At 60.2% G+C, this 109,535-nt stretch carries 129 protein-coding genes, 1 tRNA gene and 4 pseudogenes (1 of these 134 only partly in view); 50 read left to right on the forward strand and 84 right to left on the reverse strand.

Annotated features, from left to right (window positions below):
* Positions 1-299 precede the first annotated feature (299 nt).
* The 4 genes and pseudogenes from C2R22_RS22390 to C2R22_RS22405 all read left to right on the forward strand — a co-directional run bounded on the left by C2R22_RS22390 (position 300) and on the right by C2R22_RS22405 (position 4,440).
* Positions 300-710, forward strand: a complete 411-nt coding sequence (locus tag C2R22_RS22390; RefSeq protein ID WP_245903102.1) for a methyltransferase family protein — start codon at positions 300-302, stop codon at positions 708-710.
* A 76-nt stretch (positions 711-786) separates the two neighbouring features.
* Entirely contained in the window at positions 787-2,094 is a 1,308-nt protein-coding gene (locus C2R22_RS22395; RefSeq protein WP_103427993.1) for a DUF7405 family protein, read from the forward strand.
* Positions 2,081-3,140: pseudogene (locus tag C2R22_RS22400) on the forward strand (iron transporter). The gene C2R22_RS22395 and the pseudogene C2R22_RS22400 overlap by 14 nt, the downstream one beginning before the upstream one ends.
* Positions 3,141-3,369: 229 nt before the next feature.
* Positions 3,370-4,440, forward strand: coding sequence for an iron transporter (locus C2R22_RS22405; protein ID WP_103427994.1), 1,071 nt, complete (start codon positions 3,370-3,372; stop codon positions 4,438-4,440).
* Positions 4,441-4,502: 62 nt separating this feature from the next.
* Here the strand turns inward: C2R22_RS22405 and C2R22_RS22410 are convergent, their stop codons facing one another.
* Positions 4,503-6,014, reverse strand: a complete 1,512-nt coding sequence (locus C2R22_RS22410; RefSeq protein WP_103427995.1) for a hypothetical protein — start codon at positions 6,012-6,014, stop codon at positions 4,503-4,505.
* A 729-nt stretch (positions 6,015-6,743) separates the two neighbouring features.
* Here C2R22_RS22410 and C2R22_RS22420 point away from each other — a divergent pair.
* The 4 genes from C2R22_RS22420 to C2R22_RS22430 all read left to right on the forward strand — a co-directional run bounded on the left by C2R22_RS22420 (position 6,744) and on the right by C2R22_RS22430 (position 10,602).
* On the forward strand, positions 6,744-7,148 hold the full coding sequence (locus C2R22_RS22420) for a DUF7541 family protein (RefSeq protein WP_103427997.1): 405 nt from the start codon (positions 6,744-6,746) through the stop codon (positions 7,146-7,148).
* 98 nt (positions 7,149-7,246) lie between these two features.
* Positions 7,247-7,351, forward strand: a complete 105-nt coding sequence (locus C2R22_RS27710) for a hypothetical protein (RefSeq protein ID WP_425601409.1) — start codon at positions 7,247-7,249, stop codon at positions 7,349-7,351.
* Between the two features lie 127 nt (positions 7,352-7,478).
* Positions 7,479-10,163 carry a heavy metal translocating P-type ATPase gene (locus C2R22_RS22425; protein WP_103427998.1) on the forward strand — a complete coding sequence of 895 codons (2,685 nt, stop codon included), beginning with the start codon at positions 7,479-7,481 and terminating at the stop codon, positions 10,161-10,163.
* Position 10,164: 1 nt separating this feature from the next.
* The gene (locus tag C2R22_RS22430) at positions 10,165-10,602 is read left to right on the forward strand and encodes a hypothetical protein (protein WP_103427999.1); all 438 of its coding nucleotides are present in this window, start codon (positions 10,165-10,167) and stop codon (positions 10,600-10,602) included.
* Positions 10,603-10,645: 43 nt separating this feature from the next.
* On the opposite strand, the gene C2R22_RS22435 is transcribed toward C2R22_RS22430, so the two are convergent.
* A complete protein-coding gene (locus tag C2R22_RS22435; protein ID WP_103427979.1) occupies positions 10,646-11,470 on the reverse strand; it encodes an IS5 family transposase in 825 nt (274 codons plus the stop codon).
* A 92-nt stretch (positions 11,471-11,562) separates the two neighbouring features.
* Here C2R22_RS22435 and C2R22_RS22440 point away from each other — a divergent pair, with 92 nt between their 5' ends.
* The 3 genes from C2R22_RS22440 (at position 11,563) to C2R22_RS25390 (ending at position 13,210) form a co-directional block, all read left to right on the forward strand.
* A complete protein-coding gene (locus tag C2R22_RS22440; protein ID WP_103428000.1) occupies positions 11,563-12,498 on the forward strand; it encodes a cation diffusion facilitator family transporter in 936 nt (311 codons plus the stop codon).
* A gap of 2 nt (positions 12,499-12,500) precedes the next feature.
* Complete coding sequence (locus C2R22_RS22445; protein ID WP_245903105.1) at positions 12,501-12,908, forward strand: SpoIIAA family protein; 408 nt, start codon at positions 12,501-12,503, stop codon at positions 12,906-12,908.
* A 68-nt stretch (positions 12,909-12,976) separates the two neighbouring features.
* Positions 12,977-13,210 carry a hypothetical protein gene (locus C2R22_RS25390; protein ID WP_162562624.1) on the forward strand — a complete coding sequence of 78 codons (234 nt, stop codon included), beginning with the start codon at positions 12,977-12,979 and terminating at the stop codon, positions 13,208-13,210.
* Between the two features lie 34 nt (positions 13,211-13,244).
* Here C2R22_RS25390 and C2R22_RS22450 read toward each other — a convergent pair whose 3' ends face one another.
* Entirely contained in the window at positions 13,245-14,336 is a 1,092-nt protein-coding gene (locus tag C2R22_RS22450; protein WP_103428002.1) for a saccharopine dehydrogenase family protein, read from the reverse strand.
* 60 nt (positions 14,337-14,396) lie between these two features.
* Positions 14,397-15,059 carry a helix-turn-helix domain-containing protein gene (locus C2R22_RS22455; RefSeq protein ID WP_103428003.1) on the reverse strand — a complete coding sequence of 221 codons (663 nt, stop codon included), beginning with the start codon at positions 15,057-15,059 and terminating at the stop codon, positions 14,397-14,399.
* A gap of 83 nt (positions 15,060-15,142) precedes the next feature.
* Here C2R22_RS22455 and C2R22_RS22460 point away from each other — a divergent pair, with 83 nt between their 5' ends.
* Positions 15,143-15,649 (forward strand): SRPBCC family protein, encoded by a 507-nt coding sequence (locus C2R22_RS22460; RefSeq protein ID WP_103428004.1) that lies wholly within the window; start codon positions 15,143-15,145, stop codon positions 15,647-15,649.
* Here the strand turns inward: C2R22_RS22460 and C2R22_RS22465 are convergent, their stop codons facing one another.
* From C2R22_RS22465 to C2R22_RS22485, 4 genes are all read right to left on the reverse strand, one after another.
* Positions 15,650-16,972: an arylsulfotransferase family protein gene (locus tag C2R22_RS22465; protein WP_103428005.1), complete on the reverse strand. Its 1,323-nt coding sequence runs from the start codon at positions 16,970-16,972 to the stop codon at positions 15,650-15,652.
* Positions 16,969-17,247, reverse strand: coding sequence for a DUF7521 family protein (locus C2R22_RS22470; protein WP_103428006.1), 279 nt, complete (start codon positions 17,245-17,247; stop codon positions 16,969-16,971). The genes C2R22_RS22465 and C2R22_RS22470 overlap by 4 nt, the downstream gene beginning before the upstream one ends.
* Complete coding sequence (locus C2R22_RS22475) at positions 17,244-17,621, reverse strand: winged helix-turn-helix domain-containing protein (protein ID WP_103428007.1); 378 nt, start codon at positions 17,619-17,621, stop codon at positions 17,244-17,246. Before C2R22_RS22475 ends, C2R22_RS22470 begins: the two co-directional genes overlap by 4 nt.
* Before the next feature lie 438 nt (positions 17,622-18,059).
* Positions 18,060-19,022, reverse strand: a complete 963-nt coding sequence (locus C2R22_RS22485) for a transcription initiation factor IIB (RefSeq protein WP_103428009.1) — start codon at positions 19,020-19,022, stop codon at positions 18,060-18,062.
* Between the two features lie 202 nt (positions 19,023-19,224).
* On the opposite strand from C2R22_RS22485, the gene C2R22_RS22490 reads away from it, so the two are divergent.
* The 5 genes from C2R22_RS22490 (at position 19,225) to C2R22_RS22510 (ending at position 23,373) form a co-directional block, all read left to right on the forward strand.
* Positions 19,225-19,710: a COX15/CtaA family protein gene (locus C2R22_RS22490; RefSeq protein ID WP_245903106.1), complete on the forward strand. Its 486-nt coding sequence runs from the start codon at positions 19,225-19,227 to the stop codon at positions 19,708-19,710.
* 282 nt (positions 19,711-19,992) lie between these two features.
* Positions 19,993-20,802, forward strand: a complete 810-nt coding sequence (locus tag C2R22_RS22495; RefSeq protein ID WP_245903107.1) for a DsbA family protein — start codon at positions 19,993-19,995, stop codon at positions 20,800-20,802.
* On the forward strand, positions 20,783-21,226 hold the full coding sequence (locus C2R22_RS22500) for a disulfide bond formation protein B (protein ID WP_103428012.1): 444 nt from the start codon (positions 20,783-20,785) through the stop codon (positions 21,224-21,226). The genes C2R22_RS22495 and C2R22_RS22500 overlap by 20 nt, the downstream gene beginning before the upstream one ends.
* A gap of 98 nt (positions 21,227-21,324) precedes the next feature.
* Positions 21,325-22,050 (forward strand): CPBP family intramembrane glutamic endopeptidase, encoded by a 726-nt coding sequence (locus tag C2R22_RS22505; RefSeq protein ID WP_103428013.1) that lies wholly within the window; start codon positions 21,325-21,327, stop codon positions 22,048-22,050.
* 168 nt (positions 22,051-22,218) lie between these two features.
* Positions 22,219-23,373 (forward strand): multicopper oxidase domain-containing protein, encoded by a 1,155-nt coding sequence (locus C2R22_RS22510; RefSeq protein WP_103428014.1) that lies wholly within the window; start codon positions 22,219-22,221, stop codon positions 23,371-23,373.
* A gap of 725 nt (positions 23,374-24,098) precedes the next feature.
* Here C2R22_RS22510 and C2R22_RS25395 read toward each other — a convergent pair.
* Both C2R22_RS25395 and C2R22_RS25400 read right to left on the reverse strand, forming a co-directional pair.
* Complete coding sequence (locus C2R22_RS25395) at positions 24,099-24,536, reverse strand: hypothetical protein (RefSeq protein ID WP_162562625.1); 438 nt, start codon at positions 24,534-24,536, stop codon at positions 24,099-24,101.
* A gap of 111 nt (positions 24,537-24,647) precedes the next feature.
* On the reverse strand, positions 24,648-24,809 hold the full coding sequence (locus C2R22_RS25400) for a hypothetical protein (protein WP_162562626.1): 162 nt from the start codon (positions 24,807-24,809) through the stop codon (positions 24,648-24,650).
* Positions 24,810-24,845: 36 nt separating this feature from the next.
* Between C2R22_RS25400 and C2R22_RS22515 the strand changes: the two genes are divergently transcribed.
* A complete protein-coding gene (locus C2R22_RS22515; RefSeq protein WP_162562627.1) occupies positions 24,846-26,345 on the forward strand; it encodes a transposase in 1,500 nt (499 codons plus the stop codon).
* Between the two features lie 329 nt (positions 26,346-26,674).
* On the opposite strand, the gene C2R22_RS22520 is transcribed toward C2R22_RS22515, so the two are convergent.
* From C2R22_RS22520 to C2R22_RS22530, 3 genes are all read right to left on the reverse strand, one after another.
* Positions 26,675-26,860 carry a DUF7333 family protein gene (locus C2R22_RS22520; RefSeq protein WP_103428016.1) on the reverse strand — a complete coding sequence of 62 codons (186 nt, stop codon included), beginning with the start codon at positions 26,858-26,860 and terminating at the stop codon, positions 26,675-26,677.
* Positions 26,861-26,952: 92 nt separating this feature from the next.
* Complete coding sequence (locus tag C2R22_RS22525; protein WP_103428017.1) at positions 26,953-27,705, reverse strand: DUF7260 family protein; 753 nt, start codon at positions 27,703-27,705, stop codon at positions 26,953-26,955.
* Positions 27,706-27,808: 103 nt separating this feature from the next.
* Positions 27,809-28,210 carry a plastocyanin/azurin family copper-binding protein gene (locus tag C2R22_RS22530; RefSeq protein WP_173862846.1) on the reverse strand — a complete coding sequence of 134 codons (402 nt, stop codon included), beginning with the start codon at positions 28,208-28,210 and terminating at the stop codon, positions 27,809-27,811.
* 369 nt (positions 28,211-28,579) lie between these two features.
* On the opposite strand from C2R22_RS22530, the gene C2R22_RS22535 reads away from it, so the two are divergent.
* The 7 genes from C2R22_RS22535 (at position 28,580) to C2R22_RS22565 (ending at position 33,501) form a co-directional block, all read left to right on the forward strand.
* A complete protein-coding gene (locus C2R22_RS22535) occupies positions 28,580-30,004 on the forward strand; it encodes a cytochrome ubiquinol oxidase subunit I (RefSeq protein WP_103428018.1) in 1,425 nt (474 codons plus the stop codon).
* Positions 29,997-31,001 (forward strand): cytochrome d ubiquinol oxidase subunit II, encoded by a 1,005-nt coding sequence (cydB, locus tag C2R22_RS22540; protein WP_103428019.1) that lies wholly within the window; start codon positions 29,997-29,999, stop codon positions 30,999-31,001. The genes C2R22_RS22535 and cydB overlap by 8 nt, the downstream gene beginning before the upstream one ends.
* A gap of 93 nt (positions 31,002-31,094) precedes the next feature.
* The gene (locus C2R22_RS22545) at positions 31,095-31,325 is read left to right on the forward strand and encodes a hypothetical protein (RefSeq protein WP_245903109.1); all 231 of its coding nucleotides are present in this window, start codon (positions 31,095-31,097) and stop codon (positions 31,323-31,325) included.
* A gap of 70 nt (positions 31,326-31,395) precedes the next feature.
* Positions 31,396-31,470 (forward strand) — tRNA-Glu (locus C2R22_RS22550).
* A 296-nt stretch (positions 31,471-31,766) separates the two neighbouring features.
* Positions 31,767-31,931 carry a hypothetical protein gene (locus tag C2R22_RS26715; protein ID WP_245903110.1) on the forward strand — a complete coding sequence of 55 codons (165 nt, stop codon included), beginning with the start codon at positions 31,767-31,769 and terminating at the stop codon, positions 31,929-31,931.
* A 535-nt stretch (positions 31,932-32,466) separates the two neighbouring features.
* Positions 32,467-33,270, forward strand: a complete 804-nt coding sequence (locus C2R22_RS22560; protein ID WP_103428021.1) for a hypothetical protein — start codon at positions 32,467-32,469, stop codon at positions 33,268-33,270.
* A 48-nt stretch (positions 33,271-33,318) separates the two neighbouring features.
* Entirely contained in the window at positions 33,319-33,501 is a 183-nt protein-coding gene (locus tag C2R22_RS22565; RefSeq protein WP_103428022.1) for a hypothetical protein, read from the forward strand.
* A 63-nt stretch (positions 33,502-33,564) separates the two neighbouring features.
* On the opposite strand, the gene C2R22_RS22570 is transcribed toward C2R22_RS22565, so the two are convergent.
* Both C2R22_RS22570 and C2R22_RS22575 read right to left on the reverse strand, forming a co-directional pair.
* Entirely contained in the window at positions 33,565-36,099 is a 2,535-nt protein-coding gene (locus tag C2R22_RS22570) for a heavy metal translocating P-type ATPase (RefSeq protein WP_394342407.1), read from the reverse strand.
* 124 nt (positions 36,100-36,223) lie between these two features.
* Positions 36,224-36,634, reverse strand: a complete 411-nt coding sequence (locus C2R22_RS22575) for a CopG family ribbon-helix-helix protein (RefSeq protein ID WP_103428123.1) — start codon at positions 36,632-36,634, stop codon at positions 36,224-36,226.
* Between the two features lie 101 nt (positions 36,635-36,735).
* On the opposite strand from C2R22_RS22575, the gene C2R22_RS22580 reads away from it, so the two are divergent.
* On the forward strand, positions 36,736-37,563 hold the full coding sequence (locus tag C2R22_RS22580) for a hypothetical protein (RefSeq protein ID WP_103428023.1): 828 nt from the start codon (positions 36,736-36,738) through the stop codon (positions 37,561-37,563).
* A 77-nt stretch (positions 37,564-37,640) separates the two neighbouring features.
* On the opposite strand, the gene C2R22_RS22585 is transcribed toward C2R22_RS22580, so the two are convergent.
* The 4 genes and pseudogenes from C2R22_RS22585 to C2R22_RS22595 form a co-directional block, all read right to left on the reverse strand.
* A complete protein-coding gene (locus C2R22_RS22585; protein WP_103428024.1) occupies positions 37,641-38,228 on the reverse strand; it encodes a methyltransferase family protein in 588 nt (195 codons plus the stop codon).
* Positions 38,229-38,412: 184 nt separating this feature from the next.
* Positions 38,413-38,795 (reverse strand): annotated as a pseudogene (locus tag C2R22_RS26720) (site-specific integrase); the annotation flags it as partial.
* A 47-nt stretch (positions 38,796-38,842) separates the two neighbouring features.
* The gene (locus tag C2R22_RS22590; RefSeq protein ID WP_103428025.1) at positions 38,843-39,427 is read right to left on the reverse strand and encodes a hypothetical protein; all 585 of its coding nucleotides are present in this window, start codon (positions 39,425-39,427) and stop codon (positions 38,843-38,845) included.
* A 42-nt stretch (positions 39,428-39,469) separates the two neighbouring features.
* Positions 39,470-39,703, reverse strand: a complete 234-nt coding sequence (locus C2R22_RS22595; RefSeq protein WP_103428026.1) for a hypothetical protein — start codon at positions 39,701-39,703, stop codon at positions 39,470-39,472.
* Positions 39,704-39,951: 248 nt separating this feature from the next.
* Between C2R22_RS22595 and C2R22_RS22600 the strand changes: the two genes are divergently transcribed.
* Positions 39,952-40,488 (forward strand): DUF7437 domain-containing protein, encoded by a 537-nt coding sequence (locus tag C2R22_RS22600; RefSeq protein WP_103428027.1) that lies wholly within the window; start codon positions 39,952-39,954, stop codon positions 40,486-40,488.
* A complete protein-coding gene (locus C2R22_RS22605; protein ID WP_103428028.1) occupies positions 40,485-41,018 on the forward strand; it encodes a hypothetical protein in 534 nt (177 codons plus the stop codon). Before C2R22_RS22600 ends, C2R22_RS22605 begins: the two co-directional genes overlap by 4 nt.
* 18 nt (positions 41,019-41,036) lie before the next feature.
* Here the strand turns inward: C2R22_RS22605 and C2R22_RS22610 are convergent, their stop codons facing one another.
* The 11 genes from C2R22_RS22610 to C2R22_RS27100 form a co-directional block, all read right to left on the reverse strand.
* The gene (locus C2R22_RS22610) at positions 41,037-42,095 is read right to left on the reverse strand and encodes a DUF6610 family protein (RefSeq protein WP_245903112.1); all 1,059 of its coding nucleotides are present in this window, start codon (positions 42,093-42,095) and stop codon (positions 41,037-41,039) included.
* A gap of 77 nt (positions 42,096-42,172) precedes the next feature.
* A complete protein-coding gene (locus tag C2R22_RS22615; RefSeq protein ID WP_103428029.1) occupies positions 42,173-42,400 on the reverse strand; it encodes a hypothetical protein in 228 nt (75 codons plus the stop codon).
* Between the two features lie 74 nt (positions 42,401-42,474).
* On the reverse strand, positions 42,475-43,548 hold the full coding sequence (locus C2R22_RS22620; protein WP_103428030.1) for an XF1762 family protein: 1,074 nt from the start codon (positions 43,546-43,548) through the stop codon (positions 42,475-42,477).
* A 73-nt stretch (positions 43,549-43,621) separates the two neighbouring features.
* Complete coding sequence (locus C2R22_RS22625; RefSeq protein ID WP_052368158.1) at positions 43,622-43,918, reverse strand: hypothetical protein; 297 nt, start codon at positions 43,916-43,918, stop codon at positions 43,622-43,624.
* Positions 43,918-44,382 carry a hypothetical protein gene (locus tag C2R22_RS22630; protein ID WP_042666258.1) on the reverse strand — a complete coding sequence of 155 codons (465 nt, stop codon included), beginning with the start codon at positions 44,380-44,382 and terminating at the stop codon, positions 43,918-43,920. Before C2R22_RS22630 ends, C2R22_RS22625 begins: the two co-directional genes overlap by 1 nt.
* 172 nt (positions 44,383-44,554) lie before the next feature.
* On the reverse strand, positions 44,555-44,845 hold the full coding sequence (locus tag C2R22_RS22635) for a hypothetical protein (protein WP_162562628.1): 291 nt from the start codon (positions 44,843-44,845) through the stop codon (positions 44,555-44,557).
* A gap of 89 nt (positions 44,846-44,934) precedes the next feature.
* Positions 44,935-45,681 carry a hypothetical protein gene (locus C2R22_RS22640; protein WP_103428032.1) on the reverse strand — a complete coding sequence of 249 codons (747 nt, stop codon included), beginning with the start codon at positions 45,679-45,681 and terminating at the stop codon, positions 44,935-44,937.
* 56 nt (positions 45,682-45,737) lie between these two features.
* Entirely contained in the window at positions 45,738-46,208 is a 471-nt protein-coding gene (locus C2R22_RS22645; protein WP_052368159.1) for a hypothetical protein, read from the reverse strand.
* Positions 46,209-46,354: 146 nt separating this feature from the next.
* On the reverse strand, positions 46,355-47,155 hold the full coding sequence (locus C2R22_RS25405; RefSeq protein ID WP_162562629.1) for a hypothetical protein: 801 nt from the start codon (positions 47,153-47,155) through the stop codon (positions 46,355-46,357).
* A 198-nt stretch (positions 47,156-47,353) separates the two neighbouring features.
* Positions 47,354-47,713: a hypothetical protein gene (locus C2R22_RS22655; RefSeq protein ID WP_103428034.1), complete on the reverse strand. Its 360-nt coding sequence runs from the start codon at positions 47,711-47,713 to the stop codon at positions 47,354-47,356.
* Between the two features lie 125 nt (positions 47,714-47,838).
* Positions 47,839-47,961, reverse strand: coding sequence for a hypothetical protein (locus C2R22_RS27100; protein WP_281259310.1), 123 nt, complete (start codon positions 47,959-47,961; stop codon positions 47,839-47,841).
* 9 nt (positions 47,962-47,970) lie between these two features.
* Between C2R22_RS27100 and C2R22_RS22660 the strand changes: the two genes are divergently transcribed.
* Positions 47,971-48,243 carry a hypothetical protein gene (locus C2R22_RS22660; RefSeq protein WP_162562630.1) on the forward strand — a complete coding sequence of 91 codons (273 nt, stop codon included), beginning with the start codon at positions 47,971-47,973 and terminating at the stop codon, positions 48,241-48,243.
* 101 nt (positions 48,244-48,344) lie between these two features.
* On the opposite strand, the gene C2R22_RS22665 is transcribed toward C2R22_RS22660, so the two are convergent.
* From C2R22_RS22665 to C2R22_RS22710, 9 genes are all read right to left on the reverse strand, one after another.
* Positions 48,345-48,596: a hypothetical protein gene (locus tag C2R22_RS22665; protein ID WP_103428036.1), complete on the reverse strand. Its 252-nt coding sequence runs from the start codon at positions 48,594-48,596 to the stop codon at positions 48,345-48,347.
* Positions 48,593-48,778: a hypothetical protein gene (locus C2R22_RS22670; RefSeq protein ID WP_042666269.1), complete on the reverse strand. Its 186-nt coding sequence runs from the start codon at positions 48,776-48,778 to the stop codon at positions 48,593-48,595. Before C2R22_RS22670 ends, C2R22_RS22665 begins: the two co-directional genes overlap by 4 nt.
* The gene (locus tag C2R22_RS22675) at positions 48,778-49,104 is read right to left on the reverse strand and encodes a hypothetical protein (protein ID WP_103428037.1); all 327 of its coding nucleotides are present in this window, start codon (positions 49,102-49,104) and stop codon (positions 48,778-48,780) included. Before C2R22_RS22675 ends, C2R22_RS22670 begins: the two co-directional genes overlap by 1 nt.
* A 613-nt stretch (positions 49,105-49,717) precedes the next feature.
* Entirely contained in the window at positions 49,718-50,026 is a 309-nt protein-coding gene (locus tag C2R22_RS22685; protein ID WP_103428038.1) for a hypothetical protein, read from the reverse strand.
* Positions 50,027-50,028: 2 nt separating this feature from the next.
* Positions 50,029-50,394, reverse strand: coding sequence for a hypothetical protein (locus C2R22_RS22690; protein WP_103428039.1), 366 nt, complete (start codon positions 50,392-50,394; stop codon positions 50,029-50,031).
* A 121-nt stretch (positions 50,395-50,515) separates the two neighbouring features.
* On the reverse strand, positions 50,516-50,881 hold the full coding sequence (locus C2R22_RS22695) for a zinc finger domain-containing protein (protein ID WP_042666275.1): 366 nt from the start codon (positions 50,879-50,881) through the stop codon (positions 50,516-50,518).
* A 7-nt stretch (positions 50,882-50,888) separates the two neighbouring features.
* Complete coding sequence (locus C2R22_RS22700; RefSeq protein WP_103428040.1) at positions 50,889-51,815, reverse strand: N-6 DNA methylase; 927 nt, start codon at positions 51,813-51,815, stop codon at positions 50,889-50,891.
* Positions 51,812-52,786 (reverse strand): hypothetical protein, encoded by a 975-nt coding sequence (locus C2R22_RS22705; protein ID WP_103428041.1) that lies wholly within the window; start codon positions 52,784-52,786, stop codon positions 51,812-51,814. Before C2R22_RS22705 ends, C2R22_RS22700 begins: the two co-directional genes overlap by 4 nt.
* 113 nt (positions 52,787-52,899) lie before the next feature.
* On the reverse strand, positions 52,900-55,731 hold the full coding sequence (locus tag C2R22_RS22710) for a vWA domain-containing protein (protein WP_103428042.1): 2,832 nt from the start codon (positions 55,729-55,731) through the stop codon (positions 52,900-52,902).
* A 290-nt stretch (positions 55,732-56,021) separates the two neighbouring features.
* On the opposite strand from C2R22_RS22710, the gene C2R22_RS22715 reads away from it, so the two are divergent.
* Together C2R22_RS22715 and phaC are read left to right on the forward strand one after the other, a co-directional pair.
* On the forward strand, positions 56,022-56,636 hold the full coding sequence (locus tag C2R22_RS22715) for a MaoC/PaaZ C-terminal domain-containing protein (RefSeq protein ID WP_162562631.1): 615 nt from the start codon (positions 56,022-56,024) through the stop codon (positions 56,634-56,636).
* Positions 56,637-56,660: 24 nt separating this feature from the next.
* Positions 56,661-57,923, forward strand: coding sequence for a class III poly(R)-hydroxyalkanoic acid synthase subunit PhaC (gene phaC / locus C2R22_RS22720; protein ID WP_321169926.1), 1,263 nt, complete (start codon positions 56,661-56,663; stop codon positions 57,921-57,923).
* Between the two features lie 124 nt (positions 57,924-58,047).
* On the opposite strand, the gene C2R22_RS22725 is transcribed toward phaC, so the two are convergent.
* The 9 genes and pseudogenes from C2R22_RS22725 to C2R22_RS22765 all read right to left on the reverse strand — a co-directional run bounded on the left by C2R22_RS22725 (position 58,048) and on the right by C2R22_RS22765 (position 64,260).
* The gene (locus C2R22_RS22725; protein WP_103428044.1) at positions 58,048-58,638 is read right to left on the reverse strand and encodes a hypothetical protein; all 591 of its coding nucleotides are present in this window, start codon (positions 58,636-58,638) and stop codon (positions 58,048-58,050) included.
* 8 nt (positions 58,639-58,646) lie between these two features.
* On the reverse strand, positions 58,647-59,051 hold the full coding sequence (locus C2R22_RS22730; RefSeq protein ID WP_394342405.1) for an SHOCT domain-containing protein: 405 nt from the start codon (positions 59,049-59,051) through the stop codon (positions 58,647-58,649).
* Positions 59,052-59,144: 93 nt separating this feature from the next.
* The gene (locus tag C2R22_RS22735) at positions 59,145-59,366 is read right to left on the reverse strand and encodes a hypothetical protein (protein ID WP_103428045.1); all 222 of its coding nucleotides are present in this window, start codon (positions 59,364-59,366) and stop codon (positions 59,145-59,147) included.
* 242 nt (positions 59,367-59,608) lie between these two features.
* On the reverse strand, positions 59,609-59,704 hold the full coding sequence (locus tag C2R22_RS27620; protein WP_245903082.1) for an SHOCT domain-containing protein: 96 nt from the start codon (positions 59,702-59,704) through the stop codon (positions 59,609-59,611).
* Positions 59,686-59,934: pseudogene (locus C2R22_RS22745) on the reverse strand (DUF1405 domain-containing protein); the annotation flags it as partial. The gene C2R22_RS27620 and the pseudogene C2R22_RS22745, both read right to left, overlap by 19 nt.
* Positions 59,935-59,950: 16 nt before the next feature.
* Positions 59,951-60,406 (reverse strand): hypothetical protein, encoded by a 456-nt coding sequence (locus tag C2R22_RS22750; RefSeq protein ID WP_245903083.1) that lies wholly within the window; start codon positions 60,404-60,406, stop codon positions 59,951-59,953.
* Between the two features lie 11 nt (positions 60,407-60,417).
* A complete protein-coding gene (locus tag C2R22_RS22755; RefSeq protein WP_103428047.1) occupies positions 60,418-61,419 on the reverse strand; it encodes a DUF63 family protein in 1,002 nt (333 codons plus the stop codon).
* Complete coding sequence (locus C2R22_RS22760; RefSeq protein WP_103428048.1) at positions 61,416-61,640, reverse strand: DUF7123 family protein; 225 nt, start codon at positions 61,638-61,640, stop codon at positions 61,416-61,418. Before C2R22_RS22760 ends, C2R22_RS22755 begins: the two co-directional genes overlap by 4 nt.
* A gap of 19 nt (positions 61,641-61,659) precedes the next feature.
* Positions 61,660-64,260 carry a heavy metal translocating P-type ATPase gene (locus C2R22_RS22765; protein ID WP_103428049.1) on the reverse strand — a complete coding sequence of 867 codons (2,601 nt, stop codon included), beginning with the start codon at positions 64,258-64,260 and terminating at the stop codon, positions 61,660-61,662.
* A 281-nt stretch (positions 64,261-64,541) separates the two neighbouring features.
* On the opposite strand from C2R22_RS22765, the gene C2R22_RS22770 reads away from it, so the two are divergent.
* A complete protein-coding gene (locus C2R22_RS22770; protein WP_103428126.1) occupies positions 64,542-65,219 on the forward strand; it encodes a class I SAM-dependent methyltransferase in 678 nt (225 codons plus the stop codon).
* Between the two features lie 27 nt (positions 65,220-65,246).
* Here C2R22_RS22770 and C2R22_RS22775 read toward each other — a convergent pair whose 3' ends face one another.
* Positions 65,247-65,837, reverse strand: coding sequence for an AsnC family transcriptional regulator (locus tag C2R22_RS22775; protein ID WP_103428050.1), 591 nt, complete (start codon positions 65,835-65,837; stop codon positions 65,247-65,249).
* 131 nt (positions 65,838-65,968) lie between these two features.
* Here C2R22_RS22775 and C2R22_RS22780 point away from each other — a divergent pair, with 131 nt between their 5' ends.
* Positions 65,969-66,166 (forward strand): heavy-metal-associated domain-containing protein, encoded by a 198-nt coding sequence (locus C2R22_RS22780; protein WP_103428051.1) that lies wholly within the window; start codon positions 65,969-65,971, stop codon positions 66,164-66,166.
* A 99-nt stretch (positions 66,167-66,265) separates the two neighbouring features.
* On the opposite strand, the gene C2R22_RS22785 is transcribed toward C2R22_RS22780, so the two are convergent.
* The 6 genes from C2R22_RS22785 to C2R22_RS22810 form a co-directional block, all read right to left on the reverse strand.
* Positions 66,266-67,030 carry a plastocyanin/azurin family copper-binding protein gene (locus C2R22_RS22785; protein ID WP_103428052.1) on the reverse strand — a complete coding sequence of 255 codons (765 nt, stop codon included), beginning with the start codon at positions 67,028-67,030 and terminating at the stop codon, positions 66,266-66,268.
* A 12-nt stretch (positions 67,031-67,042) separates the two neighbouring features.
* Positions 67,043-67,774, reverse strand: coding sequence for a class I SAM-dependent methyltransferase (locus C2R22_RS22790; RefSeq protein ID WP_245903084.1), 732 nt, complete (start codon positions 67,772-67,774; stop codon positions 67,043-67,045).
* A 22-nt stretch (positions 67,775-67,796) separates the two neighbouring features.
* A complete protein-coding gene (locus tag C2R22_RS22795; protein ID WP_103428053.1) occupies positions 67,797-68,108 on the reverse strand; it encodes an SHOCT domain-containing protein in 312 nt (103 codons plus the stop codon).
* The gene (locus tag C2R22_RS22800; protein ID WP_103428054.1) at positions 68,105-68,524 is read right to left on the reverse strand and encodes a DUF302 domain-containing protein; all 420 of its coding nucleotides are present in this window, start codon (positions 68,522-68,524) and stop codon (positions 68,105-68,107) included. Before C2R22_RS22800 ends, C2R22_RS22795 begins: the two co-directional genes overlap by 4 nt.
* A gap of 212 nt (positions 68,525-68,736) precedes the next feature.
* Entirely contained in the window at positions 68,737-69,096 is a 360-nt protein-coding gene (locus tag C2R22_RS22805) for an SHOCT domain-containing protein (RefSeq protein ID WP_103428055.1), read from the reverse strand.
* A 40-nt stretch (positions 69,097-69,136) separates the two neighbouring features.
* Positions 69,137-69,469 (reverse strand): hypothetical protein, encoded by a 333-nt coding sequence (locus C2R22_RS22810; RefSeq protein WP_103428056.1) that lies wholly within the window; start codon positions 69,467-69,469, stop codon positions 69,137-69,139.
* Between the two features lie 329 nt (positions 69,470-69,798).
* Here C2R22_RS22810 and C2R22_RS22815 point away from each other — a divergent pair, with 329 nt between their 5' ends.
* Complete coding sequence (locus C2R22_RS22815) at positions 69,799-70,539, forward strand: DUF4396 domain-containing protein (protein ID WP_103428057.1); 741 nt, start codon at positions 69,799-69,801, stop codon at positions 70,537-70,539.
* A 340-nt stretch (positions 70,540-70,879) separates the two neighbouring features.
* Positions 70,880-71,674 carry a potassium channel family protein gene (locus C2R22_RS22820; protein WP_321169928.1) on the forward strand — a complete coding sequence of 265 codons (795 nt, stop codon included), beginning with the start codon at positions 70,880-70,882 and terminating at the stop codon, positions 71,672-71,674.
* A gap of 54 nt (positions 71,675-71,728) precedes the next feature.
* Here C2R22_RS22820 and C2R22_RS22825 read toward each other — a convergent pair whose 3' ends face one another.
* Positions 71,729-72,316 (reverse strand): helix-turn-helix transcriptional regulator, encoded by a 588-nt coding sequence (locus C2R22_RS22825; protein WP_103428059.1) that lies wholly within the window; start codon positions 72,314-72,316, stop codon positions 71,729-71,731.
* Between the two features lie 131 nt (positions 72,317-72,447).
* Positions 72,448-73,848, reverse strand: coding sequence for a permease (locus tag C2R22_RS22830; RefSeq protein ID WP_103428060.1), 1,401 nt, complete (start codon positions 73,846-73,848; stop codon positions 72,448-72,450).
* Between the two features lie 239 nt (positions 73,849-74,087).
* On the opposite strand from C2R22_RS22830, the gene C2R22_RS22835 reads away from it, so the two are divergent.
* Positions 74,088-74,603, forward strand: a complete 516-nt coding sequence (locus C2R22_RS22835) for an SRPBCC family protein (protein WP_103428061.1) — start codon at positions 74,088-74,090, stop codon at positions 74,601-74,603.
* A gap of 125 nt (positions 74,604-74,728) precedes the next feature.
* Here the strand turns inward: C2R22_RS22835 and C2R22_RS22840 are convergent, their stop codons facing one another.
* Positions 74,729-75,130, reverse strand: coding sequence for a CopG family ribbon-helix-helix protein (locus C2R22_RS22840; RefSeq protein ID WP_103428062.1), 402 nt, complete (start codon positions 75,128-75,130; stop codon positions 74,729-74,731).
* 99 nt (positions 75,131-75,229) lie between these two features.
* Here C2R22_RS22840 and C2R22_RS22845 point away from each other — a divergent pair, with 99 nt between their 5' ends.
* The 4 genes from C2R22_RS22845 (at position 75,230) to C2R22_RS22860 (ending at position 78,139) form a co-directional block, all read left to right on the forward strand.
* Entirely contained in the window at positions 75,230-76,051 is an 822-nt protein-coding gene (locus C2R22_RS22845; protein WP_103428063.1) for a hypothetical protein, read from the forward strand.
* Positions 76,052-76,172: 121 nt separating this feature from the next.
* Positions 76,173-76,745: a DoxX family protein gene (locus C2R22_RS22850; RefSeq protein ID WP_103428064.1), complete on the forward strand. Its 573-nt coding sequence runs from the start codon at positions 76,173-76,175 to the stop codon at positions 76,743-76,745.
* A gap of 120 nt (positions 76,746-76,865) precedes the next feature.
* Complete coding sequence (locus C2R22_RS26730; protein ID WP_245903085.1) at positions 76,866-77,165, forward strand: hypothetical protein; 300 nt, start codon at positions 76,866-76,868, stop codon at positions 77,163-77,165.
* 71 nt (positions 77,166-77,236) lie between these two features.
* Complete coding sequence (locus C2R22_RS22860) at positions 77,237-78,139, forward strand: universal stress protein (RefSeq protein WP_103428065.1); 903 nt, start codon at positions 77,237-77,239, stop codon at positions 78,137-78,139.
* 34 nt (positions 78,140-78,173) lie between these two features.
* Here the strand turns inward: C2R22_RS22860 and C2R22_RS22865 are convergent, their stop codons facing one another.
* The 7 genes from C2R22_RS22865 to C2R22_RS22895 all read right to left on the reverse strand — a co-directional run bounded on the left by C2R22_RS22865 (position 78,174) and on the right by C2R22_RS22895 (position 81,114).
* Positions 78,174-78,578: a helix-turn-helix domain-containing protein gene (locus tag C2R22_RS22865; protein WP_103428066.1), complete on the reverse strand. Its 405-nt coding sequence runs from the start codon at positions 78,576-78,578 to the stop codon at positions 78,174-78,176.
* 166 nt (positions 78,579-78,744) lie between these two features.
* Positions 78,745-79,341, reverse strand: a complete 597-nt coding sequence (locus C2R22_RS22870; protein WP_103428067.1) for a hypothetical protein — start codon at positions 79,339-79,341, stop codon at positions 78,745-78,747.
* A 9-nt stretch (positions 79,342-79,350) separates the two neighbouring features.
* Positions 79,351-79,722 (reverse strand): SHOCT domain-containing protein, encoded by a 372-nt coding sequence (locus C2R22_RS22875; protein ID WP_103428068.1) that lies wholly within the window; start codon positions 79,720-79,722, stop codon positions 79,351-79,353.
* A gap of 2 nt (positions 79,723-79,724) precedes the next feature.
* Positions 79,725-80,126, reverse strand: a complete 402-nt coding sequence (locus C2R22_RS22880) for a DUF302 domain-containing protein (protein WP_103428069.1) — start codon at positions 80,124-80,126, stop codon at positions 79,725-79,727.
* 71 nt (positions 80,127-80,197) lie between these two features.
* On the reverse strand, positions 80,198-80,473 hold the full coding sequence (locus tag C2R22_RS22885) for a DUF7521 family protein (protein WP_103428070.1): 276 nt from the start codon (positions 80,471-80,473) through the stop codon (positions 80,198-80,200).
* Between the two features lie 3 nt (positions 80,474-80,476).
* Positions 80,477-80,761: a DUF7521 family protein gene (locus tag C2R22_RS22890; protein ID WP_103428071.1), complete on the reverse strand. Its 285-nt coding sequence runs from the start codon at positions 80,759-80,761 to the stop codon at positions 80,477-80,479.
* A 2-nt stretch (positions 80,762-80,763) separates the two neighbouring features.
* The gene (locus tag C2R22_RS22895; RefSeq protein ID WP_103428072.1) at positions 80,764-81,114 is read right to left on the reverse strand and encodes a transcriptional regulator; all 351 of its coding nucleotides are present in this window, start codon (positions 81,112-81,114) and stop codon (positions 80,764-80,766) included.
* 116 nt (positions 81,115-81,230) lie between these two features.
* On the opposite strand from C2R22_RS22895, the gene C2R22_RS22900 reads away from it, so the two are divergent.
* Both C2R22_RS22900 and C2R22_RS22905 read left to right on the forward strand, forming a co-directional pair.
* Complete coding sequence (locus tag C2R22_RS22900; protein WP_103428073.1) at positions 81,231-81,866, forward strand: cupredoxin domain-containing protein; 636 nt, start codon at positions 81,231-81,233, stop codon at positions 81,864-81,866.
* Between the two features lie 73 nt (positions 81,867-81,939).
* Positions 81,940-82,374, forward strand: coding sequence for a hypothetical protein (locus C2R22_RS22905; RefSeq protein WP_103428074.1), 435 nt, complete (start codon positions 81,940-81,942; stop codon positions 82,372-82,374).
* On the opposite strand, the gene C2R22_RS22910 is transcribed toward C2R22_RS22905, so the two are convergent.
* Positions 82,364-82,867 (reverse strand): hypothetical protein, encoded by a 504-nt coding sequence (locus tag C2R22_RS22910; protein ID WP_245903086.1) that lies wholly within the window; start codon positions 82,865-82,867, stop codon positions 82,364-82,366. The genes C2R22_RS22905 and C2R22_RS22910 overlap by 11 nt on opposite strands.
* 185 nt (positions 82,868-83,052) lie before the next feature.
* Here C2R22_RS22910 and C2R22_RS22915 point away from each other — a divergent pair, with 185 nt between their 5' ends.
* From C2R22_RS22915 to C2R22_RS22935, 5 genes and pseudogenes are all read left to right on the forward strand, one after another.
* Positions 83,053-83,721 carry a hypothetical protein gene (locus C2R22_RS22915; RefSeq protein ID WP_103428076.1) on the forward strand — a complete coding sequence of 223 codons (669 nt, stop codon included), beginning with the start codon at positions 83,053-83,055 and terminating at the stop codon, positions 83,719-83,721.
* 130 nt (positions 83,722-83,851) lie between these two features.
* Positions 83,852-86,629 carry an aconitate hydratase AcnA gene (gene acnA, locus C2R22_RS22920; RefSeq protein WP_103428077.1) on the forward strand — a complete coding sequence of 926 codons (2,778 nt, stop codon included), beginning with the start codon at positions 83,852-83,854 and terminating at the stop codon, positions 86,627-86,629.
* Between the two features lie 332 nt (positions 86,630-86,961).
* Positions 86,962-89,217 carry a copper-translocating P-type ATPase gene (locus tag C2R22_RS22925; RefSeq protein WP_394342406.1) on the forward strand — a complete coding sequence of 752 codons (2,256 nt, stop codon included), beginning with the start codon at positions 86,962-86,964 and terminating at the stop codon, positions 89,215-89,217.
* Between the two features lie 84 nt (positions 89,218-89,301).
* Positions 89,302-89,478 (forward strand): annotated as a pseudogene (locus C2R22_RS26735) (succinylglutamate desuccinylase/aspartoacylase family protein); the annotation flags it as partial.
* A gap of 194 nt (positions 89,479-89,672) precedes the next feature.
* Entirely contained in the window at positions 89,673-90,647 is a 975-nt protein-coding gene (locus tag C2R22_RS22935) for a sulfite exporter TauE/SafE family protein (RefSeq protein WP_103428079.1), read from the forward strand.
* 87 nt (positions 90,648-90,734) lie between these two features.
* On the opposite strand, the gene C2R22_RS22940 is transcribed toward C2R22_RS22935, so the two are convergent.
* Complete coding sequence (locus C2R22_RS22940) at positions 90,735-92,150, reverse strand: ABC1 kinase family protein (RefSeq protein ID WP_162562632.1); 1,416 nt, start codon at positions 92,148-92,150, stop codon at positions 90,735-90,737.
* Positions 92,151-92,429: 279 nt separating this feature from the next.
* On the opposite strand from C2R22_RS22940, the gene C2R22_RS22945 reads away from it, so the two are divergent.
* Both C2R22_RS22945 and C2R22_RS22950 read left to right on the forward strand, forming a co-directional pair.
* Positions 92,430-92,549, forward strand: coding sequence for a YHS domain-containing protein (locus C2R22_RS22945; protein WP_245903114.1), 120 nt, complete (start codon positions 92,430-92,432; stop codon positions 92,547-92,549).
* 82 nt (positions 92,550-92,631) lie between these two features.
* The gene (locus C2R22_RS22950) at positions 92,632-92,835 is read left to right on the forward strand and encodes an ATP-binding protein (protein WP_103428082.1); all 204 of its coding nucleotides are present in this window, start codon (positions 92,632-92,634) and stop codon (positions 92,833-92,835) included.
* 25 nt (positions 92,836-92,860) lie between these two features.
* Here the strand turns inward: C2R22_RS22950 and C2R22_RS22955 are convergent, their stop codons facing one another.
* The 10 genes from C2R22_RS22955 to C2R22_RS22995 all read right to left on the reverse strand — a co-directional run bounded on the left by C2R22_RS22955 (position 92,861) and on the right by C2R22_RS22995 (position 102,714).
* Positions 92,861-94,474, reverse strand: a complete 1,614-nt coding sequence (locus C2R22_RS22955; RefSeq protein WP_103428083.1) for an AAA family ATPase — start codon at positions 94,472-94,474, stop codon at positions 92,861-92,863.
* 177 nt (positions 94,475-94,651) lie between these two features.
* Positions 94,652-96,253: a hypothetical protein gene (locus C2R22_RS22960; protein ID WP_245903087.1), complete on the reverse strand. Its 1,602-nt coding sequence runs from the start codon at positions 96,251-96,253 to the stop codon at positions 94,652-94,654.
* A gap of 560 nt (positions 96,254-96,813) precedes the next feature.
* Entirely contained in the window at positions 96,814-97,689 is an 876-nt protein-coding gene (locus C2R22_RS22965; RefSeq protein WP_103428084.1) for a DUF6166 domain-containing protein, read from the reverse strand.
* A gap of 17 nt (positions 97,690-97,706) precedes the next feature.
* Positions 97,707-97,961, reverse strand: coding sequence for a hypothetical protein (locus tag C2R22_RS22970; protein WP_103428085.1), 255 nt, complete (start codon positions 97,959-97,961; stop codon positions 97,707-97,709).
* Between the two features lies 1 nt (position 97,962).
* Positions 97,963-98,211 carry a hypothetical protein gene (locus C2R22_RS22975; protein ID WP_103428086.1) on the reverse strand — a complete coding sequence of 83 codons (249 nt, stop codon included), beginning with the start codon at positions 98,209-98,211 and terminating at the stop codon, positions 97,963-97,965.
* A 65-nt stretch (positions 98,212-98,276) separates the two neighbouring features.
* Positions 98,277-99,311, reverse strand: a complete 1,035-nt coding sequence (locus C2R22_RS22980; protein ID WP_103428087.1) for a DNA polymerase sliding clamp — start codon at positions 99,309-99,311, stop codon at positions 98,277-98,279.
* On the reverse strand, positions 99,308-99,457 hold the full coding sequence (locus C2R22_RS25410; RefSeq protein ID WP_162562633.1) for a hypothetical protein: 150 nt from the start codon (positions 99,455-99,457) through the stop codon (positions 99,308-99,310). The genes C2R22_RS22980 and C2R22_RS25410 overlap by 4 nt, the downstream gene beginning before the upstream one ends.
* Positions 99,458-99,614: 157 nt before the next feature.
* Positions 99,615-100,889, reverse strand: a complete 1,275-nt coding sequence (locus C2R22_RS22985) for an RNA-guided endonuclease TnpB family protein (RefSeq protein ID WP_103428088.1) — start codon at positions 100,887-100,889, stop codon at positions 99,615-99,617.
* Positions 100,890-101,220: 331 nt separating this feature from the next.
* Positions 101,221-101,475: a hypothetical protein gene (locus tag C2R22_RS22990; protein ID WP_103428089.1), complete on the reverse strand. Its 255-nt coding sequence runs from the start codon at positions 101,473-101,475 to the stop codon at positions 101,221-101,223.
* A 141-nt stretch (positions 101,476-101,616) separates the two neighbouring features.
* The gene (locus C2R22_RS22995) at positions 101,617-102,714 is read right to left on the reverse strand and encodes a transcription initiation factor IIB (RefSeq protein WP_103428090.1); all 1,098 of its coding nucleotides are present in this window, start codon (positions 102,712-102,714) and stop codon (positions 101,617-101,619) included.
* Between the two features lie 455 nt (positions 102,715-103,169).
* On the opposite strand from C2R22_RS22995, the gene C2R22_RS23000 reads away from it, so the two are divergent.
* A complete protein-coding gene (locus C2R22_RS23000) occupies positions 103,170-103,463 on the forward strand; it encodes a hypothetical protein (protein WP_103428091.1) in 294 nt (97 codons plus the stop codon).
* 228 nt (positions 103,464-103,691) lie between these two features.
* On the opposite strand, the gene C2R22_RS23005 is transcribed toward C2R22_RS23000, so the two are convergent.
* From C2R22_RS23005 to C2R22_RS23035, 7 genes are all read right to left on the reverse strand, one after another.
* Positions 103,692-104,690 carry an IS110 family RNA-guided transposase gene (locus C2R22_RS23005; RefSeq protein ID WP_103428092.1) on the reverse strand — a complete coding sequence of 333 codons (999 nt, stop codon included), beginning with the start codon at positions 104,688-104,690 and terminating at the stop codon, positions 103,692-103,694.
* Between the two features lie 269 nt (positions 104,691-104,959).
* Entirely contained in the window at positions 104,960-105,790 is an 831-nt protein-coding gene (locus tag C2R22_RS23010) for a hypothetical protein (protein ID WP_103428093.1), read from the reverse strand.
* A gap of 58 nt (positions 105,791-105,848) precedes the next feature.
* A complete protein-coding gene (locus tag C2R22_RS23015; protein WP_103428094.1) occupies positions 105,849-106,376 on the reverse strand; it encodes a hypothetical protein in 528 nt (175 codons plus the stop codon).
* Positions 106,377-106,465: 89 nt separating this feature from the next.
* Positions 106,466-107,005: a hypothetical protein gene (locus C2R22_RS23020; protein WP_103428095.1), complete on the reverse strand. Its 540-nt coding sequence runs from the start codon at positions 107,003-107,005 to the stop codon at positions 106,466-106,468.
* Positions 107,006-107,246: 241 nt separating this feature from the next.
* Complete coding sequence (locus C2R22_RS23025) at positions 107,247-108,116, reverse strand: RPA family protein (protein ID WP_245903088.1); 870 nt, start codon at positions 108,114-108,116, stop codon at positions 107,247-107,249.
* A 38-nt stretch (positions 108,117-108,154) separates the two neighbouring features.
* Positions 108,155-109,108, reverse strand: a complete 954-nt coding sequence (locus tag C2R22_RS23030) for a replication factor A (RefSeq protein ID WP_103428096.1) — start codon at positions 109,106-109,108, stop codon at positions 108,155-108,157.
* 221 nt (positions 109,109-109,329) lie between these two features.
* Positions 109,330-109,535, reverse strand: partial view of a hypothetical protein gene (locus C2R22_RS23035; RefSeq protein WP_103428097.1) — the 3' portion only. Its footprint extends 76 nt past the window's final position; the window shows 206 of its 282 coding nt (coding positions 77-282); its start codon lies beyond the right edge, outside the window; it ends in the stop codon at positions 109,330-109,332.

The following is a 109,535-nucleotide window of genomic DNA, read 5'->3' on the forward strand; positions in this document are numbered from 1 at the left end:
TATCCCCAGATATTAGAATTGTAGAGTGTGGTTGGTGGTTTCAAACCTCTTCAGTGGGTGCAGTCTCAGGTATGAACCACGATTGACTCACTTTTTGTCCTTCAGAATCACGACATACACATATGTTCTCGTTCTCAGATCGCGCGCTGCTGACGGCGGTCGTCGCGGATGCCAAGCTGATTCTCGGGTATGCCATCAGTGCGGTGCATCCTGACCGTCGGGTGTGTCCCATCGGCGACAACTCGTGGCGGTAGTGGTTCAATTGGTCAGCGCTCTCCGTCGTGTTCGCTGTGTTTCCCGTGCTGGCCGCGCTCGATCAAGACTCGTTCATCTTCACCGAACGCTGGAACAAACTCGCAGGTAGCGGTATCGCCGCAATCGGGATGGGATTTGCCCTCTCCACCCTCTTCGAACTCGGGTGGATGGAAAGCAGTGGAAGAGAAGGGGAACTTCGGACGGACGGTATCTACCAGTACACGCGTAACCCACAGAGCGTGGGCTTCATTACGTTCATCGTCGGCGCGATCATTGCAGTGAACTCCCGGAAACTGGCTGTACACGGCATCTTGACCATCCTTGTGTACGCACTGTTCCCGTTTGCCGAGGAACCGTGGCTGCGAGAGCGGTATGGCCAGGAATACGATGAATACCGCGAGCGGACCTCCCGATTTATCGGGTGGAACTTGGTGAAGAAGCTCTTCACCAGATAGTCCGCTACCGGCCTTGAGGGGGGATTCAAGAACTCTACCAGAACCGCTTTTCCGTTGACTGCCTAACTGTCGGGTAATGAGTGATGAGAGAGGTATCCCTCGCCGAGAATTCCTCAAGTCGGCCATCGCTATCGGAGGAGCAGCGGCATTTAGTGCCTGTCTAGGCCGTGAAGAGGTCGATGTCCCGATGGGCCCGGACGATCTCTCGTCGTATCCACAACGTCAACACGCTTGGAATGAGGTCCTCCCACAGGACGACCATGGGAACGTCATCGCTCCGAGCCATCGTGTGCTCCTCTATTTGAATTACCGACGAGACGGACAACCGAACGAAGACGACCGTGAACAGGTTGAGACAGCTCTCCGTGGTATCGAACACGCCTACGAACGAAGCGGGGACGGGTTATTGCTCACGGTGAGTTATTCTTCGGCATACTTCGACCGATTCGACGATTCGCTTCCCGACGACGTTGACCTCCCCGATCCGGAAGCACTTGCTCCGTTTGAGGAACCCGAGTTCGATACGCCCGATGCGGTCGTCCATCTCGCAAGTAACACGGCACAGGTGGTGCTCGGTGCCGAAGAAGCCCTCAAAGGGAACAAATCGACCCTCAACGGTGTCGATCAGCCTGTCGCTGCACTGACCGATGTCTTCTCACTCGCCGACCGCCGAACTGGATTTATCGGGGATGGACTCCCGGCGGAGAATGCAGACGATGCGGAGGGTATTCCGGCCGACAAAGTCCCGGAGGACGCACCCCTGTTTATGGGATTCAAATCGGGATTCAAAAAGAACCAGGCCAGTGAAGATCGCGTGACGATCCAGTCGGGACCGTTCACCGGTGGCACGACTCAACATATCTCCAAGCTCCGACTGAACCTCAACCAGTGGTACAACCAAGACGACCGCTGGCAGCGTGAGGCGAAGATGTTCTGCCCGTATCACGCCGAGAACGACGTTATTGAAGGTGCCGGCGACAATCTCGGCGACAGTAGCAAAATCGACGACTGTCAGCCAACGGATGAGACGGCCCGCGAGATGGGCGTCGTCGGTCACTCCCAGAAATCTGCCCGCGCTCGCGACGATGATGATTCGCCCCTCATCCTGCGGCGCGACTTCGATTCAACTGATGGTGGAACTGCCAGCCTCCATTTCCTCGCGCTCCAGCGAGGGATCACCGATTTCGTCGACACGAGAGAAGCGATGAACGGAACTGATGTCACCGAGCAGTCAGCCGTCGGTCAACGGAACAACAACGGCATCCTACAGTACATCCGTACTGAGCGGCGCGGTAATTTTCTCGTCCCTCCGCGGTCGTTGCGCGCGCTGCCACCTGCCCAGCCGACTGGGGACGCACAGGAGGTGACGCATGAATCGTCGTGACGTACTTCGAGCGGTCGGGGCACGTCACTCATGGGGCTCGCGGGTTGTACCGGCCTGTTCGAGACGCGATCAGCGCAGGCGCCACCGCTCCCCGAAAACCGCCCGGACGCAGTCTACTATCCGACCCACTACGAGGGCATGAAAATGCCTGGAATGAAAGAACAGGGCGGGTACAAGTGTGCACTCACGTACTCGTATGCGCACCGGTTCTGGCTGATGAAGCCGAATGGAATCACGAAGGTCGAGATTCAACCCGAGGACTCGATCCATCTCATGCCGGTCGTTTGGGAGACACAGACGGGGATTATCCCACCCGATATCAACCCGCAGCTCACGATTACACAGAACGGGGAGTCGATTGATCAGTTCGCGCCGTGGCCGATGCTCTCCCAGCCGATGGGTTTTCACTTCGGTGATAACGCACAACTCCAGGGCGACGGCACGTACACTGTCGAGGTGAGCATCGGCGGGCCGTCGACGCGACGGACTGGGTCGCTGGCTGAGAATCAGGGGAACGCATCGTTCACGTTCGAGTTCGAGTTCAGCGAATCGGCGCTCAACGAGATCTCATACACGGACATCCCCGACGACAGGGAAGGCACGGAGGGTGCTGTCGACCTGATGGACATGGAGATGTTACCGAACTCGCAAGTGCCGACACCTGACGCGCTCCCTGGGGACGTTCGTGGTTCGGGGATGAGTGGGGATGCGAAGTTCGTGGTTACGATCCTCGAAGACGCGTCACGTTTCGGTGGTGACGAGGAACAGACGTATCTTGCAGTATCACCACGCACGCCCTACAATCGCACGATGCTGCCGATGATGTCGCTATCGGGGGACTGCGGCGGAACGGTACGTCGGTATTCGACGGCATTCTGCAGGCGACGATCGATCCCGAGCTACGGTATCACTACGGCGCCGTCGTCTCGGACGTCCAGTCGGGTGATGACCTTACGATCACGGTCGATTCGCCCCCACAAACAGCTCGCCATGAAGGGTACGAGACAGCCTTCGTTGATATGCCAGATGTGCAGGTGACGTTGTAGTTTCAAAGGTGTCTTTAGAATCCCAACCGAAGCCAAACCTATGGAAGAGAAGCACCTCCTACTGGTGACGTTACTTGGCGTTGTCTCACTCCTGGTACTCACCGGATTCGTCGTTCGCCTGGCGTAGACAGTCACAGAATGGCCGAGGCTGGCAGTTACAGAAACTCCCGGTTGACGACAGCGAGGTCGACTCAATGAATCTACCAAACATAGTATCTCAGAGGGGCATATGAATCGGCGAACGTTTCTCAAACAGGGGACTGCTCTCTCAGGTGGCCTAGTGCTGTCTGGTTGCCTGGGGCGGCTCGGATTCGAGACGCAGTCTGCATGGCGTGATCCTCCGCTCGTGGAGGATCGACCTGACGCGGTCTACTATCCGGCAATCATCGAAGGGATGGGAATGTACGGAACGACGACGGCAGGCAGTCTCGGATTTGCACTGATGCACTCCTTCCCGCACCGTTTCTGGAACCTCACTGGCTCACGAAAGACGAAAGTCGTCGTTCAGTCGGATGATTCGGTGCATCTGATGGCGAGTGTCTGGGACACCGAGACGGAGACGATCCTCCCGGTCGACGTCTCTGTCGAAATCAGTAACAGCGACGGTCGAGTGTCCTCGACCAACCTCTGGCCGATGATCTCGCCGAATATGGGGTTCCACTACGGCGACAATATCGCTCTCCCGGGGGAAGGACAGTACGATGTGACGCTCCAGGTCGGCCCCTTGCAGACAGCTCGTACGAATCCATTCCATGGGCGATTTACAGAGGGACAGTCTGCCACGATGCAGTTCACGTTCGATACGGATGAGACGTACAATTTGGAGATTCGCCGGTTAGGCGACAAAGCAGGCACCCGTGGGACAGTTGATCTAATGGACATGGAAATGGTCCCTGAACCGGTCGTACCGACAAAATCCGACCTTCCTGGTCGACTTCTCCATGAAGGGCAATCCGGTGATGCGACGATAGTCGTTGCTCTCGTTGACGGTGACCATCGGTTTAGCGATAGTGACGGTCCCTTCCTGATCGTCTCTCCTCGAACACCTTACAATCGCGTGATGCTCCCGAGGATGGCTCTTTCAGCAACACTCAACCGAGGAGGAGACACAATCACACAAGGGACACTCCAAGCGTCTCTCGATCCCGACCTCGGGAGTTTCTATGGGATGGGTCTTGATGAACTCAAGACGGGCGATACGGTCAGAATCACCGTAGAGACACCACCTCAACTGGCGCGGCACGATGGCTACGAAACCGCGTTCCTCGATATGGAGCCGATTGAGTTCACTGTCGAGTGATCCCTTTCTGGTCACGCTCTGACCATAGTGTGCGACCAGTGGTCCCCTCGAAACCACCAGAATCAGGGTAGATAAGGGGGCGTCGCTCCGGGAAGTGAGAGAATCCAGAGGCTAATGACGGTGTAACCGATCATCACAATAATGAACGGGTACTGGCTCCGGATCGCGACGAGACGACTCGAGAAGAGTTCGTAGGCGGTCGCGTGCGCTGCCCAGATAGCGAGGAGATGCCCGACGAGCACGTAGGCGATACTCAAGCCCTCGAACCATCCAGGTGGAGATAATGTCAGGGGATTCGCTGGGGGCGACAGTGGGGAGACAATCGCCATCCCTAGGGCTGGACTGAGGGATACGGCCAGTCCGGTGTAGTGAGCGAGGTGATATCCCGCTGCGATGGCCAATAGCGAGGGTGCAAACCGAAAGGCGATGCGTTTTGCTGTAATGTATGTCCCAGTCCGTCGCCGAGAGAGTATACCAGCATACCAATACGCGGCGAAGAAAACGACGTAGCCACTGACGAAAAGGAGTGTGTAGATGAGAATCGCACGAATCTGTACGGCTCCCACTCCAATATTAGAGAGGCTGACGAGTGCCTCGATAGTTGCTGCGCCCGTCTGCGTCGTGATGAAGCCGCTGTACGTGAGCTCCCAGATTAGCGCAATGACGAACGCGACATCGGAGGTGTCCGTGATTACGTCTGAATCAGTCAGGTCGCTACCGGGCAGTTTTACGGTGAGCTTCCCATCCCGCCGTTTTACAGGAGCGACAGCCCCGAAAAATCGGAACAGGACGGATAACGGATCTGCGTTCCCGAACCATGCGTTGGGACCGACGAGTACAGCGCCTGCAATTGTGACGACACTGTAGCCGAGGATCGCAATCGAAAGAGTTGACGGAATCGTGCTGACAGGGAAAACCACCTCAATCCACACGAGAAGTAATAGGCCACCAACAGCTGGCCATCGGGCTAATTCTTCTGGATACGTCCGGTATCCAGTTGGGAGTAGCGAGACGATTCCTCGCCAGGGGTTCAGCACTGGCCAGAGATTGCCTCCGAGATACGTGAGCATCGGCAAGCCTGCACGAACGACGACGAACGTGACGAGGATGGTGAAGCTCGCTGTCGGGAGTTGTGGGCCCGTCACTCCGAGGTACACTGCCAGTCCGAGGACGACGATTCCGAGTCCACGTCCGATCCACACACTAGGTGTTCGCCAGTCATCAATTGTTGGACCAGGAAACGACCAGCTGTGGAGATAACGGATAAACGCCCGATCAGTGACGAAACTTGCAAGCAGGGCAGAGGCGCCAATCGTAGCGCCGCCAGTGGCGAGATACAGCCATCGGGGAATGGCAAGTGTATCCCGTGGCTGCTTCGAGAGCGTCATTCCGTTCCCGGCAGCGACTGTTTCGGCAAACAGCGTCAATACCGAGACCCAGGTTACAAACTGAACCAGGAGTCTGAGCTTTGTGTTCGATACGACCCAATTATGGAGTCTCGACTCTGGCCCTGACTCTGTGTGCCCCTCTCTGCGTGCTCCAGAGTTCGTGTCTGAGTCAGGCGACGATGGCATATAGGAATAAGAAACCGAAGTACAGGAGCACAAGGGCTCCAAGTGCTTTCAGACGCAGCGTGCGTAACTCGTCTTCTTCGTCCGCTCGAGCAGAGAGGAATGCGTCTTCCTCGTCGACATCCAACTCTTGGGGATGTTCTAAGCCTTTGTGGAGGACGAGGCGGTCGGTCGTTGGGAACGGATGCCCACAGTAATCACACTCCCCTGCAGGTGAGTCACGCCGTGGAACCGTAGTGCCTTCGTATGACATACTCTCGAAAGCTGTTAATCGGCCGTAGGCCAGTCAGCGTTGAAACCGTTCTGGTTCGACGTTCGAACTACTCCGCTCGTGTATCGACTTCGTGGCGATATCAGTGGGCAGAATGGTCGGTTACAACAGATCTCCTAGCGAAGACCGAAGTTGTGCATACACTCCCTTTGACGGCGTGGAAGTAGCCTTTTGTTCAGAGTGGTTGTCCTCGACCGGAGACTGACTCTCCGCTTCTCGGTCTTCTTCGTAGGCGTCGCAGTAGATACACATAGAAAAGAGTAGGCAGAGCACCTTATAAAACCATTTGACCGTAAGATGGGATATCGCGGAGAATCGGGACTATGGAGCACTACCTGGTTAAGAGTGAGACGTTATATCGCGCGAATATTAACTAACGGCTGAATCACGGCCATATTCTAGTAACGATGAGGGGATCAATAACAGACGATTTATTATATCGTGAAGCTCAATTCGAGATAATGAGCGATCAATCTGACTCGGACGCAACCTTCACCGGATCGAGTCCATGGCCACTCTTCGTCGCGATTGGATTTGCTCTCTCGGAGGTCGGTGTCGTCCTCGGGCTTCGGCCTGTCTCTGTTGCGGGACTGTTGTTGTTCGTCGGATCTGTCGCTGGCATTCTCACAGAGGCGGAGTATATCGCTGAACCAGCGAAAGCAGCAGGTGTTCAAGGACTCATCCTTGTCGGTCTCGGTGTCTTGTTGATCACACAGAACCAGACCGGGACGACAATCCGCGGTCAATCAATTGCGATCGCTGGCATCCTGTGTCTCGTTGGTGCACTTGTCTGGGTAGGCTTCGTTCGGAGGGAAACCCGCGCCACGGTAACGACAGCGGAGACATCGGAAACAACATCTGATTGAGGGACCGTACTACAGTAGAATTCGCTACAACAAGAGAGAGAGATCACGTTCGTGGTTCTACTTGCCATCAGAATCGGTAAGGGGCGATAATGAGTCCGATGAGTACCAATGGTGATGTGGTCAGCGCCGGTCTCATCGTGTGTGGAGTCCGTACGCTTCTCCTCGAGATCAAACACGGCGAGTATCGACCAATCCGGACTTAGGTCAGGGGAATGGGACGGATTATCGGCCGATTTAATAACTCGGCCCGAATACTTTATTAGATGCTGCCATAATAAGGGGTTTTGGTAGCAGCCGATTTAATAAGTCTGTAGTAGCTAGCAGGACGTAATGACCTCACCTGACGAGGAATCCCACGACGGGAGTGGTGAACCACCGGATCACACCCACGACCACGGAGCGGATTCTCACGAGCAGGGTCATACACATGACCACGATCACAAGGATCACGAGCACGACAAGCACACTGGACAAGATGGTGATGACATTGTCCCATCGATAGACCAGGGAGACGTTGCACAGTTCTCCGTCCCGGAGATGGACTGCCCATCCTGCGCAGGAAAGGTCGAAAACAGCGTCGAAAAACTGGACGGAATCCGGAGCGTCGACCCGCAAGTGACAACAGGGACGTTGACCGTCTCGTACGACGGCGAGCAAACGAGTGCCACCGCGATCGAAGACCGGGTTCAAAAGGCCGGGTACACGGTGGAGGACACTGGCGAGGTCACCTCGAAATTCACGGTTCCGGAGATGGATTGTCCGTCGTGTGCGGGCAAAATCGAAAACGCCCTTGACCGGGTTGGTGGAGTGACAACATACGAGACGCAGCCGACGACCGGAACCGTCGTCGTCACGTACGACTCGTCGCGGGCTGGGGATGCTGACGTCATCGACGCGATCGAAAGCGCTGGGTACGAGGTCACGGATACGACAGGCGACGAATCGGGGCGTCAGGAAGCGAGCGGAGAGCGCGAGAGCATCTGGACGAGTTCGCGCGCACTCAAAACGTGGGTGAGCGGTGGATTCGTCGCCCTCGGCTTACTCTTCGAGTTCTTCCTGACCGGCCAGAATATACAGATCGCAGGTCTTCTCGGGACGGATCTACTGGTCGCTGACGTCCTGTTTCTGATTGCAGTGGCCACCGGCGGCCAGGAGATCCTTCGCAACGGCTACTACTCGGCGCGGAATCTGAACCTCGATATCGACTTCCTGATGTCGGTGGCTATCCTCGGCGCACTCGTTGCGAGTCTTGTCTTCGGTGAGGCACTCTACTTCGAGGCCGCCACCCTCGCGTTCCTGTTCAGCATCGCGGAACTGCTGGAGCGCTACTCGATGGACCGTGCCCGAAACTCCCTCCGCGAACTAATGGATCTCTCACCGGATGAAGCAACCGTCAAGCGGAACGGGAGCACGGAGACGATTCCCGTCGACGAGGTCGCCGTGGGAGACATCGTCGTCGTCAAGCCAGGGGAGAAAATCCCGATGGACGGAAGCGTCGTCGACGGTGAGAGCGCCGTCAACCAGGCACCGATCACGGGTGAAAGCGTCCCTGTCGACAAGACGACGGGCGACGAGGTGTACGCCGGCACTATCAACGAGGAGGGGTATCTCGAGGTCGAGGTCACCTCCGAGGCCGGCGACAACACGCTCTCCCGCATCGTGGAGATGGTTGAGGACGCCCAGTCGAACAAGACCGAACGCGAGCAGTTTGTTGAGCGCTTCTCGACGTACTACACGCCAGTCGTCGTCGGCTTCGCCATCCTGACGACGGTAGCAAGCCCGTACATCTTCGGCACGACCTGGTCCACGGCCGTCGTCTACGGACTGACGCTGTTGGTGTTGGCCTGTCCCTGTGCGTTCGTCATCTCGACGCCTGTCTCAGTGGTGTCGGGAATTACGAGTGCCGCGAAGAACGGCGTCCTCATTAAGGGCGGCAATCACCTCGAAGCGATGGGTGCGGTCGACGTCGTCGCGTTCGACAAGACGGGAACGCTCACGAAGGGTGAACTCACCGTCACGGACGTCGTTCCCCTGAACGGGAACTCAAAGGAGGACGTGCTCCGGTGTGCACGCGGGCTCGAGCAACGGAGTGAACACCCCATCGGCGAGGCAATCGTCGCCGAAGCCGGCAGCGCAGGGGTTGCCGAGCGCGAGGTCGATGACTTCGAGAGCATCACCGGAAAGGGCGTGCGTGCCGATCTCGACGGGACTCCTCACTTCGCAGGCAAGCCGGGTCTGTTTGAGGAGTTAGAGTTCGATCTGTCGCACGTTCACGCGACGACCGACGGTGGCGTCGTGACACAGACAGCCCAGCAGATGTGTGACCGGAACAACTGTCTCGATCTTCTCGAAGAGACCGTCCCTGAACTCCAGGCTGAAGGCAAGACCGTCGTCCTCGTTGGGACCGAAGACGAGCTTGAGGGCGTCATCGCGGTCGCCGACGAGATCCGTCCGGAGGCGAAGCGAACGGTCACTCGATTGAAACAACTCGGTGTCTCCCGAACGGTTATGCTGACGGGGGACAACGAGCGGACTGCCCGCGCGATCGCCGAGCAGGTCGGCGTCGACGAGTACCAGGCCGAATTACTCCCCGAGGACAAGGTGACGGCGATCGAAGAGCTCGTCGAGGAGTACGACGGCGTTGCGATGGTCGGAGACGGAATCAATGACGCACCGGCGCTCGCCACCGCCACAGTCGGCGTGGCGATGGGGGCTGCCGGGACTGATACCGCATTGGAGACCGCGGACATCGCCCTGATGGGTGATGACCTCGCGAAGCTTCCGTACCTCTACGAACTCGCAAACGATGCGAACGGTGTCATCCGGCAGAACATCTGGTCGAGTCTCGCTGTCAAAGCCGGGCTGGCGGTCGCAGTCCCGTTCGGATACGTCCCGATTTGGCTCGCTGTCCTCGCTGGGGATGCCGGGATGACGACGGCCGTTACCGGGAACGCGATGCGACTCTCTCGAATCACGCCAGACACAGACACCGAAACCAACGCTTCGGAGGGGTAAGATGGGTGCTGAGAACGAGGGAAACACAACGTCCCATACGGAGGCAGACCAGCAGCAATACCCGTTCGGACTCTCGTCTCCCCAGTTTGCCGTCCTCGTTGTGCTCGTTGGGCTCATCGGCCCCGGTTTGTTGGTATACACCCTCGAACAGGCGAATCTCTCTGGCGTCGCTGATCTCGTGTGGATCGTCGGCTATGGCACAACCGTATTTGTCGTTTGGTTCATCTGGCTTCGTCCGCTCGATTTCGCTGGCTCCTCCGCCCAAGATACATCGCTCTACGAAGAGTCGGAGCGATCCGAACCAAAATCGGAGGGGGCCGATGGGGAGAGTACCTCTTCGGATAGCACTGAATCAACGGAGCAGGATTCGATGGTGACGAGCGAAGACGGGGCCCAGGAATCTACCCAGGAACACCCGGAATCCTCAGATTCGAAATAGAACCCCCTCTAATGTGCTCTGTTGAATAGATGCTGAGTCACGGTTACAGCGGCTCACACAGTGGTTCTATGTTGATGATGGCGAACATCAGGACGATCTCACGAAACTGTCGATACCAGCCCAGCGCTCGCACGGCATCGCCGAGCGAGCGCTTGGTTGTCGAGTACGAGGTTTCGGCCATCCAGCGCTGAGAGTAGCCTTTTGCCCGAATGAGTGCGTTGTTTGTGGCTGCTTTCGGTGACGATCCGCGGTAGTGAACGAGGTACTCAACGTCGTGTGCGGCGACCTCGTACTCGGTGTGCCAGTCTTGAAATCCGTTGTCGGCGGCGACGGTCAGCAGGTCGTCCGCGTTCCGGCGGACGACCTGCGGCCCGGTCTTCGTATCGTGTTTCCACCGAGCTGTGATGTGGACGTCAAGAACAGCAAGCGATTCCACATCAGTCAAAGTCGTTACTTTCAGCGTCTGTACCGTGCTTCCTGCCCGCTGGCGGAAATACGATGACGCACGCCGGCGGTCGAAGAACGTGCTGTCCAGAGCAGCGTGTCCAGACTGCGGGTGCTGCTGCGCGGAAACGCGCAGCAGCGCCCGCCACACCCACATTTTCAGCCGATCGAACGACTTGTAGATCGTGCTGTGGTCAGGAAGGTCGTCTCGACCGAGCCCGAGTACAGCACGTATCTCAGCCATGTACTCCAGCCGATTCGGCGTTTCACGGTAGCTATGGCCCTCTTCGAGCCGAAAGCAGTGTAGAACGACGTGGATCCAGCGGGCGAACCCGCCGCTGGCGGGCTCGCCCGCGTGCTTCCCCAACGCTTGTTTGGCTAGGTGACGACACCGTTCAACGAAGTCGAGGAGGTCGACTTCCATAAGTCAGAATCGAGTTCCTCGGCTTCACCCTTCTAAAGCAGCGATATCGACAGATTAGATCGCTATTCAACAGAGCACTCTAATGTGGACTCATGACCTTTCACGAGCATACCGATGAGGAGACCGCAGAGCACAACCTCCCGTCTAAATCAAGTGGCAGTACGCGCCGGCTTGCGCTCGTCGCGGTCGTCAACTTCCTCGGATTCGTCATCGAACTGGCTGGTGGACTCCTGTTCGGGTCGGTCGCTCTCATCAGCGACGCCCTCCATATGCTGTTCGATATGCTTGCGTACGCGATGGCGTTCGGGGCGAGCTACACCGCCGAACGGTTCGAGGGTGGCGAGGCGTGGTCGTACGGTCTCCACCGACTGGAGCCGGTTGCGGCCTTCCTGAACGGCGTCTTGCTCCTTCCAATGGTCGGATACATCGTCTGGGAGTCCTACCAGCGGTTCCTCGAGCCGGTGGCGATCAATCCAGAGTTGACGCTGATCATCGCGACGGGTGGCCTGCTGGTAAACATCGGCTCCGTGTACGTGTTGCAGGGTGGTGAGATGAGTCTCAACGAGCGCGGGGCGTTCTACCACCTGCTCGGTGACGCCGGTGGCTCTGTTGCGGTAATCGTCTCGACCGCCGCCGTCGCAGTATTCGATCTCCCCATCGCAGACCCTGTGGCGGCCGTACTTATTGGGCTGCTGGTACTCGCATCGGCTGGGAACGTCCTCCGGGAAAGCACCTCAATCCTGCTGGAACGGAGTCCGGTGTCGTCCGAAGAACTCCGGGATGAATTGACGACACTCGATGGCGTGGACCAGATTGAGGATCTCCACGTCTGGCAGGTGTGTAGTCAACTCACCGTCGCAACCGTCCGACTGACAGATACGGCGACCACACTGGAGGAGCAACGGAGAATCCAGTCACGGGTTCACGATCATCTCACGGATCGAGGGATCGACCACGCAACCGTCGAGCTCGTCGGGCGTGCCGACCCCAATACTGACCCTGTCGGTACGCCGAATCACTCCCACTAACGATGTCCCACACAGCACCCAATCGAATGTTCGAGGTGTTGGACGAGACGAACGAGAACCTCATTGCGATTCGCGTCGGGAAGGGCACGCGAACGGGCTATCAAGAGCTGTACTCGCTCCTCGTCGAAAAGAGCAACCAGTACGGGCACATCCACGTGTACGAGGAAGTTCCGAACTGGACGTTCGGGACGTTTCTCACACACCTCCACGGGGTGATTCCCGATCTCCGGTACGGCCCCGACTTCGATATTGATCGGTACGCCGCAGTCGGCGATACACGATGGGCGAAACTCCTGTTCGACTGGTGGCGTACAATTCGACCGATCTGGCCAGTCTCGCCCGACAAGATGCGATATTTCGACATGAAAGACCACGATCAGGCCCTCAGCTGGCTTCGGGAGGAGGGGTAATGTCTGCCCGACAGATGGGAGTACCTTGAGCATCAATGCCAACACGCGAGTAGTCGACCTGCTTTGGGATGAGTGGACTGGCTGGCCTTGTCATCGGGCTGGCAGCACTCGCCGCGCCAACGACGACAGTAAATAGCATCGGCTACACGTTCGTTACGCCGGGTGGTTGCAGGGAGTTCATGACGTTCTACGGTGGATTCTATGCAGGAATTGGTCAGTTCCTTCTGCTCGCGACGCCTGGTGGGCTGTTCCGCCATAATAAAGCCCTCGGTACTAACGACAGCTATCGCCGGCTCCAGTGACGGTACAACAGAGTCGGTCAGTGACTATCGCCACTCAGGCATGCCCTCCATGCTGTACTGTCCGCCCGATAGTGTATCCGGCTTCAAGGAGGGTATCAGAGAACGCAGCGCTACTGAAAAGCTCCTGTATATGATGGACACCAGACGGGTGTGACGGGCCCAACGTCTCCACGACGCGAGCGGTGACCAGTGCCGTCGCACGGGCCTGATCTGGTCCTCGAATCCACCGCTCGATATCCGTTACTCGGCCGTTTGCCCGACCACGAACCTTCGTTTTGACCACTGACTCGTCGGACCCGAACCAGACAGCCTCGGTCAAGTTAACTATTCTATCAACCCCGAGCAACGATACAGCTGGCTGATACAGTCCGGTACGACGTAATAGCGCCAGATACCGCGTGACGAGACGAGAGTCGTAACACAGTCGACTCTCGATTATTGGGATATCCGTTGTCCGAGCAAGTACATGTTGATCAGCGAGATTTGCACGGTACGCTCGACGTCGACCCCACCCAGGAATATCGACCTGCCGTGGGTCAGTCAAACCGGCCACCGACATAGACTCGCCGTCAACTCGAATCGAGAACTGGCCAAGGGCGTCCTCGACGGTCCATTTAACTGTATCTGGACCGAAGGCCTCTCCGATACCTAACAACAGGGTGATGTCCGCTCGGTCGACGGAATCGAGTTCCGCTATTGCTTCAGCCACGAAGAGATTCGTCATTCCGGGGGAGAGTCCGACACTGAGTACGGCGGTCGCCTCCCGTTTGCGAGCGAGATCATCGAACGATTCGATCGCTTGGAGCAGTGCGTCCGTCGGCGAGATGTCGACGTAGTCGATGCCGCGCTCGAGACAGGCCTCCGCGAACCGTGGTGTATCTTGGTCCAAGCACATCACTACCATTCCCACGCCGGCGAGAGCGTCTGCATAGCCCGTCCTCTCACTGACATCGAGCGTCTGGGGTTTGACACCATGGACAGACGCTGAAAAACGGCGTGCCTTTTTTGGAGATCGGCCTGCAGCGAGAATTTCTCTCTGTGTACGGGCTGCGAGCTCAGTACAGACAGTCCGGCCGATAGTGCCGTAACCTCCGACGACAAGAACAGATGCGTCATCCCTGGACATAGTGGAACGCCGTGACGTGGAAGTGTAGCGTCAACGCCGAGTATACTCGGGGGAGACTCATTAGATAGCCTCTTTGTCGAGATAGCGTGGGAGCAGATTGGCTTCGATTCGTTGGAGTTGTTCCGAGACCGTCGCGGGGGCTCGCTCAACCGCCTCGGCAATCTCTTCGTGTGTCGCTTCTCGTGGAACCTCGTAGTAACCTAACTTGACGGCGGCTTCGAATACGTCGCGTTGCCGCTCGGTGAGCAGGTCCTCAAGCTGGCCACCGCCAGGAACGTACTCACCGACGCGCTCTGGATAGAGGTCGATTCCGGGTGGGATGTCCGCAGTGATTTGTGTGATTGCGGAGTCCGTTCCGACGACGGTGAGGCGTATGCCTCGGTCGGTGTATTCATCGGTGTATTCGATCGGTGGAGCAAGGACGAGTGAATACGCCGTGAGGATGTAGAACAGGCTCGTCATCGATGGTGACTGGCTGTACACCATATACGCGAGCCCAGTCTCGCGTGTCACGGCAAAATCTTGGACCGACTCTTCGGCTGCGAGAAGTCGTTCAAGCATTTCCATATCTCCCGAAAATGCACTCAACTCGACGAACTGCTCGCCAATTCGATTGATTTGGTGTGTCGTGTCTATCGTTACGGCAGGAGTGTCTTCGATGGCAGTCTCAAGTGGATGGAGAGCCCCATCGTTCCAGACCAGAACTCCAGAGGCGAATCGCATAGTGGTCCGTGGGCTGCCGTGAGTATTAACCCCGAGTATACTCGGATACACTCCCAATCGCATCGGCCCTAAACTGAGAGAATATGATCGAAGCAAGCGCCGCGGTCAGAATCGATGCGTCACCGGCAACAGTCTGGTCGTTTCTGGAGGAGTTCGAAACCCTCTGGGAAAAGTCTAATCCAGATCACGACGGGACATGGGTCGTCATGGATCCGAAGAAGCCACTCCGGGACGGGCTCCGATTCTATCAGCGGGAGTGGGTCGGACCGGTTAAAGGGATAATCAAGGCAGATCTCCGTGATGTCGTCGAAGAGAGGCGGTTCAGTTGGATCGGTACGTGTACGTATACCCTGCCCCCGTTCCCGCTCGCGTTCACCGTCGAAGAGGGAGGGACCATACAACTCGAGCCGACAGACGGACAAACACGCCTCTCCCACCGCGTCTGGGCCCGCGTACCACCGACAATCCTCGGGAGAGTTCTTCAGGGGGTGCTACCCATCCTTGGAGACATCGAACAGGAAGCCTACGAACACACCCTCGTCGAGTTGGAATACTTCAAGGACGTGATCGAGAATGATACCGGGAATTGATTAGCTTCGAATACTGTCAATTCCCCCGCCGACGATGAGCAGTGTCGAAACAACCGTCACTCCGAGTTGTGGCTCTCGAAACCAGAAGGGTGTCGAGGGAATGATGGCTCGAAGGCCGACCAGTAATAATGAGAGAACCGGCACGTCGGCATCAGGACTAGCGACGTCACCACCCTTATTCGTGTACATCGGCCCACCGACAGATTCACCGACCGGGAGCCGGTCCGCTTCGTACGGAATACGCTCGGTTTGGAAACTCCAAACTACCCTTCCAGATTCGTTGACTTCGACGAGCCGACGATTCAATGTGTCTGTGATTAACGTGTTCCCGTTCGAGAGGCGGTCCGCATCCCGAGGCCAGTTCAAGGGAATATCTCCCGCACTGTCGAGAATCCAAGCAGGTTCCCAATTCCCGTCCTCGGTTTGGTGCAGTTCGACGACACGGTCGTTCTCGCTATCAGCGACGAGGACGGCATCATCCCCGAGCCACTGAGGGTTGTGCTGGTGGTTGAGCACGTCGGGGTCACCACATCGAATATCGCCATCACTGTCATAGTCGGCTAACTGGCCTGATTTCCGACAGTTGGCATCGTTTGAATCGGTCGTGTCCTCGTTGATGACGTCGACGACACCCTCACCGCGCTCGATGACGAGAAGTTGGTTTGCATTCCGTACTGAGACAAGATAGCGCCCGGTGCTGATGACATCCACGTCGTTGATGTGCAGCCAGTCGGTCGTCGTCGGATCTTGTGGGGCGTCGTAGAACGAACTCGCATTCCACTGCCACGTGACTTCGCCGTTCCTGACAGTAAATATACGCTCGTACTCCATATCCGTCACGAGGTATTCTCCTGTCTGAAGTCGTTCGACATCGTGGACTTCGCTGTTCTTGTTCGTTCGGACCGGGAAGCTATACTCCGAAAGCACCTGTGGCTGTTGCCCGGGGTCAATGACTCGGAATCCCGTCCGGGTACAGGGAGATTCGTACGGTCCGCACGAAGTATATCCGCTGTCCATGAACCCAGCTAAGACAGTCCCATTCTCCGTTTTTGTCACGTCGAAATAGCTTTCAGCGCTAGATTCACGCCATGTCGTGTTCGTACCGTTGAGGAGGTAGACGCTCCCGTATTCGTGCCAGCCTGGGCCACCTCCCTGAGACCCGACCAAGGTTCGGGCTGTTTGATCTGTTTCCGAGGCCGTCCCAATCGCCGGGGCGAGCAGTGCGCTGCTAACAACGGTGAGAGCAAACAAACCCACGCCGAGAAGGATTAGATAGCTACCCCGATGGAGATCGGGCACAGTAAAGTTCGGGACGAGGTTCATCTTTGGATATACAGCGAATACATAATGACCGCGAGGCCAAGGGCAACGAATAGACTGTTGATGAGTACGCCAAGTGCCAATCCGACAGAAAAGAACTGATTGGCCACACCAGTCAAGATTGCCCCGAATGTGATGATACCGAACCCAACACCAAGAACGCGTAGCGAATGCTCACCAGTCCGTCGATAAGCTTTAAACGCGATATAGGTAATCCCACCACCGAGAAGCAGGATGATTAATTTGACAGCTGCAATGGCCGTGATAACGCTGTTCATACTTCGTCCCCCATCATCGACCAGATATCTGCAAGCCGTTCGTCGGTGGATTGCGGCGTCCGGTCGACATTCACAGTAAACACACCTGTGTCGTCCATCGAAATCGTGACGTCCTCGAACGAACGTTCGTAGTAGGTGACCCGTCCACCGCCAGGATTGATGGTCTCCTGTTCCCGGACGAGGGAGGCGAAACTGAGGAGTTCTAATTTACGATACAGCGTCGACTTGGGGATGTCACATGCGTCGAGGAGTTCGTTTGCAGTCATTGGTTCGATAGTTTCCCGGAGAATAGCCCGACATGCGGGATCATCCAGTGCATCCAGGACGTCCTGCAACTCTGGGGAGTCCTCGGGTGACACTGAATTATCTCCCATTATTCGATAATAGGTATTCCACGGGATATGATGTCTGATTGCCAGCGAGGCACCCCGTCGATCCCACGGCGTCATCCAGGCTTGTGGTTTCAGAGTCATGACAGCCGTTCCATCCAAAGAGAGCGAACATAGTGACACAGTTGTGAAGTGGTTACGATTCGTACTGGGTTTTGAGTCGTTGTTCGCCCGCGTCGGTAATCTCGTAGAGACCCCTCCCACGCGGAACAATACAGTCCTCACTATGGAGATGAGCACACGCTTGGTCAATGGTGATTGGGTGTCCATCGACGGCGTTCGTGATTTCCATCACATGACAAGGTGATCCGTCAACGAGCAACTCTAATACCTCAATTTCGGTCTGTATTGAGAACTCACTCATGGTAGGTACTGTATCACTGGTAACTGTGTAGCTGTCCTCCGTCCGCAGAGACTTGCCGGTCACCCATGCTCTGCGTACACCTCAAGAAGCTCCTGATACCGGTTCCGGATTGTGACTCGACTCACATGAGCCACCTCACTCACTGTTTCCTGTGTGAGTTGCTCATTCGTGAGATGAGTCGCAGCGTACAGAGCGGCAGCCGCCAACCCGGCCGGACTCTTCCCACTGTGGACAGCATTATTCGTAGCTACCTCAAGCAGTTCTCGCGAGCGCCGTTCTGCTTCGTCGCTCACGTCAAGCGATGATGCGAATTGCGGGATATATTGCGTGGGGTCCTCCGGCTTGATCTCGAGGCCGAGTTCTCGAGACAGATATCGGTACGCTCGCTGGATCCGGATTTTTTCGACACGGCTGACGTCGGCGAATTCACTCAGCGGCCGTGGCATACCGTGCTGTCGGGCAGCCGCGTACAAGGACGCCGTCGACATTCCTTCGATCGAGCGACCGGGGAGCAGGTTCTGCTCTACAGCACGCCGATACAGGACGCCTGCAGTTTCCCGAACCGATTCCGGAAGTCCCAGAGCGGACGCCATCCGGCTGATCTCCCCGAGCGCTTGTTTGAGATTCCGCTCGTGGGCATCCTTCGTCCGGAACCGCTCGTCCCACGTCCGAAGGCGCTGTAATTGAGCACGTTTGCGACCGGAGACGGCTTGTCCGTATGCATCTTTGTCCTGCCAACCGATAGTCGTACTCAGGCCCTTATCGTGCATCAGCTGCGTCGTGGGAGCACCGACCCGACTCTTTTCATCGCGTTCGTCCGACGTGAAAGCACGCCACTCCGGGCCGTGGTCGATTGGATCATCTTCAAAAACCAACCCACAGCTTTCGCAGGTCGCCTCACCGCTGTCGCTATTCAGGGTGATATGGCCCTGACACTCGGGACAGGTATTGTCGTTAGCAGACTTCACCTCACGGTCGCGTTCATCAATTGATCGTTTCTGGGTATGTTCTTGAGCCATCATACTATCGGCGTATAGGGGGTTTCCCTACAAACCGTGGGTCTTCTTAACAGTGCCGTGGGACGGCTCCTCAATGAATAGCAGGCGGTGTCCCACTCACTGGGAATCCGGCCTAACACTTTGTTTCCAAGACATCAACTCATCACATCGCGAATCGGAGTCCCTACCCAATATTATGTCTCAAGCCCGAGCTCGCTGGCACTACTTGCGAACCACGATTTCACGGATTCCTGTCGAGTACAGGCATATCGCCGGTTTCACGCTACTAGTGACGTATATCGTGATGCTTCTCGGGGCCTACACTAGTGCAATCGGTGCTGGACTTTCCTGTCCCGATTGGCCGACCTGCTACGGGACGTGGGTTCCCTTCCTTCAACCCGAGATCATTGCTAACTCGCCATACTCTGCACTCCAAATCTTCGCAGAGTGGGCTCACCGTGGACTGGCGATGACGGCCGGAGTTCTGATCGTCGGCACGACCTTTGGAGCGTGGGTGACACACCGTAATACCCCGATTGTCAAATGGTCGGCCACGGCCGCTCTCGCCCTCCTTCCGTTACAGGTTATCCTCGGAGGATTGACCGTCACGGAGGATCTCCAACCAATCATCGTGACGACCCATCTCGGCGTGGCAATTCTTATTCTCCTCTGTCTCCTGACGACTTTCCTCGTCGCATATCTCCGCCGCTAATGACACCTTGCGTATAAAACAATGCCACAGATACCGACGATTGAGCTTACTACGAGAACACAACACGAGGCCTATGAAATCTGCCACTTGGAGTAGTGATCACGAATGACTGCCCATACTTGCCCGATCTGTACAGATCAATTCGAAACAGCTGGAGCAGCGCGTGACCACACATGGAACGTTCACAGCGCCTGCCATTATTGTGGCGAACAACTCGGTGACGAGACTGACGAGCACCTCTACAGACATTGGCTCGCCGCTCATCCCGACGACCTCTCACGTGTGGACTACAAACGGGCGGACGCAGCCGTCGATTCACGCACGTTCTCAGAGCGGCTCTCCGAGGGAGGTGTCGGAGCTGCTGTCGGAGGACTGACCCGCCGACAGCTTCTCCTCGCCGGCGGTGGTGCCGCCACTGCCGGTTTCGTGATCGGCGCCACCGCTCTCTCTAACAATACGAGTACTGAACCGGAGGGCGGTGCGAATGCTGGAGGTGATATGGGTGCCGTTACCACTGCCCCGATTCCCGACTCGCCTGGAGACTTCCGTTATGCGACGATGGGGTCTGCTGATGCCGATGTCACGGTCACATACTTCGGGAGCTGGAAGTGTCCGTACTGCGCCCAGTTCAGTACGGAGATGCTTTCACAACTCGTGACGGACTACGTGGAACCAGGAACGATCGCGCTTGAGTTCCGCAATCTCGCATATATCGGTGGCGACCCGTTTTTAGGCCCCGATGCACCCGCAGCCGGCCAAGCCGGGTTAGCCGTCTGGAACACCAACCCAGCCTCGTACTGGGCGTTCCACGAATACGTGTTCCGGAATCAGCCACCCGAAGGCGACCAGTGGGCGACCGCCGAGAGACTGGTCGAGTTTGCTCAGGCCGCAGGCGTCTCCGAGACAGCGTCGATCCGCACGGCGATCCAAGAAAATCAGTACGACGACGCGCTGCGGGCGACTGACAGGGCTGCGAGCGATACCGATGTCGACGCCACACCCACGCTCCTCATCGATGGCACGACGGTCAATCCACTCGGAAACGAAGAGCGAACAAGACAGATGATCGAAGATGCAACTGGGTCAAACTGAGTCATGGATGTCCGACGGACGATTCTGGCTTGCAGGTGGGGCAGGCGTCGCGGCGGTTGCGACCTTGGGAAGCCTCTGGTTCAGTCTCGGCCTCGGTCTCGTTCCGTGTACCCTCTGCTGGTACCAACGTATCCTCATGTATCCGCTCGTCGTCGTTCTCGGCGTTGCCGCCCTCGAAAGTCACAACACAGTCTGGCGAACAGTCGTGCCACTATCCGTGGTGGGAGCTTCAATCGCGGGATATCACTCCGTACTCCAAGCAACGAAGGCCTCATGCACCTTTGCTGGTCCCTGTGCAGTCGTCCAGTGGCAGGCTCCGGTACTCGGACTCACGATTCCGAATCTCTCACTGATCGCGTTCGTACTCGTGACGATTACAGTCCTCGCTGGATCGAACCTCGTCGAACCTGAACATCAGCTATGAACAAAATCACTACCGCGGGAAGTCTTGGAATGAATAGCGCCGGAGTCGACCTATCGAAGCCAGCTTGTAGGGTGGAGCCCTACGCTCACATCTGATTAATGTCGTCGATATCTCGTTTCCGGTCTGTCGCCTCGGCGATTGGTCTCACGTATGGATCATACGTCGCAGGGGCTCTCGTAATCCTTGCCGTCGCGACGGTCGTCGGGTTGTTCGGAGTCGACCTCGCGTCACGTCCAGCCCTCAGGCTGGTTTTGAGTACGTTCTTCCTCCAAGGAGTGACGTTTGGGGGCATCACCATCCTCTATCTCAAAGGCCGTGATCTCGGATTCGGATTCGTTCCAGTTCGTCTGCCTGACAAGCGTGATGGGGCGGTGATTGTCGGGGGGAGTATAGCGATCCTGGGGTTGCTCTTTTTGGCGTCCGCAGTAATCACGGCCCTCGGTCTGAACTCGGCTCAGAATCAAATCGTCGAGGTCGGGCGACAAAATCCGAGTGTCTTCCTTCTATTGATCCCGCTCCAATTTCTGTTGGTCGGCCCAGGAGAAGAGCTGTTGTTCCGGGGCCTCGTCCAGGGCACCCTCCGTGAAAGTCTCCATCCGGCCCGTGCAATCGTTCTCGCAAGCGCTCTGTTCGCATCGATCCATCTCTTCTCGTTGTCAGGGGAAGGCAAACTGGTGTACATCGGTATCGCATTCGTCCTGGCCTTAGTACTGGGAGCAGCGTACGAGTACACGGACAACCTCACAGTGCCGGCTGTGATTCACGGGACGTATAACGCGGTGCAGTTCGCAGGAGTCTATCTGTCGTCCACGGGCGGACTCTAAAAATCTGATCGCTTTCTAGCCCCAATCTCGGGCTCCTAACGGCGAACAAGTATAGGTGAAAAGCCGCCATCTTCATTCACCTTTTGCCGAACATATCCACGCGATGTCCCGTGAATCGGGACATCGCAGTCTCCCTATATTTAGGCCAACCAAACTGCCGAGTGTATCATGACTACACGTTTCGGCGCACCCGGAACCGGACTGTCCCGGCGTGAGTTTCTCGCGGCAACTGGCGCGACCGGTATCGCTTCGTTAGCAGGCTGTTCTGCGGGCGGAGCCAACGAGCCAGCAGCAACGAGCGGTACCCCCACGCAGGCACAAACTGACTCGCCTGATCTCCCCTACACCAGTCCCCCAACAGTCGTCAACGTCGACGAGCAGGGCGGCGAAGTGACGATGCGGACTCAGCAGGCCCGCCATGCCGTCCACCCGCTCGATACAATGGGTGGGCCCGTCGAATTCCCACGCGTCTGGGCGTTCCAGGCTGACGACAACGACCCCAGCGTCCCCGGCCCAATTCTCAGAACGACCGAGGGTAACGCGATGGAGGTGACACTCGACAACACCGATGGCCGACGTCCCCACACGATTCACTTCCACGGTGTTCGCAAGACGTGGGAGAACGATGGCGTCCCGACGACGACCGGCATTCAGGTTCCGCCAGGGGAGACACACACCTACGAGATTCCCGCGAACGTCCCTGGAACGCATTTCTACCATTGTCACTTCCAGACCCACCGGCATATCGACATGGGCATGTACGGGATCTACCGAGTCGATCCCGAGGGCTACGAACCGGCGGACCGCGAATACTTCATGACGATCAAGGACTGGGATTCACGGGTTCCACGGAAGTGGGCCGGTGAGGCGGACTTCACCTACAATTCGGCAAGTCGAAATCCGGACGTGTTTACCGTCAACGGGAAGAGCGCGCCCCGGACGCTGCATCCCGAAGAAGGGTCCCCGATCATCGTCGACGAGGGCGACTCAGTTCGTATCCATCTCGTCAACGGCGGGTACATGTCGCACCCGATGCACATCCATAACCACCGCTTCCAGCGCGTCGAAAAGGACGGCGGGACGATTCCGGAGGCTGCCCGACACGACATGGACGTCACGAACGTTGCCCCTGCTGAACGACACACGATCGAATTTACTGCCGATGCAGACCCCGGCATCTACCTGATGCACTGTCACAAGGTCAACCACGTAATGAACGGCACATTCTATCCCGGCGGGATGCTTACTGGTGTGGTCTATCGGTCAGTCATGGATACGGACATCTTCAACCAGCTTATGGAGTACGCCGGCTACTCCACGTAGAGACGCTCTACACGACGACCAAGACTGGATCTAACTGAACGATAGTGGTTAACCGCCTCTAGTGGATTACCAGTAGGTCAAAGTTTGGTTCTTTGACGGATAGGTGGTGTTGATATTTAGTGGAGCGACTATACCGGCGACTTTGAAATTCAGTCTGGATGACCCGAAGGCATATGGTCATACGAGTGGTACTTTTGACATATGAACGCCCTGAACAACCTCCACAAGGCAGGTAAGCCCCCTCGAATTGGCTATCGTGGGCTCTCTGCAATCTTAGGAGTTGTAACGCTGGTAACATTCGGGACTGAACGGTTCCTGTTTGAAACGGCTGGTCAATCACTTGGAGAACTACCTGCGTATGTGATGGGGGGTGTCCTCCTCGTCGTCGGGGTGAGTGCCTTCTACGCGTCAGTAAACGGTCAAGACATCAGAACGGCAGTTCTCCTCTCGTTAGGGCCGGTTGGTGGACTCTTGGTGTATTTAATCGGGTATCATCTCGTCTTGCCCCGAGTACTGATTCTCCGACGTGGCTCATATTCCTCGCTTTTGCCGGGGGACTCCTTGCGATTGGGACTGTTGCACACCTCTGTGGTCGTTTAGCCAAAAGAGTGTTCTAAACCGTTTGGAGTGTCCTCCTTTAGTTCTCCAGCAAGATTCATCGCCGTCAGCGACATAACACGGCTCTTCCAATATTAGAAGAGAAGACCACGACGCGCATCTTCCAATCAACCAATCGTGCTAGTCTGCGAGAATTCACGACCACGAAGCCAGTATTCTACCGCCGCCAGAATACCGTAGGCAACAAGATAAAATGGTGCCCATACAAACACGAAGAGGAACCCGGGAGAATCCCCTTGTCCACTTCCAATTGGTGGGATGTAGACGAGGATATGCCAGAAAACGAGGATACCTACCAACAGAGCCCCCGGGCTACGAATTTCATACCGAAGCCAGAGAAAAACGGGAATCCCTATCGTCACGAGCCCGAAGGCCATAGATAATGCGAGTGCGTCCCAAAGTGTTCCTGAGATTGAAACATTCGAGGTTGGAAGGAGGCTATACACGAATACACCGATTGAATAGAGGACGGTGATTGCGATGCTGATGGCGACGGGACGCTTCCAAGTTTCCGACGCCGAGAACCACCGGTGGAGGGCCGACATACCGCACTATTGTACTTGACCGGATATTACTCTTTACTCCACATATGCCAGACACCGTACGCTCAGGTCGATGTCAAAATACATACTATCTTATAGGGGATTTCTCGTACCTCAAAATGAGTGACGGACAGAGAGCATCTTCACCCTCCACAAGAACTCTTCAAGCCGGAGTACCCGGGCGGCGAAACTCACCCGTCCGTCCGCCGCGACGAGCGTATCGAACCGTGGGTCGTCGCCACCGCTGGCTTCCTCGGAGACCACAAGTTCACTCACGACTTCGCCAGCGGGCGGCGCTACAACGCGCCAACGATGATGAAAGCGTTCGTCTACCAGCGCATCGTCGGCGTCGAGTCGTTCCACCGGCTCGCCTCGCACCTGAATGGACGCCCAAAGGTCGCGGCACTCCTCGGGTTTACTGAAGGCGTCCCGAGCGGCGACACGTTCCGCGAGTGGTGGCAGAACCGCCTCGGAGACCGCGAACGAGACGCTACCGAGACTGTCATCGCGGAGTACTTCCGACCCGAACTGGCTGACCACCTGCTCAGCATGGGCCTGCCCGCTGGCGGAAGCCTGCTTGACGTGGAACTCCCCGACCAAGACCCGAAGGACATCAGCGCCACCGAGAAGTGCGAGGCCATCCAGCACATCCGTCCGCTGATGTACGACCTCCTCTCCCTCGGTCGCGCGGATAACACGACGTTCCACGACAACTGGTTCTTCGACTTTCAGGCACTCATCAGCCGTGAGCGTGACTTCGCGGAGAAAAACATCGACGAATTCCACGCCGACGGCGAAACCGCGCCGAGCGCCCCGACGCACTTCAACGCCATCTCGTCGCGTGAGGCGACCGAGTGGATGGGGCAGTTCGAGGGCGTCTTTGAAACTGTTGTCGAGGTGGCCAAGGGCGCGGGGATGCTCAACCGGCCCGTGGAGGTGATGATTGACGGCACCGACCTGCCGTTTTACCCGCAGTCGAAGGATGACGACGGGAATCTCATTATCCCCGAAGGTGTCGTCGGCACGAAGAAGAGCAAAAACACCACGTGGGCGTACAAACACATCACCATCAGCGCCCGTACCCGTGGTCGGACGGTCAAGCTCGCTTCGTTTACGCTGAAAGACCGAGGGAACCTCACCACCGCCACGATGTATCTCGTCCGTCGCGCGAAGGAACTTCTGAGTGTGAAGCGACTGTACATGGACTCGGAGTTCCTCGATGTCGGCTTGCTCTCGTGGCTTGACCGGCAAGATGTGCCATTCATCGTCCAGTATCGCAAGGCTGGGAAGAAAATCAAGCAGTGGGTGGCGTCGCTCGAAGGCGACGCGGGGGCGAAGTCCCACATCATCAACCCGAACTCGCGGGACGAGAGTCTGCGTGTGACGATGCTCGCCAAACGTTCCTCGTGGGGCGAGGAGAAGCAAGAGGACGACGCCGAGCAGACGGCCCTCACCGACTTCGTGGACAGCACTACGCCCGATGAGCCCGAACCCACTGGAGAGTGGGTCGTGTACGTCACAAACATCGAGGAGGCGGGGGACGACCCGAAGACATGGGCGGAAATTTACGCGCGACGCTGGGCCATCGAGACGAACTACCGCGTTGTCAAGAACGATTTCCTCGCTAAGACCACAAGCCGGAAATTCAGCGTACGCGTGTTCTACTGGCTGTTCGCGGTGATGCTGTATAACGCGTGGGTGCTGTTGGACGTGTTCCTGCGGGCCGACCACCCGGAAAAGGCCCCTGATGACCGACCAGTTATGCCCGCGAGGTCGTTCGCCAAGGCGTTCTACTCGTTCGACCCCGGATAGGCACGTTCTGTCGCCTGAGAACACCCTTTCCTGAGCGACGGCTGTCGTTCACTGTCCTGATTTTCATAGAGAACCGAATTCGTTCAGAAGGGCGTCGCCGCGTCCTCGCCATCGCCGCCAGAACAGCCCCGAGTTGAGATTTCGTTTCACCGTGTTGGACGCCGTGAGTTACTCAAACTTTGGCGTACTGTTACCGTTGGTTCAACACCAATCTGTTGAATCAGCCGTCGCCAGGACTGCGAATCGGTCATCGAAATGAATCGGAATCAACACAGCTGGGGGCTGGCATGGACCGCAATCTGGCGAATTTCGGCTACTGGGTCAGCCTGTTACGGACTGGCGCGGAATTCGCCGTGTTTCATCCCGAAGAAGAACGCGATGACTGAGAAGACGATCATCGAGGGCAGAACCATCATGAAGACTGTCGAGGAGGTCATCACGGTCGTGAGCGCAATCGCCGCGATGGCGACAATTACGACGAGGGGAGCCACCGAGCGCACAAAGTCGAATTCCATATGTACTGTTGTGACCGGATAGACAAAACCGTTAACAAAGTAGATTTGCTGGAAACCGGCACTGACGACTGAGTAGGTGGTGAAAGAGGGAACTACTCATATTGGGAAATGATTTCCAAGATATCGACAAACGTCCCCAATACCGGATAATCAACCTCCAGATCCTCATAGAGATACGAACAGAGATCAGTGTAGGCATCCGCATCTGCTGACCGATCGATTCGATGAGCGTGGATTTCCTCCTGCCGTTGCTGGATCCAGCTCTGACATTTATCATTCAACGTGTGAAGGGTGTCGTATCGGTCGATCAGTTCAGTATCTGAGAGGGCCTGTAATTCCGTCGAATCAAGTTCTGCTATCGCCTCTCGAATCTCCTGAACTGTGGATTGCGCGTCTTTGAGCGTGGTGAATTCGTCTTCGAGAGTTTCTAGAAAGACCCGCCGGTTGTCAATACACTGCTGTGTGGCCTCGAGGAGTCGTTGTTTGATGAGCGGTGAGAACGTAGTCGCTTCTGAGATCAGGAGCAACACATCCATCCCGAATTCGGCACTGAGGCTCGCCTCAAACGAATCACCGTACACGTCGCCGTAGTGGTCGACTGCCATCACAGTCTCACGATACCACGGCTCGATGGTATCGCGAACCGACTTCTCTGCGGATGTAAGGCTCTGATTCACTCCAACAACTGACCGTTCGAACCGTGGAGCCTGTGTTTCGACGGTCTGAATACACTGGCGAAACCGTTGGAACGCTCGACATTCGCGTTCGACCTCGCGTCGTTCTCGCCGAACACTATCGAGGACAGCATCTGTGTATGTCGGCCACGAGCCTTGTGCGAGCGTCATCGGAAGTGTATCTCTCCATACTGGAAGTCCGAAGCAGAATCAATGTCGGCCATATGGTGTACAAGCGATTCCGGAGCGCACAGCTCGCAGTATACGCGTCCGTCTACCCGGAGAAGGAACTGTACGAAACGCTGCCTTGATCGACGATGGTCTGGCTTTCGGGAACGTCTCCGTCCGGCGGCATACTCCCCTCCGCGGGACCGCCGGGTTCGCCAACGACAATCCGACCAACCATCCCCAGGGACTTGTGCGGGATACAGAAATAATCGTACGTGCCCGTAGTCTCGAACGTATGCTCGTACGTTGCGCCCTGTTCACTCAGGATTTCGCTATTGAACGTTTCAGCTCCCTCGGGGATCCGCGTCACCTCTGCTGAACTCGTTCCTTGTTTGTAGGCAGTTGCCGAGTGACTCCCACTCTGGATTTCGAACGTGACTGTCTCCCCGGATTCGACGAACAGACCGATGGGATCGAAATAGTACTCGCTCCCTTCGGTGACCATCATAACCGTGTTCGATCCCCCGAGCCACCGGCCGTTTCTCCTCCCGAACCGCCGGTCGTCTCCTCTGTCTCAGTCGTAGTCGGCTCACCGCTACCATCACCATTTCCAGAACTACAACCTGCGAGACTGGTTACGCCACCTGTTGCGAGAATTCCGGCTGTCTTGAGGACTTGTCGACGCTCCATACCCACTTATCAAACTCCCCAATATAAGGGTCGAAGGCGGATTCCCAATACATAGGACACCGCCTTCGTTTGACGTACCGAAGTCGCAAAGTCGGAGTGATGGCATTCTATCCGACAGCGGTCCATTTTTCACCCAATCTACGAATCATCGTTCAAACCAATAGCGCCATCTGTCGAGGTGAGACCGGTGGTTGATCCGGTTCTAGCGAGCCGACTCCAGTTTGCGCTCACCACGATCGTTCACATCATCTTCCCAGTGATGAGTATGGGACTTGCACCGTTTCTCATCTATTTCACATGGAAAGAGATTCGCACCAAACAGCCAGTGTATGAACAGCTCCGTCGGTTCTGGACCCGCATCTTTGCGGTCAGCTTCGTCGTTGGAACGGTGACCGGACTCGTCCTCGAGTTCGAATTCGGAACGAACTTCGCCGCGTTCTCGACGACCGCAGGGGAGCTGTTCGGTGGTCCACTCGCTCTCGAAGGGATGATGGCGTTCATGCTTGAAGCGACGTTCCTCGGTATCTTCGTCTTCGGCCGCGATCGTGTTTCGGACCGGCTCTACTTCTTGTCGAGTATCGCCGTCGGGCTCGGCACCTGGCTCTCAGCCGTCTGGATCCTCATCGCAAACTCGTGGATGCAGACACCGCGTGGGTTCGAAATCGCCGTGGAGAACGGCCAGCGAATTGTGAAGCTTACCGACCCGCTCGCAGCCTACCTCAATCCGAGGTTTCCGTATATGTTCATCCACATGCAGAACGCGGCCGTCGAGTCGGTCGCGCTCTTCATGGCCGGCGTTGCCGCCTACTACGTGTTCCGACACCACGTCTGGGGATACCCGATTGAACACATCGATTTCTGGGAGAAGTCACTGAAAATTGCGCTCGTCGTCCTCCTAATTACGGCCCCACTACAGGTGATTCAGGGCGATGAGTATGCTCGCCATGTCTCTGAAACCCAACCCCAGAAATTCGCCGCGATGGAAGCCGTCTGGGAAACCGACTCCTACGTCCCCGAGTATATCGTTGCGTTCCCGGCGAACGTCAATGACCTGCTAAACCCACGCACGAAAGAACTCTTCGGCATAGGCATTCCGGGTGGCGCATCCTGGCTTGCGAGTGGCGGAAACCCACAGGCAACAATACGTGGCCTCGAATCCTTCTCAACGAAATCTCCACCAGTGGCGATCGTCTTCTGGGCGTTCCGGATTATGGTCGCCCTCGGCTTTTGGTTCATTCTGCTGGCCGTCTGGGGGGGCTATCGGTGGTGGCGTGGCGAACTCTTCGAGGATGACCTACTGCATAAGGCGTTAATGGCATCGTCTCTCTTGGGATTCGTCGCCGTGGAGGTCGGCTGGATTGTCACCGAAGTCGGGCGACAACCGTGGGTCATTCAGGGGGTGATGAAGACGAGTGCCAGCGTCTCTCCGAATCTCACAGGCGCCGAAGCGACGTTCACACTCCTCGGATTCGTTACCGGGTACATCATGTTATTGAGTCTCTACACATATGTCGTTGGTCGTATCATCCGAGCGGGGCCGCCATCGAAAGACGAGCTCACGCAGAGTGATACTGTCCACGTCCGAGAGTCGGAGGTGACGTCCGGTGACTAACGTCGGATCGCTGGCTACGAAGCCGCTCTTCGGATTACCGCTCGCCGAGCTTTGGTTCGCGCTGCTGTTTTTCATCTTCGGGATGTTCCTCTTTCTCGACGGCTTCGATTTCGGCGTGGGCGTCCTGTTTGCGACCCGTACCGATGATCACGAGAAAGAACAGCTGTTGGCGGCTGTCGGGCCGTTCTGGGACGGGAACGAGGTCTGGCTCGTCGTCTTCGGTGGTGCACTGTTCGCAGCGTTTCCGTCCGTCTACGCGAATCTCTTCAGCCGATACTATCTGTTGATGTTCGCGATTCTCGCCGCACTCGGCCTCCGGGGGCTCGCCCCAGAGATGTACGAGGAACGCGAAGACGACCGCTGGCGGACACTCTGGGGCTACTCGTTCGTTATCGGGAGTACCGTGACGCCGTTTCTGCTGGGGCTGTTTGTCATGAACTGGCTGATCGGAGCGACTGGGCTCATCACCCCCGTGGGGGTCCTCGGGGGTCTCACAGTCCTTGTCCTCACGGTTGTCGACGGGGCAGCCTTCCTCGGGTTGAAAACTCGCGGCGCGCTGCGAGACGACATGCGGAACCGCGGTGTCCGGGCTGCCGTAGGGTATCTTGGGGGAGTGATCATCACTCTCGGGTCGATATACGTGACCGAACCAGCACTACGCTCCTCGTTCCGATCACCCCTCATTGTCGCACTTGTGATCCTTACTGCCACCTTGATAGGAATCTACGTCGTCGCGCTCCGTAGAAACCGATACTACGCCGCGTTCGCGGCGACAGCCGCACTCGTCTTCGGACTCGTGGCACTCGTCGCAACCCTTCTGTTCCCCTACGTCGATCGGACCGCCGGCCTCACGATCCGAGATGCGATTATCTCCACGCTTCCGCTCAATCTCATGTCGATCATGACGAGTGTATTGCTCCCAATCGTGTTGATGTACTTCGTCGTACTCTACTCGGCGTTCAGCGGTCCGATCGATACCGAGGAAACCTACAGATGAGTCACACCATCAGACAACAGCGTGTCGTTAGATTGCGAGGACAGAGTCAGCTGGAAAATCAACATCGATTCGTGAATATGGTGGTCTGAGACAGTGACATCAGCACAGTCCAATTCGGAGCCTCGATTGCTATCCCGAATCGTAGTGACGTGGGTTGAGCTCACGGTTGTCGGGTTTGGAGGAGGTGCAATTGGTACATCGATTGGTGGTCCAGCAGGGTTGATTATTTATTTCATCACAACCCTCGTCTCAGTTGGAATCCTCTTCTACAACATGAACGAACTCATCAAACAGTGGGTTGCTCCCGATGGAGACACCACGTAGTGTCGGTGTGTGGCGAGTTCAGTTACGCGAAGGGAGTAGGCTTAACTGGATTCGCTAGCAATTACAAGATGTTCCGTTAGTGTAGCTCGGCCAATCATCTCGGCGTCTCACGCCGAGGACCGAGGTTCAAATCCTCGACGGAGCATCCCTGATCCGTTCCACTGCTCTTCTCATACCCCTGATAGATGTCTACCGCACAACAAGGAACCGAGGAACACATTTTAACCCGCTATACCTCCGTAGAGATCGGTACAATCACCAGCCCATGTCTGATTTGTTCTTGCCACCGCCACGGTCGTATACAGCTGGCCACCGGCTGTACTCGGATGGTTTGTATCCGGCTTACTCGGAATTCTTGTCGCAGTAGCTTCCGGCCGGACATCAGCAGTCAAGCCCAGTCTCATCAAGTGGCCCCGGCCTGAGTCAAGAGGTGATTTAGCGGTGAATGCGATCGCATACAACGGCGTTTTGATTATCGGAACCGTACTTGGACAGATCATGTGGACAGCATCAAATAGTCTCCTACTCGCTGCAGGGATTGGAGCCGTTCTTCCGGTCTGGTTCCTCAAGCATATACAGTTCCTCGTGTTTCTGGACGGCGAGTGAATTCACTGTGCCGGTCATACTTTCGGAGGAGGATATTTCCACACCCAGCATGATCCAACGACAGTCAAATCCAGGATGTAAGAAGTGAATCAGTCAGGTAGAAGTGGCTCCCTGTCCAAGACTGAATAATGTCTCCGGAAGAGCGTCCACCACGGGAGGAAACCCCCCGTGGACAGACCTCTCGAATCGGATCTATTCGGCCACTCTCTGTACTTCTCGCAGCGATTGTTACGCTCACTCAGGTTCCCGTCGCGTCCGCCCACGGTACAACCGGAAGCGGTGGACTCTCGCAAGGACACGGTGTCATTCTTGCTCTCGTCGGTGCCGTTATCCTCGGCGGATTCATCCTTCTCAAACGGACGGATCGTATCACGCCAACAACGGCTCTGTACGGCGTATTCGTTGGGATCGCAATCACTGCACTCGGAGCTGTTCTCTTCGAAGGACTCTCGCCGGATCCGACATATACTGCGAGTTCGATGCCGTTCCCCGAGCGTGGTATCAGCCACTGGCGCTGCTGAGTGGCTTGGGCATCATGGTCGCGAGCTTCGTCGTTGGGTGGCTCCGCTGGCCATCCCGTCCACGGTACACGTTCCTCGGCATCCTCATGGGATTGTGGATCTCGTACCCCTACCTTCTCCCAGAACTGGCAGGGGATACACATCCACTTGGGTACGCTATCGTCCTCGGAACGCCAATTCTGATTGGCTATGTCATCTGGAAGGACGCAGGGGGTGTCATTCGCGCAGTCATGCGTGATCCGGTTGCGCGTCGCTTCGGCATCGGCGTCGGTGTCGTGTTAGCGCTCTTTTTTGTTACCGTGACGGGCTACCTCTCGTTTTTCCCCGAGGAAGGATTCCCCCAGAAGGTGACGGTCGTCGTTCTGCCCGCAATCTATCAGCTGGTATCGTGGCCCACCCTCGAAATCGCGATTCCGCATCTCCCGCTCATACATATCCCGTTCTTCCTGGCCCTGTCACCTGGCCAGGTCATCGTCGTCGGGATGCTGAGCGCACTCATCGGGCTGAACGCCGCTCTCATTGCTCGTCACTGGCGCGTCGAGGAACGAGCCGGCATGACCGAAGGGACCGCCGGAAGTGCTGCAATCGTCGGGACGTGTACCTGTGGGTGCTGTGGGCCACTCGTCGCAAAGATCGCGGTACTTGCTGCCGGGCCATCGATTGCCGCCCCCCTCTACTGGGTGTTCGTCGATTCGGCCTCGCCGCTCAGTGCAGTATTCATCGTCGGGAGCCTGCTTCTGTTTACTGGCAGTCTGCTCTACTCGGTCCAAACAGCCCGACAGCCCGATCAATCGGCTGCCATCATCCCGGCCGACTGAAATGCCGGATCTGCCGTGAGAACGGGGGTTGAGCGAACGTCTCACAATATGAAGGGGCAACGTCGACAGTACGTGTTTTTGGGACTAGCAGCGGTACTGATCGTTGTCGGCACACTCGGAACCGGCTTCCTCCCGTCGACCCCGTTCTACCAAATCCTCTCTGGAGGCATCATCGTCGCGGGCTTTGCGGTCGGGTACGCGGGCCTCGGTACCTTCGAATTTCTCGAATGATTCGATAGGAACCGTCTTCACCCGGCTACAGCAGGAATCTACCGCTTCGCGGGGTTGGAGTCGCTACTCGGTAAGCAGGGCTCGAAACGAATTCGCCGCGAGAAGACCACCGGTCGCCACGACTGCTCCCATCGCGAACACTGGATTGAGCAACCCCGTCGCCGCAAGAGGGATCGTGATCCCATTATAGAGCAGTGCTAGCCCGTTGTTCTGTTTCACACGTCGACGAGCCGCATCTGCGAGGTCGAACGTCGTCTCCACCGCCGCAAGGTCGTCATCGACGATAGAAATATCCGCGGCATCGGAAGCGAGCGCGGTCCCACCGCCGAGCGAGATACCCAGATCGGCCGTCGCAAGGGCCGGAGCATCGTTCGTTCCATCACCGACCATCGCGACCTGTCCACGGGACTGTAGCCGCCGAATCGTCGCAGTCTTGCCCGCCGGCGGAACCCCTGCAAACACGTGGTCGACTCCGGGGTGAGTGCCGAGGAAGTCAGTGGCGGCCTCGTCATCGCCAGTCAGGACGACGATCTCCATGTCACGAGCACTCAACTGCGTGAGCGTGTCGTCCCAGCCCGCTCGTGGCTCGTCGCCCACGACGATGACACCCTCCGCACGACCATCACGACCGACGATGACCGGAAGCCGCCCGACGTCACGAGCAGCTGTCGCCCGGGTTTCGATGCTGTCGCTCACCGACCACTCCAGATCCGTAAAGAGATCAAGATTGCCCACGAGAACTCGCGTATCGTCAACAACCCCTTCGACGCCGGTCGCGTGGCTCGTGAACTCTGAGATGCGCCCTGCTCGCTCGCGGTCGTCCTCATTCGCGATCCCACCATCGGCTCTGGGATCCTCGCCGGCTTGCTCCTCTTGAGCGAATGCGGTCACGATCGCGTCCGCCGCCGGATGCGATGCTCGCTGCTCCAGGTCTGCGACGGCGGCCAACAGATCTGCCGGTGCATCCGCCTCAAGAACTTCCATCCGACCGGTCGTGATGGTGCCTGTCTTGTCGAAGACGACGACGTCGACGTTCCGAAGCCGCTCGAAGACGGTTTCGTCGAACACGACGATGCCGCGGTCTACTGCCTCCTCGATACTCGTTGCGACGGAGAGGGGCGTCGCGAGCCCGAGTGCCCATGGACACCCGACCAAGAGCACTGACAACGCCGTCAGGACGGCGATCGGGACGCCAGCCCCCTCCACGAGTGACCAGCCGCCGGCGAGAACAGCCCCACCCACGACGACTGGAATGACGAACGACGCGAACCGGTCGGCCTGTCGCTGGACGCCGTGGTCCCCACTCTGGAGATTCCAGACCGACGTGATGAGGCGGTCGATACTGCTGGATGCACTGTCACTCACCGTGAGGACAGCGGCGCCGTTCGTGACGACCGCGCCGCCGACGAGGTCGTCACCCGCTCGCTTCAGCACCGGGAGCGATTCGCCCGTCACGACCGCCTCGTCTACCGTACACTCGCCCTCGGCAAGGACTCCATCGACCGGGATACGTTCGCCCTCACGGACGAGCACGCTCTCTCCTGGTTCGAAATCGCTCACGTCGACCGTCGTCGTGGTCCCATCGGCGTCATATCGTCGGGCGTCAGTAACCCGCGAGATGGTGAGGTCCGTCAGGCAGTCCATCGCCCGCTGCTTGCTCAGTGATTCGTAGAAGATCGCAGCGACCACACTCGCGGCAACCACGATCGTCAGGTCGTAGAAGACGTCGATCCGCCCGAGGAGAAACGCGATCGTGCTGTACACGTAGGCACTCACGACGGGGAGTGCGACGAGCAGATCCGTATTCGGCTGTCGCATCTTCAGACTGACATACGCACCCTGTAAAAGCGGAAGGCCGGTGAACACTAGGACCACACCCGTCAGGACAAGAAAGAGCGGCAAGATCAACAGGCCATCTCCACCGCCAATCCCGGATGCACTCGCGTATATGTCTAGCGTCCCATCGCCGAAGAACGACGAGAGCTGCGCTGGATAGAGGAGCACCGCGTACGGCAGGAGCATGAACGTCCCGAAAATAACGCCCGCTGCGTAGCGAAACCCGAGCACTTCGTCGATGTCTCGGCCACCTGTCTCGTCTTGCTGCCGCGACTGGCCAACAGCAGTTATCGGACTATCACGACCACCGTCACGACGCGTCGCCGTATAGCCCAGCGGGCTCAGCGCGTTACAGAGGTCGTCCACCGAGATGCTCGTGGGATCGTACTCGACGCGGATCGTCTCGGTTACGTAGCTCGCTGCAGCGTGGGTGACGCCCGCACGGTCTTCGGCAATCGATTCCAGAAAGGCTTCACACGTCGCACAGTGCATCCCATCTACCTGGAGAAAGACCCGTGACTCGGCCCGCTCTCCGAGTGTGTTTGGTTCGCGTTCACCAGCGTCACCGTCAGTGTCGATTCCGCCCGTGGGTCCGTGTATCGTCTCCGAGCGACTGGAACGCTCCTCGTCACCGAGGACGCGTTGGACATCCCGACACCCCGTAGAACAATAGACGCCGCCGTCTTCAGCCGCGACTCGATCATTGGGGACGACGCCACCACAGAGCGTGCACGTGGTAGGTGAAGAATGAGATGGAGGCATAGCTGATCACCACCGGCGAGAAGAGGTACAGCATCGACCGCGGAACATGGGTACCGACCTCAGTCGAACGGCCATTACTGGCGGTACAGATGCATCGATATTAATGCTGTTCGGAGAAGCCGCTTCAATCCAGAGACTTCTCGGAGAGTTCCGGTTGGAGGAACATGACGTTCACGCGGCCGACCGCATCGAAATCCCGGAGTCGGTACACTAATTCCCGGATTCGTGCTGCTGAACCTTGACAGAAGATCGTCTCGAGACACCACTCCCCCTGGTGCATGTGTTGCGTTGTGCTGATGACATCCTCGAATTCGTGCTGGACGGTATGGAGCTGGCCGATGACGAGAGTGTGCTCGTAATCGAACGCCAGTGCCGCGACTGCGGGGCCTTCTAAGCCTTCGAGCTCCGTATGGCGCTCGATGTATTCGTGAATCGCCTCGCGGACGGCACGGGAGCGCGATTCTAATTCTTCCTCTTGCCACGTCGCATCGAACGACTCGAGAACCTCTTGAGGGATATTCAGACTCGTTCTCATACGGAAGCCATAGACGGCGCTCCTCAAGAGTATCATTATTACGCACACCCGGATCGGACCATAACAACCTGTATGAATCAGTCAGTACCCTTATCGAGTATATGGCGAACGGAGTTCTCGGACTCGCACTCGGGGCAAGTGCTCTCGGTCTCACTCACGGACTCGCCCCGGGCCACGGATGGGCGATCGCGGCGAGTTACGCGCTCGACAAGCCGAACAAATGGTTCTACGCGGCCGCATCGAGCCTCATTCTCGGTATCGGACATCTCATCAGTAGCATCGCGATGGTGCTCGTGTACTTCTGGGCACTCTCGTATTTCGGCCTCACCCAGATTCCCTGGATGAACTACGTCGCCGGGACGTTACTCATCGCCCTCGGGATCTGGCAATACTTCAATGGACACGACCATGCTGCCCCGGATCACGGTGACGACCACAGTGGCCATCACGACCACAATGATCACGCTCACGAGGGCCACGACCACGATCACACCCATCACAGTCACAACGATGCTCACGCCTCCGACCACCATCACGACCACGGCGACGAGAGCCAAGGATGGATTGCTCGAGTCCGGCGAATAGTTCCGTTCGTGGGCCACTCCGACCATTCACATTCCCACGATCACATCGATGAGACGGCAGATCGTGGGCTCTACGGAATGGCAGCTCTCGCGTTCGCCCTCGGGTTCACGCACAACGAGGAGTTCGATATCATCGCGATTTGCACCGGTTCGACCTATTGTCTCGAGCTGATGCTCCTCTACTCGCTGGCCGTCATCACGTCACTCGTCGGTGTGACGCTGGTACTCGTGGCTGGTTACCAGCGATACGAAGACCGCCTCGAAGACTACGCAGAATACCTGCCAGCGTTCACCGCCACAATTCTCATCGTTATGGGATTCGGGTTCATCCTGGGCATCTTCTAACCAGCTGAGAGCTTTCCCGGTATTGGGAGGCCAGATTTCTCACGTCGGGGATAGATCTCTCTCTACACTAACGGTCCCTACGAGCGAAGGAGATCTTTCAGCGACTCCAGGCTGAAGAATCGAGGCGTCTGTTCACAGTATTCGACATAGGTCTCGCCGTATTGGTCACGCAGCCATGGCTCTTCAGCGTACGGGAACAATACGTAGATGACGATGGTCAATATGCCGTGGATGGCGAGTTTCCACGAGTTCGTCGCGAGAATTGTGCCGACGACGAACGGGATGAATCCCACACTCTGCGGATTTCGGGTGTACTCATAAATGCCGTCAGTACGGAGCTCACCTTCTCGCCCGCTGCTCTCCATCCATCCGAGTTCGAAGAGCGCGGAAAGGGCAAATCCCATCCCAAGCGTTGCGATAACACCTCCAGCAAGCTTGCTTCGAAGACTATCGAACACGAACGGATCGCGGTCAAGTGTAGCCAGCACAGGGAACCCAGCAAACACGACCGAGAGTGCAGACCAATTGAACCACCACCTCCACGAATGCTCACCGATCGGCCACACGCGGTAGTCGGGACGGAGGGCACTCACGATATATCCGACGATTAAGCTGACATCCGCGATGACGGTCGCGAGGAGAGCGCGATCTGCACACGAGGACATAGTCAATTGTTTTGCAAAGAGTCAGATAAATCCCACCCAGATGATGAGAACAACGCAGTTCCCGGCAGCTCACTAGCGGGCTACGGCTCCCAACGGCATTAATCGACGATACGATCCACATCTTGGAGGGCCTCAGTCGCCACATCCCCGAGTTCCCCAGCCTCAATATGTGAGTACCGCTCGTGAACCCATCACGGCACTCCCCGATGTCATCCGGTTGTAGCCCTCGGTTAGCAGGCTCGTCTTACGTGTGTCGCAAGTGTCCGCTGATCGAACGTCGGGAACACTGGCCAATGGTTCACTGGTGAATCCATCAGTTTCGATAGCTCCGTAGTGTAAGATGACCGGGTCGGGGACACTGGCAGCGTCCCATTGCTGTTTCTTGCGGTAGATGTCCATACTCCTCTGTCGATGGAGAGGAGCTCCCAGCGGACACCGCTCCGGCGCGGGTTGTTCGGACCTCGGAAGAGTTTCCCCCCCACTGACAGCAGTGTACGCAAGAACGAACACAAGAGGCAGGTCAGGAGCCGTCTTCAACGAATCGAAGTGGGCTCGCAGCTTAGTGATATCGTGATCGGCCATCAGGAGGGGAGAATCGCGGTGGTCACGTCGAGTTAGTAGTGGACGTCGACAGGTGTGACGAACCACTCCTTGTCGTCATCGGTGTCGTCGATCGCGATGGTTTCGAGGAGATTGCGGTATTCCGAGGGGGTGCGAATGGCCGTTCCATACTCGTCGTACAGGTAGTACATCGGGCCGCTGAATTCCCCGACGCCGTACATCGCGTACCGGATATCGCCGGTGTACGTGTCGATGTAGTCGTCTTCGTCGGTTGCGAGCCCGAGTGGATTCCAGGGCTCGACACTGGCTTCGACGCTCGCACCTTCGAGGATTTCTTCATCGGAGAGTTGCTCGAAGCCGGCGCGGATGACGGCGAGTTTCCGTGAGAGTTCCTTCATCGTCGAGTGCCACGCCTCCTCGATGAGTCCGTTCCCGGTGTCGCTGTCTGCGGGGACGGAACCGACGTCTCGGAGTATTTGGGGGAGAGAGTCGCTCCATCGACCACCGTCGGTCATGAGCGTGCCGTAGTCGAATGTGGGATACAGTGGGGCGTCGTAGCCATCGAAGAGGCCACGAGCGATTCCGGTTGCGTCCTCGGCGCAGTGGGCCTGCGAGACGACGCGGATGAGCATGTGCATAGGGAGCTGGAAGTGGAATTGGGATTGGATTTGAGAGTCGGGTCAGGGCGAGATGAAGAACGCTTCATCGTCAGCGCCGATACCGAACAGTGCGCCGGGGCCGTTTCCTTCGGGGTCCATCGACGGATAGAGGATGGCCCCGGAATCGAGTTCGATGACGGGCGGAGAGTTCCCGCGACGAGCAGTCCAGCCTACGCGTTCGAGTTCTGTATCGCTCATCTTGCGGATGGCGACGATTCGCTGTCCTTCGATCTGGTCGTCTGTGTTGGGTTCCATTTGGGGATGGCCTCCGCTACGCGGGGCCGGAAAAATGAGCCCAAATTAGGCGTCGCCGTCGGGGAGATGCACAGTATCGTGGCGGGAGCGGTTGTCTCTCTTGAGATACGGGTGTCGACCGTGAACGGGGTCGATGTGCTGTTCCACAGTATCGCGTAGGGGTCGTCAGAACCGAGTTCAGTCCGACAGCGGTTTGTGGCATGGTTGCCGGAACCCTTATCACGAATTATCCATAATTCACAATTGAGATGGCGCACTCTCCCTCCCGATCGGGCCGACCGCCTATTCAGCAGTTGCAGACGGTCGCTGACCTTCTCGACACCCCAGCTCTCGCCCGGCTGTATGCCCACATCTTACAACATGGCCCAGTTACCGTGTCTGAGATCGTCGACACGATCGACATCCCCCAAGGGACTGCTTACGATTACGTCCAGAACCTCGAAACCGCTGGTCTAGTGGAGAAATCCCGCGAGCAACGTCCCTATGAATACGACGCGGAGGCGATTGCACTCACACTCTCGACGGACGGCGAAACCCAGACGATTACCCCTGCCCTTATCGCAGCTGTTGCCCGCCGCGATGAGGACGAGGACATCGATGTCTACATCGAGCGACATGGTCTTGACGGCCTCGCTGCCGCCCTTGAGTACGCCTACGAGTACATAAACGGTACAGTCAATCATCGAATCGCGGCTCGGGAACTTGACCTCTCACCGCTCGAGGCCGAAATCATCCTACAGGCGCTGGAACCAGTCGCCGCTGAATATGCCGACGCGGCTGCATGACGACGGTTTATCTCGCTGATACCGGTGTGTTCGTCCGATGTGGTGGCCCGGATAACGACAAATTCCAACGGCTTCGCCGAGCCGTTCGACAGGCAGGTATCTCGCTCCGTATTCCACAGCGGGTTTACGAGGAACTCGGCGGCGATCCCGCGGCGAACGAATACCCGTCAGGGAGCATTCCGTATCCAAAGGGATTCGAAGAGGGATGGATCGTTGTCGCCGATGATCTCGACTACACCAACCCACTTGTCTCGACTGTGATGGATGAGGCCCGCCGCTTCATCGCGAACGAAACCGACCGCGAGGAAGACCTCATCGAGAAAGCGGATACGGCGCTTGTTGGCCTTGCTGCCCAGATACTTGACGCTGGAGAGGCAGATCATATTGTTCTCTTGACGACCGACAAACCAGCAGGCAAGGCGGCCGAGGCGATAATCCCTCGACACGGCTTCAGCGATTGTATCGAATTTCGGTATGTCAGTGTCGAGTACCTCGAAACGCTCACTGCGGGCGAATTCCGTACGCATTAATCCTCGCGATGGGATTAGCTACACTTGCTCTTCGACGACGCTGTCCCACAGTCCCTCATAGTACTCGACATGGTCGCGCTCGGTTTGCGAGCGATATGCGAGAGTTCGACCGTCGTCGTAGGAGACGACGATGGCCTGCTCAAGTGGGGAGGTCTCGTCGTCCTCGTAGTCGACGCGTGTCTCCCACTCGTCCGGGCCGGGGAGCGCGTCGGGTTCGTAGATGTCACCGCCCGTCGCCGCCCACACGGGGTCGTCTGGTTCTCTGACGGCGGGTCCGTAGCGGTCGCGGAGCGTGGGCGTCGTGGGCCACACGCCCCGGTCTGTCCAGTAGGCTCGCATCTCTCGGAGGCTTCGTCGGACGGTGCTGCGAATGGAGAGTTGGTCGGCGCGTTGCCACCCGTCTCGCGACCAGGACTCCCCGTTGTAGGCGACTTTGTGCGGGCCGTTCCAATCGAGCCCGACGATATCAGCGGGTGGATCGCTGGTGAGCGTCGGCTGGGTGAGTTGCTGGATGACGTTCCACTGCTTGGGTGGACTTGCGCCGAGGAGATGCACACGCTGGCCGCGCCAGTCAGCGTAATCGGAGAACTCGTTCGCGAGGATATCCGAGTAGCCCATCGAGTAGCCGAGGACAAGCGGGGTTCCTGGGACCTCGGCCTCCCCGATGATGGCGATTGCTTCGTAGCACTTCGGGACGACGATGAGCGTCGCGTCTGGGAAGTCGGCTTTGAGCTCGCGGGCGGCGTCGACGTAGCGATGAGCGGCGTCGGGCGTTGGTGCGTCGCCGATGACGCCGATTTTGGGTTCGTGGGTCCGGAAGGTTTCGAGATACCGCTTGAGGTCGGGGTTTTTGAAGTCGTTGTCGAGCATCCCGAGTGGGATGTCGACGTTGCGGAGGTGGTCGGTCTGGAGGCGACAGTCCTCGCGGATGCCGGTGACGAAGCCGAGTTCATGGGCGTCGGTCGCGAAGGGATGTCGCGAGAGGAAGGCGACGTACTCAGCACGTCGAGCAGTCTCGATATCTTGGACGTGTATCGACGAGTCGGGGCTCGTGTGCTGTGGTTGGGCGTGTGCCATATCTCGAATCTGCGGTGAGAAGGTGGTGATCGGCTAGCGGCGCACGGCGCCGCCGCGAACAAACGTGCTCCTGGTGGTCACGCCGACGAAGACGTTGTCGGTGACGCGATTTCGATTGGCTTGGCCGAGTCTGCCCCGGCCTCGACGGGCGTGGTGAGGCCGTTGAAGGCGTTGATTGCGATGGGATTCTCGAGGCGGGTTTCGACGGTGGCGTATCCGTGGAGGGATGCCCACTCGACAGCGTCGGCGATGAGCGCACGCAGTGTGTTCACGGGGTAGGCGAGCAGCGACGTTTGTACGGCCACAGATGCCAGCGTGACGGCCGCCGACTTGTTGCGAGGGTTCGGCTCTCCGGAGTGATCACGGACGGCGAGCGCGGCTACCAGGGCGTCCTCGGGGTTCGATACCCAAAGCAGGCGACGAGTGGGGCAGGGGTGGTGTCCCCAATGGTCTCGTCCACGCCGAGGCTATATTTCTCGAAGAGCACCTGCGCGCCCAGTGAGAGACTGCCTCCTCGACGGCCGAGCGTGTCTTCTCGGGTTTGGATCAGGTCGCCCTGTGGGATATCCTGCAGTGAGGTATCCCCACCACCGTGTGCTGTGCCCCGGTCGGTAAGGTGGGATTGTTCGGCGTCGACACGACCGGCGGGCCGCCGGGCTTCGAGTGAGTGTTTGGAGAGGCAACATCTGTAGCGACGTCTCCGGTAGGTTCCTCCACCGACGCGCCCGCTTCGAGAGTGCCACTCGCGCAGGTCTGCGGTGGTGGTATTGAGGTGAGTGAATCCGGCGGCTCGGTACATCGTCCCCTCGTTATCGTTTTGGACGCCTGCGTAGGTGAGGAGCCGGTCGTAGCCTTCGAGCGTGGCCCACCGGCAACACCGCGAGAGGAGCCACGACCCGGTGTTCGCGGGCCGGTCGGGATGGGCGGCAAAGCGGTACAGTTCGAGGGTCTGTCCATCGGCGTTGTGTCGTCCACTGGGACGGCCGAGGACGGCCATCGCAACGTCTCGCCCCTCGTAGACTGCGGTGAGCGCGACTCGGAACGGCTTGGTGACGGGGTCGTGCTGGTATTGGACGGTCGGATGTTTAAGGAAGCCGTTGACCCGTTCGCGAGCCCCGCGTCCACGTTCGGCGCGGAGTTCGAGGTGGTTGGTAGTGGGTGCTCCGCCGGGCGCGGCGAGTCGGGGGTCGCAATCGCGATAGGTCCGATGGGCGTGATAGGAAGCCAAGGAGTCGAAGCCGGTCGCGACGATGACGACTTCACCGGAGTCGACCATCGTGTCAATCTCGCCGACGTCGGCAGTGGTGAGAGCAGAGGGATGCCCAAGACAGAGTGGGCCTCCTGGTGGGACGTACCACTCGATAATCGGAGTGGCGTCGTCGCCGACGTAGCGACCGACGGCATCGAGGTAGGGAAAGGCGACGATATCGCCGGGGCGAAGCGGTCGTATCACTCTGGACTCGGGGTGAGGGAGATGCACAGTTTCAGGTCGGGTGGTGAGGTGTGTTGTTCGCGGGCCGGGGGCGTCAGGCGCTCGCCCAGCCGAAGAAGAGGTACGTATTGTCGCCGAGGTGGATACACCCGGCGGGTCCCCATTTGCTGTCGATACGCGGGTCCTGGTCACGGATGAGCTGGCTGGCGTATTCGCCGGGGTCGGTATCTCCGACTTCATCCGGGGGTATCTCGGTGAACGACGTCTTCTCGGCTATCGTGCCGGTGTAGCCGGCGTGTCCGTGGCGGTATTGCGCGTCCTCGACAGCGTTCTGGAAGGCACTTTTTGCGTCTTCTCCGCTCGAACGGGTGTAGAACGTGTGTGCTCCCATTAATGGGCCTCCTCGGTATCTTCGGGAGTGGAGCCGACGAAGAGTCCGGCGGCGTCGTCGGGCGGCCAGTTGTCGCGGCGTGCTTCGCTGGTGGCCCAGAGTGCGAATTCGATGTCGGAGACGCGTTCGCTCCCGGCCACGTGATGTTCGTGGCTACGGCCTATCGTTTCGAGATCACGGCTGAGGTGGAACCAGGCGTATTCGGTGACGACTCGTTCGGGGTTGTTGAGGACCGCTGGCGGGACGGCGAACGCTTCGTGGTCCCAGAAGGCCCACATTTCGTCGCCGGAGCGTATCTCGTGGTCACCCGTTGACTGGTCGGTGAGTCTGATTTCGTCGGCGGCTTCATCGACGCGGATGACGCGGACGATGTGGCCCCCGCCTCTGGTGACGAAGACCATTCCCGGATGGAGTTGCGCGTAAATGGGTTCCTCGTCGTCGAAGACGTGGCTGGGGCGGGTCATCAGTGGAACTCCACGTTGTGGCTTCCACACTCGTCACACCAGCAAGCTCGCGTCTCAAGTTGTTGGTGCTCTACGCTGTCCAAGTAGCCTTCCCCGTCGTAGATTCGGGTTTCGGTTCCTTCGACTTCTTGGTTGAATGCGACTGACTGCCCGCAGTCGAGACACTCAGGCATCATCGCTCCCCCGTGGTGGCGACGCGGTCCGCAAGCACAAGGTCGTCGTAGGTGCGGTCTTCGCCACACTCGACGCAGAAGACGCCGTTCTCGCCGATGTCTGACCCCGTGACGGGGCCGTCTTTGCTGGCCTCGACGTCCACGTGGCCGTTCTCGAAGCGATGCACACCGCCGAATTGGACCTGGTGGATGATCCAGGAGAAGCGCTCCCCGCCGCACTCGGGGCAGGCGAGGAAGCCACGTTCGTGTTCGTTTGTGTTCATATTTCCGATGCTGTCGCTGTGTGTCATCTCGTGGTTGTCCTCCACCGGCTACGGGGAGCCACAAACAGGCGGTGACTTCGCGGCCGGAGACGGGCAACGTGGATTCGCAGACGGCTTCAGGACGCCACGATTGGCGTGATCGTGTAGGCTAAGCCGGGCACAATCCAGAGTTCTGGTTTTGTGCTCCCGTATTCGGGTGGCGTGTACTCCTCTGGACTGTCGGGGACGTGATACCCATCGAGGAGGTCGACAAAGTCGCTGGCCGTAGTGACTGGTGCGCCAGCTTCGTCGTAGAGATAGAACCACGGTGCGGCTGGGCGGTCCTCGAGTGGGTCGTCGAGCCAGTCCGTCCGTCTCCGCGCTTTATTCAACAGGCGAAGGCCGTCTTCGCTGGCCACAGGCAGGGCATCGGGGAGCGCGCCCCATCCGACGGTGAACGGTCGGATGTCGGACTCTGGGGCTTCGTGGATGAGGATGAACGTCCGGCCGTCGAATCCGGTCGGGAGATCGGGGGTCTCGCGGTCGTGGAACGCGTGAGTGGCCTTGATGATGGCCTCATAGCGCGAGCAGGCGGGGACGACGGCGAACGCAATGTCGTCGACGGTGGGTTCGTAGCCGACGGCAATCTCGTCGAAAACGGGCGCGTAGGCGTCGGGGTGGGCGTTGGCTTCCGCGAGTTCGCGTTCGCAGTCTGCACAGAGGTCGTCGCCTGCGGTTATGGGCCGGTCGCACTCGCTACATTCAATCTCGGTGTTATTCGGGTCCGAGTCGGCATCGGGAGTTCCGGGCCCGTAGTGTTCGTTCTCGTAGTAGGTGTCGCCGAAATCCTCGGGGCTGTAGTAGTCGCGGTCGTCGGTGGTCATAGGAGGGTGTATCTCACCCTCTATACACCGCTGTCGTACTTAATCCAGATTGGCGGTCAGGCTTCGTCGTCCGGGGAGTCCCCGTGTCCGTGTTGTCGGCGCTGCCGGACCTCGAACAGGAAGCGGGCGTTGGCTTGCTCACCGTTGAGAGTTCGCTGGTCGAGTGCGGTATCGGCGAACAGCGTCCCCTGCTGACCGGGGGCGGCCTCGAGGGGGTCGGTGGTGGCTCGTCTCGAGCGGATGGCCGATAGCGGCCGGTCGTCGATAAACTCGTCGCTCCCGCCGGTCTCGATTCGCGAGGTTCGCTGGCGGGTATCGACGTCGACGCCGTGATGGAAGAGTGTGGTCTCGAACGGTTCATCGTCGAACGCGAGCAGTCCGTGTTCGTCGACGGTCTTGGTCTTCGTATCGACCGTGTAGTCGGTATCACCGTCGCTGTCAGCGTCGGCGCCGATGACGAAGACGGATTGGTGATGGACGGTGAACGAGCGGTTCTTCGGGCAGGCACTGGCTGTATCGGAGCTCATGGTATCGGTCGAGTTCGTGGGTGGTGGTCGTCTCACCGGGGCGAGACAGAACGGGAGGGGAGTGCCGTCGGTGACTGACCCCTCGCTTTCGACGGGGGACACAAACAGGGTGCGAGGGGTAACCGCGCCCCTCGAGGCGTGGTCGGCTATATGTGGAAGTGCCAGTTTGCGACGGAACGCCACGGACCGCCCCAGTCGCCACCTGATTCTTCGAGTTTGTAGGCGTGGACGCCGCTGAGGAAGGTAACGATGAGGTGGTCGGCGTCCATGCTCGGATCGAGTTTCCCGGTGATGGTGATGGGCCCGTATCGTGCGCCGAGACGTCCGGGGTGTTCAGGCGTACAGGTGGCCTCGTCGATGGTGTACGCGAGGGCGATGATGGCTTCGCCGTCGACCACATCGAGATAGTTGATGCCGTAGTAGCCGCAGGCGTGGGTGTAGTGTAGCGCACCCGTGATAGTGAACGTCCCGTTGGATTCGATGACGGGCTCGTCGAGGTAGTCAAGATTGAGGCGCGCGAGTAGCGGACTGTTTTTCCGGTTGTCGTGGGGGGTATTCGTGATGGTGACGTCTTGGAGGCCGTGATTCGCGGCGGTTAGGGGCCCCACCCAGGCGCGGTAGTCGGGCTTTTGCCACTGCTCGGAGCCACCGCGTCCCTCTTCTGGTTCGACATCGGCGGGAAGGACGCGGGGGCCGACAAGCGACGTCGGTGCCTCGGGCGTCGACGTCTGGTCGGCGTCGGGTGTCGATGGTCCACCGGGGTCGTGGTAATCGTCTCCGTCACTGCCTCCCGCCCCCGGGACAGTGCTTGGCGTGGGAGTTGCGGTTCCGGGGGTGGTCCTCGGTTGGTCTGCGGCGACGGGTTCTGCGCCGAGGAGTCCGAGACAGCCGGAAAGACTGCTTGCTGCGAGGAGGCCAACCCCGGCGAGGGCGCTTCGGCGGGTCAAGTTCCTTCTCAGCGTTCGAGGTCGCTGGTGATCTCCAGCCGGAGCTGTATCTACATCGCTTGTCGATGCGGTCGCTGGCGTCCTGGTGTGGTCGGTCGGTGGTTCGTTGCTGGTGGTGGTCGGGTCAGTCATGGAAGGGAATTCTTTTGATTTATTGATGCTGAGGCACGGCGTCGGGTCCTGGCAGGCAAATACTGGTTAGATCGCTCCGGTGCTGTCCTCGGTGTTCTCTTGGCCGGATTGGTCTGCCCGCTCGCTTCGGTTGGCGCGGAGCTCTCGTTCTTCACATTCTGAGAGGGCCTCCTCAGGAACGCTGAGGTATTTGAGCGCCCACTCCTCGATTTCTGGGAGCGTCATCGGATGGGGGAGTTCATGATGCCCGACGGGGCGTGCTAGAAAGGTTCCGTCAGCGTCACGGAGGTCTTCGTTGAAGTACCCGAGAAAGTACCTCTCGAGCCCCTTCACACCCGGGCCATCCATGATCGTAATCATATCAAATGAGTCGAGAGACACCTCAGATTCCAAGCTGAGTGTCGGGTACGTGGAGGGGATATTCACACCTATGTTAGGCATAGTTCAAACATAACTTCGCGCAGTCCACATTTCCACATTGAATGTGGTGGTTGTGGCGACTTCACTAGGTCAATCGGTGGCGTAGTGGGTTGTCTGGTGTCTCGGTCTCGTCAGGCGGGGACGTGTGCGAGGAGTTCTTCGACGGCGCTGACGGTGTCGTCTTCGCCGGCGTCTTGGAGGGCGTCGATGGCCTCTCCGAGGTGCCAGCGGGCATCGGTTCGGGTACTGTGCATCCCCCGGCCATGCGCCTCGCCGGAGAATTCAGCGGCGACGGCGGCCTCGAGGTGATGCCAAAGGATGCCGGCGCGGAAGGTTTCGACGAGCGTGGTGGCACAGTCGGGGAACTGGGCAGGTTCTTGGATATCCCGAAGGCCGTATTCTGCGCTGAGTACCTGAAGCGTGTGGGCAATTGCGACGAGGTCCTCACCGAAGGGATCGCGGTCGGTGTGGAGGAGGTCGTCGATAGCGTCGGCTCGGGCCTCGAACAGTTGATCGCTGTCGGCGGCTCCGAGTGAGGTTCCCTGCTCATCGAGTCCGTCGAGAGTGTCGTCGACGAGGCTATGAACGATGTTACGGGGGTTCAGTTCGCGAGAGGGCGGTCACGTCATTGGGTGAGTCATGGCGAATCACTCCGGAGTACCTCGAGGGCGGCCAGGACGCCGTTGCGTTCGGCGAACTCGAAACAGGAAGCGTGTGCTTCTCCACTACCGACGGTTGCAACAAGTGCGTGCGCGGTCTCGAGCATCGTGGAGGATGCTCCGGGTGCGGGCTCGTCGAATGCGTCCCAGGAGAGCGTCTCCCGCTCATCGGCAAGCTCACCACAAAGGGCACACGTGACGGAGTGGACGTCGATCCAGCGGTCAGTCATGCGTCTGGATCCGTGGACGCGGGGTCGGTCGTGTCGGCGTCGTCTTCGATATCGACCACGATGGCATCGTAGGCGACGTAGGGGTCTGTCCCGAGCCGCTCGAGGAGGACTCGTTCGGCGGCTGCTTCCGTCGGCGCGTCGACCCGGAACAAGTCGTCGATGGCGAGGATGTACGTCGGCATTAGTAGCCACCCGCATTTGAGTGAGCGACCGGCTCATTCCCGTACGTGACGGGGATGAATTCGATGGATTCGAGCGCTTCCCAGTCTTCGAGACGTTCATCGGGGTTGCTGTCGAGCCCGAGGTCAGTCGCGGTCTCGAAGGTGAGGCCGATACCGAGCGTGGTCGGATTGGACTCGGTGCCCTCTGCACTCTCGACGTCGCCGTACACGTCGACGCGCCAGATATGGGCGTCGGGGATGACGGTGAGGAGTTCTGTCGTTGCGTCTGCGATTGCGAGGTCGCAGCCGACCACGCATGTCGTGAGGATTGCTTCGTAGTCGTTCATGGGCTAGTGGCGGCTTGGGCCGCTCTACCGCTCGCGGAGGAGACAAACCGAGGCGTCGATTCACTCCTACGCAACAACTGGAGTGTAAGCGAATCAACTCTGTTGCGTAGGAAGCCGACTGGGGAGGGATACAGTCTACCGCACACACCCCTATTTCGAGTTGTAACTAGCTCCTGACCCCCCTTTTTCGTGTTGTAACACACCCCTATTTCGAGTTGTAAATGTACTGTATATGTGCGCCAGAGGGTTTGTTACTTGGATTCGGTGTTTTCGGCGTCGTGTTTGCGACGTCGATGCTCGCGATAGACTTGGCAGAAGCGTCGGCGTTGACTCCGAAGATTCGATTGGGCGGTGCGGGCCCGGCGTGCGCGGTCGAACGCGAACGGATCGCGATACTGTACGTGCGTCGGGATTGAGACGCGGACGAGGTCGCCCCCGGTTGGGACGCCGAGTTCGCGAAGATAGCGCCTCAGAATCGCTTCGCTGGAGTCGATTTGCGAACGGAGCGAGCGCAGTGTTCGTTCGTGGCCGCTCGGGTTCCCATCGTGGGCGTCGTAGTCGATATCGTCGAAGTCAATGTCTTCCCAGCAGAGGGTGTCGTGGGGCGGCACAGTTACCGTGGTGTGTGCTCGTTTCCGGTCTCGGTCTCGACCTCGATCTCATCGACGAGTTCGTCGACAGTCACGTAGAAGGGGCCTGACCAGTTCCGTGCGATATCGGGGGCGTCGTCGACGCGAGCGAGTTTGTCCGAGCCGTCCGTATCGTCGGCGACGAGTTCACCGTCGGGAGTGAGCGCGTGCTCGATGGGTACAAGATATGTTTCGGTGTCGTCGCTGGTGACGGCCCGGCCGTGGTGCCAAATTTGCGGGTGGAACGTGACGCGAACGTGCGTGGCGTCCGGGTGGTCCTCGAGGACACCCATCGTCAGGCTCCGGCCTCGGCGGTATCAGTGGTCGCGTCGGCCGACGGACGGGGAACGGTTGCGCCGACGCCCGGTGGGTCCGGGTCACGGTCCTGGTCGTGGAACGTGTCGTCTCGAGCGTTCATCGAGGCCTGTTCTATCTCGTCGTTGGCATCGGTGTCGGCGCTGTCGTCTCTGTCATCGTGTTCGTAGTCGTGGTAGTCGCCGGCGACGTAGAGTGCGATACGGCCGGAGATCGTGCCGTCGGCGTGGGCGGTGAACAGGACGTGTTCCGTGTCGTATCCGAAGTGGTTGACGGCGAGTTCGTGGAGCTGTTCGGCTTCGTAGCGGACACGCTCGGGCGAGTCCGTCTCGATATCGAAGGTCATGTTTCGAGTCCCTCACCGACTCGGGGGCGACAAACGGAGGCGGGATTGCGTGTCCTACGCAACAAAGTGAAGTCATCCGACGGCCCAATCGTTGCGTAGGACGAGCCGAACTGTCTGCCGGTCACAGTTCCTCGAACGTGAGCTGGCTGGTCGAGTCTGCGGTCTTGTCTTCACGTTCGTTCTCACTCTCAGTCTCACACCCGGCTTCGAGCGTGGTGTTGCTGCTCTTTGAGCCCCGGGTAGCTCCTCTGCTGGGCATTTGCGCAAGCGACTCGGCGCAGATTCCCAGCGGGCAGTCGCCGTAGTGTCCGTCAGCGACGGCGAGCCGGTCGCGAGCGGCGTGTGGGTGGACGAAGTTCCCGCCGTGTCCGGAGGGGCGCTTGCACTTCGTCCCGATGTCGGCTCCACACGTGGGACACCGGATTTCGAGGACGGGATCGCGAGGCCAGGTTCGGTCGCACTTCTTCCGATTGCAGGAGACGGTCATCGGGGTGTCACGCGAACTCGTCGAAGCCGACCTGCGCGGTGTTCTCACCGTCGAGGGCGACATCGAGGTCAGATTCAATACTCGACGTGTGTGCCGTGGGCGGTTCGGTGACGCGCTCGCCGTGTTCAGCGTCGGCCTCGTCGTCAACGTCGTCCACGGCGTCGTCGTCTACCGACGGTTTGGTCGCGCCGTCGTGGAGTGGCACACCGAAGAAGCGGGCCAACACGCGGTCACGCCCGTCGGCATCGAGGGCTTTCACTGGGTGGTCGCCACGGGCGAGTTGGGCGACGCTGACGAACCAGACGCGGTGAGCCTCGAGTGTCAGGGCATCACCGAGCAAGACGTACCCGGTGAGGTCGTTGAGGACGAAGTTCAGAACCGCCATTTTCGCGCAGATCGGGTCTTTGTCGTAGCCCAGGAAGACGGAGGGGGCCTCCGGAGCAATTTCGCGGAGGTGGTTCGCGGTATCGACGATGAGTCGGCCACTTCCACAGCCGGAGACGTCTCCGATGACGAGCGGGTCTTCGGGGGTGGCGTCGCGGAGGTCCTCACCATTGGGGAGGTTCATCGCTGCCATCGCGCGGCTCACCGCCCCCGGCGTGAAGTACTGGGCGAAGTGACTGCTCGTCAGGCCGTAGTGTTCGTACACGCCGCCGAGAACGTCTTCGTTGGTCTGTTCCATCGCGAGGACGAGTCCCCCGAGGGCGTTTGCATGCTGAGTTGCGAGCTCTCGGACAGTGTCTTCATCGCGACCGTCGTTCGCATACCGGGTGAGCGGTTTTTGATACGCGTCTTCGTCGCCGCTGAAACTGGCGAGGGCGAGGTCGATCCAATCCGAGAACACTTGATACGGCGAATCGCCGGTCTGCTGGCTGATGGCATCGAGTGGGTCGGTGACGAGTTTCCGATGTTCGCGTTCGAGCAGCGTCGTCATCGGTGATAGCCCTCCGCTCGGGATTGGTGTGAGACCGCGATTTCGGGGCTGACGAAGCGCCGCGCTCGGTGCGGGACGTCGATGCCCCGGGAAACGGGGAGGAAGATCGAGTCGCGGCCGCCGCAAACGACGGTCGCGAGCAGTTCGTGTTTGCACATCACGCGCCACGGTGCGGACTGTTTGTACGGACAGGCGCAGGTCAGGGCGTCGCCCCACGGGATGAGTGGGTACTGGCTGCCGCTTTGGTATTCGCCGACCAGGAGCGGGGCGGGAAGGTCGATGCCGTAGTCAGCGAGTCGGACGGGGTCATCGGTCTGGGTATGCGAGAGCGCGGATTCTCGGAGGACGTACGTGGAATCGAGGGTGCGGTCACGATCGAAGGCGTCGGGGTCGGTGTCGTCGTCGACGAGAACCATTCCGACGAAGGCGTTGTGTTCGAGGAGGCGATCGGCGTCGGGTGCGGGCCCGATACACGCCTCGATGAGCGAGCCGTACGACGAGTCCTTGAGGACCTGACTGAGGTTTGGCCCGGGGATGAGTTCGCGATACCATTTCTCTCGGCGCTGGCGTTCTTCCTCGAGAGCCTGTTCTGGGTTGGGTTGTTCGCGAGCGATTCGGAGGCGCGCTGCTAGGAAGGCCGGGGCATCTGCGAGGACGGTGTCGTCGTCGACGTGGCCGTAGAATCGCTTCTCCTCGTGGATGCGAGCGGCACAGGAGGTTTCGGTGTAGGTGAGGCCGAGTGGTTTCTGCTTGACGCCCTGCCAGGGGAGGGTGGCGGGGTCGGTCGGGTCGTACTTCCACGGATTGTAGCTGCCGAGAAGTTGGTCGCGGCGGACGGGGCCACCGCGGATGAAGTCGAGGCGGATCTGGTGTTCGATCGGTTCGACGTTGGCCGGATCGCGTTCGACGTCGTACTCGTATTCTCGGTCGGTGTGGGCGAGCGCCCCCGGCGGGAGGACGAGGCTGGGCACGTTGCCGTCGGCTGTATAGAGTGTTCGAGAGGACATAACTCGGTGGCTGGTGCGAGCGTCGGAGGGACGCCCCGCTACCGTTTCGGGGGCGACAAATTGGCTAGGAGTGACCCTCAGAGACCGGCGAGGAGACTGGCGAACTGGTCGAGTCTATCGTTGAGACGCTCAGGCGAATAGACTGTCTCCTGGCGCTCGTAGTAGGTCGCGAGTTCTGAAGCCGAGCCTGAGAGCGTGCCGGGGTCGGTGTCGGTCGCGATGGTGAGCGAACACACGGGGGCGTACGCTCGGCGGATGACATCTTTCACGGCGTCTGCCGAGGTCTGATCATCGCCAACGCTGATGATGAGCGGGTCGTCGCGCTGGGCTTCGATGAGGTCGTTCGCGAGGTCGATAGCCTCAGCGAGTGGCGTCCCGCCGCCACAGGAGGTATCGAGAAGGGATGACTGGACGTGTCGCGTCTCGATGCTGAACGGCTTGACGAGGCGGGCGTTGCCGTGGATGAAGTCGATGACCGCGACGCGGATACCGAGATTCTCGGCGGCAAGGGCCAATCGAGTGAGCGCTTGGGTCGCGACCTCGATCTTCGCGGGTGACCCGCCTCGCATTGACCCCGAACGGTCGAGGATGAGGACGAGGGCGTACTGTTTCTCGTTACCAACCGTCCGGCTCTTACAGACCCGAGGGTCACCGATGGCGAGGCGGTGGCCGGCGCGAGTATCGTAGGCTCCGGCGGAGAGTCCGCGTCGGGTACTCTTGCGGCGGTCGAGTCGGAGATACATTTCGAGCGTGTCGGCGACCCGACCGGCCCCGTCTTCGATGGCGGCCCACTCACGGGGTGGAACAAGATCGTTAGCCAAGGGGAGGATGTCGAGGTCGGTGAGACTCCCCGGTGAGTATCCCGTCCCTCCACGCTGTCCGCTGTTCTCCTCACTCCTGGTGTCCGGTGTCTCCTGGCGGCGTTGACGGTCGAGGTGGTCGGCGAGCGCGTCGAGTTCGTCTTCGAGCGCCCGTTCGTCGATGTGTTCGCGGTCGGCTTCGGTACGGGCTGCACGCTCGTCGCTGGCGAGGGCGTTTTCGTACGCCGCCTGCTCTTCGCGCTTCGACCGGGAGGAACTCTGTGCGTGGGCCGGGCCATCGGGAAACTCCGGCGTCTGGTCGGTCACACTACCCGCAGAACTCGTCGACCCCGTGTTCTCTGTATCTCCCGTGTCCCTGGTCTCCTCACCACCCTCGTCATCGACGCCGGGGGAACCGTTCTCGGTTTTACCCTCACTCTCTCCTTCACTCTCATTCCCACTGGACGAGGGCGATTCTTCGATTTCGTCCTCGGTGCGGGGTTGATCTTCTTCGTCGAAGTGGCCGAGCGTGAGTTGGTTACTCTGCTCTCGGGGACGGTCGCCCGCCGCCGGGCCGCCTGCTTCGGATGAGTTAGCGGGATTTGGGTGCGCTTTTGGCTCGTCTCTATCGCTGGGAGCTGTTTCTGTCTCCGTTCCGTTAGCGGCTCCCGCGCTCTCGCGTTCTCGGGCCCGCTCGGTGGCTTGGGCAATCGCCTGTGCCCGAGTCGATGGTTCAGGTTCAGGATCGCAACCGGAGGGGTCGCCCTCGGTGTCATCGGCGTCGTTGGGGGTCGGCCTGGAGGACTCGGCGTCGACGTCGTCGGGATTGGGGTCAGCCGTGACTTGCGGTTGCTCGAAGATATTCTGATGGGGGTCGTCGGTTGCCTCTCGTGAGAGTGTGACCTCGCCCGGGTCGAAGTCTTCGGGCAGGGATGGCTCGGCGTTCTCACCGGGCGTGGCTGAGGCGTCCACTGTGGCGTTCTGAGGCTGTCCGTTTCCACTGGAGATATCACCGCCGCTGTCGGCGTCGGACGCCGGCTCGGGGCGGCCTGTGGCGTCTCCGCCTGACTCCTGCTGTTGACTCTGCTCGTCGCCGTCACGCTCCTGAGATTGCCCCTGGCCATCTTCCCCGGTTTGTTCATCGTCCTGAGCCTGCTGTCGGGCCTGTTGGTGGTCTTGAGTGTCGGCCTCGAGGACGGGCTGGATATGGTCGGTCCAGGTTTGAATAACGCGACGGGCGCGGCGGACGGAGGCGGTCTTGTCGTGAGCGTGGGTCGTGTCGTCGCGGTCTGCACTCCGAATCGCGAGTGCGTCACGCGAGAGTGCGCACAACTCGGCGTGAATGGCCTCGAACGCGTCGCGGTCGGCTTCGCTTTTGAAGCGGACTCGGTCGTCGTCCTCGTCGAGGAGGACATCCGTGATGCCGGTCGGATAGATGGCTTCGTCGTAGAGACACGAGGTGACGGCGTCCCAGAACGAGTAGCGAACCTCCTGTCCGGTGGGGATGTCGTCGGGCGTCTGCGAGTGGAGTCGGCGGGTGAGTTCGAGGCGGATGCCAGCGTTGTCGCTGAAGTTCTCGCCGTGCATGGCTTCGCTCTCGATTGCGCCGTCTTCGATGATGTTGATGAGGTCGTGGACCTGCGCGTGATACTGCGAGTCGATTTCGGTATCGAGTAGCTCACCGATGGCGGTGATCGCCGTTTTGAGGATGTGGAGGAGTTCGTGGAAGGCGAGGCCGAATTGGTGGGCGTGGTCGGCGGTGAGTTGGTCGTTGAGCGGGATTCGCGTTAGGTCGGCTTCGTTCCCGGTGACGAGCACGAGATAATCAGCGTCGACGCCGGCGAGGAACTGTTCGGCCTGAGCGCGTTCGATGTCGGTGGCGTCTGAGGAGACGATGGCGTCGACGTCGGCCGGGAGGACGGCGGCAGTCTGGACGCCGGATGTGATGACGACGTCGACGGTCACCTCATCGGGGAGATGACCGAGGATGAACTCGCGGAGTCGGTCAGCGCGCTGTGTGGAGATGCGGGCTCTGGTCGCGGCCTGTGGCGTGAGGTCGTCGGCGATCTGTTGGTGATTGCGGTCTCCGTGGCGGTGGCTGAGTGACATGGATGGGATGGAACGAACGCCCTCGTCGACGCGGGGGCGCACAAACCGAGTCACGAGAGACGCTCTGGGCGGGACAGACTCTGATGCTTTGCCACGTGTTTATAAAGGTCAAGGCGAATACCCCGAGGCGATTCACCCCCCAATTTTATCTCACAAATGAATATAGAAGCGACGCACACCTTGATACTGTTACACCTTGTAATGCTCTAGCACACCTGCTGAACAGCCCTGCCATTCGGAACCAAAACCAACAATTCAGCGTACCTATGCCAGTTGACCCCGTGTGTGGGATGGAAATCCCAACAGAGACCGCCGAAGCGACTACCGAGTACGAAGGCGATTCATTCTATTTCTGCTCGAACGACTGCCGAGCGTTGTTCGCTAGCGCGCCCGAGAAGTACGTCGAGACACCCCACCCACACCTTATCGAGGCAGGCGGGGCTATCATCCCCCGTCTGCCATACGGCCGTGCGAAAGGCGAATTCGACATCGAGATCACAGATCCCACAGCCCTCCAGGAGGGCGACAGCGTCACCTTCTCGAAGGAGATTACGGATGACGACGTTCGGAAGTTTGCCGAGGCGACCAGCGACACGAACGCACTCCATCTCAACGACGCGTTCGCGGAGAAGACCCGGTTCGGCCATCGGATCGTCCACGGAACGCTCGTCTCGGGACTGATTAGCGCGGCACTGGCGTGCTTCCCTGGATTGACTATCTACATCTCGCAAAATATTGAGTTCCGTCGCCCGGTCGATATCGGCGATTCACTGACGGCCCAGTGCAAGATCGTCGACGAGCTCGAAGGCGATCGCTATCGACTCACGACGCGCATCGAAAACTACGCTGGCGAGATCGTCCTCGACGGAACAGCGACGGTCTTGATCGACCCTCTCCCGGAGTGATTCGCTACAATACGTGAGACGAAGATGAACATGAATCCATTTACAGTGGGGCTAGAGTTCCAGCGTCGGACACTCGACCAGGGGGCAGACACCGTCGAGACGATGCGCCTCCTTCCGGCGCGACTCGGAGATCTCGCTTCCGTCGAGGTCGGGCAGACGCCAAGTGAGGTCATCTATTCGGAGAACAAACTCGATCTTCTCCGCTACGAGTCACTCACAGACGACCCGCACGACACGCCCCTGCTCGTTGTTTACGCATTGATCAACCGTCCCTACATTCTCGATCTCCAGCCTGACAAGAGCGTCGTGCGACGCTTCCTCGAGGACGGCTTCGACGTCTATCTAATCGACTGGGGCGAGCCGTCTCGACTCGACGCGTCGCTGACGCTGGGCGACTACGTGAATCGATACATCGACAACTGCGCCGACGTCGTCCGAGAGCGGACGGCGACTGACGAGATCAACGTCCTCGGTTACTGCATGGGTGGGACGCTGAGTACGATGTATGCGGCACTCCATCCGGAGAAGGTCAGCAATCTCGGCCTCATGGCCACGGGGCTGTGTTTCGACGACACAGGTGGTATCCTCGAACAGTGGGGGAGTGCGGAGCACTTCGACCCGGGAGCGATCACCGAGACCTATGGGAACGTCCCGGCGGAGTTTCTCGCGGCTGGCTTCGCTCAGATAAATCCCGTCGATACGTACCTCGGGAAGTACACGATGCTGTTTGACAACCTCGATAATAAGACCGCCGTCGAGAACTTCGGCCGGATGGAACGCTGGGTGCGTGACGGGGTCGACATCGCGGGCGAGGCATACCACCAGTTCATCGAGGATATCTACCAGGCGAATGCTCTCTACCGGAACGAATTGGTCTTGGATGGCGACCCCGTCGACATCGAGAATCTTACGATGCCGGTCTTACAGATCATCGGCTCGTTCGACCACCTCATCCCGCCCGACGCGAGCAAACCATTCACGGACGTTATGCCGAGCGAGGACACCGACATCTACGAGTTTCCGACCGGGCACGTCGGGATGGCTGTCTCAGGGAAGGCTCATGCGGAGCTGTGGCCTCGCGTGGCGACGTGGTTTCGGGAGCGGTCGGAGACCCCGATCGAGGACCCGGACACGACTAACCGAAGCAATGTTGCGGAGGGGGACCGACCAGGAACAGTCGCTGCAGACGCTCAATGGCATCGGTCAGGCGTACGAGGAGCGTCTCCACGACGCAGGGATCTCCACGATGAGCCAACTCGCAGCCATGGACCCGACAGCACTCCCTGATCGGCTTAACATCAGTAGCTCTCGTGTGGCAGCGTGGATCGAGCAAGCCCAACAGCTCACCAGCTAGTTCGACCGTCTCACTGTCCCACTCGACGGGTGGCTCGTCACAATCCAAAAACGACTCTCATGTAACAACGATGCCACCGTCGATTTCCATATATGGGTGCCCATAGCCACAGTGGGTCAGGCAACTCAGCGTGTAACCGCCCCGTTGCGTCGCCCCTAACTGTCGAACGATGGGTCTCGTGGCATTTTGCGGAAGTGAAACCGGGTGCATCATCATTCCGCCACCCATGTGGACCTGTCTCGAGGGCATGATCGCGAGGCTGTGGTCGGGATACTGCTCGTTCGCTTCTTCAAGCAGCTCGTGGAAGTCGCCGTCGGACGGGGCTGGGATGTGCTCCTCGTTTCGTTCTTCGAGCGCCTCGTGGTCAGGGACGGCTTCACGGATCGATGCTGGAAGGGACTGGACGGCTTCGCTCGCGAGTGTGTTGAACGAGACGACGCGGAGAACATCGTTCCGTTGCAGGCTGATGCGGTCCTGTTCCTCGCCGGATTCGTTGACGATGATGAACCCCCAGTGATACGCGCCGACGTATATTGTCCGATCGACGCCGCCGCTGCTTCCCGGGAGATTGCCGACGCAGCCCGAGAGACCTGCGATACCGGCTCCAACTGCAGTGAGGAACTCGCGTCGCCGTACTGTCGGGAACATCTTGGAATCTATTGTGACTCTTCTCGGCTGAGTTTCGCCCGCCGTTCTTCGAACTCCTCGTCGGAGAGATCGCCGCGCGCGTACGCGACCCGGAGCTCCTCGAGTGCCCTATCGCCTGTCAGCGACGACCCCACACCGCTGACGAGGCCGCGATAGAGGAGGTAGCCGATGCCGACGAGGACGACGAGCCAGACGAGCATCATCCCGATGCCCCATAGCGGCGAGAGGCCGCCAGCCGTGCCGCCGCCCCACCACCAGCCCATCATCCCCATCATCGGGGCGGCGAAGACCATCATCAGCATCGGAAACAGGACGATCACCGCGAGAACGATCAGGACGATGCGGAGCAAGCCGTCGGAGGAGCGCTCAGTGGACATGGTGTACCAGTAGAGAAGTTCGTTGACTACGGGCATAAAGTTGGTCGGCTGCCAGTACTGCTTCGGGAATGGCCTGGAAGTGAGAGTCAGGCAAGACGTTCCTCCGCGTCTGTATCGAGGCGAAGCCATTCAGCAGCAGTCGGCTCCGTCGGGCGACCACTCGCACGCATCGCCCGCCGTCAGGTCGTGTTCGTCGATGTACACGGAGAGGCACGCGTAGTTACAGAAGTACGTCGGGGAACTGCAGTCATCGTTGCAGTCGCGAACACAGATCGGATCGTGGTCGAAGATGGGCGATCCGCAGTATGCACACGTCTCGTCACTTTCGGGACGTTCGACAGTCGTAGCCATCGTGTTCTCAGAATTCGATTGCACCGATCATCGGCTCACCCACGCACTTCGGACAGACGTCGGTGTCGTATCCCACCATACAGTGCCGGTGGCAGGTGATTCCACAGTGTTCACAGACGAACACCTCGTCGTCGCTGGCACACTGAGACTCACAGATGTAGCACCGAACCATGGTTCCTAGAACGTACGGTGGGGACCGGCATAAATCGCTGTGCTTGCCACTCTCAGCAGATAATACGTGCTCAGTCTTCTTGGTTTTCGACTAACCGCTCCCGTCGTCTTTGGAACTCCGATTCACCGATGTCCCCGCGTGCGTATCGTCGCTGGAGAGTTTCCACGCGGCGAGACTTGACGCCACGAACAGCGTCGCGGCGGGGCTGTCGGGAACGAACGGCCACATCACGAGCGGAGTCCCCGCGAGTTGGAAACGTTAGTACCAGAAGCCGAAGGCAGTTCCAGCGAGGTTGATTGCGACGATGACCCACGCGTAGCGAAGTGCGAGGTTTTCGAGACACCGGGGAAGCGGCGCGAGGTACGCAGGAAGCGTCTCCCGTGAGACTGCGCTCATGGGCACGACCGATGGGTCACATTCCAGTCCCCGAACCGGACCGATTCGTCATGATGACGCCGCTGATCAGCATCAGTATCGCTAGGGCAACCATCCCGAGATCCCACCCCATCCCGGCGGTCATCGTCGATCCCATGCCGCCGCTCATCCCGCCGTTCATCCCTGAGCCCATGCCGCCACCCATTCCCATCCCCCAGTTCGCGCTGTCGGTGAAACCGACGAGCGCCTGATTGAGCAGCATCACCAGCGAGTAGCCGATCATCAGCGGGCCACTCGCGTTCCCGAGTCGGCTCGCATAGGGGGTGAGCAGGACGACACCGTGGACGACGACCACGACGCCGAGCAGCGCCATGAGGAGGCCGCTGTTCGACCCCATCATCCCTCGACCACCCGTCGCGGACACTAGCGAGTAAATCCCGGAGACCAGGGCGATTGCCGCGCCGTACTGCCGTATCGTATCGGTCGTATTCATCGAATCCATTGTTAAACCCCGAGCATCATCCGGAGCGACCCTCTGACGCCCATCGGAAGCCCGATAGCCCCGATGAAGAACGTCATGAGCCACCACCACGTCCGATTCATCTCCGGTTTCGCATCTGCGAGGTACCACACAATACCGCCGGTCACGAGCAGTTTGAGCACGAACGTCGACCCCGAAAAGCCGGTCGCCCGATACACGAACTGCGTCACGACCAGTTTCGGCGAGTAGCCGAGGAACGTAACGCCGATGAGGTTCTGTGCCCCGTCCCACGTCTGACCGAAGACGGCGAGCAGGAACAGTGGATGCCGGAGGCTCGCGACATCGATGACGCCCGCTCCCCAGTAGTACAGGCCGGTGACGCCGAGGGCGATGCCCGTCGTCGCGACCGGTACCCACAGTCGAAGCGGGGCGGGACTCGTCGCGCCGTACAAGAACGCCCAGCCGACCGCTCCGATGGCCCAGACCGTCCCGACCGCCCCAACTACCTGCGGGATCGAAACGAGTCCCCGATCACGGGCACGCGCCCCGACGCCGAGCGCGAGAACGGTGACGGCAGTGACGACGAGGTAGATAGAGGGCGTGATGAACAGCACGGCGTAGTCCCCGAGGATGCCGATGTCCTCGAGGGCGCGCATCGCGCCACCGGCGACGATGATCGGCGCGAAGCCGTACGCCAGTCGGGCGTCGAACGTGACGTCAAGCTGGTCAAGATACGCACGCAGTCCGGGAAGACTGTACCCGACTGCGGCGAGGTACGTCACCGTGTTCACCGCGTTGTACCCGCTGACGGCACGAATCCCCTCGTGTGTCACGGGCTGACTTGCGGCGTCGGCGACAACCGGGCCCCACAGGTACTGCCAGATGAAGCGATCGTACACGAGCGTCGGAAACGCGAGGATTCCGAGCCCGACGAGAACGACTGGAGCGAGGAGATACAGTGCCCACCATTCGCGGGTGCCGGTGTCGGGGAGGACGGTTTCGACACGTTCGTTGACGGTACTCACGACTCGCTCACCTCCAGTCGCCACGTCGTGCTCTTCGAGCGACTCCACTGTTCGAGCGACACGTCGGTGAGGTCGTCTTGGAGTTGGCTGAGATACTGAGCCACGGCTTTGGGCGACGCATCGAGATCGTCGGCGATGTCTCGGGCGCGGAGGTACGTCGGTTCGGTGTCGGCTGTCCCGACGAGGTACGCGCGTACCGTCTGGCGAGAGAGGGTAGACATTGGTCTGAGATGTGAGAGATCAGCGGAGCCGGTCGAACAGTTTGTAGTCGTGATCAGGAGTGTACCGGCGGAACAGCAGGCTGTTCGTCAACACCGAGACGCTAGAGAACGCCATCGCGCCCGCCGCCAGCACCGGCTGGAGCAGCCCGAGCGAGGCCAACGGGATCATCGCGGTGTTGTACCCGAGCGCCCACACGAGGTTCTGCTTGATCTTCTGGAGCGTCGCGTCGGAGATGCGGATGGCCTTCACGACGTCGAGGGGGTCGTCGCGCATCAGCGTCACGTCCGCGGCCTCGATGGCCACGTCCGTCCCCGAACCGATAGCCGTGCCGACGTAGGACACCGCGAGTGCGGGGGCGTCGTTGACGCCGTCACCGACCATCATCGCTTTCCGCCCCTCGTCCTGGATGGCTTCGACCGCATCGGATTTGTCCTCGGGCAGTACTTCGGCGCGGACGTTGTCGGGGTCGATGCCGACCTGCTCGGCGACGGCGCGGGCGGTCCGCTCGTTGTCGCCGGTGATCATCATCACGTCGACGCCGCGGGCTTTGAGCTGGCTCACGGCATCTTTCGCGCTCTCTTTGACCGTGTCGGCGTCGGCGACGACGCCCACGAGTTCACCTTCGTAGGCGACGAGCATCGCGGTCTTCCCTTCGTTTTCGAGTCGCTCCATCGTCTCGGCGGCTGGCTCGGGGTCGATGCCGTTGTCCCGAAGCAGTTTGCGGTTGCCCACGAGGACCTCGCTCTCACCCACCGTGGCACGGATACCGTGTCCCGGCACGTTCTCGAAGTCGTCCGGGTCCGTGACATCGATACCGCGCTCTTCCGCTCCGTCGACGATGGCGCGGGCGAGGGGGTGTTCGCTGCCGCTTTCGGCGGTCGCTGCGAGCCGGAGGACATCCTCTTTGGAGAGCTGATCGTGAGCGGTCAGTTGTCCGCCGTCGGCGGCTGTATCGCCGCCGTCGGTGACTGGTTGCCCATCGCCATCGAAGACGACGACGTCGGTCAACTCCATTGCGCCCTCGGTGAGCGTGCCGGTCTTGTCGAAGACGACGGTGTCAACGTCTTTGGCGCGTTCGAGGATGTCGCCGCCTTTGAACAGGACGCCGTTCTGTGCGCCGATGGTGGTACCGACCATCGTCGCCGCCGGGGTCGCCAGCCCGAGCGCACAGGGACACGCGATGAGCACCGCCGACGCGAAGACGATGATCGCGAACTCGAAGACCGTGACCGTCCCGCCTGCGACCGCCGGGCCGCCGGCGACGAGCCCCCACGCCGGGAGCCAGTTGACGAACCCAGCGAGCACCTCGGGGAAGGCGAACCACACGACAGCCCAGAAAACGGCGTTGGCGATGACCGCCGGAACGAAGTACGCCGAAATCCTGTCCGCGAGGTTCTGGATGTCGGGCTGGCGCGACTGGGCCTCCTTGACCGTCTGGACGATCTGCTGGAGCGCCGTATCCGAACCGACCTTCGTCGCCTCCACGACGAGCACGCCGTTCTCGTTGATGGTCGACCCGACGACCTCGTCGCCCTCTTCTTTCTCGACAGGGACGGACTCGCCGGTGACCATCGACTCGTCGACCGCCGACTGACCGTCGACGACCACGCCGTCCGTGGGGATCTGCTCGCCGGGCCGGACCTTCATCCGGTCGCCCACCTCGACGTCTTCGAGGGGAATCTCCTCCTCGTTGCCGTCATCGTCGACGACGGTGGCCGTCTCGGCCTCCATCTCCAGGAGATGCCGAAGTGCCTCGCCAGCCTGCCCCTTCGAACGAGCTTCGAGGTAGTTCCCGAGCGTGATGAACACGAGGATGAGCGCGGCGGTGTCGAAGTACAGGCCGCCGGCGATCAGCCCCGAGAGAACCGCGACGGAGTAGACGTACGCCGTCGTGGAACCGAGCGCGATAAGGACGTCCATGTTGGCGCGGCCGTTCTTCACGAGTGCCTTGTAGGAGTTCTTGTAGAACGGCCAGCCGAGCACGAGCTGGACGGGCGTCGCGAGCGCGAATTCGACCCAGCCGAACTCGACGCCGAACACCGTCTCGGGGACGAAGCTCCCACCGAGGAGGAACTTATCGGCCAGGAAGAACAGCATCGGGACCGACAGCACCGCCCCGAACAGCGTGAGCCGGAGCTGCTTGCGAATCTCGGCGTCGCGGGCGGCGTCGCGGGCGTCCGTGTCCGACTCGTCGCCCTCCTCGCGGACGGGCGAGTAGCCCGCGTCTTCAATGGCGTCGTACATCGCCTCGCGGTCCGCGTCGGCTGGGTTGTACGTGACTTGTGCCTCGTCGGTCGCGTAGTTCACCTCGGCGTCGACGACGCCGGGAACGGCTTCGAGCGCGGTCTCGTTGGTGTCCGCGCAGTTGGCACACGTCATATCGGAGATGGCGATGGTGAGCGTCTCCGAGACGGCACCGTAGCCCGCGTTCTCGATGGCGTCGTAGATTGCTCTCAGCGTTACCTCGTCAGGGTCGTACTCGACGCTCCCTTCGTCGGTGGCGAAGTTGACGTTGGCTTCGCGCACCCCGTCGAGGGATTCGAGGGCCTCGCCAACTGTCTGTGAGCAGTTGGCACAGGACATCCCCGTAATGTCGAGGTGTGCAGTTCGCGTACTCATGGTGGACTATAGTACGGGGTCCTCCCTTAGTGCGGTTACTGCTTCAAAGGCAATGTTAGATGGAGTAGATGGCTTGGAATCGAAAGCGAATCGTGACAGCGCCCAACTATTCGTTTTAGCTGGCTACAAGATGGCGGGTTCTGGATCACAAGGCGAGTAGCCAGTAAAAAATCCCGAGACAGAACGACAATACGTCTCGGTATCCAACGGTGTGTCGTGATGACTCTCGCCATAGAGTATTCTTCGAACGCCGTCAGGGCACTCGTTCGCGGTGAGTGTTCGTGACTGCTCGCCACCGCGGTCAGCGGTTATACGACTGGTGGAGTAGACACGACAGGGCGTTCGGCCTGTTGTACGAGCTGGCGTTCCTGGGTGGAGAGCAATCGTTCAGAGACCAGAGCGTCGAGGCGTTGGCGCTCGATGCGGGCGATAACGTACTCGAGCTCGGCTGTGGTCCGGGGAACTCGTTCGCGGCGCTCCACGAGCGGGTCGGTGAAACGGGACACGTCGTCGGCGTCGACTACAGTGCAGGGATGGTCGGACGAGCGAGACGCCGGGTTCGACAGGAAGGGTGGAAGAACGTCGACGTCATCCGCGGTGACGCGACGACACTCGGTATCGAACCTGACTCGTTCGACGCCGTCTACGCGGCGATGTCGCTGACTGCTATGCCCGACCCCGACGCCGCCATCCGAGAGGCGTTCACAGTCCTCCAGAACGGCGGGCGGATCGCCGTCCTCGACGCACAACCCTTTCAGGAGTTTCCGTGGACAGTCCTCAATTCGCTCATCGTCCCCATCTCGAAATGGACGACGAACTGGAACGTCGATACCGATGTCCAGCGGGCACTGCGGGAAACGTTCGACTCCGTCTCAATCAGCGCTTCGAACGGCGGGACGGTCTTCATCGCACGCGGCCTGAAACAACGAGACGACCGGACACCAACTAAACGAGAGTGACAAACTTCGGGACGGTACCCCGGTCTGTTAGGCGCCCTCTTCGAGGCGCTGATACTGCTCTTCGAATCGGCCGCGACACGAGCCACAACAGAAGTGATAGACGTCGTCGTCGATTCGGGTGGATTCACCTTCGCTGTCCACGGTGTTCCCACATTCCGCGCAGGTGATGGCGAATTCGGTGCCATCGAGCGAGGGCGTCCACTCGAGGTCGTCGACGAGCGTCACCGAGTAGTCGGTCGGTGGGAGATCGTCGAGCATACCGTCGATCCACCGCCGGACGTTCTGTCCCTCGGCGCGGCCGTAGACCCATATTTTCCCCTCTGCCGTGACGAAGAGATGTTCGACGCCGTCCGCACCGCTGAGTCGCTCGCGAAGCGCCTCGGTGGCGTCGGAACTGTTCTCGAACTGGACGAACACCGGCACGCCGGCACGGAGCTGCGCACGGTTCACGTCGACGGTGAACCCGTTGATGATTCCAGCCTCCTGCAATCGTGTGACACGGTCGGAGACGGCTGGCCCTGAGAGGCCGACCGTTTCACCGATGTTGCTGAACGGGCGACGGGCGTCTTCGGCCAACAGCGAAAGGATCTCCATATCGGTCTCATCCAAATCGCGCATATCCTCCGTAGGCGGCCCGCACCACAATACTGTTTCCCATATTTTACTTTCGAACAGCAGCTGCACCGGGGCAGATTCTTTGGATTCGAAGCAGTAACTGACAAAGACGTGCCGCTCATACGTGTGGCTGTATGACGCAGACGATCACCGTGGAAGGCATGACCTGTGAGCACTGCGAGCAGACCGTCGAAGAGGCCCTCGAAGGCGTGAGTGGTGTCACGGCAGCGAGCGCCGACCGCGAGTCGGAGTCGGCGACTGTCGAGGGGACCGTGGATGCAGACGCCCTCGTCGACGCGGTCAACGAGGCTGGCTACGACGCCTCGGCCTAAGAGTGGCCTCCCAGTCGTACTGGTCCCGAGTGGTACCGACTCGGGAGACATTCGAGAGCCGCCAAAGGAAGAGCTACGATGCTGGGTCGAGACGCAGCCCTAGTCTTCGAGTTGTTTCTTGCGTTCGTCGAACTCTTCATCGGAGAGCTCACCCCGTGCATAGCGTTCGTGGAGGACCTCCATCGCCGAATCGGTGGTTGATTCCGCGCCTCCGCGTTGCGTGAGCCAGTAGACGGCTCCGCCGGCGATGCCGAGGAAGCCGAGTAGCCCGCCGAATACGCCCAACAGCGAGCCACCACCGCCTATGCCGGTGCCACCCATCCCACCATCTCTTCGTCTACCCATTCCGCCGCCCATCCCGCCAGAGCCCATCATCCCGTCGTCGGAGCGGGGGCCGTCACCACTCGATGAGTCCCCGTACGGAACGGCGCCTCGTTCGACGATGGTGTCGCTCGATGGGACGTCACCGTCCGGGATGGGCCGCTCCTCGGCGGGGCCACCGGGCTGGCCGACGACGACCCGACCAACCATCCCGATGGTCTTGTGGGGGATACAGTAGTAGTCGTAGGTACCGGGCGTTTCGAACGTGTGTTCGAAGCTGCCGCTGGAGATCGTCCCGCTGTCGAACGGGGTTCCATCGGTTGGAATCCGATCCTCGTAGGCCGTCGCCGAGTGCGCACCAGCGGCGATTTCGAACCGGACGGTCGTCCCTGGCTCTACGTGCAACCCAATGGGGTCGAAATAGTTGTTGCCCATCTCCACGACGGGCGTCTGCTGTGCGGTTGCCGTTCCTGTGAGCCCCCCGCTTGCGACGGCACCGGTGCCGAGCAGCGTGAGGAACTCTCGTCGATTGGATTCAGTCATAGGTTTGCTGGGTTATCCCGGGATCGATACCAGCGGAAGGCTGTCGAACACGCGGTGCCACGGTTTCCGAGACGTTTCCTGAGAGACGAGTGTTCCACGGACGAACGGGGCCACCAGCGGGATCCCGATCTCCAGTGTATCGAACTCCGTCATCTCGAAGCGGTCGTGGTTCCGGAACATCGTTACTGTATCACGATTGAGGTTGCATCCCGCCGCGCCTCGACGCCAGATGGGGTTCACGATATCCTGAAGACGCGCGAGCAAGCCATCGGCGTGGACGTGTTCGAAGAACCGGAACTCGCCGCCTGGTTTGAGAACACGGGCAACCTCGTCGAGTGCGGTCTCGACATCCGGGATCGTACAGAACACGAGTGACGTGACGACGACGTCGAACGAGTCGTCGGCATACGATAACGACCCCGCGCCGTCGGAGCGAACCTCGATATCGAGACCGAGGTTCGTCGCTCGTTCGACCGCACGGCGACGCATATGTGCATCGGGCTCGATTGCGTGGAGGTCTATCGACGGGTTATGGGCGAGCGAGGCCTCGAAATATGGGAACATCGCCCCGGTTCCAGCGCCAAGGTCGAGGACGGCGCCGTGGAGATCCGCGGCGAGATACTCGCGGTGGTCTTCCAACAGCACTCGCTCGGCGTGAGCCATCACCGGATCGTAGACGGCCGCGAAAAACGGGTGCGATGGGTTGGGTTTGGTGGTCGTCATCGTCGGCTTGTTTGGACTCATCGAAGGTGGTCTTGGTCGTTGGTTATCGCTCTTCCAGTCGCTGTCTTCGCTCTTCGAACTCCTCGTCGGAGAGTTCACCCCGTGCGTAGCGCTCGCGGAGGGTTGCGAGCGCGGAGTTCGGCGACTCCGACTTCTCGCGATTTCTCGCTGCGTAGTAGAGGACGCCCACGACAGCGATCAGGAGCAACGGCCAGAGGAACATTCCTCCGCCGAACATCCCGAAGCCGCCATACCCCATCATCCCGCCACCCATCGCGAGGAGCGGGAGGACGACGAGCGCACCGATGACCAGGAGGATGATCGTCATCGTACTGGTCCCGTTGTTCGTGGTCATTCGCTCTCACCTCCGGTAGCGAACTGCTCGTTCACCGTTCCGAGCACCCGCTCGAAGCGGTCGTGGACATCCGCCCCGATGTCGTCGAGCTCCGGGTTCTCCGTGATGCCAACGAGCTGTTGTGGATCGACGGCGCTCACCACGATGTCTCCGTCGTCCGCCTCGTAGACGACGACGTTACACGGAAGCAGCGCGCCGAGGTCGGGTTCTGCAGTGAGGCCCTCGTGGGCGAGTGGTGGGTTGCAGGCACCGAGAATCCGATACCGGTCGGTTTCGACATCGAGCTTCTCTTTCAGCGTCGTCTGTACGTCGATGTCACAGAGGAGGCCGAACCCTTCGTCCTGTAGCGCAGTCGTGACTGCGGCGACGACGTCGTCGAACGGTGCATCGATTCTGGTGGTGATAGTGTACGTCATGCTGTTGTGTGGTGTGTTGGTGTTCGTTTTCAGGTCAGACTGTGAGGCCGCGTGCTCTTGAGTTGCCGTGTATTTTCTTCACAATACTCTCTACTCCTCCGAGTGTCATAACCGGCCGAGTCGATTTGCTGAGTCAGCAAATCTCCCGCAGTTACATTGGATACCACGGACCGAGTCCAGTACCGTAGAATAGGGGAAAACTGGGCTGGCACTCACTGAGACAGTGACGCTCGCCGGGACTCGAACTCCTCGTCGGAGAGTTCCCCTCGGGCATAGCGCTCGCGGAGCTCCGCGAGGGCCGTGTCTCCTCGGTCGGTCCCGTTTCCGCGTCCGACGCCGTAGACGAGCGCCAGGACGAGGCCGATCAGGAGCAGCGACCAGAGGAGCATCCCTCCGCCGAGCATCCCGAAGCCGCCGAGGCCGCCTATACCGCTCCAACCGCTGCCCATCATCCCGCCGCCGTAGCCGCCACCGTGTGCAGCGGCCGTCCCGCTCGCACCGACGAGTAGCGGGACAGCGACGACTGCAATCTTCAGTCCGTTCCGCCGCAGGGTTCCGAGTTGTGAAGTCATGATTTCGTGGTTCGCTGATACCGTGTGTGTTCGTCCGATACTATACCCGACACGAGAGGAGGGTCGGGTCAGCAGTGACCGTAGCTGCCCATTCCCCGTAGCCGTTCATGTCGCTGTTATCGGCCATGTCCTGGCCCATCTCCTCGACGGTCACGCCCATGTGCGACTCCATCCACTCGGTCGCACCGGGACCCATGTGTTCGGTCATCTGCGCGTCCATCCAGGTGGCCCACTCCGCTGCGGTGCCGTTGTACGGGGGCGCGTCGTCGGCAGTCGATCCCTCGCCGTGTGCGCTGACCACGGGCGCGGCGAACGCGAGTCCGATGATCGCAAGCGCCACGAGCAGCCAGCGTCCGAGTTTGAAGGTAGTCATTGTCGTTCTCCTCGGTTACTCGTAGGACTGCCCGGGAGTTATCGACGTGGGTGTGAACCCGCACGGGAGAACGTTCGAGAACGTGTATAGGGCGTTCTAATCGTTTATCGCGGACAAACTCGTTCATCAGCGGCGAATTCAGGCATCTCAGTCGGTGGGTTCGGACAGCCGGCCGAGGTTCGGATACCAAACACGCAACCGTGGCTGAATTGTGCTCGCTAGCCACAACTCCATTAAACGAATCCCGCATAGTATTACACACCGAGACGCCAGCACCAGTACCGGCCTCGTGCGCCGCGCATCATACTTCGTATTCTCGAGATACACCGATGCCACTGGATCAACTCGTCACGCAGATCGAACGGGCGTTCGACCCGGCACGTGAGCTCTTGGTACCGATCCTGTCGGACCCGATGGTCGTCGCCGTGTGGGTGCTCCTCGTCGGCGCGTCCGTCGGAACCCTCCTGTGGGATATTCGGAACCGTAACCAGGCGCTGCCGTCGATGATGAAGGGCGTCTGGACGCTCGTCGCCCTCTACTCGGGACCGCTCGGCCTCGGCCTCTACTGGTACGCGGGGCGAACCCAGATCAGCACCGACTCACTCTGGCGGCGCGGCGTCCGCTCCACCGCCCACTGCTACTCGGGCTGTGGGGCCGGCGAAGTCGTCGGCATCACGCTCGCGCAGGGGATTCTCGCGCTGACGGTCGGCTGGGTTGCTGCCATCACCTTCGGGTTCGCGTACCTATTCGGCTACGCGCTGACGGTCGGCCCGCTGATGCAGGAGGGCGTCGCGTTCTGGGAGTCAATGAAAGACGCTCTCTACAGCGAGACGCCCTCGATTACGATCATGGAGGTCATCGCCATCGGTGCTGATCTCCTGCTCGCCTCGGAGGCCCACATGGGTGATCTCCTGTTCTGGATGGCACTGGCGTTCTCGCTGTCGTTGGGCTTCCTCGCCGCCTTCCCCGTGAACGTCGCGCTCGTCAACTTCGGGGTCAAGGAGGGGATGAAGAACCCGGCCGAGATGAGGAGCGATCAAACCGAGGGACAGGCACAAGCGGCCGACTGACGCCGCTCCGATTGCCGGTCGTCGCGGTGAGGAACGAACATCCGCCGGAACACAATAGAGGGCGCGGACCTCTCTCGTAATCGTTAGAGGAAAGCCTCGGTAGCCACGTCTGTTAAATAAGTACTCCTCGATGACTCCTGCATATCTCGTCACTGGTCTCGTCTTGCTCGTCCTCGTTGTCGTCGATTTTCTCTGGACGACTCTCTGGGTCGAGGGGGGCGCAGGACCACTCACGAGTCGAATGATGACCGGAGTGTGGGGCGGGCTTCGCCGGCTCGGCGTCCGACGCTCGTGGACTCGGACACTCGCAGGCCCGGTAATCGTTCTAGTCGGGCTGGTGATGTGGATCTCGTTACTCTGGGTCGGCTGGACGCTCGTCTTCGCCGGTGGCGAGCACGCGCTAATAGATACCATCGACGGCGATCCGGTTTCGTGGGTCGAGCGTTTCTACTTCGTCGGGTATTCGCTCTTCACGCTAGGGAACGGCGAGTTCATCCCGAGAGATGGTGTTTGGCAGATCGCGACCGCGTTCACCACCGCGAGTGGAATGCTGTTGGTCACCCTGAGCATCAGCTACGTCCTCGCGGTCCTCGACGCAGTAACACAGAAACGGTCGTTCGCGACGGGCGTGAGCGGGCTCGGGCTCCGGGGCGAAACCGCCGTCGTGGAGAGTTGGGACGGCGACTCGTTCGAGGGCGTCGAACTCCCGCTCAACACGTTCACCGCCGAACTGAACGAACTCACGACGAACCACAAGGCGTACCCGGTGCTTCACTACTTCTACACCGAACAACGGGAAGCCGCTGCCGTCGCCAGTATCGCGACCCTCGACGACGCGTTGACGCTCTGGCAATTCGGCGTTCCGGCGGAACATCAACCCAGTCGAGTGGTGCTCGTGAACGCTCGCGCTGCTGTCGGGAGCTATCTCGACACCCTCGGCGAATCGTTTGTGACCGAATCGGAGACGGTTCCCCCAGCCCCCGACCTCTCCGTCCTTCGTGAATCGGGTGTTCCGACGGTTTCTGACGAAGCGTACCGTGACTCGATGGACGAACTGAACCCACGGCGGCGAGCGTTACTCGGTGTCGTGGAAGCCGATGCGCGTCAGTGGCCGGGACCCCAAGAAAAGGAATGAGAGGTCATCTGCCGCCCTCGAAGGGAATACAGTCCAGAACCGCGGATGCCACGCTCACCGCTCAGCCAGCTCGTCGCTCGGGTAGATGCGATAGGTTCGACCCTGCCGTTCGCGGTAGAGCAGCCCTCGCTTCTCGAGTGCGGTCACGGTCTGGCTGACCTTGCTCTTCGAGAACTCGGATCTGTCTCTCAGTTCGATCTGCGTGAGACCGGGCGAAGTGAGCACGGGTTCGAGAACGCGACGCTCGTCTTCGGGCAAGAGATCCAATACACGAGACCGTGGGTTGGCTTCGGGGTCGATGGAGTCTTCGTCGGCGGAGTCGACCGTCGGTTCCTCCTGAGGCTCCACAGTAGCAGTGTCCGACGGCTCGGATGAAGGCGCTCCAGTGGATTCTGACTCGGGGAGACTGTCACGGACAGTGAGATACAGTCCCCCAACGACAGAAGCGACGAGAACGGTGCCGAGAACGTACCAGAGCGGGTTCGTCCCGTGGACAGACCCCATCGATGTCCCCATCATCGAGCCCATCATCTCGTCGAGTGCCCGCTGCTGTTGGTACGCCTGCCAGCTGAGTGCCCCGCCGACGAGCACGATGGCCGCAACGAGGATACCGACCACGCGGTCTGCTCGTCGACGGTTCATCCCACCCACCTCGGTATCAGGCGGCTCGTCATCATATCTATACCTCGGCTCGCACGGTCTGTAGCAGTTTTGATTCGACTGTGCAAACCCGGGTCGGAATAGCACGAGGACCGTCCCACGAGACAGTACAGCTAGTGATCGTGGCTCTGTGAGGATGCTGGGCCAGCGATTCGTGGCTGTTCCCCTGCGAACTTCTCGGGGCGGTCTTCGAACGACCGCTTGCAGCGTTTCGAGCAGAAGTAGTACGTCTCGCCGTCGTGCGTGAGGCTGGGGCCGCTGTCGTCGGTTCGCATCCCACAGACCGGATCGCGGTATTCCCCGGGGGCGCCCAGTCCCCGACGATAGACGTAGAGCAAGAACCCCGACAGGGCGAACGCGATGAGATTGAGGTAGAACGTGTAGTTGAGTTCGAAGTACGTCTGCTCGGATGCCGTCTGGCCACCCGCGAGGTTCGGGACGATATCGAGCGCGTCGAACAGCACCTCCATCAGGAAGCCGGAGAAGGCCATCGTGACGAAGAAGACGCCGAGGATGTAGGCCATAACCTTCCAGCCGTAGTACTTCCGATAGACGTTCAGCACGGGAATCGTGATGAGGTCGGCATAGACGAATGCAATGACACCGGCGAAGCTGACGCCACCGCCCCAGAGCGCGACCGCGAACGGGACGTTGCCCATGCTCCCGACGAAACTGAGTACGGCGATTGCCACGCCCATGACCGCGTTCTCGGCGCTCACGAGCAGGCCGTCGCCCTGAATGAACAGCGTGTTCCAGACCCACTGCGGGACGAACACGATGACGAATCCGGAGATGAGAAAGCCCGCGACGATGTCCGTCCAGATCATCGACCACTCCTTGCGGTACTGGTTTCCGACCTTGTACCAGCCGCCCCACGAGAGGAGTTCGTCGCGCCAGCCGCCACGACTCGATATCTCCTGCTGATACGTCTCCAGACACCCTTCCGAGCAGAACTTCAGCGTCTCGCCACCGTCAGTCACGACCGAGTACTCGTCTTTCCCCTCCATCCCACAGGTCGGGTCCTCGGTGACGCCCTGGTCGTAGTCACGCTGACTGAGTTCCTCGCGAACGTTCTCGAAGAGGTTCTCCGGGAGCGTCAGATGGACGATGAGCGCCATCACGGCGATGAGAATGACACCACCGAGAAGTTCGGCAACGAGGAACTCCCAGCCCAGCAGGATGAGGATCATCAGGCCGAGTTCGACGATGAGGTTCGTCGAGGCGAACATGAACGCGAGGAAGTTCACCGCGTGCGCGCCCTTCTTGAACAGTCCCTTGCCGATGGCGACGGCGCCGAAGCTACAACCACTGCTCGCCGCTCCGAACACCGTCGCCTTCGTGAGCCCCTGCAGGTCACCATCACCGAGAACCTCCGCCATCCGTTCTTTCGAGACGTAGACTTGCACGAGACTCGTGATGACGAGTCCCATGATGATCGCCCACGCGGCAGTCCAGAGAAAGCCGATCCCGATCCGCAACGATTCGAGAATGCCGTCGACGAGCGTGGCCTGCATACGTAAACCATCACAGGCATCGACTTTTGCGGTTTCTCTTAGGAATCTGAAGTCCGAGGCGTGTTCTATTGAGGTCCCGAAACAGGACACGCGTGGGGAACAAAGGATAGTTTGTCGAAAGACATACACGACACCGCTCCACCTTCGATTCACAGAAACCGCCCGACGCATTCCTACGATTCGAGCCAGATACTGCGATAAGACGAGACGCCCTACTCTCTAACACGGAGGCAAGCCCTATGTACGTCACCGATAACGCGGAAATCGTCATCGACGCATCGCCCGAGGAGATCTGGGAGTACGTGACCGACCCCGACAACTGGACGGCGTCGAATCCCGAAGAGCACTACGGACTCGAGTACAACACGCCCGACAACCGCCCGCGTGAAGGGGCGACGTTCCAGCAACGAGAAGAAGTCGCCGGGATGTACGCCGATCTGCACGGTCGGTTCCAGTACATCGAGTATCCGACCGTGGCGGTCTGGACGGGGACGGCGTACTATCCGATGCTCCGCGGGCTGGTCACCGTTCGAATCCCCGAGGGCGGCACGATTCGTCTCGATAAGACCGACGACGGCACCCGGATGTCACATGCGGTCTGGATGGATTTCCCGAACTCCCGGCGCGGGCGTCTCCTGAAGTGGTTGTTCACGACCGCTCTCGACGGAAAGGCGAAACTCTACGATCACACGAACAAGGAGCTCGTCTTCTTCAAAGAGCGGCTGGAATCCGCAACTCCGATCCGGACCGCGTAGGTTGCGGACCACAGTATCTCTCGGCTATCGGTAGATGTGTTGATGGTCGTGCGTACGACGCCGGTCGGAACATCCTTCGGACGTGCCGTCCGGTTCCCGACACGCGTACGGAGTCGACACTGCCCCTATTCCTGATCGCTCACGGGCTGGAGGAACATCACGTTCACACGGCCGACGGCATCGAAATCGCGGAGGTGATAGACCAACTCTCGAATCCGCGCTGCCGAGCCAGTACAGAAAATCGTCTCCAGACACCAGTCTCCGTGGTGCATATGCTGCATCGTGTTAATCACGTCCTCGAAGTCGTGTTGGACCGTGTGGAGATTGCCGATGACGAGGGTGTGTTCGTAATCGAATGCAATCGTTGCTACGGCGTCGCCGTCGATCGCTTCGAGCTGGGTGTGGCGCTCGGTGTACTCCTGGATCGCTTCACGAACGGCACGAGACCGCGATTCCATACCTTCCGCTTTCCACGTCTCGTCGAACGCATCTAGTACCTCCTGTGGGATGTTGAGACTCGTACGCATAGCGGCAGTTCGGCTCCTGCTAACTTATGAACGGTTATTACGCCCTCCCCGAATCGACCATAACAGCCGTTAACCGCCAGACTGCCCTTCTTTCAGACGATGTTACACGGCGAGGCGTTTGGGCTTCTACTCGGGGCAGTGCTGCTCGGAGCGATCCACGGTATCGAGCCGGGACACGGATGGCCGGTCGCCGCCACCTATGCGCTCGACCAGACGAACAAGTGGTTCTACGGACTCGCTTCGAGTTTCATCCTCGGCATCGGACACCTGATCAGCAGTCTCGCGATGGTCGCCGTCTTCTTCTATGCGAAATCGTATTTCAATCTCACGCAGATCAACGAACCGCTCACGATCCTCGGTGGGGTCCAAATCGGCGGTCCGGTGAGTCTCGTCGCCGGTGTGTTGCTCATCCTCCTGGGTATCCGTGAGTACACAGGTCATTCACATGGCGACGGTCATTCCCACGACGCGGCGTCGCACGACGATGGACACGAGGACCACGACCACGAAGGCGAATCCCACGATCACGGCAGTCACTCGGAGACCGATTCTGGGCTGTACGGTCGGCTCAAGGGTCTGATCACGAGCGGGGGGCATTCCCACGGCCATTCGCACGATGAGCGTGACGAAGCGGCCGACCGGGGACTTCTCGGAATCGCCTGGTTCGCGTTCGTCCTCGGATTTGCCCACGAGGAGGAGTTCGAAATCATCGCTCTGTGTGCGGGCTCGGACTACTGTCTCGAGCTGATGAGTGCGTACGCGATAACGGTGATTTTCGGTATCGTTAGCTTGACGATGCTGTTGGTTGCCGGCTACGAGAACTACGAGGAGAAAGTCGAACAGTATACCCCGTATCTCCCACTATTCTCGGCAATCGTGTTGATCGTGATGGGGCTCGGATTCATCACAGGATTATTCTGAGCCAGTTCAACCGTCTCTGGCTATCCGTTCACTTTCGATTCGAAGAATATCACACCCGAAAAGTCGTATTGGCATAAGAGCAATCGAAATAAATCATGGGCGTGTCATGTCTAACTGAACTATGTCTACGACAGAAACGCTCGAAACGGAACTCTTCGGTCGCTCGGTCACGTTCGACTACTCGGAACACTGGGTTGGCTACTCGCTGTTCCTCCTCCGGATCGTCATGGGCTGGACGCTCTTCCAGGGCGGCGTCACGAAACTCGTCACGTACCTCGATTCGGACCCGTCGAACAACTGGACCGCCGCCGGCTTCTTGATGAACGCTGTCCCCGAGGGCAACCCGTTGATGGGTTTCTGGGCGAGTATGGCCGGCAATCCGCTGATCGACCAGCTGAACATGTGGGGACTCACGCTGACCGGGTTGGCGCTCATTCTCGGCGCGTTCGTTCGGTGGAGCGCCTTCTGGGGTGCCGTGATGATGCTGTTCTACTGGCTGGCGGCCCTCACCGGCGGACTGCTGGCTGGCTTGCCGGTCGCTCACGGCTGGGTCGTCGACGACCACATCGTGTACGCCGTTCTCCTGTTCGGCCTGGGCGCGTTCGGTGCAGGTCGAATCCTCGGCCTCGACGCCTACCTCGAACGACTCGATGTAGTCCAGTCCAATCCGTGGCTGCGCTATTTCCTCGGGTGAGTACGCGAACTGGATCCCTCTTTTCGTCTCTTCTACAGAGACGTGCCCATCCACCTCTCGAACGGTCGCTTTCGAATCGTAACAACAATCGCATTGAACGATGCCCCCGTATCTCTAGTCATGAGCACGACGACCAACGCCACCAACCGTGCCGAATCGTCTCCGGGACCGATCCGTGAACTGAACCCGATTGCACTCGCCTCGGCCGGAGCCATCGTTGCAGCAGCCGTGATGGTGCTGCTCGGCGTCTTCGGCGCCGTCGGCGTCTACGAGGGTGCCGTCCGCATGATGGAGCAGTGGCACCTGTTTTTCGAGCCCACGGTCGTCGGCACGGTCGCGGGCGTGATCGAGGCGGTCATCATCACGTTCGTGTTCACCTACAGCGTCGCGTGGCTCTACAACGTGTTCGCCCAACGGTAGCGGCTGCATCGAGTCGGAGCCGACCCTCGTAGTATCGCCAAAAACGGCCACCAAAATCGGCAACACAACGCATGTACGACCACATCCTCGTTCCGACGGACGGAAGCGACCACGTCGAACCGGCTGTCGAGTACGCGCTCGACCTCGCACAGCACTACGACTGCACCGTTCACGCGCTCCACGTCGTCGATAGCTCGCCGGTCGAGCGAAAACTCGAGCTGACCGCTCTGGACGACGAGTCACTTCCCGAATCGTGGCACGCCGCCGGCGACGACGCCACACAGCGGATCGCTGATCGGGCGATTAACAGAGGGGTTCAGGCCAAGACGGAAGTTCGTCGCGGCATCCCCGCCCGTGAGATCGCATCGTACGTCGACGACAACGACATTGACCTCGTGAGTATGGGAACGCGCGGGCACACCGGCCTCGACCGCCTCCTCCTCGGCAGCGTCACGACGCGGATCGTCCGAACCCTCGACGTTCCCGTGCTCTGTGTGAACGCGCGAAAAACCGATCCAGCTACTGAACCGCAACAACCCGTACAGTTCGACGACGTTCTCGTGCCGACTGACGGGAGCAAACCGGCACAGGCCGCCGTCGCCCGAGCCGTCGATATCGCACGAACCTACGGTGCGACGCTGCACGGCCTCTACGTCGTCGACCGGCGTGCCTACGCGTCACGGCCGGGGAGTACGTGGACCGACCTCCAGCAGGTGCTGGAAGATCACGGCACGAACGTCCTCGAAGAGTTGGAGTCGAAGGCCGAAGAAGCGAACGTCCCTGCAGTAACCGAGGTCCGTCACGGGGTCCCCCATCGGGCGATACAGGAGTATGCAGCCGATACTGACGTTGACCTCATCGTGATGGGAACACACGGCCGATCTGGCCTGTCCAGACAGCTCATCGGAAGCGTCACCGAGCGGGTGCTCCGTAGCTCTGATGTGCCGGTGTTGACGACCCGACGCTCGGGATAGCCACTCACTGCCGTGCTGGCGCTACGCGACGAAGCTACTGTTCGACGGCAGCTGATTCCGGAACCGACCCCTCGTACTGGTCGCGGAACTCTCCGATCAACTGTCCCATCTTGGCGTACCAGTCGTTGAGCAGGCGCTGCATCTCGTTGGCGATCTCGTCCGGGTCTGTCGGTCGGTAGACGTGGTAGTAGCCGCCCTGCTCGTAGTTTATCTGCGTCTTCTGCACGAATCCCGTCTGCATGAGCCGTTGCACTGACCGATACGCCGTCGACCGTTCCCGGTCGATTCGCTCGGCAACGTCGTCGACGGTCAGCGGTTCGTCACTCTCCGTCAGCAGTCGGAACACGTCCTTGTCGAGTTCCTTCAGCCCGTGAAAGCACTCCAACAGGCCGTCGCAGGTCATATCCTGCCGAAGAAGTTCGCTCATCGAGTTCGCCATACGGCCCGATAGGTCGTTCGGGCGAAAAAGCGTTTGTATGAACGAGGCAATACTATGCTCGTCTGGTTCGGTCGCGAACGGGGACCCTTGGTCGAGTTTCTGAACGTCTACATCTCGGGAGCGGGGACGATCCGCCGTCCGCGTCAAGCGGCCCCTCAGATCCCGCTCACCGAACGACGAATGCGCCGTCGCGTTCCATGTACGGGTGACCGTATCCGCAGTCGGTGAGACAGCTAAGCGTGTAATCCCCGCGCTCGGAAGCTCTCAGCCGGGCGGTCGTCGGGGTGGTCGCATCCGCCGGGAGCGGAATCGGATGCAGCATCATCCCACCCATCCCGCCGCCCATGTTTCGACCGGACGGCATCACGGCGAGGCTGTGGTCGGGATAGCGCTCGTTCGCGTCTTCGAGCGCGTCGTGGAAATCGCCGGTCGTGGGAGCCGGAATCCGGTCTTCGTTCCGTTCCTCGAGCGTCTCGTGGTCAGGAACACCCTCGCGGACGGCCGACGGCAGGGCTCCCAATGCGGTCTCCGCGCTCGTGTTGAACGCCACGACGTCGACGACAGTGCCGCGGTCGAAGGCCCACTCTTCGCGTTCGGTGCCAGTCTCGTCGAGGAGGACGAACCCCCAGTGGTACGACCCGACGTAGACGGTGACGTCGGCGTCACCATCGCTCCCAGGGAATCCGGGAGAGACGCAACCGGACAGCGCTGCGACCGCACCACCGGCCGCTAGCAGAAATTCACGGCGGCGACGGGGAGTCATCGTGAGAACTCACTCATCGGCTCGGAGTTTCGACCGTCGCGTTTCGAACTCCTCGTCGGAAAGGTCGCCCCGGGCGTAGGCGATGCGAAGTTCCTCCAGCGCCGAATCGTGTGACTCCCGCTGATTCAGCAAACGACGAGCGAGGACGTATCCCCCGCCGAGCAGGACGAGCAGGAAGACGAGTTGCAGGCCGAAACCGACGAGCCCGAAGCCGCCACTTCCACCGTACGGACCACCTGTCATGCCACCGAAGCCACCCATCCCGCCGTAGCCCATCATACCCATCCCACCGAACCCCATCATCAGGACGGGCCAGAGTACGAGCACGCCCAAGAGGACGAGTAGTATCGTCGTGAGATCGCGCTGATTCGCGTCTGACATCGTCAGTTCCCCGCTCTGTCGACGGCGGTCAGCACGCGCTCGAATCGCTCGTGAACCTCCTCAGCGACCGAGTCCAGTGCCGGGTTGTCGGCGACGCCGACCAACTGTTTGGGGTCCACGGCCCGAACGGCGATGTCACCCTCGTCGGTCTCATAGACGACCACGTTGCACGGCAGGAGCGCACCGAGACCGAGCTCCTCTTCGAGCGCGTCGTGTGCCAGCTGCGGATTACACGCGCCGAGGATGCGGTAGTTGCGGAACTCCTCGTCGAGCTTCTGCTTGAGTGTCTCCCGAACGTCGATGTCACAGAGGACGCCGAACCCTTCGTCTTCGAGCGCCGCGACCGTTCTCTCGACCACGCTTTCGAACTCCCCATCGAGCGTTGTTTGGAGTGTATAGGACATTCTATGCAATATTGTACGGGCACGGTTATATCGGTTGCGTCGTGATGAGTGACAACACATTACGGAGAGAGCTACTGCCGGAGCGAGAACAGCAAGACGAGGAAGCCGAGCCCGATTGCGACCGACTCGATGATGTGAACGACGGCAAGATCAAACCCGGCGAACTCGAACAGCACGCCTTCGAGAAACACGCCGAGGGTGATGATACCGAACCCGAGCGTTGCGTTCCGCATATACGGGGTTCCCGTTCGCCGGTACGCTTGGAGACTGTAGTAGGTGATAAACACACCGAGCACGAGGACGAGCACTCGCACGAACACGAGGATCGCCGTGACCGTGTCGACCATCGATTATCCCCCCATTTCCTTCGAGCCACCGTACAGTGCGTACAGGATCGTGAGCATGCCGACGGCAACGATCCCCGTGGCGATGGCCGCGGCATCGGACAACGGAAGCCCAATCACATCGAACAGGATGCCTTCGATGACGGCACCGAAGCTGACGAACACGAAGCCGATGGCGACGTAGAGCAATGGCTGGCTGTGATTGCGACGGTAGCCCCGGTAGGCCTGATACGCGATCAGGAACCCGAGGACCATCGTGACGAACTTCGCGATGATGAGTTCAGCGTGCATGGTTACTCGTTTCTCATTTCGTCCCAGATGCGCGTGAAGCGGTCGGCGGCGTCCTCTCGCAGTTCGACGCGAACGTCGAACCCCGACTCGAGGAGCTGGACATCGACGCGGTTGAGCTGGGCTTCGTACTCGCTGTAGTGGTGGCCGTCGGGGTCGACGTGCGTGTGCTCGGTAAGCAGGTCGTGCTCCAGTAGTGTGTTGACCCGGCGGGACACGGTCGAGACGGACATATCGCACTCTCGGCTAAGCGCCTTCGCTGATAGTCGCTCTCGACGCGTCGCCTCGAGGATCGCGCGTGCATAGTCGTCGTCGAGGATGGCGAAGATCGCCGAGGTGTCCCGCTCCTCGCTCACAACATACCTTCCTTCGGAGGAGTATATAAAGAAACGCCGATTTGCTGACCCAGCAAATCTGCGTGCCGGTCTATATGACCAGCCTGTGTAGGCTCACGTGCAAGGTGACCGATGCTATGACCGACTCACTCACGCGGCGACGGATGCTTCAGGCGACAGCTGGCGTGGCGGCCGTCGGACTCGCAGGCTGTACCGGGGCGCAAAACGACGGTGGCGGGTCGACGACCGAGACGCCGACCGACGAATCGGAGTCGGGACACAGCGACGAGGAGAGCGGACACGACGACGGAGAAGACGGACACGACGAGGCGGTCGGTGCGCCGAGTGACACCGCCGAGGTCGCGATGATCACCGAAGACGGTGGCTACCACTTCGAGCCGCACGTCGTGCGGGTCAACGTCGGTGGAACCGTCACCTGGACCAACGAGAGCGGGAGCCACTCGACGACGGCCTACCACCCCGACAACGACCAGCCCCAGCTCGCCCCCGACGGCGCTACTGCGTGGGACAGTGGTATCGTCTCCGAGCAGGGGGCGACGTTCGAGCACACCTTCGAGACCGAGGGCGTCTACCACTACTATTGTACGCCCCACGAGACGCTCGGAATGATCGGCAGCGTCATCGTCGGCGAGCCCGACCCCCACGAACAGGTCGCCCTCGAAGAGCCGCCCGCCGACAAGCCCGAGAAAGTCCGTGAGAAGCTCGCCGAACTCAACGAGATGGTCAGCACGGCACTCGGTGACGACCACTGAGACTGCGCATTTCTTGAGTTCTCGGCTGTAGGGTCACAACTGGCTATTGTCGTCGAGAGGGAATGAGAACCGTATGGACTGGAGACAGGCAACCGAGTCGTGCGCTCCACCCGTTGCCGTCTGGGTGTTGATGGCTCTCGTTGGCGTGCTCGGAATCTCTGGCGTCGCTGGTGGTGGCCAGTTCGTACTCGCCCCGTCGGGTGACATCATCGGGCTCTCGACGACACTCCTCCGTGGATCGCCGTTCGAGAGCTTTCTACTGCCCGGCATCATCCTGTTCACGGTGCTAGGTGTCTATCCGCTGGTAGTCTTGTATGGGCTCTATCGTGGCTCTCGGTGGGCGTGGCCGGCGGCCCTCTCCGTCGGCGCAGCCCTCATCGTCTGGGTGCTCGTCGAAGGCGCCATCATCGGCTTCGGGAAACGATTCCAGTATCCGCATCTGGTACAGGGGATAGCCATCGTCGTGCTCGCTCTGCTCCCCTCGGTTCGAGCGTCTCTCAGCGGATGAGGAGATTGTACCCGATGTGCGCCAGCGCGAGTCCGAGATAGCCGAGCGCGAGGAGTACCACAGTTCGCCGGGAGAGCGACGGGACACCGATTTCACCGGTCCCGTGTATCCGTTCACCAAGAGCGTACGCGAACCGTCCGGCGACCAGCGCGAACGGCAAGTGAACGAACACCAGCGGGAGGACGAGCGAATCGAACTGGGCAGCCGTCTCGAAGCGCGTCAAGTACTCGAGTTTGAGCACGAGTTCGAGGACGGCGACGGTGAGCCCGGAGCTTACGGCGGCGAGGAACCCCTCGGTCTTCGAGAGGAGCCGGCCTCGCCAGTAGCTCCACGCGTAGAACGTGAGGATCAGCGGGACGAGTCGAACGACTCCCTCCTCGACGAGCCCGACCAGTAGGGCCCACGTCGTGACTGGCGTCACCCGAAGGAGAGCAAGCTCGAACAGGTAGGCCAGCCAGACGCCGATCCCGGTTACGACGGCGCTCACGGCCATGATGCCGACGAGTGACCGATATCGATACATCATAGTTCACAACGGCGCGTGTTCAGATACTCGGAGAGCAACTGGGATATGCCTACCCGTCCCGGAGCGGCTCATCCCAGCGAAGAGAATTTATTATTGCATGGCTGTTATTGACTAGCGTAGCTTTCGATCAAACTCCGGGTGATACACCGTCCATGCCTCCCGACGACTCCACCGGCACCGGAATCCCGTCCGAATCTGAGAGCGATGTCGTCGGTCGGATCGAAGAGACGGTTCTGTCGCGGCGGGGATTCCTCGCCGGCCTCGGTATCGGGGGCATCGGCGGGGCCGGTGTGGCGTTCGGACTCACGCGGTCGGGAGAAGGATTCCAGTCGTTGGCGACGCTCGCAGGCAGGGCAGCGCTTCCCGCTGGCGTCCGGTACTATCTCCCGGCAGTCGACGCCTCCGACGGCGGGCTCGTCGTCCCGATCGAGTTCGAGTTCTCGGCGGGCAACGGCGAATTGTTCGTCGACTTGGCGGGCGTCGAGGTTCGTCACGACCTCCAGCTCGCACTTCGAGAAGCGAGGGAGACGGCGACCCGGCTTACCGGCGGTTCGCTCGCCGAGACGGCGACCCGTGTCACGTTCGAACCGCCGAACGCCGACGTACTCGCACTCCGCGGCAAGAGCTGGGAGGCCGGGCTCACGGTCGCCCTCGTTGCCAGCCTCCGCCAGCAGCCACTCCCCGAGAGACGCTCATCACGGGCATCGTCGACGACGAGGGGACGCTGCTACCGGCCGGGGGAATCGAAGCGAAAGCCCGTGCAGCGCGAGCGTTCGGCGCGAGCGAACTGCTCGTTCCTGCTGGCGACACTTCGGACGTAGCGATTCAAGGGATTCGTGTGGTCGAGGTCGGGTCGATCACGGCAGCAGTCGGCCGTATTCTGTGACTATCGACGACAGTACACACCCTTTCGGGGGACGATTCAAGAGTCGGGTGACCGTAGCAGAAGGTATGTCCGATCCGACCCCGTTCGACGCGGTTCGCGAGTTCGAGTTCGACGAGACCACCTACAAGATGGCGGACCTCACCGCCCTCGAAGAGGCGGGACTCTGTGAACTCGACCGCCTCCCCGTCAGCATCCGCGTCCTCCTCGAATCCGTCCTCCGCAACGTCGACGGCGAGACCATCACCGCCGAGGACGTTCGCAACGCCGCCTCATGGGAACCAGACGTCCCAGATGTCGAACTCCCGTTCACGCCCTCGCGAGTCGTCCTGCAAGATCTCACCGGTGTCCCCGCCGTCGTCGACCTCGCAGCACTCCGATCGGCGGTCGACCGACAGGGGAAGAACCCGGGCATCGTCGAGCCGGAGGTGCCCATCGACCTCGTCATCGACCACAGCGTCCAGGTTGACTTCTTCGGGAGCGAGGACGCCTACGAGCGCAACGTCGAACTGGAGTACGAACGCAACGGCGAGCGGTATCGCGCGCTCAAGTGGGCCCAGCAGGCGTTCGACGACTTCAGCGTCGTCCCGCCGGGCACCGGCATCGTCCACCAAGTGAACCTCGAATATCTGGGGCAGGTCGTCCACGCCCGCGAGCAGAACGACGAAAACTGGCTCCTCCCGGATACGCTCGTTGGCACGGACAGCCACACGCCGATGATCGGTGGCATCGGCGTCGTCGGCTGGGGCGTCGGCGGCATCGAAGCCGAGGCCGCCATGCTCGGCCAGCCCATCACGATGAAGCTCCCCGAAGTCGTCGGCGTCCGACTGACGGGCGAGCTTCCTGAGGGGGCCACTGCCACGGATCTCGTCCTCCACGTCACCGAGCAGCTCCGTGAGGTGGGCGTTGTCGACCGTTTCGTCGAGTTCTTCGGACCGGGCGTCTCGAACCTCACCGTCCCCGACCGCGCGACCATCGCGAACATGGCCCCCGAACAGGGCTCGACCATCTCGATGTTCGGCGTCGACGAAGCGACGCTCGACTACCTCGAACTCACAGGGCGCGACGAGAAGCATATCGAACTCGTCCGGGAGTACCTCGACGCTCAGGGGTTGTTCGGCGAACAGAACCCCGAGTACACGGAGACGGTCGAACTCGACCTCTCGACGATTACGCCCAGCCTCGCCGGGCCGAAGCGTCCGCAGGACCGCGTCCCGATGGGCGACATGAAGACCCACTTCCGGGGGCTGGTTCACGGCGAATTCGAGGACGATCTCCACGAAATCGACGAGGACGCGCTCACGCGCTGGCTCGGCGAGAGCAGCGTTGCCGACGACCGCCCCGACGCCGACCTCCCGGAACCGGACGTGGGCGAACTAAACGACACGGTCGAGGTTGACCTCGACGGTGAGACGACCGAAATCAGACACGGAAGCGTCGTCGTCAGCGCTATCACCAGCTGTACGAACACGTCGAATCCGTCCGTGATGCTCGCTGCAGGCCTACTCGCGCGCAACGCCGTCGAGCGCGGCCTCGATGTCCCCGAGTACGTCAAGACCAGCCTCGCGCCCGGCAGCCGCGTCGTCACCGAATATCTGGAAGCGTCCGGCTTGCTCCCGTATCTCGAAGACCTCGGCTACAACGTCGTCGGCTACGGCTGTACGACCTGCATCGGAAACGCAGGGCCGCTCCCCGAACCCATCGAGCGGGCCATCGACGCCGAGGACCTCTGGACGGCGAGCGTCCTCTCGGGTAATCGGAACTTCGAAGCGCGCATCCACCCGAAGGTCAGAGCAAACTACCTCGCCAGCCCACCGCTCGTCGTCGCCTACGGACTCGCCGGGCGGATGGACATCGACCTCGAACGCGATCCGCTCGGCACCGACGAGGACGGCGAGCCGGTCTACCTCTCAGACATCTGGCCCGACGCCGACGAGATCCACGCGGCGGTCCACGACAGCGTCGATGCCTCGATGTTCGAGGAGAAGTACGCCGAGGTGTTCGAAGGCGACGAACGCTGGGAGGCCCTCGACGCACCCACGGGAGACGTCTACGAGTGGGACGAGTCCTCGACGTACATCCGCGAGCCACCGTTCTTCAAAGACTTCCCGCTGGAGGAGCCCGGCGTCAGCGACATTGAGGACGCTCGTACCCTGATGCTACTCGGTGACACCGTCACGACCGACCACATCAGCCCGGCCGGGCCGTTCTCTCGAGAGCAGCCTGCCGGCGAGTGGCTCGTCGACCAGGGCGTCGAACCCCACGAGTTCAACACCTACGGCGCACGCCGGGGGAACCACGAAGTGATGATGCGCGGCACCTTCGCCAACGTCCGCATCGAGAACGAGATGCTCGACGGCGTCGAAGGCGGGTACACGATCCACCAGCCGACCGGCGAGGAAACGACGGTCTTCGAGGCGAGCCAGCGGTACCGCGAGGCCGACACGCCACTCGTCGTGTTCGCCGGTGAGGAGCTCGGCACCGGATCGAGCCGCGACTGGGCCGCGAAGGGGACCGACCTCCTCGGGGTCCGGGCGACCATCGCCGAGAGCTACGAACGCATCTTCCGCGACAACCTCGTCGGGATGGGCGTCCTCCCGCTCCAGTTCGCCGACGGGGACTCCTGGGAATCGCTCGGTCTCGACGGCTCCGAACACGTCGCTATCCGTGGTCTCGACGACAGCCTCGACGTGAACGAGGAGCTCACCGCCGTCGCCGAGCGCGCCGACGGCTCGACCGTCGAGTTCCCGGTCACCGCGCAGGTCGGCACGCCTGCCGCCGTCCGGTACGTCGAGAACGGCGGCATCCTGCATCTCGTGCTCCGTCGCTTGCTCACCGACGAATAGTCGCGTCCGACCACGATTTGCCGACCCAGCAAATCGCCTCTCGGCTATATCGTCCCGTCGTTCCTATCAGCAGGTGACGATGAACGGTTGATGGTAATCCCCCCCACTGTCCCCTCGTCGCAAGGGCAGTCTAACGACGCCGCCCAGCGCTGTCGAAGGCGTCGTTCTCTCGTTACGAGATTGCCGAGTATCCGGAAAATCGGTGAGGGACAGATCCCCGCCCAGCGATCGAACCGATGGGAGGCTCCCACATTTCGGAGAGCACCCTATCCAAGTCCTACGCCGGAACAGTGGGGGACACCATCATGATACGTGAACATCAACAACAAGCCATGACGAATCACGACCACCACGACAGCGGAGAGAAGCGGCCACCCCAATCGCAGCCCCCGAAACAGTACGAACGGGCACCGAGTTGTTGCCGACTCTGTCGGCTGGAGGCGGACGGGTCAGGGCGGAGCACTGATGCCGAGTCGCTCCCCTCCGAGCGAGAGCCGGGAGAAGTGGACGCTCACGAGGGCCACGAACACCACGCATCGGCCGACCGGGGGGCGGGCCACGAAGATGACCACGGACCGTCCGGTCACGACCACGACGACGGCCACGGCGCGCACACCGACCACTCGGGCCACGAAGGGATGTTCCGTCGGCGGTTCTGGGTGTCGCTCGTGCTCTCGGTTCCGGTCATCGTCTTCAGCGAGTTCATTCAGGACGTCTTCGGCTACACTACGCCAGCATTCCCCGGCAGTAGCCTGATCGTGCCAGTCCTCTCGGTGATCGTCTTCGCGTACGGTGGCGTCCCGTTCCTCTCGATGGCCCGGACGGAACTGAAAAACCGCGAGCCGGGGATGATGATGCTCATCTCGCTCGCGATCACCGTCGCGTTCGTCTACTCGATGGCGAGTCTGTTCCTCCCAGGGACGACGCCGTTCTTCTGGGAACTCGTCACCCTGATCGACATCATGTTGCTGGGCCACTGGATGGAGATGCGCTCGGTCCGGCAGGCCTCCGGCGCGCTCGACGAACTGGCGAAACTGATGCCCGACACCGCCGAGCGCGTCACCGAGAGTGGAGACACCGAGGAAGTCCCCGTTTCCGAGCTCGGTGAAGGAGATGTCGTGCTCGTCCGTCCGGGGGCGTCGGTTCCCGCCGACGGCGAGGTCGCCGAGGGCGAGTCTTCGGTCGACGAGTCGATGATTACGGGCGAGTCCCGGCCCGTTGACAAAGAACCCGGCTCCGAAGTGGTCGCGGGGACGGTCAATCAGGACGGAAGTCTCCGCGTTCGAGTGACGAAGACCGGCGACGCGACGACCCTCGCGGGAATCATGCGCTTGGTTGACGAGGCCCAGAAGTCGAAGTCCCGTACGCAGTTGCTCGCCGACCGCGCGGCCGGGTGGCTGTTCTACATCGCACTCGGTGTCGCCGCAATCACGGCCGTCGCGTGGGTCGTCGCGGTCGGCTTCGAGATCGCCGTCCTCGAACGGGTCGTCACAGTCCTCGTTATTGCCTGTCCCCACGCGCTCGGCCTTGCCGTCCCCCTAGTCGTCGCCATCAACACCTCCACCGCTGCCCAGAACGGGATGCTCATCCGCGACCGGATCGCGATGGAAGAGGCACGGAATCTCGATACGGTGATGTTCGACAAGACGGGGACGCTCACAAAGGGCGAACAGGGCGTCGTCGGCATCCAGACGGCAGCCGACTGGGACGAAGAGCGAGCACTCGAGATCGCTGCCGGCGTCGAGGGCGACTCCGAGCACATGATCGCGCGTGCCATCCGAACCGCAGCCGAGGAACGTGGTGTCCAGCGAGCCAGCGTCTCTAACTTCGAGAACCTCCGTGGGCTCGGCGTTCGGGCCGTCGTCAACGGCGACACGGTCCACCTTGGCGGGCCGAACCTGATCGAGAGACTCGATATCGATCGATCTGACGAACTCGTGTCGTTCGCCGAGGAAGCCGGTTCGAACGCCCAGACCGTCATCTACCTCATCAGAGACGAATCCGAGGTCGTGGCGGCGTTCGCCCTCGCGGACGTGATTCGTGAGGAGAGCCACAAGGCCATCGAAGCGCTCCATGGAATGGGCATCGAGGTGGCGATGCTCACTGGAGACTCCGAGGACGTCGCACGTGCGGTCTCCGAGGAACTCGGCATCGACCAGTATTTCGCGGAGGTGCTTCCAGAGGAGAAGGACACGAAGGTCGAAGCGCTTCAGTCCGAGGGCAAACTCGTCGCGATGGTCGGCGACGGCGTCAACGACGCCCCAGCCCTGACGAGAGCCGACGTCGGTATTGCTATCGGCTCCGGGACCGACGTCGCTATCGAGTCGGGCGACATCATCCTCGTCGACAACAACCCGCTCGACGTGGTGCGCCTCATCCGACTTTCGAAGGCGAGCTACCGGAAGATGCAGGAGAACCTCGTCTGGGCGACGGGTTACAACGTCGTTGCGCTCCCGCTCGCCGCCGGGATTCTCGCGCCCATCGGTATCCTCTTGTCGCCGGCAATCGGTGCGGTGTTCATGTCGCTCTCGACGATCATCGTCGCGATCAACGCCCGACGGCTCAGACGGGTCGATCTCTCGGCATGAGACGATACCGATGACGACACAGCCAGTATCCGTCGGTGGACGCACGATCACACCGGGGGAGAGGAGTCGTTCCGTTTCGCGTGAAGTGAGACGTATCACGGCGACGCACTCGAAATTCCGGGTATGATCATCAACGGCACGTCGGACGGTCCGTGCGTCTTTCTGACTGCGGCTGTCCACGACGACGAACTCAACGGCGTCAAGATCATCCAGGAGGTCGCAGCTCGTTACGAGCCCTATGATCTCCACGGAGCGCTCGTCTGGCCAGGTAGACACGAGCAAACAACCACCGAATTCGACGTAATTGGTGAAAGCCCAGTTGACCAGCCGGCCCTTCGAATCGAACACGCAACAGCGAGCCTCGAGATTAAATCAGAACCCAACGGTCAATTATCTATTATTTGGTGAGTCATAAGCACGTTCCCATCCAATAAGAAGGGAGCAGTTGAAGCAAGATGGTACTCATAGAATCAGAAGCACTGTTCTTCGTTGGATTCGGGCTCGTAGTGGGTATCCTCTTCGGGTTCTTCGGACTGGGCGGGAGCTTCTTTGTCACCCCGGCGCTCCTCGTGCTCGGCCACCCCGCCGAAGCCGCCGTCGGTTCCGGTCTCGTATTCGTATTCGGTACCTCTATCGCCGCTGCGGTCACACACCGGTCTGCCGGACACATCGACTACCGGCTGGGAGTTCTCCTCATCCTCGGGACGGCTGTCGGTATCGAGGCTGGCAGACGGGTACTCTTCTGGCTCGCCGAGAAGGAACTCGCGGATTTCACCATCAGTGTCGCCTACGTCGTCCTGTTGGCAGGAGTCGGATTGCTCATCCTCCAACGGGTGCGACGGGATCGTCTCGTCAACCCCGGTGACCGGCGTTCCTCACCAGTGTTCGAACGGTACACGCTCAGTCAATTGCCCCCAGTACTCAGTCTCCAATCAGATGTACGCGTCTCGGTTTGGCTCATCCTCATAGTTGGCCTCGCTATCGGAACACTCTCTGGTTTCCTCGGCGTCGGGGGCGGGTTCCTGATGATTCCGAGTCTCGTCTACGGAGTGGGTATCTCGAAATCGATCGCAGTCGGGACCGATATCTTCCAGATTGCAGGGTCCAGTGCGTTCGGGTCGGTTCGCTATCTTCAGGAAGATGCAGTCCATTTCTCGGTCGTCATTCCGTTACTCGGCGGGAGTATCCTCGGGTCGTACGTCGGTTCGCGCCTCACCGACATCGTCGACGAGAGCGCGTTGATGGGCTATTTTGCGGTAATGCTACTTCTCGATAGCATCGCAGTGGCGAGTAAGACGGTCAGCCACACCTACGGCATTCGGATCCTCCACGACCTCAGTCTCGTCCTCCTCATCGGAACTGCACTCGGCGTCGCCGCCCTCATCCTATATCGAGGAGGACGAACTGCCTACCACGATTCGGCTGGATAAACGTACCCTCGAAAGCTCCGAGTAGATCGCGTCATGGCAGGGTTCGTCGAGAGTTCGCTGGACAATTGCTAGACGATCGCCACCCTCTCATGGTGAGTCATCACGTGAGGACCGGACGAACAGATAGAGGAAGACGAGAACGACACCCAGTCCCAGAAGCGAGTAGGTAGGCTCCACCGAGACGAGCAGTGCAGTTCCGATAAGTGACGCGGCTGCAAGAATCGCATACCCGAGCGAGCGTGACCCCTGTTGCTGAGGACGAGTGGCGGTGCGTGTTCGTTCTGTCTCTCGTGCATCTAGCTCTCGTTCGAGTTTCGTCGGGAGTCGAAGCAGCGCCCAGAGTGACGCCTCGAGCTCACCTCGCATCTCGGCGAGTTTCATCCGGGCGGCTCGTTCCATGAAGCCGTGCTCGCGGAGGAACGTCTGTGCAGCTGCGAGGAAATCGAACTCCGGATCGAGCTGTCTGAGAACCCCTTCGCTGATCGAGCCAACCCGGAGGACGAGCATGATATCTGGAGGAATACGAAACGGGAACTCGTGGAGCATCCCGGTCACCTCGCTGATGATCCGCTGCCAATCCACGGTCTCGCTGCCCTCCAAATCCTCGATGACCAATTCGAGGACGTGACCAACGGCCGCTCGATTAGCGTCAGGATCGAGCGCCCCGAGCGCGATGAGTTCGTCGATGATTCCGTCGACATTTCGATTGACGGCGGCGAGATAGAGATTCACGACGCTATTCTGCATAGCTGGTGTGAATCGGCCACTCATCCCAAAATCATAGAAGACGATACGACCCTCCTCATCGACGGCGAGGTTACCGGGATGTGGATCGCCGTGATACACACCGTGTTCGAGCCCCATCGTGAAGTACGCATTCGCCACGTCCCTCGCGACACGCTCCGGGTCGTGGCCCTCGGCTTCGAGGTTGTCGACGTCGGTGACCTTCGTCCCCTCGACGTAGGCCATGGTGAGGACACGTTCCGAGGAAACATCCTGGTAGACCCGTGGGATGACGACCGACTCGTTTCCGTCACTCTCGAAATTTGCCCTGATCTCGTTCATCATCCGGGCTTCCCTCTCGAAGTCGAGTTCCTCCAGAATGATGCGCTCGAAGTCGTCGGCCATGTTTCGGAGGGAAAACTGGAGGCGCTCGGGGGCAACCAGCATCACCAGCGGGATGAGTCGGCGAATGATGCGCAGATCGGTCTCGATGAGATCTTTGATGCCTGGTCGTCGAACCTTCACGACGACCTGGTCACCTTGATACGTCCCCCGATACACCTGCGCCAATGACCCGCCAGCGATCGGTTCCGGATCGAAGTCGTCGTAAGAGTGATAGCCGACATCATCGGCGAGTGCGGGAATCATCTCGCGATATGGGCCTGTCGGGACTGCATCCTGCAGCGTGACGAACTCCTCGGCGTACACCTGCGGGACGACGTCGGGGCGAGTTGAGAGAACCTGTCCGATTTTCACGAACGTCGGGCCGAGATCCAGCATGGCGTCGCGAAGTCGGCGAGCACGCAGTTCGTGTGTCTCTCGAGAGAGCGAACGTGAGTGCCCAAAGAGCAGATACCGACGCCGGTCGCGAAGGAATAGTATCACAAACGGGAAGAGCTTCCTCAGAATTCGGAGCAGCCGGAGAGAAAATCTGACCATCAGAGATAGTATGAACTTCTTCCGTCGTTCCCTAATAGATACGTGTTGAACCATTCCGAAATGACCATTCGACTGGAGAGCGAACCAGTTTCTTGAATGCCAACCGACCCTGTCTGTGGAATGGAACTCACATCTAGCGACTCAGTCGCTACTGTCCGACACGGTGGGGAGACATACTTTTTCTGCAGCGAAGAGTGTCGACAGCGATTCGAGGACAAGCCAACTGTATATACTGAGTGATTATTTGACGGCTAGTCCTCATACCAGAGGAATTGAGGGCGAGAGTGAGTATCTGGAGACGGTGAAGCAGGCGCACGATCGGATGAAGGAGATTTTCGAGTTCGGGCACACTTCCAGTGGGACGGGATTAGGACTGACGCTGGTCCGGAAGGTTGTCTGCATCCACGGCGGAGAGATCAATGTGAACGAGGGTGAGTCTGGCGGTGCCCGTTTCGAGATTACCCTCCCTGCGCCCGACGTGATCGACCATGTTGACGAGGCACGAGGTTCGGAATTGTTCCACTGAACCACTGCGAGGATGACACACGCCCCTACAGGTAGTCGTTGAGGGTTTCGTAGGCATCCTCGGGATACTGATTCGGTTCTGCGACCGCCCAGAGCTCGTTCTTCGTCGCGGCCTTCGGTGACGCTCCATCCTCGATGTGTTCGCAGAGGATGGTGAGATTCCGGGTCGACAGCGTCGGCCAGGACTCGTTCTGCCGCGTCTGGTGAGCGAACTGGACGATCTTCCGGAGCGTCGGGCGGTCCACCACGACGTCCGTACTGTTCACCTGGCGGTCGAGCGTCTCGACTTCCTCCTCAACGTCCTGGATGTAAGGCTGCTCAAACGCTCGGAACCGACCACGGGTGGCGGAGTTCATCGGCTCGGAGTCGCGGTACTCTCTGGTGGGCGGGTTCATCGTGATGACGAGTCGCGCAGAGGGGTGGGGCTCAACGAGTTCCCCGTGGGATTTGACGAGGAGCGTCCCCTCGTTCAGGAGCCGGTGGAGTGCGATGGCCGCGCCAGCCTGCATGACGGGGAACTCGTTGATGACGATGGTATCGCCGTTCAGCAGTCCTTGTTTCACGGCGCCGTTGCGGGGCACGATGACGTCGCCGTCGGGAACGAGCGGCCCGAAGAGGTCCTCGGGTTCAGTCGCTCGATCGACGTCGATGGACTGGTAGCCACGGTTCGTCTTGTGGCAGAGGTACTTGAGCAGGTAGTTCTTCCCCGATCCCCGGGGGCCAACAACTCTAACGGGGACGAGTCCACGGGCGAGTTTCTTCGCGATGAGTTCGTCGAGCGGGAGCTGGAGGCGGGGGTCGATGGGAACGGCCGGTGGGATGACCTCACCGTGTTCGTCGACAGGGAGAGCATCGTAGCTCGCATCGGGATGGGTCGCGGCCTTCGGGACGCTGGGATGGTCGGGGTTGTCGAGGATGTGGAGACCCGTAGGGACGGGAGTCCCGGCGTTCCGACCGATGCTGGAGACGTACATCCCACGTTCGTCGTCGGGGTCCCAGCCTTCGGCTAAGAAGCGCGGTTCGCCGACGGATTCGGTGACGAGCGAGAGGTCGGTGACGCGGGCTTCACCGAGGCCGGTGTCTGGATTGCTCCGTTGGCTGTAGAAAGCGGCGGCTCGCTGTGCGAGGCGGTGCCCCACGGGGACGTGTCGCTGGGCTTCTTTGAGGAGATTCTCGGCGCGGCTTTCGGTGAGGGTTCCGGTGAGGCCGGCGATGTCGTCGGTGCTGGCGTTCGCGAGTGCGGTGAAATCATCGTAGCCGGCGTCGTGGAGGGCGTCGTTGATCGAGTCGGTGACGACGCTGATGACGCGGAAGTCTGCGCCGGTGTCGTGTTGGAGTTCGCCGAAGGCGTCGGTGATGACCTGTGGTTCGGGCCCCTGTGGTGAGACACCGGCGATAGTGGCGCTTCCGCTCTGTGACCGATTCAGCGTGTAGATGCCTGCGTCTGCGCCGTCGTCGATGAGGTCGGCGGCGTCCTGGTCGGAGAGGTCGGCGTAGTCGGAGACGCGGAGGGTGACGCGTTCGACGGGGATGTTTCCGCCTTCGCGCTGTAGGAGTCGATTCACGAGGTGTGAGAGGATGACCTGCTCCTCGGGGCTGTCTGGACTGTCGGGACTACCGGATGTCGTGGTTGAGGACATGGGGTTAAGTTTGCGAGGCCGAGTCTGTTCGGCTCCTCCACGCTTCCGGGAGCGACAAACGATACTCAATTCGCCTCCGGCCACGTGCAACGGTCGGTGGCTGGAGGCGGCCTCCGGTGACTCGAGAGAGGCCATCTGCGGTGCGTTCGAGACGCTTTCGGGCCCGCTGTGAGTGGGCTAGGCGTCGCCAAGCCGCTGCTGGAGTCGGTCTTGGACGCGCTGGGCCTGCTGGTCGGTGAGGTCGGCTTCGGTATCGACGCTGATGCCGGGAATATCGACGATGTCCTCGAGAGCGTCTGAAAGCGTCTGTTGACTCTCAGGGAGAACTCGTTCGGCATCCGTATCGGCTCGCCGGTCGTGTTCCTGCATCGCCAACTGAATCATCATCGCGGGCTTCCTGAACAGTTCTCCGGCGACTTCGAGATACTCCTGATAGGAGTCCGAGGCCTTCGAGCCGTCGTATTCCTCAAGGAGTGCGATGAGCAACGAGAGCTGGATGTTGAAGACGGTGGGGCGGTGTGCGGGCTTGGCGATTGAGGTTACACGCACGGCGGCGCGCTCGGCGTATTTGAACGCGACCCCCCAGTAGGTGTAGCAGTCTTCGAGCGAGAAGGGGAGGTCGTCGAAGTCGTAGGCGATGGCGCGGGTCCGTCGGATGGCGGTATCGACTTCGATCATCCGCGTGTCGATGTCGTCGTAGATGTTCCGCCACCACTCGCTGATCGGAACGCGGCCCTGTTTGCGCTCGTGGGCGGCGTTCGTCGCCTGCCCGTAGTGGCGTCGCGTGTAGCGCTCACCCATATCGGGGAGGACTGTCCCCGAGTCGGGGAAGAACAGGATGGGCCTCGCCCAGAGTGTTTGCGTGCCTCGGAAGTCGTACCCGGTTTGAAACCCGCCGTAAACAACTGTCTCCGGGGCATCGGAGTCGGAGTGGGAGTCGGTCTCTGTATCACTCGTGTCACTGTCGGCCTGAGCGGTGCTGACGACGCTCGTGATACCGCCTTCGTCGACGGCGTCCTCGAGGTCTGCTTCCCCACCGGAGACGACGTGGCGGAGGCTGGGACAGATGACGACCATTTTGAGCAGGCCGCCCCAGTCGCGGTAGGATACCCATCCGAAGGCGTCGGTTTCGCCCCGTTGCTGGAGTGCACTGATGATGGGGAGATACGCGTCCTGTGGGTTGATGATGCTGTAGGAGTCGCTGGCGATCTGCCAGCGGAATTTGACATCGTAGCCCAGGGCGTTCAATGCTTTCCGGCGGTCGTCGACGATGTCCTTGTGGTCACGGACGCGAACGACGGCGTCGGCGCTACTCCCAGCGGCGAGGTCCTCGAGTGAGCGATCAGTGGCGGCTTCGAGGGCGTCGATATCGAGGCCATGCACATCGCGGATGGCGGTGGTATCGACGCGGCCGCTCGATTCGACGAAGTCGTTGGTCGCCCAGAGTTCACCTGGACTGGCCTTCGGCAGGACGCGAATCGCCTCTTTGAATGAGCGAGGTGAATCGGCGAGACACCGGGTTTCCGGTGGGATTTCATCGGGATACGACCCGCTGTCGGTCTCGGTGAGGCCGGCAAATTTGATGTCGGTCTCTCGGGTGAGGAGGTCGGCCAGGGCGACGGCTGGGCGGTCGGTCACCCCGGACGCGTCCCCGCTGTTCGCGTGCTGGGTTTCGTTAGTTTTCGTATTCTTGCCCTCGGCCGTGGCTTCGGTTTCAGTCTCGGTCTCGGTCGAGGTGGGCGATTCGGTATCGGACGTGGTGGTGGGTTCTGTGGACATTGGAGTGGAGTGTTTCCTCGTACGAAAAGTGGCAACCGCCAATGGGTGGCTCAGCGGTTGTTGAGAGAGACCGGAGAACGGAGGTGGAAGTACGGTCGGGGGCAGTGCATCGGTTCGAGAAGAAACGGACGAAGAGAGGTCAGGACAGGAGCCTCAGCGGAGAGGGGAGAGGAGATCGGGGTGAACGGGAAAGTGGTGCCTCTGACGAATGGCGTGTCGGTGCGCCCTCTGTAGGGGAGAAAGAACGGAGGGTGTTCCGTTCTGAGGACGGAGGGCGAGTTGTGGTACGCCCACGCAGAACCGCGCTGAGCCGTTGGTGTCGACACAACGCGCTAGGAGCGCTCCGTGTGGACGTCCGCCCTCCACAGCTTCCGGGGGAGACAAAACGAGTCCTACGCAACGGCTGGACCGGCCGGCGAGTGGGTCTGTTGCGTAGGAACAAGCAGACTGCAGGCCGCGACTCCCAGCTCGACGGACGGGGAGGAGAGGAAGAATCCAAGAGAACGTGTAGAACCCGTATCATACGGGTACTGCTCAGGGGTTGAGAGCGAGCTGTGGCGTCAGGCATCATCACCGTCTGCGAGGGCGCTCCGGAACGTCTGTTGGGCGCTTTCCCCGCCCGTGGCTTCCGAAAGCGTCATTTCCCGGCCACCGTGTTCGGGGATGTACTCTTCACCGCCGAAGTACTGGACGAGGCCGGGGCGAGCGGCGGTGAGTTTCTTCGCGGTCGCTTTGCTAATGCCGTTTAATCGCTCGTGGTGACGACCGAAGCAGATCCAGCCGGCGAGGTCGCCCATCGTGTCGAACTCGCGGACGAGCGTACTGCGGGCGTTCGAGGGAATGGAGAGGCCCGGAACCCGATACAGGGTACTCGAGGAGATGGAGTCGGTACTCGGGTCTTCCTCACCGTTCCAGATGGCGAGGAGACGACGGAGGTTGTCGCGCCGGTTGCCGCTGGGCCAGAGGACATCGTCGAATTTCTCTGTGAGTGCGATCTCCTCAGCGTACGTGATGGCGTCGAGGTCGACGTTCTCGAGAGCGGGCATAGCCTCTGGACTGGGGGCGGTATTCGCTGGATAGTCGCGACCGTCGATGGCACGGACGTAGTCTGGACTCCGGAAGTCGCTCCGCTTGATTTCCCAGGTGTCATCAGTGAGTTCGCGCCGGACGAAGTTCTCGGCGAACAGGTGGTGGTGTTCGACGGCGTAGTCCACGCCTTTGTACGGGGCGAGGAGCGCGATGGCGAGTTGGCAGGCTTTCTCGTCGGAGGCGTCGGGCCCCCAATCGAAGCCGCCAGGGGCGACACGATGGACGAACAGATGCTTATCCAGAAGGTTCTCCCCGGAGTAGACGAAGTTGCCTCCGATGGAGCGTTCGCCTCGGTACGGTTCGGTCTTCCACTTGGTCTTTCTGGAGTAGTCGGTTTTGGCTGGCATGGTGTGAGGTGAGCTGGTTAGCCGGTGGCGTGCTCGGATGTAGGCGGGCCGGTCGGTGCTGCGCTGTGGTCGCGGTCGTGATAGATGAGGTACTCGTCGCTGCTGAGGAACTCGAGGACGCAGTAGGCACATCCGGCGTGGTCGGCGGGCCAGCTGTCGAGTCGGTACAGCGTGTGCGAGTTCCACCGACAATACGGACATTTGCGTTGGTCGCCGGACTCGGCTTCGGATTCAACGATAGCGAGAGGCGCTGCGTAGCGGTCGAGAGCCATCTCAGCCGAGCGCCCCGGTGGGATCGGTGTTGTTCTGGGTGGATTCGCCCGGCGTCCCGGAGATGGAATCGTCGTTGAGAGTGAGGTTGAGGTGGTGTTCGCCGACGGGAGTCTCTGGCGTATCGGGATGGAAGACGCGGATGGTGATGGCGTCCTTGCGGGCGGTGCGGTCGATGGTGACGATGAAGTCGTCGCCGAGGCGAACGTCGGCGTAGGTTTCGCCGTCGCTGAGGGTGGTGAGGGAGTTCATGAGGATCTGAGGTAGTGCACAGAGTGTGGTGCGTGGCGTGCGATACGACGGGGTGGGCGCGTCGACTAGTCGCTCTGAATACGCGGGGCGAGCATCGCGAGGACGTCGCATTCGCCGTCGCTGAACTGGTACTCGAACATCATCGGGAAGTCGCCGCCGAAGGTGAGCGTGATCTCCGTGCCCGTGGGGAACTGTTTGGAGATATCGTTGACGTAGTCGAGGCTGTATAGTGCGTTGCCGTCAGCGGCCGTGAGCGCGACGAGGTCGTCATCCGCGAGTTCGAGACTGACGTTGTCGGTGTCGCCTTCGGCTTCGATGTAGACGGTGGTCTCGGCCTCGTCACAGCGGAAGCGAATGTGGTCGGAGACCATATCGGCGGCCTTGACGCCACGCGAGATTTGTGCTTCCTCGAGCGTGAGGGAGATGGGCAGGTCCATCTCGGGGATTTCGGGCTCTTTGCGGATGCTGTCGGGGTCGATGAGCGCCATCGTGAACTCGACGCCGTCGATGTGAATGACGAGCTTGAACGACGTGGTGTTGAACGAGAGTTGGACGAGGTCGTTTTTCTTGGCGAGTTTGAGGACTTCCTCGAAGCGTTCGAGGTTGACACCGAGGACGCCCTCGGTAGCGTCGTAGGACTCGAAAGCGCCGGCTGCGAGAGAGACGTCGTACATCGCGACGTTGGCGGGGTCGACGGCTCGGGTGTGGATACCGTCTGGGCCGACGCGAATTTTCGCTTCGTCGACGACGGCGCGAAGCGTGCTGACGAATTCCTTGATCGCTCCGCCCTTGATGGCGGCGGTGAACTGCTGGGGCGGGCTCGTGACGACCTCTGCGTCGTCGTCGCCACCTTCGCTTTCTGGTTCGGCCTCCGTCTCCCCCTCGGTGTCGCTCTCGGCGGCTTCGTCTCCGTCTCCGTCAGTGTTAGTGTCAGTGTCGACGCTGGGGTCGGATTCCGGTTCGGCTTCTGTTTCGACCCCGGGTTCCGGGTGGGTGTCGATCTCGGATTCTGATTCGGCTTCAGGTTCGGTTTCAGATTCGACGTCGGGAGTAGTCGCGGGCTGTGCATCGGCGGTGTCGGATTCGATGTTGGTACTCATCGGTTTCGAGCGTGTTCGGGTGGTTGGTCTGCGTCGGTGCGGTTCTGGGTGTTCGACCGTGCGTCGGTGGTCGAACTCGGCAGCTCGTCGTGTCGGTTGAGGAGTTGGCGAGCGAGCAACGCAGTCACGGTGGGGATGATGCTCATCTCTGTCCCCTCACCGCCCTTGGGGGGCCAAAACTGAGCGTCGGTATCGCACAGGGACGAACCAGCGTTGGTGAGAGTAATCGCGCAGGACGATACTGAGGCGGTGACATCCTCCCCGTCGTAAACGACAGGGCGTCCCACACGGTGGGAATGCCAGTTAGTCGTCGCTGGCAGTGGGTTTCGACTCTTGGAACGTTGTGAGTGTCATTTGCGAGGGTGTCTCGCTCTGCTCACACTGAGTCGTGGCGGTGTCACAACCGCTCCCGTCCTGTGGCGAGTCATCGCCTGCGGATTTCCACGGCAGGCTCTCTCCCCACGGGTCTACGCGACGTGCGATGTTCGCACTCGCGTTAATATCTGCTTGGAACGTCGATACGTGGCACTCTGGGTTCTTGCATTTGAACTCGGCTTGTCGAGGCCGATACCCGATGTGCTTGCACGAGTGGCACGTCTTCGAGGTGTACTGAGGGTGGACATATCGTACCGGAATACCGGCGTCCTTCGCCTTGTCTTCGATTCGACCCTGCAACCGAGCGAAGGCCCATGAGTGCAGGCGTCGATTCATGTACTTCCCGTAGTCCAGCGACTCGCGGATGTACGCTAAGTCCTCCATCACGATGACGGGATTCTCGAACTGGCGAGCGTACTCCACGGACTCACGAGACGCTTTCTCGATTAGGTCTGTGAGTCGGTTCTGGTAGTACGAGAATCGCTCCTCGACGCGCCACTCAGAAGCGTCTCGCTCTTGCAGGCGTTTCAGGGTCGTGAACATCTCTTTGCGGATGCGTTTGGCTTCTTTCCCGTTGATTAACAGAGGCTTCGTGGGGGTGTCGTGTTGGAGGGCACAGCCCGTGACCAACATTGACTCGCCAATATCGAATCCAACCCGGGTCGGGGTCTCGGATAGTTCTGAGGTGTCCTTGATTTCGTATTCGACGGTGACGTGGAGCGTCCACGTCTTTCGGTGTCTCTGCAAGCGAAGTTCGCCTACCTTCGTATTCGACTCCTCATCAAGTAGTTCGATCCACAACTTCTCTTGTTCAGGATTCAGTCTAAGTGGTATCCAGAAGTTGGTTCCGCGACCGGGTTGTGGAACGTTCCAGCAAATTTCGTATTCACGCGAGGGGTCGCGGTCGAACTTCCCCGCTCGATTCACGAAACGGAGCGGGTGTTCGTCGTCTAACTCGTTGGCGTTGTACGTGTTGTGGAGTTTGGGGACGTAGGATTTGAGGGCGTCTTTCGCTTGGTACGGTAGGTTGTACGGCGTCACCACGTCGTTCGTGGCGCTCATCGTCGTACAGTGTTGCTCGAAGGCGTCGTTGAGCGCGTCTCGGTATTCAGACAGCGTTTGCTGGAGACGTTGCTCTTTACACCGTGTGGGTGGTGCGAGCGTGGCTTCCAGTGTTTTATTCGCTGTCTGAGGCGTTGACATCGTAGCCTTCGGATTCGAGTGCTTTGCGGAGGAGTTCGGGGTACGCCCGTGAGTGGCGTATTCCGTGGTCGCGGGCGTAGTCCTTCACGGCTTCGTGAAGTGGCCCGCCACGTTCCATATCAAAGTCAGCCCTCATCCGGCAAAACGTAAGAAATAGCGTAAGTTAAAGATAACGGTCGGCGTGTGGGCTGAGTGTCAGAACGTGGTTAGTTTGGGAGTTGTCGGATTCCTTCCCGGCCTGAAGACCGGGATTCCCGCCTTGTTGGAAGATGGTCTGGGGTGCTGGCTGCGAGCTGTCGGCTCTCGGAGACGGGGGCTGTCGACGTACTCGTCATGGTTGAGACTCGGAGGTGGAGTTCGAGTGTGACTGTGCGTTCGTCTCGGGGAAGTCGATGGCGTCAGGGTCGGTAGCGATGGAGCGGGCGGCCCGGTCGAGTTCGACTTCGTCGATGGCGATGCTGATGAGCGCCTCGAGTGCGTCGTCGTAGGCTTGCTGGGCCGCGTTCGGATCGGACGCGGCATCGAGACGCTGTCGGAGTGCGGTCTGGAAGCGATTCGCTGCACGGTGGTGGCTGAGTGTGCCCATTCTGGGTGTCCTCCACCGAGTCCGAGGGAGACAAACGAGGCGGTGGATTACTCCTACGCAACAGAGTGGAGTGGGTGGTCGGTCTAGGTGTTGCGTAGGACGATGAACCTGTGCGGAGCGATGCCGCGCCGACCGACCGGGCTACCCGAGGTAGTCGTCGAGATAGCCGTCTGGATCGTGGAGATCACCGGCCTCCTCAAGCGAGAGAAGTTCGCGTCGGATGTTCCGGATAGTCGTTGGAGTGGAGAAGCCTTCGTCGGCGAGTCGCTGCTGTGTGAGCCGGAGGTTGGTGAGCTCGCTTTCATCGTGAGCGTGATAGAGGCACGCGGCGGCGACGCCGGCGGGCTGTCGGCCGTTGGCGAGGACACCGACAGCGGGGGCGGTGACGAGTTGATGGGCTCGTCGCTCGACCCGGGGGTTGGCGTCGACGGCGTTGGCGAGTCGAGGGAGGAAGTCCTGCGGGAGCGGCGGTGGCGTTGCGAGTTCGAGCTCGCGATTCAGCAGTCGATAGGCGCTTTTGATATCGGATTCGTCGACGCGGGCAACGGCGGCGAGTTCTTCGAGGAACCGTGGCAGGCGTTCGAGGCGACAGGCGGCGAAGATGCTGGCGGTCGCGATGGCTTCGATGGAGCGCCCACGGAGGAGATTGCGCTCCCAGGCGTCGCGAAAGAGTCTCGCAGCGCGGTCGTGGATCGATGCGGGGAGTTCGACCGCACTCACGAGACGGGCGATTTCGCCAAGACCGGTACGGAGCGACTGGTCGTGAGTGGTACTCGCCTTCGCGCGGTCGTCCCATTTGCGAAGGCGTTTGAACTGGCGCTGTGTCTTCGATGAGAGTTCGTTTCCGTATCCGTCGCGGTAGGAGCCAATCTCGGTCGGGAGTCCCTTGTCGTGGCGTCTGATGGTCGTGGGAGCCCCGCCCCGGGCGGGTTGCCGTTCGCCATCGGCGGTTGTCTCCCACTGGAGTTCTCGATCAAGGATGTCTCGGGCGACCACGAGGCCGCACGCCTGACAGAAGGTTTCAGTCTCGTCGACGACGAGGTGTTCATCGGTCGCACACTCGGGGCAAATTGGGTCACCGACCGGTTGGGTGCGTTCGGGCGCCAATTTCTGGGCTGACGACGGCTCGGAGTCGATAGCTGGGGCGAGTCCCCGCTGGTGGGTACCGAGGGGGCTGCCGGACGGATGGGGCCCGGGACGGGCGTTGCTGTTCGCGGCCTCAAGATAGCGTTGGGACATGGAGAGTGGTGAGGAAGGGGACGGAAGAGACCAGGAAAGGGCAGTTCGACCCCTCTAGCGAAGCGGGGAGAATAAACTGAGAGCGATCAATAGTCAGCGCAAACCCAATATCACGTTGTTTTGATGCCTCGATCAGTGATCGGTGTCAGCAGTCCTGCTGAAATGAGGGTGCGTGTGCCATGTCTTGATATATAGGGTTGCCAATTACATTATATTTATTACATTTCATCATCTTCATAGAGATGCTGGTCAGAGGTGCTCCCCTTCCCACCCCCCGTTGACGCCTCTATTCCCGCCGAAATAGAGACCAGCAACGTGTTAAACACACCCTCTGTCTCGGTCACGCCGGAACTGACAGCCGTTGAGAAGGTTTGCAGACATGTGCTGCATACACAGCGCGTGTCTCGCAACTGCTTGTGGAGAAGTACTTATTCTTTGAATGGTGAGTGAGGGTAATGACCCTCCATTCCCGCTCGCTATGGAAACACGTCGGCGCAGCTCTACTGGTGGGGGTAGCGGTACTCCTGCTCAATATGATGGGGAGTGAGATTCTCGGGGTATATGCCAACGGGGCCGTGGCCGGACGAGAGCCGTTCTCGTGGCTCCCTCGTGCCCGCACCGTCGGGACGACGGTCGTGGCCTACCAGCTGGCTCTTTCAGCGATAACTTACCTCGTCGCGCCCGCAGTCATTTTCGGCCTCGGTTATCGGCTTGGCACGAGAGAGGCTGGTAGCGCCTCTGAGACATAGACCCTCTATATTCACCTATGGAAATTCTGCTGGCCGAACAAACAACGGCTGGCGCAATAATGATTTGCACCGCGTCGACGACTCCTGTGATGGGATCGTAAAACTGGCAGACAGCGAGGCGATGGTTCGCTGTTCAACCGGCAGGCGGGGAACGTGAATAAAGAGAGCTGTCGCTCCCGCTGACTCCGACCGGCCACTGAGGGCCGCCGGGCGGGCGGCCCTCAGTTCTCAGGTGCTCACGCCGGGTGGATCGTATACCTCCCCTCGGTTGAGCATGTAGTACATCGACACGAGCAGTTTCCGTGCCGTCGCCACGATCGCCTTCTTCGAATTCATACGACTGTTCAGCCGGTGGAAGAACCGGCTCAAATACTCGTCTCCACTGTTGTACACTGCCGTGTACGCACTCTGAACCAGGATCCACCGAACCCGTCCAGATCCGCGTTTCGAGATGCCACCCTCGATCCGCGAGTCGCCCGACTCGCGGATCGTCGGGTTCAGACCCATGTAACTCACGACCTCCTTGTGGCCGTCGAACCGATCGACCTCACCCAGTTCCGCGTAAATCAACAACGCGGAGTAGTAGCTGACACCTGGAATCGTCATGAGCAGCTGGGTCTCGGTCAGAGACCCAGCGCGCTCTTCGATCGCCGCTTCGAGCTGTGTGATTTTCTCGGTCAGCGTCTTGATCACGTCGAGATACGACTCCAACAACGCATCCCACGGGGACGGGAGCGAGAGTTCCCAGAGGAACTCTCGTCCCTTCACACTCAGTGGCTTCACTTTCCGCGTGATGCCGTTATCGGCGAGCAAGCCGTGGATCTTGTTGGCGAACTTGGTCCGATCTTCGATTAGGGTCTGTCGCCCGCGCACGAGTGCGCGGGCTTCCCTGATCTCGTCGGTGGGAACGTAACTTTCCGGAACGGAGTTGAGCCGAAGCAGTCTCGCGAGTTCTTTGGCATCGACGCGATCAGTCTTCTTGTCCGACTGAGCGATGAGCGTCAATTTGCCGGGATGAGCGACAGTCACGTCCAAATACTCGGCGAGAGTATCGTAGACGTGGTAGTAATTGCTGGTCGCCTCGATCACCGCACGAGACCCAGCGTACCGCTGGGCGAGGTCGTCGAGGTTCGCGTTCTCGACGCGAACCTCTTCGACGACTTCTCCAGCGTCGTTGATTACTGCCACCTGTGCGTACCGCTTGTGTAAGTCGATTCCGAGGTACATGGTCTGTTCCTCCGGGACACCGGTGCGTGAATCAGAAATTCACCTATGCGGGCTTTCCCGGATGCCGCGCGGCGCGGCATCCGGGCTGGTACGCCCATAACTCGGCTTCTTTCGCACTCGGACCAGTCAGCACCACGTGCTCTGCGGCACGGAATACAGCTCGGTCTCTTGCGTCCCATAGTTGATTCACGCTCCGCTGGGATAGCAGAATTTCCATCGAGTCAGCACGCCGGTTCTGTCTGTTCCTGGGCAAATTAGTATATCCGACATCACCGGCTCGTCCACGGGAGTTCGTTGAGGTTAGTGAACAGGCGGATGGCCTCATCGAGGGCTTCATCCCCTCCGTCTTGTGCAGCGGCGTGGGCTTTCGCCGCGTCCAAGAGTTTCTCGAACGCCGGGCGGCGTTCATCGTCGATGACGAAGTCGTCGTAGTCGAGGAAGGCGCGCTTGCGGAACTGGAGGTCGTCGTAACGCCAGTCCGACCAGAGGTCGGCGAGTTCGACGTCGTATTCCTGGCCGTTGTATTCGTCGCGGAGACGGACGCCTCCCCGGTCGGTATCGCAGGAGACGATACGCCGGACGTGACCCGTGCCGTCTGTAATGAATACTTTGGAGTGCGGAGCGACCTCGGCGATTCCGAGGTCCTCGGCCATCGTCTGGAAATCGAGTTCGCCATCTTCGGTGTGTGGGTAGCTGGCGCGACAATCCAATCGGTAATCGCTCGTTCCTTCCACGTCAACATCGGTAGTTGCCTGGATGCCGTCGGTGGGCGTCGGTTCATCGAAATCGTTAGACGCGAGGTCGGATTCGAGAAGCACGCGGTGGGTATCCGAGTCGTGGACGCGGAGTTGTCGTTCGTAGCCGTCGTCGATGTTGTGGCCGCCGAGGGCGAGGACGAACCACCCGGAGTCGGGTGAGCCACGCGTGGCTTCGAGGACGCGATAGACGCGGCCGGTCTCTTCATCGAGGAAGAAGACTGTCGGGGGGGTTTCGGAGTCGGTTTCGCGGGCTTTCGAGAGGGCGTGGAGAACGCATTCCTCGTCGAGTCGCTCACGAAGGTCGGCGAACGTGTCTGGCGTATCGGTTGGATTTGAGTTCATGAGTGGCTGGATGACGGGCTGGCTGGTCGTGGAGATGTACAGTTACCGGCTTGGGGTGTCACTCGGGTGGTGCGGAGGGGGATTCGAGGATTTCGTGGACGTCGGGGTCGTACTGAGCGTGGAAGGCGTCGAGTACGTCGCGCTGCCACCGTTCGTGCCCGGGATCGCCGAGCCGTTTGATGCCGAGGCCGTTCGAGCGCGCAACCTGATCGAGGTCGATACACTGAATCGAGGAGACGTCGCCGCCGTCGCCGGCGGAGATGTCAGCAGCGTCCAGGAGTGGGGTCTCGACCCAGGCGTCGAAGCAGTTGTCGCTCGAGGACGTGACGACGAGGCCGTCGGTGGCCCCGGCGAACAGTTCGGTGGTGATTCGACCGAGGTTCTGGTAGACGCTGGGCGGAATAACGAGGAGGTTGCGTTCGTGGTCGATGGTGGATTCGGCGCGGACCTGCCGGGGGTGGCCTTTGAGGAGCCACTGTTCGTCGGTGTTGAGCCAGGCACCACGGATGAGGCGCTGGATCGCAGCGTCGAGGTGGTCGTGCGTGCGGTACGTGAGGTAGCCGGAGAGACGGGCGTAGAACGTCATGAGAGAGTCTGGTAGTGGAGTCAGCCGAGTGTGAGTGGGACTCGAGAGCGTCCTCGAGGTCCGAGTTGCGGGCCGGGGGCGACGAGCACTCAGGCGAGTGAGACGTGGGTGATTTCGCCGTCGGGGTCGACCGTGTACTGGTAGCCGACGAGCGGGAAGCGGCATTTCTCGTAGCCGGCGGTCTGGACGATGAACGGTTCGGTGAGGTATGCTGCGAGTTCGCGCAGGAAGTCCTCGGTGTGTTCGTGCTGGTAGTCGTACACGAGGTCCTCGGTTTCGGCGTCGATGAGGGCGTCGCGGTCGTCGTCGCTGAGGCCCTCGAGCTCGCCGTCGGCGTCGAGGTGGTCGCGGGCAGCGTCACGGACGGTCGGGCGGTGTGCTGGCCCGAAGGAGGCGTAGCCGTACAGGACGAGATACGGCGACGGCGTGTCGCCGGTCTCGGTATCGCTACCCGTCTCCATGTCGGTGTCGGCGTCTTGCCCGGGTTCGGGTTCGATGACGTCGGCGGTGAGGTCATCGAATGGGCCGGTTCCGAGGAGCCACTCGGTGAGGAAGGAGCGGAGTTCGTCGACGCGTTCGTGGTCGACGGCCGGTGCGTTCGAGGCGGTGCTGACTTGGAGTGTTGCCATTGGTGATTCGGACGAGTGCCCTCCACCGATACGAGGGAGACAAAGTGGGCGTGCTGGTGGAGCTGGGCGACTCAGGTTAAGGAGCATCGCTGTACGGAAAATCGGGCGTCGCGTGTGGAGGGTCACTCGCGTTCAAGTAATCGAATCGAACGCGGATGAGACGTGGGTGGGATACTTGCGTATCCCCCTGAGAGAGAACGACCGTGTTGGAGTGCTGTTGTGGAAGGCCTCTTTCGGCGAATCACTCCTCAAGTCCGGCGTTGGCGACGGCCGAGGCGAGGGCCGCTTCGTCGATGGCACCCTCTTCCGTCTCCCCCTCAGGGTCGGACTCGCCGTTGCTGTCGGTGTCGTGGTCGCCGTCATCGCTCTGGTCGGCGTCGTCGGCGTCGTACACGCGGGTGGAGCCGCCCTTGGTGTCGGCCTCGGCCTCGGCTTCGACCTCAACCTCGCCATCGGCGTCGTCGTCGCGGACGGCGTCCATTCCAACGTCTTCGCGAGCGTCGTTGAGGGCGTCGCGGTAGACTTCGAGCGAGAGGTTGTCCCCGTACTGTTCGCGGCACATCGCGACGTAGGGGGTCGAGTCGATACCGTCCTTGTCTCCGTTATCGAAGGCATCGAGGCGAGCGGCCGTCCGGTCGATGGTTTCGCGCACCCACTGGTTTCGGGTGGCTTCATCGACGCGGGTGATGGTCTCGGGCCGAAGGGAGACGTTCACGTTGCCGTCGTCGGTTTCGTACGTGCTGGGCTTGGCGGTGATAGCGACGTACGCGGGGGGTTCGAGGCCGGAGAGGAACGCGGCGGCGTCGGGCTGGTACTGACCGGCGTAGGCGAACACCGTCCCCGTGGGATCGACGATTCGGGCCTGCCAATATTCGCTGTCCTTGCCAACGTCGTTGACTTCGGTGACGGTCCCGACGAGGAAGTAGCGGTTCGCGGTCTCGCCGCTGGGGAGCAGCGCGAAGTTCGGGGCGCGCTCCTCGTCACTCTCTTTGAAGACGTGGGTTGCGTCGTTGAGTTCGGCGGCGAAGGCGCGCTTTGCGACCTGTCGGCCCTGTCGCTGGGTGCTGTTGCTATCGGTACTGCTGTCGGCTGTGGATGCTGAGTTACTCATTAGAGTGAATTGGAGAGAGTAGTGGGCGGGGCGTGGGCCTACGCGAGTGGGTCGGCCTCATCGACGAGGAGATATTTCCCGATGACGCGGCCGCTGACTCGGTAGTAGCGACCGACGAGGGCGTCGGTGAGGTCGTTCGCGACGACGCTCGTATCGAGAGCGTCCATCGCTTGCTGTTTGGCCTCCTCGATGGTGATGTCGGCGAGGGCTTTGGTCGCCTCCTTGTCGAAGATGGCGTGCTGGACGCGAACGCCGTCGTCGAAGACGGCCTTGATGCGGAGGTCGAATTCGCCTTCGACCGTTCCGTGTTCGGCACACCGGCCGTCCTGGAGAACGCGCGTACAGCCGTCGTGGGGACAGCGCTTGATGAGCCCGCTTCCGGACTGGATCGCGACCATCGGGGCCTCGATGGTCAACTCCTCGGCGTTGTCGCCGACTTCGATATCGTCATCGACGGGGTCGATGACCGACCGGGAGTTGAGGTTGATGGAGTAGCGGCCTTCGTACTCGCTGGTGATGACGTTGTCGAGTCGGTACACGCCGTCCGCGTCGAGTTCGGGAAGGTCGGCTTTGGCCCACTTGGTGAACTTGAGTCGGCCGCTCTCGTCGCCGATGAGCCCGACCTGGGAGATGCTGTCGCTGGTCGGCTCCCATAGGTCGACGACTTTGACGGTGACGCTGACCCACTGGCCGTCGGTGTTGATTTCGTCGAGCGTCGTGTCGCCGGCACTCTGCGAGGGGAGTGCGAGGTCGTCGTATTCGATGCCGAGCACGTCGAGGTAGTGGTTGCGCGTGGCGCGAGTAGCCTCCTCGAGCGGCACGTTGTAGCCGTTGACCATCTGGTCGAGCCGGGTGACGATATCGTCGACACTCGGGAGGGCTTCATCGCCGGCGTCGTCGGGGAACTGTTCGATGAGGGTGGTCGCGGCCGTCGCGAGGTCGTCGCTGGAGGCGTTGACCGCAGAATCTGCGGGTGTTGCGTTGGTGGACATTGGTTCGAGTTTGGTTCTGGTTCGATGGCTGTTTGAGGTGTCTTCTGGGAGAGTTTCCCCACGAGGGAGACGGGCCGAGAAGCGTCGGAACGAGGCACACGAGAGCCGTGAGAGACACAATACCTCTCGTCTCTCCTCCGATTCCCCTCACCCCCCTTGGGGAGCAAAAACTCTGGGAGGGTTTGCTGATCGCGACGGTCTGCGAGTCCTGGCCTGCTCGGTCAGCGAGCGTCTTCGAGGCTGATGGTTTCGTCGGCGCTGATCCATCCGCCGAGGGCGGCACGCTCGATGATGGCGAACGATCCGTCTTGGAGCGTGGCGAAGCGCGTCCCGACGGTCGGGCCTGGCCCCGGTGGGTCAGGCCGGTATCGGTCGTCGGGGTTGACCGCTCGCGAGGGATCTTCGCCGTCGACGATATCGAGGTCGA

This window comes from Salinigranum rubrum (assembly GCF_002906575.1).
GTDB classification, from domain to species: Archaea; Halobacteriota; Halobacteria; order Halobacteriales; family Haloferacaceae; genus Salinigranum; species Salinigranum rubrum.

Coding starts and splice junctions, on each gene's coding strand:
- C2R22_RS22470 (WP_103428006.1), bottom strand. CDS start 17,247: ATGAACAGCGTTATCACGGCCATTGCAGCTGTCAAATTAATCATCCTG.
- C2R22_RS23000 (WP_103428091.1), top strand. CDS start 103,170: ATGACCCTCCATTCCCGCTCGCTATGGAAACACGTCGGCGCAGCTCTA.
- C2R22_RS22840 (WP_103428062.1), bottom strand. CDS start 75,130: ATGCGTACGAGTCTCAACATCCCACAGGAGGTACTAGATGCGTTCGAC.
- C2R22_RS22905 (WP_103428074.1), top strand. CDS start 81,940: ATGGACTGGAGACAGGCAACCGAGTCGTGCGCTCCACCCGTTGCCGTC.
- C2R22_RS22805 (WP_103428055.1), bottom strand. CDS start 69,096: ATGACTTCACAACTCGGAACCCTGCGGCGGAACGGACTGAAGATTGCA.
- C2R22_RS22985 (WP_103428088.1), bottom strand. CDS start 100,889: ATGTCAACGCCTCAGACAGCGAATAAAACACTGGAAGCCACGCTCGCA.
- C2R22_RS22450 (WP_103428002.1), bottom strand. CDS start 14,336: ATGTCCAGGGATGACGCATCTGTTCTTGTCGTCGGAGGTTACGGCACT.
- C2R22_RS22665 (WP_103428036.1), bottom strand. CDS start 48,596: ATGACTGACCGCTGGATCGACGTCCACTCCGTCACGTGTGCCCTTTGT.
- C2R22_RS22910 (WP_245903086.1), bottom strand. CDS start 82,867: ATGGCCGTGAGCGCCGTCGTAACCGGGATCGGCGTCTGGCTGGCCTAC.
- C2R22_RS22780 (WP_103428051.1), top strand. CDS start 65,969: ATGACGCAGACGATCACCGTGGAAGGCATGACCTGTGAGCACTGCGAG.
- C2R22_RS22600 (WP_103428027.1), top strand. CDS start 39,952: ATGGCGCACTCTCCCTCCCGATCGGGCCGACCGCCTATTCAGCAGTTG.
- C2R22_RS22860 (WP_103428065.1), top strand. CDS start 77,237: ATGTACGACCACATCCTCGTTCCGACGGACGGAAGCGACCACGTCGAA.
- C2R22_RS22800 (WP_103428054.1), bottom strand. CDS start 68,524: ATGACGTACACTATCACCACCAGAATCGATGCACCGTTCGACGACGTC.
- C2R22_RS22670 (WP_042666269.1), bottom strand. CDS start 48,778: ATGCCGACGTACATCCTCGCCATCGACGACTTGTTCCGGGTCGACGCG.
- C2R22_RS25390 (WP_162562624.1), top strand. CDS start 12,977: ATGAGTGGACTGGCTGGCCTTGTCATCGGGCTGGCAGCACTCGCCGCG.
- C2R22_RS22970 (WP_103428085.1), bottom strand. CDS start 97,961: ATGGCTCTCGACCGCTACGCAGCGCCTCTCGCTATCGTTGAATCCGAA.
- C2R22_RS22880 (WP_103428069.1), bottom strand. CDS start 80,126: ATGTCCTATACACTCCAAACAACGCTCGATGGGGAGTTCGAAAGCGTG.
- C2R22_RS22430 (WP_103427999.1), top strand. CDS start 10,165: ATGGGTGCTGAGAACGAGGGAAACACAACGTCCCATACGGAGGCAGAC.
- C2R22_RS22935 (WP_103428079.1), top strand. CDS start 89,673: ATGGTACTCATAGAATCAGAAGCACTGTTCTTCGTTGGATTCGGGCTC.
- C2R22_RS25410 (WP_162562633.1), bottom strand. CDS start 99,457: ATGAGCATCATCCCCACCGTGACTGCGTTGCTCGCTCGCCAACTCCTC.
- C2R22_RS22560 (WP_103428021.1), top strand. CDS start 32,467: ATGGTCGCGAGCTTCGTCGTTGGGTGGCTCCGCTGGCCATCCCGTCCA.
- C2R22_RS22595 (WP_103428026.1), bottom strand. CDS start 39,703: ATGGAACCCAACACAGACGACCAGATCGAAGGACAGCGAATCGTCGCC.
- C2R22_RS22715 (WP_162562631.1), top strand. CDS start 56,022: ATGGAAATCCCAACAGAGACCGCCGAAGCGACTACCGAGTACGAAGGC.
- C2R22_RS22630 (WP_042666258.1), bottom strand. CDS start 44,382: ATGACCCGCCCCAGCCACGTCTTCGACGACGAGGAACCCATTTACGCG.
- C2R22_RS23015 (WP_103428094.1), bottom strand. CDS start 106,376: ATGACGTTCTACGCCCGTCTCTCCGGCTACCTCACGTACCGCACGCAC.
- acnA (WP_103428077.1), top strand. CDS start 83,852: ATGTCCGATCCGACCCCGTTCGACGCGGTTCGCGAGTTCGAGTTCGAC.
- C2R22_RS22725 (WP_103428044.1), bottom strand. CDS start 58,638: ATGTTCCCGACAGTACGGCGACGCGAGTTCCTCACTGCAGTTGGAGCC.
- C2R22_RS23020 (WP_103428095.1), bottom strand. CDS start 107,005: ATGGCAACACTCCAAGTCAGCACCGCCTCGAACGCACCGGCCGTCGAC.
- C2R22_RS22585 (WP_103428024.1), bottom strand. CDS start 38,228: ATGTCCTCGTGTGCAGATCGCGCTCTCCTCGCGACCGTCATCGCGGAT.
- C2R22_RS22675 (WP_103428037.1), bottom strand. CDS start 49,104: ATGAACGACTACGAAGCAATCCTCACGACATGCGTGGTCGGCTGCGAC.
- C2R22_RS22785 (WP_103428052.1), bottom strand. CDS start 67,030: ATGACTGAATCCAATCGACGAGAGTTCCTCACGCTGCTCGGCACCGGT.
- C2R22_RS22420 (WP_103427997.1), top strand. CDS start 6,744: ATGAGCGATCAATCTGACTCGGACGCAACCTTCACCGGATCGAGTCCA.
- C2R22_RS22445 (WP_245903105.1), top strand. CDS start 12,501: ATGTCCCACACAGCACCCAATCGAATGTTCGAGGTGTTGGACGAGACG.
- C2R22_RS22955 (WP_103428083.1), bottom strand. CDS start 94,474: ATGTCCTCAACCACGACATCCGGTAGTCCCGACAGTCCAGACAGCCCC.
- C2R22_RS22915 (WP_103428076.1), top strand. CDS start 83,053: ATGCCTCCCGACGACTCCACCGGCACCGGAATCCCGTCCGAATCTGAG.
- C2R22_RS22435 (WP_103427979.1), bottom strand. CDS start 11,470: ATGGAAGTCGACCTCCTCGACTTCGTTGAACGGTGTCGTCACCTAGCC.
- C2R22_RS22460 (WP_103428004.1), top strand. CDS start 15,143: ATGATCGAAGCAAGCGCCGCGGTCAGAATCGATGCGTCACCGGCAACA.
- C2R22_RS22455 (WP_103428003.1), bottom strand. CDS start 15,059: ATGCGATTCGCCTCTGGAGTTCTGGTCTGGAACGATGGGGCTCTCCAT.
- C2R22_RS27710 (WP_425601409.1), top strand. CDS start 7,247: ATGAGTACCAATGGTGATGTGGTCAGCGCCGGTCTCATCGTGTGTGGA.
- C2R22_RS22635 (WP_162562628.1), bottom strand. CDS start 44,845: ATGACACACAGCGACAGCATCGGAAATATGAACACAAACGAACACGAA.
- C2R22_RS23005 (WP_103428092.1), bottom strand. CDS start 104,690: ATGTACCTCGGAATCGACTTACACAAGCGGTACGCACAGGTGGCAGTA.
- C2R22_RS22575 (WP_103428123.1), bottom strand. CDS start 36,634: ATGAGAACGAGTCTGAATATCCCTCAAGAGGTTCTCGAGTCGTTCGAT.
- C2R22_RS22505 (WP_103428013.1), top strand. CDS start 21,325: ATGTCGTCGATATCTCGTTTCCGGTCTGTCGCCTCGGCGATTGGTCTC.
- C2R22_RS22940 (WP_162562632.1), bottom strand. CDS start 92,150: ATGCTGGATCTCGGCCCGACGTTCGTGAAAATCGGACAGGTTCTCTCA.
- C2R22_RS22945 (WP_245903114.1), top strand. CDS start 92,430: ATGGAACTCACATCTAGCGACTCAGTCGCTACTGTCCGACACGGTGGG.
- C2R22_RS22820 (WP_321169928.1), top strand. CDS start 70,880: ATGTGGATCTCGTTACTCTGGGTCGGCTGGACGCTCGTCTTCGCCGGT.
- C2R22_RS22610 (WP_245903112.1), bottom strand. CDS start 42,095: ATGGCACACGCCCAACCACAGCACACGAGCCCCGACTCGTCGATACAC.
- C2R22_RS22510 (WP_103428014.1), top strand. CDS start 22,219: ATGACTACACGTTTCGGCGCACCCGGAACCGGACTGTCCCGGCGTGAG.
- C2R22_RS26730 (WP_245903085.1), top strand. CDS start 76,866: ATGAGCACGACGACCAACGCCACCAACCGTGCCGAATCGTCTCCGGGA.
- phaC (WP_321169926.1), top strand. CDS start 56,661: ATGAACATGAATCCATTTACAGTGGGGCTAGAGTTCCAGCGTCGGACA.
- C2R22_RS22580 (WP_103428023.1), top strand. CDS start 36,736: ATGGCGAACGGAGTTCTCGGACTCGCACTCGGGGCAAGTGCTCTCGGT.
- C2R22_RS22660 (WP_162562630.1), top strand. CDS start 47,971: ATGCGCCTCGCCGGAGAATTCAGCGGCGACGGCGGCCTCGAGGTGATG.
- C2R22_RS22960 (WP_245903087.1), bottom strand. CDS start 96,253: ATGTCCACAGAACCCACCACCACGTCCGATACCGAATCGCCCACCTCG.
- C2R22_RS22690 (WP_103428039.1), bottom strand. CDS start 50,394: ATGACCTTCGATATCGAGACGGACTCGCCCGAGCGTGTCCGCTACGAA.
- C2R22_RS22795 (WP_103428053.1), bottom strand. CDS start 68,108: ATGACCACGAACAACGGGACCAGTACGATGACGATCATCCTCCTGGTC.
- C2R22_RS22845 (WP_103428063.1), top strand. CDS start 75,230: ATGTTACACGGCGAGGCGTTTGGGCTTCTACTCGGGGCAGTGCTGCTC.
- C2R22_RS22525 (WP_103428017.1), bottom strand. CDS start 27,705: ATGACGCTCGCACAAGGCTCGTGGCCGACATACACAGATGCTGTCCTC.
- C2R22_RS22645 (WP_052368159.1), bottom strand. CDS start 46,208: ATGAGCTCCGATACAGCCAGTGCCTGCCCGAAGAACCGCTCGTTCACC.
- C2R22_RS22730 (WP_394342405.1), bottom strand. CDS start 59,051: ATGCCCGTAGTCAACGAACTTCTCTACTGGTACACCATGTCCACTGAG.
- C2R22_RS22515 (WP_162562627.1), top strand. CDS start 24,846: ATGATGAAAGCGTTCGTCTACCAGCGCATCGTCGGCGTCGAGTCGTTC.
- C2R22_RS22605 (WP_103428028.1), top strand. CDS start 40,485: ATGACGACGGTTTATCTCGCTGATACCGGTGTGTTCGTCCGATGTGGT.
- C2R22_RS22750 (WP_245903083.1), bottom strand. CDS start 60,406: ATGAATACGACCGATACGATACGGCAGTACGGCGCGGCAATCGCCCTG.
- C2R22_RS22890 (WP_103428071.1), bottom strand. CDS start 80,761: ATGCACGCTGAACTCATCATCGCGAAGTTCGTCACGATGGTCCTCGGG.
- C2R22_RS27100 (WP_281259310.1), bottom strand. CDS start 47,961: ATGCACAGTACCCGAACCGATGCCCGCTGGCACCTCGGAGAGGCCATC.
- C2R22_RS22815 (WP_103428057.1), top strand. CDS start 69,799: ATGCCACTGGATCAACTCGTCACGCAGATCGAACGGGCGTTCGACCCG.
- C2R22_RS23010 (WP_103428093.1), bottom strand. CDS start 105,790: ATGAACTCAAATCCAACCGATACGCCAGACACGTTCGCCGACCTTCGT.
- C2R22_RS22570 (WP_394342407.1), bottom strand. CDS start 36,099: ATGCCTCCATCTCATTCTTCACCTACCACGTGCACGCTCTGTGGTGGC.
- C2R22_RS22975 (WP_103428086.1), bottom strand. CDS start 98,211: ATGAACTCCCTCACCACCCTCAGCGACGGCGAAACCTACGCCGACGTT.
- C2R22_RS22900 (WP_103428073.1), top strand. CDS start 81,231: ATGACCGACTCACTCACGCGGCGACGGATGCTTCAGGCGACAGCTGGC.
- C2R22_RS22835 (WP_103428061.1), top strand. CDS start 74,088: ATGTACGTCACCGATAACGCGGAAATCGTCATCGACGCATCGCCCGAG.
- C2R22_RS22765 (WP_103428049.1), bottom strand. CDS start 64,260: ATGAGTACGCGAACTGCACACCTCGACATTACGGGGATGTCCTGTGCC.
- C2R22_RS22865 (WP_103428066.1), bottom strand. CDS start 78,578: ATGGCGAACTCGATGAGCGAACTTCTTCGGCAGGATATGACCTGCGAC.
- C2R22_RS22995 (WP_103428090.1), bottom strand. CDS start 102,714: ATGTCCCAACGCTATCTTGAGGCCGCGAACAGCAACGCCCGTCCCGGG.
- C2R22_RS22875 (WP_103428068.1), bottom strand. CDS start 79,722: ATGTCAGACGCGAATCAGCGCGATCTCACGACGATACTACTCGTCCTC.
- C2R22_RS22410 (WP_103427995.1), bottom strand. CDS start 6,014: ATGCCATCGTCGCCTGACTCAGACACGAACTCTGGAGCACGCAGAGAG.
- C2R22_RS22520 (WP_103428016.1), bottom strand. CDS start 26,860: ATGGAATTCGACTTTGTGCGCTCGGTGGCTCCCCTCGTCGTAATTGTC.
- C2R22_RS22850 (WP_103428064.1), top strand. CDS start 76,173: ATGTCTACGACAGAAACGCTCGAAACGGAACTCTTCGGTCGCTCGGTC.
- C2R22_RS22990 (WP_103428089.1), bottom strand. CDS start 101,475: ATGGGCACACTCAGCCACCACCGTGCAGCGAATCGCTTCCAGACCGCA.
- C2R22_RS23030 (WP_103428096.1), bottom strand. CDS start 109,108: ATGTCCACCAACGCAACACCCGCAGATTCTGCGGTCAACGCCTCCAGC.
- C2R22_RS22395 (WP_103427993.1), top strand. CDS start 787: ATGAGTGATGAGAGAGGTATCCCTCGCCGAGAATTCCTCAAGTCGGCC.
- C2R22_RS22775 (WP_103428050.1), bottom strand. CDS start 65,837: ATGCGCGATTTGGATGAGACCGATATGGAGATCCTTTCGCTGTTGGCC.
- C2R22_RS22640 (WP_103428032.1), bottom strand. CDS start 45,681: ATGACCACCGACGACCGCGACTACTACAGCCCCGAGGATTTCGGCGAC.
- C2R22_RS22530 (WP_173862846.1), bottom strand. CDS start 28,210: ATGATGGTCACCGAAGGGAGCGAGTACTATTTCGATCCCATCGGTCTG.
- C2R22_RS22925 (WP_394342406.1), top strand. CDS start 86,962: ATGACGAATCACGACCACCACGACAGCGGAGAGAAGCGGCCACCCCAA.
- C2R22_RS22965 (WP_103428084.1), bottom strand. CDS start 97,689: ATGCCAGCCAAAACCGACTACTCCAGAAAGACCAAGTGGAAGACCGAA.
- C2R22_RS25395 (WP_162562625.1), bottom strand. CDS start 24,536: ATGTCGGCCCTCCACCGGTGGTTCTCGGCGTCGGAAACTTGGAAGCGT.
- C2R22_RS22475 (WP_103428007.1), bottom strand. CDS start 17,621: ATGGGAGATAATTCAGTGTCACCCGAGGACTCCCCAGAGTTGCAGGAC.
- C2R22_RS22465 (WP_103428005.1), bottom strand. CDS start 16,972: ATGAACCTCGTCCCGAACTTTACTGTGCCCGATCTCCATCGGGGTAGC.
- C2R22_RS22425 (WP_103427998.1), top strand. CDS start 7,479: ATGACCTCACCTGACGAGGAATCCCACGACGGGAGTGGTGAACCACCG.
- C2R22_RS22440 (WP_103428000.1), top strand. CDS start 11,563: ATGACCTTTCACGAGCATACCGATGAGGAGACCGCAGAGCACAACCTC.
- C2R22_RS22710 (WP_103428042.1), bottom strand. CDS start 55,731: ATGTCACTCAGCCACCGCCACGGAGACCGCAATCACCAACAGATCGCC.
- C2R22_RS22790 (WP_245903084.1), bottom strand. CDS start 67,774: ATGAGTCCAAACAAGCCGACGATGACGACCACCAAACCCAACCCATCG.
- C2R22_RS22565 (WP_103428022.1), top strand. CDS start 33,319: ATGAAGGGGCAACGTCGACAGTACGTGTTTTTGGGACTAGCAGCGGTA.
- C2R22_RS22625 (WP_052368158.1), bottom strand. CDS start 43,918: ATGGGAGCACACACGTTCTACACCCGTTCGAGCGGAGAAGACGCAAAA.
- C2R22_RS22735 (WP_103428045.1), bottom strand. CDS start 59,366: ATGGCTACGACTGTCGAACGTCCCGAAAGTGACGAGACGTGTGCATAC.
- C2R22_RS22825 (WP_103428059.1), bottom strand. CDS start 72,316: ATGAACCGTCGACGAGCAGACCGCGTGGTCGGTATCCTCGTTGCGGCC.
- C2R22_RS22885 (WP_103428070.1), bottom strand. CDS start 80,473: ATGGTCGACACGGTCACGGCGATCCTCGTGTTCGTGCGAGTGCTCGTC.
- C2R22_RS22810 (WP_103428056.1), bottom strand. CDS start 69,469: ATGACTACCTTCAAACTCGGACGCTGGCTGCTCGTGGCGCTTGCGATC.
- C2R22_RS22685 (WP_103428038.1), bottom strand. CDS start 50,026: ATGGGTGTCCTCGAGGACCACCCGGACGCCACGCACGTTCGCGTCACG.
- C2R22_RS22870 (WP_103428067.1), bottom strand. CDS start 79,341: ATGACTCCCCGTCGCCGCCGTGAATTTCTGCTAGCGGCCGGTGGTGCG.
- C2R22_RS22590 (WP_103428025.1), bottom strand. CDS start 39,427: ATGCACATGCTCATCCGCGTCGTCTCGCAGGCCCACTGCGCCGAGGAC.
- C2R22_RS22500 (WP_103428012.1), top strand. CDS start 20,783: ATGCAACTGGGTCAAACTGAGTCATGGATGTCCGACGGACGATTCTGG.
- C2R22_RS22485 (WP_103428009.1), bottom strand. CDS start 19,022: ATGATGGCTCAAGAACATACCCAGAAACGATCAATTGATGAACGCGAC.
- C2R22_RS22695 (WP_042666275.1), bottom strand. CDS start 50,881: ATGACCGTCTCCTGCAATCGGAAGAAGTGCGACCGAACCTGGCCTCGC.
- C2R22_RS23025 (WP_245903088.1), bottom strand. CDS start 108,116: ATGAGTAACTCAGCATCCACAGCCGACAGCAGTACCGATAGCAACAGC.
- C2R22_RS22760 (WP_103428048.1), bottom strand. CDS start 61,640: ATGTCTACCCTCTCTCGCCAGACGGTACGCGCGTACCTCGTCGGGACA.
- C2R22_RS22980 (WP_103428087.1), bottom strand. CDS start 99,311: ATGAGTACCAACATCGAATCCGACACCGCCGATGCACAGCCCGCGACT.
- C2R22_RS22700 (WP_103428040.1), bottom strand. CDS start 51,815: ATGACGACGCTGCTCGAACGCGAACATCGGAAACTCGTCACCGACCCA.
- C2R22_RS22405 (WP_103427994.1), top strand. CDS start 3,370: ATGAATCGGCGAACGTTTCTCAAACAGGGGACTGCTCTCTCAGGTGGC.
- C2R22_RS22830 (WP_103428060.1), bottom strand. CDS start 73,848: ATGCAGGCCACGCTCGTCGACGGCATTCTCGAATCGTTGCGGATCGGG.
- C2R22_RS22950 (WP_103428082.1), top strand. CDS start 92,632: ATGAAGGAGATTTTCGAGTTCGGGCACACTTCCAGTGGGACGGGATTA.